This window comes from Streptomyces sp. NPDC040410 (assembly GCF_055595715.1).
In genome coordinates, this window is sequence record NZ_JBVIVK010000005.1 from 344223 (window position 1) to 427742 (window position 83520).

66 protein-coding genes, 1 tRNA gene and 5 pseudogenes (1 of these 72 cut by a window edge) are annotated in these 83520 nt (G+C 71.0%); 42 read left to right on the forward strand and 30 right to left on the reverse strand.

Translation table 11 applies throughout. The features are described from left to right. Positions 1-562: the 3' portion of a GNAT family N-acetyltransferase gene (locus tag ACZ562_RS13795; RefSeq protein ID WP_471177651.1), read on the forward strand. The gene continues 668 nt to the left of window position 1, outside the view; the window shows 562 of its 1230 coding nt (coding positions 669-1230); the start codon falls outside the window, past its left edge; the stop codon is at positions 560-562. Between the two features lie 7 nt (positions 563-569). Here the strand turns inward: ACZ562_RS13795 and ACZ562_RS13800 are convergent, their stop codons facing one another. After that, positions 570-1379: an Fpg/Nei family DNA glycosylase gene (locus tag ACZ562_RS13800; RefSeq protein WP_471177654.1), complete on the reverse strand. Its 810-nt coding sequence runs from the start codon at positions 1377-1379 to the stop codon at positions 570-572. Between the two features lie 65 nt (positions 1380-1444). Beyond that, positions 1445-1930 (reverse strand): ribose-5-phosphate isomerase, encoded by a 486-nt coding sequence (locus ACZ562_RS13805; protein WP_471177657.1) that lies wholly within the window; start codon positions 1928-1930, stop codon positions 1445-1447. A 205-nt stretch (positions 1931-2135) separates the two neighbouring features. On the opposite strand from ACZ562_RS13805, the gene ACZ562_RS13810 reads away from it, so the two are divergent. Next, positions 2136-3584: an amino acid permease gene (locus tag ACZ562_RS13810; RefSeq protein WP_471177660.1), complete on the forward strand. Its 1449-nt coding sequence runs from the start codon at positions 2136-2138 to the stop codon at positions 3582-3584. A gap of 111 nt (positions 3585-3695) precedes the next feature. On the opposite strand, the gene ACZ562_RS13815 is transcribed toward ACZ562_RS13810, so the two are convergent. Beyond that, positions 3696-5906 (reverse strand): serine/threonine-protein kinase, encoded by a 2211-nt coding sequence (locus tag ACZ562_RS13815; RefSeq protein WP_471177884.1) that lies wholly within the window; start codon positions 5904-5906, stop codon positions 3696-3698. Positions 5907-6163: 257 nt separating this feature from the next. Here ACZ562_RS13815 and ACZ562_RS13820 point away from each other — a divergent pair, with 257 nt between their 5' ends. Then, entirely contained in the window at positions 6164-6886 is a 723-nt protein-coding gene (locus tag ACZ562_RS13820; protein ID WP_471177662.1) for a hypothetical protein, read from the forward strand. 94 nt (positions 6887-6980) lie between these two features. Here the strand turns inward: ACZ562_RS13820 and ACZ562_RS13825 are convergent. After that, a pseudogene (locus tag ACZ562_RS13825) lies at positions 6981-7082 on the reverse strand (biotin transporter BioY); the annotation flags it as partial. 59 nt (positions 7083-7141) lie between these two features. Here ACZ562_RS13825 and ACZ562_RS13830 point away from each other — a divergent pair. From ACZ562_RS13830 to ACZ562_RS13865, 8 genes are all read left to right on the forward strand, one after another. Continuing rightward, a complete protein-coding gene (locus ACZ562_RS13830) occupies positions 7142-7225 on the forward strand; it encodes a putative leader peptide (protein WP_471177886.1) in 84 nt (27 codons plus the stop codon). Between the two features lie 76 nt (positions 7226-7301). Next, entirely contained in the window at positions 7302-8537 is a 1236-nt protein-coding gene (locus ACZ562_RS13835) for an ROK family protein (protein WP_471177665.1), read from the forward strand. A gap of 268 nt (positions 8538-8805) precedes the next feature. Beyond that, positions 8806-9873, forward strand: a complete 1068-nt coding sequence (locus tag ACZ562_RS13840; protein ID WP_471177667.1) for an ABC transporter substrate-binding protein — start codon at positions 8806-8808, stop codon at positions 9871-9873. A gap of 5 nt (positions 9874-9878) precedes the next feature. Next, positions 9879-10730: an ABC transporter permease gene (locus tag ACZ562_RS13845; protein ID WP_471177670.1), complete on the forward strand. Its 852-nt coding sequence runs from the start codon at positions 9879-9881 to the stop codon at positions 10728-10730. Further along, positions 10706-11440: an ABC transporter ATP-binding protein gene (locus tag ACZ562_RS13850; RefSeq protein WP_471177672.1), complete on the forward strand. Its 735-nt coding sequence runs from the start codon at positions 10706-10708 to the stop codon at positions 11438-11440. The genes ACZ562_RS13845 and ACZ562_RS13850 overlap by 25 nt, the downstream gene beginning before the upstream one ends. 153 nt (positions 11441-11593) lie before the next feature. After that, the gene (locus ACZ562_RS13855; protein ID WP_471177675.1) at positions 11594-12934 is read left to right on the forward strand and encodes an LLM class flavin-dependent oxidoreductase; all 1341 of its coding nucleotides are present in this window, start codon (positions 11594-11596) and stop codon (positions 12932-12934) included. A gap of 12 nt (positions 12935-12946) precedes the next feature. Next, positions 12947-13840 carry a TauD/TfdA dioxygenase family protein gene (locus ACZ562_RS13860; RefSeq protein ID WP_471177677.1) on the forward strand — a complete coding sequence of 298 codons (894 nt, stop codon included), beginning with the start codon at positions 12947-12949 and terminating at the stop codon, positions 13838-13840. Positions 13841-14052: 212 nt separating this feature from the next. Then, positions 14053-14694 (forward strand): superoxide dismutase, encoded by a 642-nt coding sequence (locus ACZ562_RS13865; protein WP_471177680.1) that lies wholly within the window; start codon positions 14053-14055, stop codon positions 14692-14694. Positions 14695-14816: 122 nt separating this feature from the next. On the opposite strand, the gene ACZ562_RS13870 is transcribed toward ACZ562_RS13865, so the two are convergent. Both ACZ562_RS13870 and ACZ562_RS13875 read right to left on the reverse strand, forming a co-directional pair. Further along, positions 14817-15437: a histidine phosphatase family protein gene (locus ACZ562_RS13870; RefSeq protein WP_471177682.1), complete on the reverse strand. Its 621-nt coding sequence runs from the start codon at positions 15435-15437 to the stop codon at positions 14817-14819. Beyond that, positions 15434-16897: an FGGY-family carbohydrate kinase gene (locus ACZ562_RS13875; RefSeq protein ID WP_471177685.1), complete on the reverse strand. Its 1464-nt coding sequence runs from the start codon at positions 16895-16897 to the stop codon at positions 15434-15436. The genes ACZ562_RS13870 and ACZ562_RS13875 overlap by 4 nt, the downstream gene beginning before the upstream one ends. A gap of 169 nt (positions 16898-17066) precedes the next feature. Between ACZ562_RS13875 and ACZ562_RS13880 the strand changes: the two genes are divergently transcribed. Together ACZ562_RS13880 and ACZ562_RS13885 are read left to right on the forward strand one after the other, a co-directional pair. Next, on the forward strand, positions 17067-18491 hold the full coding sequence (locus ACZ562_RS13880) for an FGGY family carbohydrate kinase (RefSeq protein WP_471177687.1): 1425 nt from the start codon (positions 17067-17069) through the stop codon (positions 18489-18491). 12 nt (positions 18492-18503) lie between these two features. Continuing rightward, positions 18504-18722 (forward strand): hypothetical protein, encoded by a 219-nt coding sequence (locus tag ACZ562_RS13885; RefSeq protein WP_471177690.1) that lies wholly within the window; start codon positions 18504-18506, stop codon positions 18720-18722. Between the two features lie 13 nt (positions 18723-18735). Here the strand turns inward: ACZ562_RS13885 and ACZ562_RS13890 are convergent, their stop codons facing one another. Then, a complete protein-coding gene (locus tag ACZ562_RS13890; RefSeq protein WP_471177693.1) occupies positions 18736-19398 on the reverse strand; it encodes a mycothiol-dependent nitroreductase Rv2466c family protein in 663 nt (220 codons plus the stop codon). Between the two features lie 138 nt (positions 19399-19536). On the opposite strand from ACZ562_RS13890, the gene pepN (ACZ562_RS13895) reads away from it, so the two are divergent. The 3 genes from pepN (ACZ562_RS13895) to ACZ562_RS13905 all read left to right on the forward strand — a co-directional run bounded on the left by pepN (ACZ562_RS13895) (position 19537) and on the right by ACZ562_RS13905 (position 24802). After that, positions 19537-22140, forward strand: a complete 2604-nt coding sequence (pepN, locus tag ACZ562_RS13895) for an aminopeptidase N (protein ID WP_471177695.1) — start codon at positions 19537-19539, stop codon at positions 22138-22140. Positions 22141-22283: 143 nt separating this feature from the next. Beyond that, complete coding sequence (locus ACZ562_RS13900; RefSeq protein ID WP_471177698.1) at positions 22284-23333, forward strand: hypothetical protein; 1050 nt, start codon at positions 22284-22286, stop codon at positions 23331-23333. 536 nt (positions 23334-23869) lie between these two features. Next, positions 23870-24802 (forward strand): WD40 repeat domain-containing protein, encoded by a 933-nt coding sequence (locus tag ACZ562_RS13905; RefSeq protein ID WP_471177701.1) that lies wholly within the window; start codon positions 23870-23872, stop codon positions 24800-24802. Positions 24803-25189: 387 nt separating this feature from the next. Here the strand turns inward: ACZ562_RS13905 and ACZ562_RS13910 are convergent. Both ACZ562_RS13910 and ACZ562_RS13915 read right to left on the reverse strand, forming a co-directional pair. Then, positions 25190-26031 (reverse strand): annotated as a pseudogene (locus tag ACZ562_RS13910) (IS5 family transposase). 102 nt (positions 26032-26133) lie between these two features. Further along, the gene (locus ACZ562_RS13915) at positions 26134-26550 is read right to left on the reverse strand and encodes an ATP-binding protein (protein ID WP_471177703.1); all 417 of its coding nucleotides are present in this window, start codon (positions 26548-26550) and stop codon (positions 26134-26136) included. A gap of 204 nt (positions 26551-26754) precedes the next feature. Between ACZ562_RS13915 and ACZ562_RS13920 the strand changes: the two genes are divergently transcribed. Together ACZ562_RS13920 and ACZ562_RS13925 are read left to right on the forward strand one after the other, a co-directional pair. Beyond that, positions 26755-27636, forward strand: a complete 882-nt coding sequence (locus ACZ562_RS13920) for a helix-turn-helix domain-containing protein (protein WP_471177706.1) — start codon at positions 26755-26757, stop codon at positions 27634-27636. Between the two features lie 5 nt (positions 27637-27641). Beyond that, positions 27642-27866 carry a DUF397 domain-containing protein gene (locus tag ACZ562_RS13925; RefSeq protein ID WP_471177709.1) on the forward strand — a complete coding sequence of 75 codons (225 nt, stop codon included), beginning with the start codon at positions 27642-27644 and terminating at the stop codon, positions 27864-27866. A 95-nt stretch (positions 27867-27961) separates the two neighbouring features. Here the strand turns inward: ACZ562_RS13925 and ACZ562_RS13930 are convergent, their stop codons facing one another. The 3 genes from ACZ562_RS13930 to ACZ562_RS13940 form a co-directional block, all read right to left on the reverse strand. Beyond that, positions 27962-28234, reverse strand: coding sequence for a glycosyltransferase (locus ACZ562_RS13930; RefSeq protein WP_471177711.1), 273 nt, complete (start codon positions 28232-28234; stop codon positions 27962-27964). Between the two features lie 235 nt (positions 28235-28469). Continuing rightward, positions 28470-30221 carry a TIGR03767 family metallophosphoesterase gene (locus ACZ562_RS13935; protein ID WP_471177714.1) on the reverse strand — a complete coding sequence of 584 codons (1752 nt, stop codon included), beginning with the start codon at positions 30219-30221 and terminating at the stop codon, positions 28470-28472. Between the two features lie 240 nt (positions 30222-30461). Further along, a complete protein-coding gene (locus ACZ562_RS13940) occupies positions 30462-30920 on the reverse strand; it encodes an NUDIX hydrolase (RefSeq protein ID WP_471177717.1) in 459 nt (152 codons plus the stop codon). A gap of 365 nt (positions 30921-31285) precedes the next feature. Here ACZ562_RS13940 and ACZ562_RS13945 point away from each other — a divergent pair, with 365 nt between their 5' ends. After that, positions 31286-34612: a S8 family serine peptidase gene (locus tag ACZ562_RS13945; RefSeq protein WP_471177719.1), complete on the forward strand. Its 3327-nt coding sequence runs from the start codon at positions 31286-31288 to the stop codon at positions 34610-34612. A gap of 67 nt (positions 34613-34679) precedes the next feature. Here ACZ562_RS13945 and ACZ562_RS13950 read toward each other — a convergent pair whose 3' ends face one another. Then, positions 34680-35417, reverse strand: coding sequence for a hypothetical protein (locus ACZ562_RS13950; protein ID WP_471177722.1), 738 nt, complete (start codon positions 35415-35417; stop codon positions 34680-34682). A 1-nt stretch (position 35418) separates the two neighbouring features. Then, positions 35419-35946 (reverse strand): sigma-70 family RNA polymerase sigma factor, encoded by a 528-nt coding sequence (locus ACZ562_RS13955; protein WP_471177725.1) that lies wholly within the window; start codon positions 35944-35946, stop codon positions 35419-35421. A 319-nt stretch (positions 35947-36265) separates the two neighbouring features. Between ACZ562_RS13955 and ACZ562_RS13960 the strand changes: the two genes are divergently transcribed. Further along, positions 36266-37282, forward strand: coding sequence for an aspartate-semialdehyde dehydrogenase (locus ACZ562_RS13960; protein WP_471177728.1), 1017 nt, complete (start codon positions 36266-36268; stop codon positions 37280-37282). 33 nt (positions 37283-37315) lie between these two features. Here the strand turns inward: ACZ562_RS13960 and ACZ562_RS13965 are convergent. After that, positions 37316-37771: pseudogene (locus ACZ562_RS13965) on the reverse strand (DUF1203 domain-containing protein); the annotation flags it as partial. A 111-nt stretch (positions 37772-37882) separates the two neighbouring features. On the opposite strand from ACZ562_RS13965, the gene pepN (ACZ562_RS13970) reads away from it, so the two are divergent. Further along, positions 37883-40462 carry an aminopeptidase N gene (pepN, locus tag ACZ562_RS13970; RefSeq protein WP_471177731.1) on the forward strand — a complete coding sequence of 860 codons (2580 nt, stop codon included), beginning with the start codon at positions 37883-37885 and terminating at the stop codon, positions 40460-40462. Between the two features lie 347 nt (positions 40463-40809). Here pepN (ACZ562_RS13970) and ACZ562_RS13975 read toward each other — a convergent pair whose 3' ends face one another. From ACZ562_RS13975 to ACZ562_RS13985, 3 genes are all read right to left on the reverse strand, one after another. Next, positions 40810-41091 carry a hypothetical protein gene (locus ACZ562_RS13975; protein ID WP_471177733.1) on the reverse strand — a complete coding sequence of 94 codons (282 nt, stop codon included), beginning with the start codon at positions 41089-41091 and terminating at the stop codon, positions 40810-40812. Between the two features lie 81 nt (positions 41092-41172). Beyond that, the gene (gene malQ / locus ACZ562_RS13980) at positions 41173-43278 is read right to left on the reverse strand and encodes a 4-alpha-glucanotransferase (protein ID WP_471177735.1); all 2106 of its coding nucleotides are present in this window, start codon (positions 43276-43278) and stop codon (positions 41173-41175) included. Beyond that, positions 43279-43515: a hypothetical protein gene (locus ACZ562_RS13985; protein WP_471177738.1), complete on the reverse strand. Its 237-nt coding sequence runs from the start codon at positions 43513-43515 to the stop codon at positions 43279-43281. 195 nt (positions 43516-43710) lie between these two features. On the opposite strand from ACZ562_RS13985, the gene ACZ562_RS13990 reads away from it, so the two are divergent. The 3 genes from ACZ562_RS13990 to ACZ562_RS14000 are packed head-to-tail and all read left to right on the forward strand — an operon-like array spanning position 43711 to position 46306. Then, positions 43711-44244 (forward strand): PadR family transcriptional regulator, encoded by a 534-nt coding sequence (locus tag ACZ562_RS13990; RefSeq protein ID WP_471177741.1) that lies wholly within the window; start codon positions 43711-43713, stop codon positions 44242-44244. After that, positions 44241-44936: an ABC transporter ATP-binding protein gene (locus ACZ562_RS13995; protein WP_471177744.1), complete on the forward strand. Its 696-nt coding sequence runs from the start codon at positions 44241-44243 to the stop codon at positions 44934-44936. Before ACZ562_RS13990 ends, ACZ562_RS13995 begins: the two co-directional genes overlap by 4 nt. After that, positions 44933-46306, forward strand: coding sequence for an FtsX-like permease family protein (locus tag ACZ562_RS14000; RefSeq protein WP_471177747.1), 1374 nt, complete (start codon positions 44933-44935; stop codon positions 46304-46306). The genes ACZ562_RS13995 and ACZ562_RS14000 overlap by 4 nt, the downstream gene beginning before the upstream one ends. Positions 46307-46412: 106 nt before the next feature. Here ACZ562_RS14000 and ACZ562_RS14005 read toward each other — a convergent pair whose 3' ends face one another. Then, the gene (locus tag ACZ562_RS14005) at positions 46413-46949 is read right to left on the reverse strand and encodes an HNH endonuclease (protein ID WP_471177749.1); all 537 of its coding nucleotides are present in this window, start codon (positions 46947-46949) and stop codon (positions 46413-46415) included. 285 nt (positions 46950-47234) lie between these two features. On the opposite strand from ACZ562_RS14005, the gene ACZ562_RS14010 reads away from it, so the two are divergent. From ACZ562_RS14010 to ACZ562_RS14055, 10 genes are all read left to right on the forward strand, one after another. Next, positions 47235-48332, forward strand: a complete 1098-nt coding sequence (locus tag ACZ562_RS14010; protein WP_471177889.1) for a mechanosensitive ion channel family protein — start codon at positions 47235-47237, stop codon at positions 48330-48332. 302 nt (positions 48333-48634) lie between these two features. Continuing rightward, entirely contained in the window at positions 48635-49846 is a 1212-nt protein-coding gene (locus ACZ562_RS14015) for an ROK family transcriptional regulator (protein WP_471177752.1), read from the forward strand. Between the two features lie 91 nt (positions 49847-49937). Beyond that, positions 49938-51275, forward strand: a complete 1338-nt coding sequence (locus tag ACZ562_RS14020; protein ID WP_471177756.1) for an ABC transporter substrate-binding protein — start codon at positions 49938-49940, stop codon at positions 51273-51275. A gap of 4 nt (positions 51276-51279) precedes the next feature. Further along, a complete protein-coding gene (locus tag ACZ562_RS14025) occupies positions 51280-52227 on the forward strand; it encodes a carbohydrate ABC transporter permease (protein ID WP_471177759.1) in 948 nt (315 codons plus the stop codon). A 2-nt stretch (positions 52228-52229) separates the two neighbouring features. Beyond that, entirely contained in the window at positions 52230-53123 is an 894-nt protein-coding gene (locus tag ACZ562_RS14030; protein WP_471177762.1) for a carbohydrate ABC transporter permease, read from the forward strand. Between the two features lie 25 nt (positions 53124-53148). Next, entirely contained in the window at positions 53149-54414 is a 1266-nt protein-coding gene (locus ACZ562_RS14035) for a 6-phospho-beta-glucosidase (RefSeq protein WP_471177765.1), read from the forward strand. Beyond that, on the forward strand, positions 54405-55376 hold the full coding sequence (locus tag ACZ562_RS14040; protein ID WP_471177768.1) for an N-acetylglucosamine kinase: 972 nt from the start codon (positions 54405-54407) through the stop codon (positions 55374-55376). Before ACZ562_RS14035 ends, ACZ562_RS14040 begins: the two co-directional genes overlap by 10 nt. Positions 55377-55585: 209 nt before the next feature. Continuing rightward, on the forward strand, positions 55586-57031 hold the full coding sequence (locus ACZ562_RS14045) for a hypothetical protein (protein ID WP_471177770.1): 1446 nt from the start codon (positions 55586-55588) through the stop codon (positions 57029-57031). A 13-nt stretch (positions 57032-57044) separates the two neighbouring features. After that, on the forward strand, positions 57045-58097 hold the full coding sequence (locus ACZ562_RS14050; protein ID WP_471177772.1) for a glutamate ABC transporter substrate-binding protein: 1053 nt from the start codon (positions 57045-57047) through the stop codon (positions 58095-58097). Between the two features lie 68 nt (positions 58098-58165). Further along, the gene (locus ACZ562_RS14055) at positions 58166-59497 is read left to right on the forward strand and encodes a hypothetical protein (RefSeq protein WP_471177774.1); all 1332 of its coding nucleotides are present in this window, start codon (positions 58166-58168) and stop codon (positions 59495-59497) included. 45 nt (positions 59498-59542) lie between these two features. Here the strand turns inward: ACZ562_RS14055 and ACZ562_RS14060 are convergent, their stop codons facing one another. After that, positions 59543-59812 (reverse strand): hypothetical protein, encoded by a 270-nt coding sequence (locus tag ACZ562_RS14060; protein WP_471177777.1) that lies wholly within the window; start codon positions 59810-59812, stop codon positions 59543-59545. Positions 59813-59822: 10 nt separating this feature from the next. Between ACZ562_RS14060 and ACZ562_RS14065 the strand changes: the two genes are divergently transcribed. The 4 genes from ACZ562_RS14065 to ACZ562_RS14080 all read left to right on the forward strand — a co-directional run bounded on the left by ACZ562_RS14065 (position 59823) and on the right by ACZ562_RS14080 (position 66622). Continuing rightward, a complete protein-coding gene (locus ACZ562_RS14065) occupies positions 59823-62045 on the forward strand; it encodes a serine/threonine-protein kinase (RefSeq protein ID WP_471177779.1) in 2223 nt (740 codons plus the stop codon). Further along, entirely contained in the window at positions 62046-63386 is a 1341-nt protein-coding gene (locus tag ACZ562_RS14070; RefSeq protein WP_471177782.1) for a PP2C family serine/threonine-protein phosphatase, read from the forward strand. 110 nt (positions 63387-63496) lie between these two features. Next, entirely contained in the window at positions 63497-64843 is a 1347-nt protein-coding gene (locus ACZ562_RS14075; RefSeq protein WP_471177784.1) for a vWA domain-containing protein, read from the forward strand. Positions 64844-64936: 93 nt separating this feature from the next. Further along, positions 64937-66622 (forward strand): FHA domain-containing protein, encoded by a 1686-nt coding sequence (locus tag ACZ562_RS14080; RefSeq protein ID WP_471177785.1) that lies wholly within the window; start codon positions 64937-64939, stop codon positions 66620-66622. A 32-nt stretch (positions 66623-66654) separates the two neighbouring features. On the opposite strand, the gene ACZ562_RS14085 is transcribed toward ACZ562_RS14080, so the two are convergent. Beyond that, positions 66655-67647, reverse strand: a complete 993-nt coding sequence (locus ACZ562_RS14085; RefSeq protein WP_471177787.1) for a methyltransferase domain-containing protein — start codon at positions 67645-67647, stop codon at positions 66655-66657. A 140-nt stretch (positions 67648-67787) separates the two neighbouring features. Between ACZ562_RS14085 and ACZ562_RS14090 the strand changes: the two genes are divergently transcribed. Continuing rightward, positions 67788-68192, forward strand: a complete 405-nt coding sequence (locus ACZ562_RS14090; protein ID WP_471177789.1) for a globin — start codon at positions 67788-67790, stop codon at positions 68190-68192. A 391-nt stretch (positions 68193-68583) separates the two neighbouring features. Here the strand turns inward: ACZ562_RS14090 and ACZ562_RS14095 are convergent, their stop codons facing one another. From ACZ562_RS14095 to ACZ562_RS14125, 7 genes are all read right to left on the reverse strand, one after another. Next, the gene (locus ACZ562_RS14095; RefSeq protein ID WP_471177791.1) at positions 68584-69261 is read right to left on the reverse strand and encodes a DUF8010 domain-containing protein; all 678 of its coding nucleotides are present in this window, start codon (positions 69259-69261) and stop codon (positions 68584-68586) included. Next, positions 69258-69671, reverse strand: coding sequence for an acyl-CoA thioesterase (locus ACZ562_RS14100; protein WP_471177792.1), 414 nt, complete (start codon positions 69669-69671; stop codon positions 69258-69260). The genes ACZ562_RS14095 and ACZ562_RS14100 overlap by 4 nt, the downstream gene beginning before the upstream one ends. A 4-nt stretch (positions 69672-69675) precedes the next feature. Beyond that, positions 69676-71340 carry an energy-dependent translational throttle protein EttA gene (gene ettA / locus ACZ562_RS14105; RefSeq protein WP_471177793.1) on the reverse strand — a complete coding sequence of 555 codons (1665 nt, stop codon included), beginning with the start codon at positions 71338-71340 and terminating at the stop codon, positions 69676-69678. A gap of 491 nt (positions 71341-71831) precedes the next feature. Beyond that, complete coding sequence (locus ACZ562_RS14110; RefSeq protein WP_471177795.1) at positions 71832-73241, reverse strand: Cys-Gln thioester bond-forming surface protein; 1410 nt, start codon at positions 73239-73241, stop codon at positions 71832-71834. Between the two features lie 258 nt (positions 73242-73499). Further along, complete coding sequence (locus ACZ562_RS14115; protein WP_471177797.1) at positions 73500-73967, reverse strand: single-stranded DNA-binding protein; 468 nt, start codon at positions 73965-73967, stop codon at positions 73500-73502. A 219-nt stretch (positions 73968-74186) separates the two neighbouring features. After that, positions 74187-76196: a YfjP family GTPase gene (locus ACZ562_RS14120; protein ID WP_471177799.1), complete on the reverse strand. Its 2010-nt coding sequence runs from the start codon at positions 76194-76196 to the stop codon at positions 74187-74189. 3 nt (positions 76197-76199) lie between these two features. After that, positions 76200-77807 (reverse strand): dynamin family protein, encoded by a 1608-nt coding sequence (locus ACZ562_RS14125; protein ID WP_471177800.1) that lies wholly within the window; start codon positions 77805-77807, stop codon positions 76200-76202. 320 nt (positions 77808-78127) lie between these two features. On the opposite strand from ACZ562_RS14125, the gene ACZ562_RS14130 reads away from it, so the two are divergent. Next, positions 78128-78203, forward strand: a tRNA-Arg gene (locus ACZ562_RS14130). 94 nt (positions 78204-78297) lie between these two features. On the opposite strand, the pseudogene ACZ562_RS14135 reads toward ACZ562_RS14130, so the two are convergent. Continuing rightward, positions 78298-78725, reverse strand: a pseudogene (locus ACZ562_RS14135) (tyrosine-type recombinase/integrase); the annotation flags it as partial. Between the two features lie 522 nt (positions 78726-79247). Beyond that, positions 79248-80138, reverse strand: a complete 891-nt coding sequence (locus ACZ562_RS14140) for a bifunctional helix-turn-helix transcriptional regulator/GNAT family N-acetyltransferase (RefSeq protein ID WP_471177802.1) — start codon at positions 80136-80138, stop codon at positions 79248-79250. 80 nt (positions 80139-80218) lie between these two features. Here ACZ562_RS14140 and ACZ562_RS14145 point away from each other — a divergent pair. Together ACZ562_RS14145 and ACZ562_RS14150 are read left to right on the forward strand one after the other, a co-directional pair. Then, positions 80219-80599 (forward strand): annotated as a pseudogene (locus ACZ562_RS14145) (hypothetical protein); the annotation flags it as partial. A gap of 907 nt (positions 80600-81506) precedes the next feature. Continuing rightward, the coding region (locus tag ACZ562_RS14150) for a tetratricopeptide repeat protein (RefSeq protein WP_471177804.1) at positions 81507-83520 on the forward strand (2014 nt) is incomplete at its 3' end.

Here is an 83520-nt window from a genome sequence, read left to right on the forward strand (position 1 = left end):
GCGCTACCGGATCAAGGCGGACTGGGAGGCGGCGGGCCCCAAGGGCACGGTGGTGACGCAGGACGTGGACGCGCTGGACGCGGTCGCGCACGCGGCGCTGTGGCGGTTCCTGTCCGACATCGACCTGACGTCGGCGATCGACGCGCGGCGGCGGCCGGTCGACGAGCCGTGGCAGTACCTGGTGTCCGACGTCCGGCGCTGCTCGCTGCTGGTGCGGGACTCACTGCACGTACGGCTGGTGGACGTGGGGGCCGCGCTGGAGGCGCGGAAGTACCAGGCGCCGGTGGATGTCGTGTTCGAGGTGGAGGATGCCTTCTGCCCCTGGAACGAGGGGCGTTGGCGCCTGACGGGGGACACGAAGGGGGCGTCCTGCGAACGGACCCGGGACACGGCGGATCTTTCCCTGTCCGTACGGGAGTTGGGGGCCGCCTACCTCGGCGGCGTGAGCCTTGGGGCGCTGGGCGCGGCCGGCCGGGTGCGGGAGCTGCGGCAGGGCGCGCTGGCAGAGGCGGCGGTGGGGTTCGGGTCCACGGTGGCGCCCTGGCTGCCGCACGGCTTCTGAGTCCACGTCACCCCTGTTGGCAGGCCGGGCACCAGAAGAGGTTGCGGGCGGCGAGACCGGCGGTGCGGATCTCGCCGCCACAGATGTGGCAGGGCAGGTTCGCCCTGCGGTACACGTACACCTCGCCGCCGTGGTCGTCGACGCGCGGCGGGCGGCCCATGGCCTCCGGAGTGTGTTCCGGGCGGACCGTGTCGATGCGGTTGTTGCGGACGCCCTCGCGCATCAGCTCGACCAGGTCGGCCCAGATCGCGTCCCACTCGGCCGCGTCGAGGTCCTTGCCCGCCCGGTACGGGTCGATGCGGTGCCGGAAGAGGACCTCGGCGCGGTAGACGTTGCCGACGCCCGCGAGGACCTTCTGGTCCATCAGCAGGGCGGCGATCGTCGTACGGCTGCGGGAGATCCGCCGGTAGGCCGCCCGCGGGTCGGCGTCGGGACGGAGCGGGTCCGGGCCGAGCCGGTCGTGTATCGCCCGCTTCTCGCCGTCCGTGATCAGGGCGCAGGTGGTGGGGCCGCGCAGATCCACGTACGACGTGTCGTTGGCGAGGCGGAGCCGGACGGTGTCCGTGGGCGGGGGCGCGGGGGCCGGGCCGAAGGTGACCTTGCCGAAGAGGCCGAGGTGGATGTGGATCCAGTCGGCGTCCCCGAAGCCGAGGAACAGGTGCTTCCCGTGGGCGTCGGCGGTGTGCAGGGGGGTGCCGTCGAGGAGGGCGGCGGCGTCGGTGAACTTGCCCTGGGGACTGGTCACGTGCGCTGCCGCGCCCGCGAAGGCGGTGGCGTAGTCCTGCGCGAGCCGGTGAATCGTGTGCCCCTCTGGCACCTGGCGTCGTCCTTTCCCACCCACCCGCCCGTCTCGTTCAGCTGACGGGCGGGTCTCGAAACCGACTACTGCTGCGGGTGGTGCGCCGGAATCGGCGGCAGGTCGCCCGTCGTCTCGTAGTCCGCCAGCATGTCGATACGGCGGACATGACGCTCGTCACCCGAGAACGGGGTGTTCAGGAAGGTCTCGACGAACTTCGTCGCCTCCTCCTGGGTGTGCATGCGCGCGCCCACCGCGACGACATTGGCGTTGTTGTGCTGCCGGCCGAGCGAGGCGGTCTCCTCGCTCCAGGCCAGCGCCGCACGCACGCCCTTCACCTTGTTCGCCGCGATCTGCTCGCCGTTGCCGGAGCCGCCGATCACGATCCCCAGAGCGTCCTTGTCCGCGGCCGTCCGCTCCGCGGCGCGGAGGCAGAACGGCGGGTAGTCGTCCTGGGCGTCGTAGATGTGCGGACCGCAGTCCACGGGGTCGTGGCCGGCCGCCTTGAGCCACTCGACGAGGTGGTTCTTGAGTTCGAAGCCGGCATGGTCGGAGCCGAGATACACGCGCATGGTCCGAGTGTGACACGGCCGTTCCGGGGGAGCAGCGCCGGGGGCTGACCAAGAAAACCGCGAGGCGAACCACAGAACCTCAAGCAGACCGCATGTAACGATCTGGATTCAAAGGTTCACGAATCCATTTGCCTCCGATTCACTGGTCCGATCCGTACGCCGGTCGTACGGGAAACAGCTCACCCGGCGCAAAGGAATTCCGTCCATGACCACGCAGCCGACCCTTCCCAAGGACGGTCACGCCCAAGGAGCCCCCGGCGACCCCGGCGGCGGCCTCCAGGCAGGACTCAAGAACCGTCATCTGTCGATGATCGCCATCGGTGGTGTCATCGGCGCCGGCCTGTTCGTCGGTTCCAGCTCCGGCATCGCCACCGCCGGACCCGGCATCCTCCTGTCGTACGCCCTCGTCGGCACGCTCGTCGTCCTCGTGATGCGCATGCTCGGCGAGATGTCCGCCGCCAACCCCACCTCCGGCTCCTTCTCCGCACACGCCGATCGTGCCCTCGGCCGCTGGGCCGGGTTCTCGATCGGCTGGCTCTACTGGTTCTTCTGGGTGGTCGTGCTGGCCGTGGAGGCCACCGCCGGCGCCAAGATCCTCGAAGGGTGGATGCCCGCCGTCCCGCAGTGGGGCTGGGCGCTCATCGTGATGGTGGTGCTGACCGCCACCAACCTCGTCTCCGTCGGCTCCTACGGCGAGTTCGAGTTCTGGTTCGCCGGCATCAAGGTCGTGGCCATCGGCGCGTTCATCGTCGTCGGCGGACTCGCGGTCTTCGGCGTGCTGCCGGGCGTCGACAGTGACAAGGCCGGGCTCGGCAACCTCACCGGCCACGGCGGCTTCCTGCCCAACGGTCCCGGCGCCATCCTCACCGGCGTCCTGCTCGTCGTCTTCTCCTTCATGGGCAGCGAGATCGCGACCCTGGCCGCGGGCGAGTCCGAGGACCCGCAGCGCGCCGTCACCAAGTCGACCAACAGCATCATCTGGCGTATCGGCGTGTTCTACCTCGGGTCGATCTTCGTCGTCGTCACCCTGCTCCCGTGGGACGACAAGGCGATCGCCGACAACGGCTCCTACGTCGCCGCCCTCGACTCCCTCGGTATCGCGCACGCCGGTCAGATCATGAACTTCATCGTGCTGACCTCGGTGCTGTCCTGCCTCAACTCCGGCCTTTACACGGCCTCCCGCATGGCCTTCTCCCTCGGCCGGCGGGGCGACGCGCCGAAGGCCTTCGCGCGGACCACGTCCCGTGGTGTGCCGATGACGGCGATCGTCGCGTCGGTCGTGTTCGGCTTCGTGGCCGTCTTCTTCAACTACAAGTTCCCGGACTCCGTCTTCCTCTTCCTGGTCAACTCCAGTGGCGCGGTGGCCCTGTTCGTGTGGCTGGTCATCTGCTTCTCGCAGCTGCGGATGCGGAAGATCATCCAGTCGGAGGCGCCGGAGAAGCTGGTCGTGAAGATGTGGCTCTACCCCTACCTGACCTGGGCGACGGCCGCGCTGATCGTCTTCGTCCTCGGCTACATGCTCACCGACACGGAGCACGACGGTCGCGAGACCGTGCTGCTGTCGCTGCTGGTCGCGGCGGTCGTGCTGGTCATCGCCGTGGTGAAGGAGAAGGTCGCGGGCGGTCGGTCGGCGGGTGTGAAGGTGCGTGACTAGTACGACCTCCACGTAGGTCGGCAAGGGCCCGTGGTGCGTGCGCGCCACGGGCCCGCTGCGCCTCTCTCCGTGTTTCTGCCCCTCTGCCCGTCTTTCTGCGTATGTCTTCGGTCAGAGGATCGTGAAGCTGTCCCGCACTTCGCCGTAGATCTTGAGCGCACCCTGTTCGATGTCCGGCTGGTACCAGGTGTTGATCTGGTACGACTTTCCGCGCTCGTTGAAGCCCAGCAGACGGGCGTGCCAGGAGACGCCGTCGAGCGTGAAGGTGTACTCCCAGACGACCGCCTCGTGGCCGCGGAACGTCGTCTTCTCCAGGCGGATCTTGTTGTAGTCCTTGCCCTGGCGGGCGTTCTCCTCCGAGGTCTGCCAGGTGTCCAGCAGGTCGCCGCGGGCGAGGGACGACTTGGCCGCGAGTTCCTGTCTCCCGTCCGGGGAGGTGTAGTGCACCTCGGCGCCGGTCTTCACGTCGCGCCGCCAGCCCCTGGGCGTCGCCCAGGCGAACCCGCCCGCCTCCTCGTGCACGCCCGGCGGCAGGGTCCGCGGCCTGGACGTGCCCTCGACGGTGGACGACGGGCTGTTGTCCGGGGTGGTCGCGGATGCGGTGGGGGACGTCGAGGAGCCCGCCCGGTCGTCCTCGGGCGACCCGGGGTTCGCGACGAGGACGATCGCGACGACGGTCCCCGCGGCGACCACGCCCACGGCGGCGACGAGCCCCGTACGGCGACGGCTGCGAGGACCACGCCGTGGGGCGGCGGGAACAACGGGACCGGGCAGCTCACCGGGCGCCATCCCGCCCGGCCACGGCAGCCCGCCCGGCGGCACCCCACCCGGCCCGGGTGCCGGTCGCCGCTCGGTCACCGCTTCGGCACGGGACAGCGACACGGCCGTGCGGCGGGGCGGGGAGCCTCCGGGCGATGCCGGGTTGCCTGCGGGAGGCGCGGAGTGGACGTCCGACCGGAGCGGGGAGGCGGCCTCCGTGGCGGCGTTGGGGGTTCCGGAGGCGGCGGCCTCGGTGGAGGGGTCGGCAGGTCGGGCCGCGGGGGTTTCGGTGTGGTGGCTGGAGCCGGCGGGGGTTTCGGTGGGGTGACGGGAGCCGGCGGGCGATTCGGTGGGGTGACGGGAGCCGGAGGGCTCGGTGGGGTGACGGGGCCCGGAGGGCGCGGCCGGGTCGGCCGGTTCGGGGACCGGGGGGAATTCGGCGGGGCCGGTGAACGCGGTGCGCGTGGGGGGTCCGGGGGGGGTCGAGGGGACTTCGGGCTGTGGTTGGGGGTGTTCCTCAGGGGATGCGGGTGCGGTTTCCGGTCGGGCGGTGGGGGTGGGCAGGGGCGCACGCCCCAGGCCGAAGTCGTGGGTGGGCGGTTGCTCTTCCTCCGGCGGGGCGGGGCGCGACGGCGGAATCGCGTCGTGGAGGAACGCAGGCCCGGGCGCGGGCTCCGACCGGGGCGCGGCCCGCGCCGCGCTCCCGTATGGCTCGGTGCCCTCAGGGCTCTCCTGACTCTCCGGCCCCGCCCCCTCCCGTAGGGCCGTCAGGTCCGCCTCCGCCATCCCCACCGGAAGGGTCGGTGTCGGTGCCGGGAACGCGACCGGGTGCAGGGCCGTTTCCACGTCGTCCAGGTTTGGGCGGACCGAGGGGTCCTTCTCCAGCAGGGCGGACAGGATGTCGCGCAACGGACCTGCCGTGGAGGGGAGTTCGGGCTCCTCGTAGAGAACCGCGTGCAGCGTCGCCAGCGTGGTGTCGCGGGAGAAGGGGGAGCGGCCCCCCATGGCCGCGCAGAGGGTCGCGCCCAGTGACCACACGTCGGACGGCGGGCCCTGCGGGCGGCCGGAGACGCGCTCGGGGGCCATGTAGTCGGGCGAGCCGACGAGCATGCCGACCATGGTGAGCGCCTTGGCGTCCTGGATCGCGGCGATACCGAAGTCCGTGAGCACGATCCGTCGCGCGCCGTGCTCCACCAGGACATTGCCGGGCTTGATGTCCCGGTGCAGGACGCCCCGCGCATGCACCTGCCGCAGCGCCTCCACCAGCCCCAGCCCGAAGCGGGCGGTCTCGCGCGGGCCCAGCGGTCCCTCCTCCGCGATCATGCCTTCGAGGGAGCGGCCGACGACCAACTCCATGACGATCCACAGGCGTTCGCCCTCGTCCACGACGTCGTACACGCGCACGACGTTGGGATGGTCGATACGGGCGGTGGCCCTGGCCTCGCGCAGGGTGCGTTCACGGCGGGTGCGGGCGTCCTCAGCGTCGAGACCGTCTATGCGCATCTCCTTCACGGCGACCGGACGGTCGAGCATTTCGTCGGCGGCTCGCCACACCCGCCCCATTCCCCCCTGCCCGATACTTTCGACCAGTCGATAGCGCCCCGTCACCAGTAACCCTGGAACCCCGCCGCTCCTCGTGTCTCCCGTATTCCCCGGCAATCCGCTGCACCCCCTCGGCGATCCCCACGATCTCCACGACCCCGGCAACGCCCCTACTGAAACACAATGGTCACACTTCGTGCTCTACCAGCATAGTGCGGAGAAATCTTGTGGTACCTCTTCAAGTACTGTGAATTCAGGCGCAGCCAAGGGGGGCGAACATGAGTTCTCGTCGCACGACGACGATCGCCGGATCGCTGGTCGCGGCATCTTTCTCGGCCGTGATGATCCTTTCCAGCACCGCCGGCGCGGACGACCAGGGACCTGGAAGCAGCAAGGGGGGAAAGGCCGTCGACGAGGCACCGGCGGGCGTGGAGCTGACCACGCTGCTGCCCGAGAAGATCTCGGTCGACAACAGTTCGCAAAAGACGGCGATTACCGCCACGGTGAAGAACGAGGGGACCAAGGACAGTGGAAAGATCCAGATTTTGGTCGTCGGTTTCGACGGCCTGACGGTCAAGAACGTTCAAGGCTGTTCTCCGATCGACGAAGAGAATCTGCCGGAGGGCTCGAACAGCGGCTTCTCCTGCCCCATCGACAATCTCGCGGCCGGCAAGTCGAAGTCGTACGCGGTCGATGCGACGTTCGACCTGGGCAAGACCGGAAAGATCTGTCTGCCCGTGCAGACCGGTGACGGGAAGAAGACGTACTGGCAGCAGGGCCCGGTTCCGTTCGGTACGACGAACCCGTCGCCGAACGCCCCGGCCACCCCGCTGCTGCTCGGCACCGACAACAAGCCGGTGGCGCCCGGCGGCGACGAACTGCCCAAGACCGGTATCGGGCGGGACGTCCTGCCGCTGGGTCTGACGGGCGCGGCGCTGCTGACGGCGGGGGCCGCCGGACTGTGGTGGTCGCAGCGGCGGCCGCGGCAGCAGCAGGGCTGAGTGAAGGAGCGGTGACAGCGGGGCGGGGGCGCGTGAGCGCTCCCGCCCCGCTTCGCTCTCTTCCGCGTGAACCACAACCTCGCGGAGTGAGAGGTCACTTCCGCACGAGCTTCCAGGCCGTGGGCAGCACGCCCATCGCCAGGGCCGCCTTCAGGGCGTCGCCGATCAGGAACGGGGTGAGGCCGGCCGCGATCGCCGTCTCGCCCGTCGGTCGCCGTCTGGGCAGCGGTGGACCCGTTTGCTAGCTTCGAGCGCATGGTTGCCCAGGCCCTGAACTTCTCGTCGCGTCGCCACGTCGACCTGCGACGCGTGAGCACGGCCGCCTGTCACCTCCGGTAGCGAGGCGGGCGGAGCGGATCCGGTGCGCCTCGACACACGAGACGCAGTGTCGGACCCGTTCCAGAGGATGATCGCCATGACGGCACCCACGCTCACTTCCCCCTCCCCTGTTTCCCGCTCCCCCGTCCCCCCTGTTTCCCGCTCCCCCGTCCCCCGCGCCGCCGACAGCGACCGGCGCCGCACCAGTGCCAGTGTCGTCCTGCGGTCCGTGCTGGAACACGGGCCGGTCGCGCGCAGCACCATCGCCCGGCTGACCGGGCTGTCCCCGGCGTCGGTGACGGACTACTGCGCGCGCTTCGCCGAGGCCGGGCTCATCCGGGAGTCCGCCGCGCCGCGCCGTTCGAACGGGGTGGGGCGGCCGCATGTACCCGTCGACCTGGACGACTCACGGTTCGTCGTGGGCGGCGTCCATGTGGCCGTGCCCTACACCACGGTAGCTCTGCTCGATCTGCGCGGGCGGGTGGTGGCGGAGCGGCGGCTGAAGCACGAACGCACTGACCCCGCCGGGGTGTTGGGGCGGGCCGCCGACGGGCTTGCGGACCTGCTGGACGGAGCGCCGGGCTGCCGGCCGCTGGGCGTCGGCGTGGCGGTCGGCGGCTGGGTGGACCGGGACTCCGGGACCGTCGTCGAACATCCGCTGCTGGACTGGCGGGACGTGGCGGTGCGCGAGGCGCTCGGTGCGCACACCGGGCTGCCGGTCCATGTGGACGGGCACGCACGGGCGTTGGTCAACGCGGAGCGGCTGTTCGGGCGGGCGCGGGGCAGCCGGAGCGTGCTGCACCTGTTCGTCGGCAACGTGGTCGACGCGGCGTTCGCGACCAACGACGAGGTGCACCACGGACCCCGCTCGCAGGCCGGGGCGATCGCCCATCTGCCGTTGCCCGGGGGCACCCAGCCGTGCGACTGCGGGCGCGCCGGCTGCCTCCAGGCCGAGCTGAGCGAGCGGACGCTGTGCCTGCGGGCCCGGGAGGCGGGCATCGTCGACGGAGCGAACCCGATGCATGTGCTCGACGCGGCGGCGGGCGGCGACGCGGTGGCCGAGCGGCTGCTGGTGGAACGGGCCCGGATGGTGGGGCGGGCGGCGGAGCTGCTGCTCGACATCCTCAATCCGGAGACGGTCGTCGTCACGGAAATCGGTGTGATGCACCGGGAGGACTGCCTGGCCGCGTTGCGGGAATCCGTCGGAGCCGATCGGGCGCCGGCCGTGCTGCCGACGAGTTTCACGGATTCCGTACTCGCCGTGGCGGGTGGAACGGTGGCCCTCGACGTTCTCTACCGGGATCCGCTCGGCACCTCACCTGAGCTGACTTAATTCAGAAACTCCGAATGTTGACAGGCATTGCGGGAGACCGGAAAATCATGTTCATGCTGCTCACGAGCTGTCGCACCCTCTGTTGCTGACACGTTGACGCACTGACGTTCTGTCAGTTTTCGCCGGCGTTCCGTCGGCGCCACATTGCCGCGCCCGCTGCGCGCGTGCCCCTTTTTGCGCCCCGTACGCGCCCATTCTCCACATCCGGCTTTTCCCTGCCCGGAATTGCGCGCGCATTACCGTCACTTCGGCTTACGGAGAATTCCCCATGCCATCCCTGCCTGCCTCCGGTCTCGACCGCCGGCTGTTCCTGACCTCTCTGCTCGGCGTCACCGCCGCCGCGGCCGGACTGAGCGGCTGCGCCGAGAGCAGCGCCTCCACCACGGCCAAGGGCGCTTCGACCGCCCCCCTGGCCGACAAGGTCCCGGCCGGTACGAGCCTGAAGATCGCCTCGTTCCAGAACACCCAGCAGCTCCAGTTCAAGCTGGCAAAGCTGGGCGAACTGCCCTTCAAGGTCAGCAGCTGGGCGAACATCGGCGCCGGTCCCGATGTCATCAACGCCTTCCGCGCCAAGTCCCTGGACCTCGCCAACAACGCGGGCATCCCGCCCATCCAGGCCCATTTCCAGGGTTACGACGCGAAGATCGTGGCGATCAACATCACCCGTAAGCCCAACTACGTCTTCGCCACCAAGCCGGGCAGCGACATCCGCTCGGTCGCCGACTTCAAGGGGAAGAAGCTCGCCTTCTCGCAGGGCCAGGCGCAGGGTGTCGTCCTGCTGCGGGCGCTGAAGCGGGCCGGGCTGAAGTACGACGAGGTGAGGCTCGTCCCGCTGACCAGCAACCAGTTCCTCACCGCCCTGCAGTCGGGCCAGGTGGACATCGCCCCGCTCGGCAACACCCAGGCGCCCGCCTATCTGGCGCAGTACGGGTCCAAGGGCGCCCGCACCATCACCACGGACGTGGTGGACCTGCTCAACCTGCTGTGGGCGCCGGCCTCCGTCCTGAACGACTCCGCGAAGGCCGCCGCGGTCGCCGCGTACATCCCGTTCTGGGCCAAGGGCCAGGTGTGGGCGTACGAGAACCCGGACATCTGGAACGAGGAGTTCTACGTCAAGACGCAGAACCTGACCCTCGCCCAGGCGAAGTCGATCAGCGCGCTCGCCAACAAGCCGCTGTTCTCGCCCAGTTGGGACGAAGCCATCAAGTGGGAGCAGGAGACCGCCGACCTGCTCGCGGAGGGCGGCTTCGTGAAGAGGTTCGACGTCGGCTCGCTCTTCGACCACCGCTTCGAGGGCATCGCCGCGAAGGCCGTACCGGCGGAGTACCGGAGGTGACCGCCATGACCACCACCACAGCCACCACGACCGTCGCCGCACCCGTCGCCGCACCCGAGGAGGGCACCCGGGTCCGCAGGCGCCGCCGGCTCTCCCCCGGCAGGCGTCTGCCCGCCTCCCGGCTCGTCGGCCCGGCCCTGTTCCTCGCCCTGTGGGCCGCCGCCTCCGCCGCCGGACAACTCGACCCGGCCGCGATCCCCGCTCCCTGGACGGTGCTGGAGACCGGCGGTCACCTGTGGACCGACGGGACGCTGCAGAGCGACATCCTGACCTCGCTCCAGCGGGCCGGGTCCGGCTTCGCGATCGGACTGAGCGTCGGCATCGCCCTCGCACTGGCGTCCGGGCTCAGCCGGACGGGCGAGGCGCTGATCGACGGGACGGTGAACCTCAACCGGGCGATCCCGACCCTCGGTCTGATCCCGCTGTTCATCCTCTGGCTGGGCATCGGCGAGGCCTTCAAGATCGCGATCATCGCCATCGTCGTCTACATCCCGATCTACCTCAACACACACGCCGCGCTGTCCGGCATCGACCACCGGTTCGTCGAACTCGCCGAGGTGCAGGGCCTGTCCAGGTTCCAGTTCATCCGGCAGATCGTCATCCCCGGCGCGCTGCCCGGCTTCTTCGTCGGCCTGCGGCTCGGGGTGACCGGCTCCTGGCTGGGCCTGGTCGTCCTGGAGCAGATCAACGCCACCAGCGGACTCGGCTACATGATGTTCCAGGCCCAGAACTACGGCCAGAGCGACGTCATCCTCGTCGGCCTCGTCGTCTACGGCATCTTCGGCCTGGCCTCCGACAGCGCGGTCCGTCTCATCGAACGGAGGGTGCTGTCATGGCGGCGCACACTGAGCAGCTGACCCGGCCGGCGGTCCAACTCCGGGGTCTGAGCCGGTCGTTCGACGGCCGCACGGTCCTCGACGGCATCGACCTCGACCTCCCGGCCGGACAGTTCACCGCCCTGCTCGGGCACAGCGGCTCCGGCAAGAGCACGCTGCTGCGCGCGGTCGCGGGCCTCGATCACGAGGTCGCCGGCAGCGGACAGCTCACGGCACCGGAACGGGTGTCCGTCGTCTTCCAGGACTCCAGGCTGCTGCCCTGGCGGCGCGTCCTCGCGAACGTGCTGCTCGGCCTCGACGGCAAGGAGGCGGAGCGGAGGGCCCGCGACGCGCTCGCCGAGGTGGGTCTCGCCGGCCGCGAGCGCGCCTGGCCCAGCGAGCTGTCCGGCGGGGAGGCGCAGCGCGCCGCCCTGGCCCGGTCGCTGGTCCGCGAGCCGGAACTGCTCCTCGCCGACGAGCCGTTCGGTGCGCTGGACGCCCTCACCCGGATCAAGATGCACGCCCTGCTCAGGGAGCTGTGGGAACGCCACCGGCCGTCGGTCCTCCTCGTCACCCACGACGTGGACGAGGCGATCGTGCTCGCCGACCGGGTGCTCGTGCTCGAAAAGGGCCGCATCGGTCTCGACCTCACCATCGAGCGCCCGCATCCGCGCTCCTACCGGGACCCGCTGCTGGGCGAGTACCGGGAGCGGTTGCTCAGCGCCCTCGGCGTCACAGAGGACGTCGGGTGACCGCCGGCTGCCGAGACCGTCGTCCGGGGGCTGCCGCTCCCGGATCCCCGCTGCCCTGAACGGGCCTCGTCCTCAACCGCCGGACGGGCCGAAGAGTCCGAACCGGCGCTCGCAAGTCACCCTCCGTCCCCTGTCCGAAGCAAAGGACACCGCATGACCCGGCAACTCCACCTCAACGCGTTCCTGATGAACACCGGCCACCACGAGGCGTCGTGGCGGCTGCCGGAGAGCGACCCGTACGCCCATGTGGACCTGGCCCACTACGTGGCTCTCGCCCGCATCGCCGAACGCGGCACCTTCGACTCGCTCTTCCTCGCCGACGGCCCGCAGCTGTGGGGCAACGTCGCCCAGCGGCCCGCCGGGGCGCTGGAGCCGCTCACCCTGCTCACCGCCCTGGCGACGGCCACGGAACACATCGGCCTGATCGCCACCGCCTCCACCTCCTACAACTCCCCCTACAACCTGGCCCGAAAGTTCGCCTCCCTGGACATCGTCAGCGGCGGCCGGGCGGGCTGGAACATCGTCACCACCGCCGGTGCGGAGGCCGCCCGCAACTTCGGCCTCGACGCCGAGCCCGCCCACGCCGACCGGTACGCCCGGGCGGCCGAGTTCCTCGACGTGGCCCTCAAGCTCTGGGACAGCTGGGAGGACGACGCGATCGTCGCCGACAAGGCGTCCGGGACGTGGGGCGACGACGCCAAGATCCACCCGCCACGGCACAAGGGGACGTACTTCAGCGTCGAGGGCGCGCTCAACGTCCCCCGTACGCCCCAGGGATACCCGCTGCTCGTGCAGGCGGGCTCCTCGGACGACGGCAAGCGGTTCGCGGCCCGGTACGCGGAGGCGGTGTTCACCGCACAGCAGACGCTGGCCGACGCGCAGGCCTTCTACGCCGATCTGAAGGCCCGTACGGCGGCGGCCGGCCGGAACCCCGAGCACATCAGGGTGCTGCCCGGCATCGTCCCGGTCATCGGGTCGACCGAGGCCGAGGCGCGGGCGGCCGAACAGGTCCTGGAGGACCACATCGTGTACACGCACGGGGTGGAGCGGCTGGAGAGCCTGCTGCAACTGGCGCCGGGGACCCTGGAGCTGGACGCCCGGCTCCCCGCCGACCTGCCTCCGGAGAGCGCGATCGAGGGCGCGAAGAGCCGCTACACGCTCGTGGTGGAACTGGCCCGGCGCGAGCGCCTCACCGTGCGGCAGCTGATCGGGCGGCTCGGCGGCGGGCGCGGGCACCTCACCTTCGCCGGTACGCCCGAGCAGGTCGCCGACGCGATCGAGCGGTGGTTCACGCTCGGGGCCGCCGACGGCTTCAACATCATGCCGGCCGTCCTGCCGTCCGGCCTGGAGACCTTCGTCGACCAGGTCGTCCCGATCCTGCGCGCCCGCGGTCTGCTCCGCGGCGAGTACGGCCCGCGCCAGACCCTGCGGGAGAGGTACGGCCTCCCGCGCCCCGCCAACCAGCACATCACCCCGGCACTCGCCCGAGTCTGAAAGGACCTCCCCATGACCATCGAGATCCGCAAGGTCACCGCGAAGATCGGCGCCCAGGTGCTGGGCGCCGACATCTCCGGGCCGCTCGACGAGGAGACCGTCGCCGCCCTTCGCGAGGCGCTCAACGTCCACAAGGCCCTGGTGTTCGACGACGTGAACCTGGACGACGAGGGCCAGCAGGCCTTCGTCCGTCACTTCGGCGACGTCACCACGGCCCACCCGACCGTGCCCTCGATCGACGGCGTGCCGAACGTGCTGCCCGTCGACAGCGAGCGCGGCCGCGCCGCCAACCACTGGCACACGGACGTCACCTTCGTCCTCAACCCGCCGCAGGCCAGCACCCTGCGCAGCATCACGGTCCCGCCGTACGGCGGCGAGACCCTGATCGCCAGCTCCGCCGCCGCCTACCGGGACCTGCCGGAACCGCTGCGGCAGCTGGCGGACACGCTGTGGGCCGAGCACACCAACGACTACGACTACGCCGTACCGGAGGAGGCGCTCGACGAGGAGCGGGCCGCCCAGCGCGCCCAGTTCACGTCCATCAAGTACCGCACCGCCCACCCGGTCGTCCGCGTCCACCCGCTGACCGGCGAGCGCGGGCTGTTCATCGGCGGGTTCGCGCAGCGCATCGTGGGCCTGCCGGTCGCCGAGTCCCGCAAGCTTCTCGACCTGCTCCAGGCCTACGTGACCCGGCCGGAGAACATCCTGCGCCACCGCTGGTCCCCGAACCAGCTCGTCCTGTTCGACAACCGCATCACCCAGCACTACGCGGTCGACAACTACGACGGGCTGTCGCGCCGCCTGCACCGGGTGACCGCCGCCGGTGACATTCCGGTCGGCATCGAGGGCAAGGAGAGCTACTCGATCGAGGGGGACGCGTCGCACTACACCTCCGTGGCGGCGTAACCACATCCGTACCGGGCTCCGGGCGGCGCCGGCGGGCATGGCGGCGATCTTCGTCCAGAAGGCACGCACCAAGGCCTGACACATCTCGGCCACCGGCCACCGGAAGGCCCTCACGTGGGACACGTGAGGGCCTTCTTGTTGCTCTTGAACGGCTTCTTGTTGCTAACGTGTAGTTGCAAGCCTTTTGCAATAAGAGCTCGGAGGGGACCCGCATGCCCGTCTACACGCTTCCTGAACTGCCGTACGACTACTCCGCACTCGCGCCCGTGATCAGCCCAGAGATCGTCGAGCTGCACCACGGCAAGCACCACGCCGCGTATGTGAAGGGCGCCAACGACACCCTGGAGCAGCTTGCCGAGGCGCGGGACAAGGAGCAGTGGGGCTCGATCAACGGCCTGGAGAGGAACCTGGCCTTCCATCTGTCCGGGCACATCCTGCACTCGGTCTACTGGCAGAACATGACCGGCGACGGCGGCGGCGAGCCACTGGCGGCCGACGGTGCGGGCGAGCTCGCGGACGCGATCGCCGAGTCCTTCGGCTCGTTCGCCGCCTTCAAGGTCCAGCTCTCCAAGGCCGCGGCGACCACGCAGGGCTCCGGCTGGGGCGTTCTCGCGTACGAGCCGCTGAGTGGCCGGCTCGTCGTCGAGCAGGTGTACGACCACCAGGGCAACGTCGGCCAGGGCTCGGTGCCGGTCCTGGTCTTCGACGCCTGGGAGCACGCCTTCTACCTGCAGTACAGGAACCAGAAGGCGGACTTCGTCGAAGCGATGTGGCAGGTCGTCAACTGGCAGGACGTGGCACGGCGTTACGAGGCCGCCAGGTCGCGAGCGGACGTGCTGCTGCTGGCGCCCTGAGCGCCCTCCGGGTGTCCTGCCTCGTGATCGTCTTCTCACCGTTCACCGGGCAGGCGGAGAAAAGGGGCGGCCCCGCGAGGACGTGACTCGCGGGGCCGCCCCCCTGCGCGGCAGTGCCTGTCCTACAACTCGGCTGTCTCGCACGGCACGTTGAGCGAGACGAGGCCGGCGCATCCTCCCTCCATGCGGAGTTCGGTGACGGCCGCGTTGCGCAGCTGCGGGAAGACGCGGCGGTATTCCCCCGGCGGGACCGACAGGAGCGTGCACAGGACCAGGCGCAGCAGGGTGTTGTGGGCGACGACCAGGACCCGCTCGCCGGGGTGGGCGGCGGCGATGCGGCGCAGGGCGGCGGCGCCCCGTGCGGCCGCGGCCAGCGGGTCCTCCGCGCCGGGGAAGGGGTGAGCCGCCGGATCGGCGCGGAAGGCCGCGGCACGCTCCGGGTCCTCGGCGGCGAACTCGGCGAGCGTACGCCCCTCGACCACCCCGAAGTCACACTCCCGCAGGTCGGGTTCGCGGTGCGGGGTGAGCCCGAGGGCGCGGCAGGCGGGCTCCGCGGTGACGACGGCCCGGGACACCGGAGAGGTCCAGATCGCGTCCGCGGGGTGCGCGGCGGCCCAGCGGCCGAGGGCCTCGGCCTGGGCGCGGCCCGTCTCGGTGAGGGGGACGTCGCTGACACCGGCGTACCTGTTCTCGGCGTGCCATACGGTCTGCCCGTGGCGGGCCAGCAGCAGGGTCGTAGTCATGAACCGGCAGTATCCCGGTCCATGCGCGCGCGTGCGTGCGCCGCGACCGGCGCCGGCAGCCACCCGCGCTTCTCCAGTTCGCCGACGAGGCGGGCGTACGGTTCCGCGAACAGCGCCGTACGGCCTGGGCGGGGTTCGACGACCGTACGGATGCGGACCATGCGCTCGGCGGCGTCCGCGAGCGTCGGCGCCCGACCCGTGCCGTAGGCGGCGAGCGCCGCCATGCCGAGGGCCGGTTCGGTCTGTTCCGGCACACGGGCAGGGAGGCCCAGGATGTCGGCGCGCAGGTGGTTCCAGTACGCGCTGCGGGCGCCGCCCCCGGTGAAGGTGAGCGTCCCGGCCGGCGGGGCGCCCAGGTGGTGCAGATAGTCGAGGCACAGGCGCTCCGTGAGCCCGACGCCCTGGAGCAGTGCCGCCCACCGGTCGGCGTCGCAGGCCGGCTCACCGAGGACGAAGGCGGTGGCGTCCGGGGCCAGGAACGGGAACCGCTCGCCCGGCGAAACCAGCGGGTAGGCGACCGCGCCGGACGGTTCGAACGCGGCCGCCCGCGCGTCCATCGCGGCCGGGTCGGCACCGGCGAAGGCCGCCGTGAGTGCGCCCGCGCCCACGCTGGACGCCCCGCCGGGCAGCCAGGTCCCGTCCGGTGAACGGTGGTTGTAGACGACGCCCGTGGCGTCCCGGAGGGGCGCGGCGGAGACTCCCTTGAGCACGAGGGTCGTACCGAGCACCGAGTTCCAGGCGCCGGGCCGCAGCGCTCCCGCGGCGATCTGGGCCGCGCAGCCGTCCGTCATCCCGGCGACGACGGGGGTGCCCGCCGGGACGCCGGTGGCCTCCGCGGCGGCCGGGCAGACCTCGCCGAGGCGCGTGCCGGGGCGTACGACGTCGGGCAGCGCACCCACGGGCAGTCCGGGGACGTCCGGCCAGGCGTCGCGCTCCAGGTCGTACGCCGTCTTGAGGGCGTGGCTGGAGTCGGTCGGCACGGGCCTGCCGACGAGACGCGCGGTGATCACGTCGGGCTGGTGGGCGAGCCGTCCGGGTGCGTATGCGTCGACGAGCCACAGCGCCTTCGGCAGCCCCCAGCTGTCCTGCACCAGGAGCCCCGCCGACCGCAGCCGCGCCGTGTGAGCCGACGCACGCCCGTCGTCGTACATCAGCGCCGGGGTCACCGGCCGGCCCGAGCGGTCCGTGAGCAGCACCGTCCCGGACGTGCCGCACACCGCCAGGCCTCCGATCCGGACGGGCGGGCGTTCCGCGAGGGCGGCCCGGCACGCGCCGCGGACCGCCTCCCACCAGGCGCCCGGGTCCTGCTCGTGCCGCACCCCGTCGCGTCGCCCGGCCAGGGGGACCGAGCCGGCGCCGAGGACCGCACCGCCCCCGGCGACGAGCAGCGCTCGGACGCTCTGCGTGCCCAGGTCGATCCCCAGCCACGCCTCGCCCCCGTCCTCGTGTTCGTCCGCCATCCGCACCTCCCACGCGTCGCGCCCCGGGCCGTCACCCTCTGACTCCGCACCCCGATCACTCTGCCCCGAGGTTTTCGCCTGCGCGAGGGATTGACGCCCGACTTGGACCGTTACACCCTCTGTTGACTGCGTACGGGCCCTGCGGGATCCGACACCTGAGGAGGCCGGCATGTACGTCGGGATCGACGTGGGCACGTCCGTGGTGAAGGCAGCGGCCTTCGACGGCACGGGCCGTGAACTGGCCGTCGCGGCCCGCCCGGTGGGCCTCGCCCTGCACGGCGGGTTCGCCGAGCAGGACATGGAGGAGGTGTACGGCTCCGTCGTCGCCGTCCTCGACGAGCTGACCTCGCGCGTGCCGGAGCCGGTCGAGCTGGCCGGGCTGACCGGACAGGGCGACGGCGTGTGGCTGGTGGACGAGGAGGGCCGTCCGGTGCGCGCGGCGGTCTCCTGGATGGACGGGAGGGCCCACGAACTGCTCGACCGGTGGCTGGCGGACGGCACGTTCGAGACGGTGTTCCGCCGCACCGGGAGCGCCATGTTCCCGGGCTGCCCCGGCCCGCTGCTGGCCTGGCTGGACAGCCACGAACCGAAGTCCCTGGACGCCGCGGCGAAGGCGCTCTACTGCAAGGACATGGTGTTCCGGCGGCTGACGGGAGCGCGGGCCGCGACGGACGTGTCGGACGCGTCGATGCCTTTCCTCGACCCGAGGACGCGGACGTACGACAACCGGGTGGTGGAGCTCCTGGGCCTGACCCACCGGCGCGGTCTGCTCGCCCCCGTCAGCGATCCCCTGGCCACGGGCGAAGCGCGCGGCGAGGGACTGCCGCCCGGCACCAGGCTCGCGAACGGCCCCTACGACCTGCCGGCCTGCGCCCTCGGCGCCGGGGTCACCTCGCCCGGCGACGGGCTCCTCATCGTCGGCACCTGCCTTGCCGCCCTCGTCGCGACCGCCGACCTGGACCTGTCCGGCGAGCCGGCCGGCCTGTACATCTCCACCGGCCGGCCGGGTCACCGGCTGCGCGCCATGCCCGCCATGGTCGGCACCGCCGCGCTGGACTGGGTGCTGTCGACGACGGGCGTGCTGCACGAGGAGGTGGACGGCCTGCTCGCCGCGACCCCGCCGGGCGCGCACGGGGTGCGCGTGCTGCCGTACTTCGCGCCGTCGGGCGAGCGGGCGCCGTTCGTGGCACCGGGCCTGCGCGCCGAACTCACCGGCATCTCACTGGAGTCGACGCGGGCCGACCTGGTGCGCGGTGTCTGCGAGGGCATCGGCTACGCGGCCCGCCACTGTCTGGAGGCGGCCGGCCTGACCGGCTCGCTCGCCGTCTGCGGCGGCGGCACCCGGAGCCCGGCCTGGATGCGGCTGCTCGCCGACGTGCTCGGGCGGCCGCTGCGGGTCGTCGAGGGCGAGGTGGGTGCGCGGGGCGCGGTGCTTGCGGCGGCCGAGCGGTACGGGGTCGCGCTGGCCGCCTCCGCGTGGACGCGGCCGACGGCGGTCGTCGAACCGGACGCCGGGCGGGCCGCGTACTACGCGAAGGGATACGAGGAACACCTGGAGAGGCTGGCCGAGGCCCGGAGCAGGGTGCGGCGCTGAGCGGAGGAATGCGTGACCAAGTACCTGGACTGCCGCAACTGCGGCGGCATGCAGGACTTCCGGCCCTTGACGGCCACTGAGAAGACGGCCGTCAAGGGGCTCGTGGAAGGGGACTACGTGCACGACTACTGGCGCTGTACCGCCGTCGGCTGTCTGCGGTTCCAGCGCTGGTACAAGAAGGCGGACGGGGCGAGCCTGCCGGAGGAGTTCCGCATTCCCGCCCCGGAGTGACCCCGCGCGGCGCTCAGAGGTTGCTGAAGTCCGGTCCCTTGGTCCGCGTGCGCTTGATCTCGTAGAAGCCGGGGACGGAGGCGACGGCGAGGGTGCCGTCCCACAGCCTCGCCGCCTCCTCGCCCTTGGGGGCGGGGGTGACGACCGGGCCGAAGAAGGCGATCTGCTCGCCGTCGGGGCCCGGGACGGCGATGACCGGGGTGCCGACGTCCTGGCCGACCTTCTCGATGCCCTCCTTGTGGGAGGCGCGCAGCTCGGCGTCGAACTCGAAGTCCTCCTGGTCGGCGTAGCCGATCAGGTCGGCGGGCAGCCCGACGTCCGCCAGGGCGCCGGCTATCGCCTCGACGGTCGGGCCCTCGCCCTGGTTGTGGATGCGGGTGCCGAGCGCGGTGTAGAGGGGGCCGAGGACGTCGGCGCCGTGCTTCTGCCAGGCCGCGGTCACCACGCGTACCGGCTTCCACGCCTTGGTCGCGAGCATCTCCCGGTACGCCTCGGGGAGCTCGTCGATCCGGTTCTCGTTCAGCACCGCCAGGCTCATGATGTGCCAGCGGACCTCGATGTCCCGGACCTTCTCCACTTCCAGCACCCATCGGGAGGTCATCCAGGCCCAGGGGCACAGCGGGTCGAACCAGAAGTCGACGGGAGTCTTGGCGGAGGCGGTCTCGGTGTCGGACATGGTTCTCCTAGGAATACGGCCGTTTCACGCGGCAACACCAGCGGTCACCACGCCATTCCCGGGTGCACGGGCTCTGAGGGGCGCGTGGCAGGATCGGTGCTGTCCACATGCTGAACGCCACCCCGAGGGAGACCGCCCGTGCCCGGTGAGAATCTGTCCCGCGACGAAGCCCTGGAGCGGGCCGCTTTGCTGTCCGTCGACGGGTACGACGTGTCCCTCGACCTGCGCTCCGCGGTGGGCGACGCGGCCGGTGACGGGCCGCGGGCCTTCCGGTCCGTGACCACGATCCGCTTCCGCTGCGCCGAGCCGGGCGCGTCGAGCTTCGCGGACCTGATCGCGCCGAGCGTGACCGCCGTCTCGCTGAACGGCAAGGACCTGGACCCCGGCGCCGTCTTCGACGGCTCCCGCATCCGGCTCGAGGACCTCGCCGCCGAGAACGAACTGATCGTCGACGCCCAGTGCGCCTACTCCCGCACCGGTGAGGGCCTGCACCGCTTCGTCGACCCCGAGGACGGCGAGGTCTACCTCTACACCCAGTACGAGCCCGCCGACTCCCGCCGCGTCTTCGCCAACTTCGAACAGCCGGACCTCAAGGCCCCGTTCCGCTTCGAGGTCCGCGCGCCGGAGGGCTGGACGGTCTGGAGCAACGGGGCCGGTGAACTCGCCGACGGGGTGTGGCGGTTCGCGGAGACGAAGCCCATCTCGACGTACATCACGTGCGTGGTGGCCGGCCCGTACCACCACGTGACCGACTCCTACGCGCGCACCTTCGAGGACGGCACCCGCCTGGAGATCCCCCTCGGCGCCCTGTGCCGCAAGGGCCTCGCGCCCCACTTCGACGCCGACGACGTCTTCCTCGTCACCAAGCAGGGCCTGGACTTCTTCCACGACCACTTCGACTACCCGTATCCGTTCGGGAAGTACGACCAGGCGTTCGTGCCCGAGTACAACCTCGGCGCGATGGAGAACCCGGGCCTTGTGACCTTCCGGGAGGAGTTCATCTTCCGCGGGAAGGTGACGCAGGCGTCGTACGAGGGCCGGGCGAACGTCGTCCTGCACGAGATGGCCCACATGTGGTTCGGCGACCTCGTCACCATGCAGTGGTGGGACGACCTCTGGCTCAAGGAGTCCTTCGCCGACTTCATGGGCGCGTTCTCCCTGGTCGGCGCCACCCGCTTCGAGAACGGCTGGATCACCTTCGCCAACCGGCGCAAGGCGTGGGCGTACCGCGCGGACCAGCTGCCCTCCACCCACCCGATCACGGCCGACATCCGCGACCTCCAGGACGCCAAGCTCAACTTCGACGGCATCACGTACGCGAAGGGGGCTTCCGTACTGAAGCAGCTCGTCGCCTACGTCGGCCAGGACGCGTTCCTGGAAGGCGCGCGGCGCTACTTCAAGCGGAACGCGTACGGCAACACGCGCCTCGGCGACCTGCTGTCCGTACTGGAGGAGACCAGCGGCCGGGACATGGCCACGTGGGCGCGGGCGTGGCTGCAGACGGCCGGCGTCAACGCCCTCACCCCCCAGGTGCTGCTGAACGCGGAGGGCCGGATCGACGAGCTGGCCGTGCTCCAGGAGGGCGCTGTGATCGCCCCGGCGGAGCACCCGGAGTTGCGCCCGCACCGGGTGGCGGTGGGCCTTTACCGGCGCGAGGACGACCGTCTGGTGCGGTACGCGCGTGCCGAGGTGGACGTCGACGGTCCGCGCACGGTCGTCCCGGAGCTGGCCGGGGCCCAGGCGCCCGAGCTGGTGCTCGTCAACGACGACGACCTGACGTACTGCAAGATCCGCTTCGACAAGATCTCCCTGGAGACACTGCGGGGGCACCTGGGCGACATCACCGACCCGCTCGCGCGGGCGCTGTGCTGGTCGGCGCTGTGGAACCTCACGCGGGACGCGCTGCTTCCGGCACGGGACTTCGTGGGCCTGGTGCTGAGGTTCGCGGGACGCGAGTCCGGGATCGGTGTGCTGCAGATGCTGCACGCGTGGGCGAACTCCGCCCTGGTCCACTACGTGAGTCCGGACTGGCGGGAGACGGGCGGGCGGCTCCTGGCCGAGGGTGCGCTGCGCGAACTGCGCGACGCCAGGCCGGGCAGCGAGCACCAGCTGGCGTGGGCGCGCTTCTTCGCGACGGTGGCCTCGGACCCGGCCGATCTGCGGTTGCTGCGGGACCTGCTGGAGGGCACGGAGAAGGTCGAAGGGCTCGAGGTCGACCAGGAGCTGCGCTGGGCCTTCCTGGAGCCGCTGGCCTCGCACGGCGTCGCGGACGAAGCCGTACTGGCGGCCGAACTGGCGCGTGACGACACGGCGTCCGGCAAGCGCCACCAGGTCCGCTGTCTCGCGGCCCGCCCGTCCGCGGCGGTGAAGGCGCAGGCGTGGGCGCAGGTGGTGGAGTCGGACACGCTCTCCAACGCGCTGGTCGAGGCGACGATCGCGGGGTTCGGCCGGCCGTCGCAGCGGGAGCTGCTCGCGCCGTACGCCGAGAAGTACTTCGCGGCGGTCGAGCGGGTGTGGGCCGACCGGTCGATCCAGATCGCGATGCACGTCGTCCAGGGCCTGTTCCCGTCCCTGCAGGACTCGCAGGCGACACTGGACGCGACGGACGCGTGGCTCACGGCCCACGAGGACGCGGCTCCCGCCCTGCGCCGCCTGGTGCTGGAGGCACGGGACGACCTGGCGCGGGCACTGCGGGGGCAGGCGTGCGACGGGACGGCGGGAGTTACGGAATCCGGGCAATAGAAGCCGTAACCCCTGGTCCTACCCGAACGGACCAGGGGTTTTCGGCATCCGAACACCCGTCCTTTAGTGCAGGATTGTCGGGATTTGTCGACAGGCGTGTAACAACGGTTAAAGGGCGGATCGGACACGGGAATCTCCGGGTCATGAACCACAACACCCCGCTCTCCCCTCGCCCCCTCCACCACCTCGCCGAGGTACACCGCCGGGTGACGACGGCCGCCCGGCTCCGCTCCCACGGAGTCTCGGCCGCCGAGACGAACGAGCACTGCCGCCCCGGCGGACCCTGGCAGCAGATTCTCCCGGGCGTCTTCGTGCTCCACCCCGGGCGGCCGACCAGCGAGGAACGGCTGCACGCGGTGCTGATCTACGCGGCGCGGGAGCGGACGACCGGCGTCCCGGCCCAGCCGGGCGCGGAGGAACCGCACCGCCCGGCGTACCCGGAGACGATGATCACGGGCCTGGCCGCCCTCACCCTCCACGGCTTCAGCTCGTCCCCGCCCCTGCCCTCCCTGAACCGGATCGACATCCTGGTCCCCCGCCTGCGCCGGCTGCGCTCGACGGGCTGCGCGCACATCATCCGTACGGCCGCTCTGCCCACCCCGGAGCAGGTCACCGGCCTGCCGGTCGCCCCGGTCCCGCGAGCCCTGGCCGACGCGGTGGCCGAACCGGCGGACGCGGACGCAGTACGCCGCCTGCTGACCGAAGCGGTACGCGCAGGTCACTGCGAACCGGCCGCGGTGGTAGGGGAGTTGACCCAGGCGAAGCTGCTGAGGCACCCGCACATCGTGGACGCGGTGGACTCCCTGCTGGCCGAGGGCCGCGCGATCGCGGAGGACCGCCTGTACCGGATGGTGCGGGAGTACGGCCTGCCGGACCCGGTGTGGAACGTGGACCTGCGCCTGCCCGGCGGACCCCACCTCGGCGGGCTGGACGCGTACTGGCCGGAACAGGCGGTGGCCCTCGAACTCGACACCCGGGCCCCCCACCAGGGCCATCGGCAGGAGGACGACACCATGTGGTCGGAGTACGCCCGCAAACGCGAGCACCTGGAGCGGCTGGGCATCACGGTCGTCCACGTCACGCCGAAGAAGCTCCGGGACGGCATGGCACAGCAGGCGGCGGTGGTCCGTACGGCACTGATGGCGTCCTGCGACCGGGACCCGGCCGCGTACGTCGTCGTACTGCCGCGCTAGGCCGCTCGAGACAGCGGAAGGATGCTTCCGTGATCGGGGCGAGAATCCTCCGGTGGTCCGGGCCCGGCTCTGCCTCAAGTACGAGCTGCGGGGCCAGAATCTGGTGTGCGTGCACTGGATCGAAGCTAGGGAGTGACCGTCACAGCCCCCACGGGCCGTGCGTCAAGCCAGCCGCACCACTCCGGGCAATCGCGAAGTCGGCCCGCTCCTCCGTCGATGCCTCTGGGTTGCCCGCCGTTCCAGACCAGACCGCGGCCACGGCCGGGCAGCCAACTGCCCAACCGCCGGTGACGCGTGACACCAGCTAAGAACTCGCGCGAATTGGTGAGGCGGGGGCGGACTACGGGTCCGGGGCGGGTCTTGTCCGCTGAGGCAGCTGGGGGCTTCGTCAGTAACGTTGCGTAATTGGCTACGCAATCGCGTGGGTGGTTGCGGTTCGGGGGTGGTGTGTCGGTGGGGGCTGGTTGGATGCGGCTATGTCTGATGATCTGATCGTTGACGGGGTTGGGGCCGTGCTTGCGGGTGCGGATGGGCGGTTGGCGGATCCGGGGTTCCTGGTGAATGCCGACCCGGGTGAGGTGCTGGGGCTGGTGGACGCGGCTTCGGGGTCTGCCGCGAGGTTGGCGGCGGCGGTGTACCGGGCGTCGGCACATCTGCACCGTGACGCCACACCGGGAATTCGGCGGCAGTTGCTGGCCTTGGACGCCGCCCGCTACGGGGATCGGGGGCTGGCAGCGCGGATCACCGCCGTACCAGTGAGCGGCGGAACCGAGGTGCGGTGGAGGGCGGAGTGGGCCACGGGCAGCATGGTCGACCATCGCCTCCGGCGAACCCTCACCGGCCACACCTCCTGGGTGCGTGCGGTGGCGACGGCGGTGGTGGACGGCCGTCTGCTCGCCGTCACCGGCAGCGAGGCCAGGACGGTGCGGATATGGGACCTGGCCACCGGACGGCGCCTGAGGCGAACCCTCACCGGCCACGCCCACGCAGTGAGTGCGGTGGCGACGGCGCTGGTGGACGGCCGCCCGGTCGCTGTCACCGGTAGCTACACGACGGTGCGGGTGTGGGACCTTGCCACCCGCCAGCCCATCGGCGAACCCCTCACCGGCCACACCGACACGGTGTTCGCGGTGGCGACGGCGATGGTGGACGGCCGTCCGGTCGCCGTCACCGGCAGCTGGGACGACACGGTGCGGGTGTGGGACCTGGCCACCGGCCAGCCCGTCGGCGAACCCCTGACCGGCCACACCCACGCGGTGTTGGCGGTGGCGACGGGGGTGGTGGACGGCCGTCCGGTCGCCGTCACCGGCAGCCAGGACAAGACGGTGCGGGTATGGGACCTGGCCACCGGCCAGCAGGTCGGACCGGAGCTGGTGTTTCCCGCGGAGGTAGACGCGGTGGCCGTCACATTGGATGGCCGGCTGGCGGTGGGGTTCGACCGGGAGGTGGCGTTGCTGACCCGCTGCTGACCAGGTACCCGCACAGCACGCCCTGGGGTGTCTGCCACGCGGAGGCCGACGCCCAGCAGCGTGCTTGCATCAGCAGTCAGGCCTCCCAGCCGACCAGCAGGGGCACGGTCTGAACAGAACTCGCAGTGGTTCTGGGACAAATATTGCTCCCCTGTCTGACAACTAAGGACCGTAGTCCCTCCCACGACCCGATGAGTCCCATTAGGGCGTCGTGAGGTCGGGTGCGCCGACGCTGTGGTCCGAGGCCGCAGACAGTGATGACGGCGCCGACCAGGCCGAGGAAGGCGACGATGGCGCGGCGCTCGGGGCAACGGGCGAGGCGGCGGAACACGTTCTGCCGGGCAGTTCGGTCATGGGCGCGCTCGCACGCCACCATCGGGTGTGTTCTCATGGGCGGCGGTGCGGGCGCTCGTCCCAGCGGTGGGTCGTCCATGCCCTGCGGATCAGACTGCGTACGGTGATGACGGTGTCGGCGAGATCGAAGAACGCGTTGATGACGGTGGCCCGGCGCTCGTAGCAGCGGGCGAGGCGCTGGAAGGCGTTCTGCCAGGCATGGGTGCGCTTCACATACCACCTCCGGCTTGCCTGGATGGGCGCTTCCTCGCCTTTATGCGCGATCCGGCCGTGCATGCCGCGCTCGGTAAGCATGGCGCGGGTCTTGTCGGAGTCGTAGCCGGCGTCGAGGTGCACGCTGATGTCGTGGGGCAGGGGTGTGAGGTCGTCCAGGCGGTCCAGTGTCGGGGCGAGCAGTGGGGAGTCGTGGCGGTTGGCTCCGGTCAGGACGCGGCCCAGTGGAATGCCGTAACCGTCCGTCATACCGGAGCGTTTCAAGCCCTGTTTGCCGCGGTCTACCGGGGAACGCCCGCCACCTCGCCACCTCCGGGAGCCTTGGTGATGGAGCCGTCCACGGCGATCTGGTCGAGGACGAGGCCGACGATGCGGTCGTAGGAGTCGAGTGCGATCTGTTTGAGCTCGGCGAAAGCGCCGACGGCGATCCACTCGTCGCGGCGGCTGCGGATCGTGGTGGCCGAGCAGGTCGTATCGGCGATCGCCTCGTACGAGCAGCCGAAGCGCAGCAGTTGCAGCATCTTGTCGAAGATGATCCGGTCGCTGATGCGCCTGCGGTGGCAGCCGAGTGGATGATCCGGGTGGTACTCGGGCCGCGTCGGCAGCAGCGCCGCGAACTGGTCCCAGAGCGGTTCGGTGAGCCATGACGGCAGCGCGGGCACAAGTCTCCTCAGTTATCACAGAGCGTCGCAACTCCATGATCACCGGGAAATCGCGCCCCGTTGTGCTACCGGTGTCCCCAACCATGCCTATCCGCGTGGCCTCTAAGCCCCACCGCCCATCCGCGCCCGAACCGTCTTGCCCACCTCTGCACGCAGGAACCAGTCCAGCCCGACAGCAAGTCGGGCAACGACAGCGAGCCCACGGCCACCCTGACCATCGGAGCGCTCCTTCATCTCCGGGAACACCCGCACCGGATCCGACACCTCGACGACCAAGCCACCGTCCTCCAGCACCGCGAGCCGCAGCCACAGTTCATGCCCGGGGAGTCTGCCGTGCACCACTGCGTTGGCGACGAGCTCGGAGGTGACGAGCACGGCGTCGTCGACGTCCCCTGCCCACTGCCACATCGTCAGTCGGCGACGGGTGTGGAGGCGGGCCAGGCGGACGCTGCGGAGTGTCATGGGGTAGCCCATGGACCAGTCGTGGGTGAGGAGGGTGGGGGGTTGAGGGTTGGGCATGTGGGGTTCCTTTCGCGCTTGGGCTGTCCAACCACAGTGACGGGGCCGCCCATTCGACTTCAATCGAAACCCAGCTGATTAATCAGGGGACTGTGAATTGGACTATGCCGAGTTATGCGCATTCGGCTGCGCGGACCGCACACGCGATGTCACACTCTGCACACGGCGACAAGCTGGACATGCAGGAACACAAGGGCGGTGCACATGGCAGCCAAACGTGGACGGACGGCACAGCGGCTCGAACTCGGACTTCAGCTGCGCCAGTTACGCGAGAACTGCGGTCGCGGCGACCGTGGCGGCGGGCTCACCCGTAGGCAGGCGGTCGTGGGACTTCGCATCTCCGAGGCCTCGTTGCAGCGAATCGAGTCGGGCTCCTTGAACTTCCGCAACGTGGGCGATCTACGGAAGCTGCTGGAGAAGTACGGCGTCACCGACGAGGAAGTGGTCGAGTCGCTGATCAACCTCAACCGGGAGTCCAACCAGCAGGATTGGCTGACCCAGTACCGGGGTCTGATGCCGGCGGGCCTTCCCGGGTTCGTGGGACTCGAGCCGGAGGCCCGCTCCATGAAGGCCTACCACCCGACGGTCGTGTACGGCCTGCTGCAGACCGAGGCCTACGCTCGCGCAACGCATGAGCTGCACAAGCCCATCGAGGAGTACACCTCGGAGTTCATCCGAAGTAGCGTTGAGCTGCGGATGAAGCGACAGGAGGTGCTCACCCGTGAGAACCCGGTCAAACTGCACGTCATCCTGGGCGAGGCCGCACTCCGGTATCCGGTCGGGGGTGCCGAGGTGATGCGCGAACAGTACGCCAGGATCGAGAAGTTGTCGGACTGGGACCACGTCACCATCCAGGTGCTTCCCTTTCGCCGAAGCTACCGCTCGACCAACGACTTCGCGATCCTCGACTTCGGGAGCGGGCTGCCGCCGCGTGTCCAGACCGACAGCGCCTGGGGATCCGTATCCACGTCGGACAAGCCCCGTGAAGTGGACCGCTTCCATCGTCGATTCGACGTCATGGCAGCATCTGCACTGCCTCCCGAGGACACTCCGGACTTCCTGCACCGACTAGACCGAGAGCTGTAGGCCACATGCCAACTCACCCCAATGCCCGTGAACTCGCCTCCGAGCAGGACTGGTTCAAGGCGTCCTACAGCGACCCCGGCCAGAACTGCGTACAAGCCGCCCGCCTAACCCCCACCCCCGCCATAGCCATCCGCGACTCCAAGCACCCCGCCGGCCCCGCCCTCCTCCTCCGTCCCGCGGCATGGACGCCCTTCGTGACCCATCTCCGTGAGTCGGCTCTCCGCCTCTGAATCCGATAACGCAGCAGGCCCGGCACAGCGGATCCGCCAAGCTGCGCCTGACCCCATCGCGTGCACCCGGTCGAGCAAGGTCGCGTCTGACGAGATCATGCGCGTACGGCTGAAGCGTTCTCGGCCGCCGCGAGGGCCGGGGTGAAGTCGGTGCGGCGCGCGATCGCCTCCGTCCAGGCCCGGGCGATCACGTCGGGGTCCGGTGGGGTGATGACGCCGTGGCCCGCCACGATCGCCGCGTTGTCGCCGACGTCCGTGGCCACGGGTACCGCGCCGCACATCATGCCCTCGATCAGGCGCAGGGGAGCCGCCTCGCCCGAGGACGAGGCGAGGGCCACGACGTCCCCGGCGGCGGAGATCGTCTCCATGCACGGTTGCCACGAAGGTCTTGGTGATGCTGCCGACGCGGTAGCGGTCCTGGGTCGAGCGCGGCTTGGCCGCCAGGGCGGCGGACGGCGCCACGGCTGTCGCCGCCACCAGGGTCGTACGTACGGTCGCGGTCGTGTCTTCCCCCATTCGTTCACGCTCACCGTTGAGCGAGGTCGGGGGACAGAATCGGGCCCGATGCGAAGGTGGAGGCGATGCAGGCCGGTTGAGCTGTTCTCAGCCCTTCTTCAGCACCAGCTCCGTGTTGCGGTCCCCCGCCTCGCCCGCGAGGTCGGTGCGCGCGCCCGGCGCGTTGAAGGAGAGTTCGCGGTAGAGGGCGGCCAGGCCCGTCTGGGAGAGGTCTGCGAAGTCCGTACGGTGCGGGGCCGAGGACTCGACGAGCGTGGTGAAGACCGAGAGCGTGCCGTCCTTGTTGTCCACCAGCTCGATGACGCGGGCGAGCTGGGGGTAGTCGACGTGGGAGGCTGTGGAGATCTCCCAGAAGGAGCGGCCGGACGAGCCGGTGTGCGGGGTGATGTCGTTGCGGTGGATGTGGCCGTTCACCCAGGCGACGACGTTGGCGTGGCGGCCGAGGAGGGTGACGACCTCGTCGCCGCTGTGACGGCGCTCGCCGGGGCGGGCCGGGTCGGGCCGGGTGTTGTCCATCGTCTTGCTGGTGTGGTGACTGAAGACGACCGCGTACGAGTCCTTGTTGTCGCGGAGGGTGCGGTCCAGCCACCTCAGCTGGGCCGTGCCGATGGAGCCCTCGTAGTGGCCGCCGGGGTCGGTGGTGTCGAGGCTGACGCCGATGACGTCGTCCGCGACGCGGAACGTGTAGTACTGGGTGCCCGCTTCGAGGTTGGCCGTGGAGTAGCCGTGCCCGACCGGGCCGACGCCCCGGTACGCCGGGTCGAGGTGGGCCCTGAGGTAGTCGGTGGGGGTGTAGGGGGCGCGCATCTCGTCGGGCGTGACGGAGCGCATGTCGCGGGTGTGGGCCCTCAGCAGGTCACGGAACGCGATGCCCTTGGGGTCCGTGGCGTTCTTGATGGCGGCCTGGAGCTTCTTCGCCTCCGCCGCCGGCAGGCTCATCAGCTTTCTGCCGCCGACTGCGTACTCCGCGAGCCAGGAGTCGCCGTGGCCGTAGCAGCCGAGCGGCATGGCGTCGTGGTTGCCGACCGTCGAGTACCACGGCAGGTTGAGGCCAGGGCTGTTCAGCTCGCGGACGGCGGCCGCGAGGAAGCCCTCCAGGTGCGGGAAGCCGCGCTGCTTGTCGGCGTCGCGGACGGTCGAGTCGGGGTGCCAGTACTGCTTGAGGCCGCTGTTCTGGACACCCTCGTAGTGGCGCGGGTCCCCGGAGTCGGGGGTGATCCGACCGCCGCTCATGATCTTCAGGAACCACTCGAGCTCGGTCTTGGCGTTGTTGTCCGTGTTGTCGCCTGTGGTCATGGCGAAGTGCAGCGGGGCGCCGGTGACGGGGGCTCCCCGCAGCGCGTTGACCCGCTCGACGAGCGAGATCGCGCCCGGCACGGACAGCGCCTCGTGCGGCCGCCAGGCGTGCACGTCGGTCGAGCGCAGGTACTCCAGGCGCATCGGGTGCTGGGTGTCCATCAGGTGCAGGTCGGTGAGCTGTACGAACGCGGCGAGCGCGGTGCGGCGGCCGGCGCGGCCGGGCTTCGGTGCGGCCAGCTCGCCGCGGACCTTGCGGGTCCAGCCGGGGCCGTCGCCGAGACGGCGGTAGCCGGAGCCCGTACGCGGGGCGGCGACGGTGGCGAGGGTCGTACCGCGGGTGTACGGGGCGAGGGGGGCGGCGGGCGCCTTGCGTGACCGGGCCACGGGCGCCTCCCCCGTGACCGGGGTCGCGGCCTGGGACTCGGTGGGCCGCAGGGCGTATCCGGCGCCGGCGGAGACGGACACCGCGGCGGTGGCGGCGAGGACGGTACGGCGGTTGACCCCCAGCACGGAGCTGGCGACAGAGCGTGTGCGCGACATGGCGCGATCTCCCCGGGTACGAACTGCGTCGGCAGTGGCCGCGGGCGGTCGCTGCGTGTCACTGCCGCGACCTCCCGCTCGTACTGGATCGTTGGCACCGGGAATGACCTGCACGTAAACGACACGGCAACGTGCAGCGCCGATCACCTACGTGGATCTCGGCCCACCCTGCACGGCCATGGAGCGCTCTCCCGGCGGCCGGGGGTCGGTTACGCCGTGTTCATGTTCCGGGGTAGGGGGCTATTCCCGCGGGAGGACGAGCCGGCCTGCGGGTGGACGCTCGCGCCACAGCCGCAGGCCGATGTCGACCAGGCTCACCCGCGGCAGCCCCGGTACGGCGTCGAGGTCGTGCCAGGCGGCCATGTCCGTCGAGCCGCCGACCTCGTAGCGCAGTTCGCCGCCGGTGATCCGGCCCTCGTAGAAGAGCCGCACACCGTGGTGATCGACGGTGCGTCCGAAGCGGTCGTGGAACGTGTGGCGGCGGGAGTCCACGCCGAGCAGGCCGGTGGCCTCGAAGCGGTAGCCGGTCTCCTCCTCCACCTCGCGCAGGACGGTGTCGTGGGGATCCTCGCCGTGGTCCATGCCGCCGCCGGGCAGGGTCCACTCGGGCATGCCGTCGTCGTTGACCCAACGGGCGAGCAGGACCTGCCCGTCTCGGACGCATATGGCGTAGGCCGCCACCCGCAACTTCTCGCGCACATGAGGACGTTAACGCGCCCCGTCCGGATCGGCTGGTGAGTATTCAGGGGCCGACCAGCTCACTGGCACCTCGGACCGCGTCTCCACGACCTCCGTCACCCCGAGTCAGGGACTCCTCACGCCGGGGACACGGCACGGTCGGGACTCGTCACCCCCGGGGACTCGTCACCATTCGGGACTCATCCCCCTAAAGCCCATCGCGGGTTTTCCCCATACATCCATTTCGATTCGGTCAACTCTCCCCAAACACCAGTCCCTTGGGTCAGGCTGTGCGATCGTCCGGGGTCGTATACCGGACGACCCGCGACCAGGGTCGATCGACCCAGATCGCTCGACGCACGTTCCTTTACCTACAAGGGATGCCGATGACCCTCACCCCCCAGCCTGACCCGAAATCGGGTGCCAGACGTGTGGCCCGGATAGCCGTCGCCGCCGGACTGGTGGCCGCGCTCTCCGCGGCGGGGCCGATACCCATGGCCTTCTCCGCCGGCAACGACTCCGGTGCCACGGCCGGCCCGGGCACCAAGTCCGCGACGGCGAAGCTCGGTTCGGACGACGCCGACCTGCTCGCCGAGGCCAAGGCCGCCGGCGACAAGAACGTCACGATGATGGTCGCGACGGCGCCCGGGCAGACCGAGCGGGTCGCCGAGAAGCTGGACGCGGTCAAGGGCGGCTCCGTGGGCCGCACCTACGACAAGCTCGGGTACGTGCGCGCCACCGTCCCGACCGCGAAGGCCGACTCCGCCATCGCCGCCGCCGCGAAGCTCTCCTCCGTGCACGGCATCGACCTGCGGCAGGACATTCCGCTGGACGACCCGACGCCGAGCGCCGACCGCGCCAAGGGCGCCGCCTCCGGCACCACCGCGAAGACCTACCCCGCGCCCGGCAGGAAGACCCCGGCCGAGAACCCGTACAACCCGTCCTTCGAGACGGGCGCCGTCGACTTCGTCGAGGACCATCCGAAGGCGGACGGCCGCGGCATCACCATCGGCATCCTCGACTCGGGTGTGGACCTGGGCCACCCGGCGCTGCAGAAGACCACCACCGGCGAGCGGAAGATCGTCGACTGGGTGACGGCGACCGACCCGATCCTGGACAGCGACGCGACCTGGCGTCCGATGGTCTCGCCCGTGTCCGGGCCGGCGTTCACCTACGGCGGCAAGTCCTGGACGGCGCCCGCCGGGTCGTACCAGATCAGCCTGTTCCGCGAGTCCGCGACCACGGGCGGCGACGCCAAGGGTGACGCGAACCGCGACGGCGACACGACCGACACCTGGGGCGTGCTGTACGACGCGACCGCCGGGACCGTCCGCGTCGACCTGAACAACAACTACGACTTCAGCGACGACGCGCCGATGAAGCCCTACAAGGACGGCTTCCAGATCGGCTTCTTCGGCACCGACGACCCGTCGACCGACGTCGTCGAGCGTCAGCCGTTCGTGGTGGAGATCCGCAAGGACGTCCCGATGGACCCGTTCGGCGGCGACTGGGTCGGCAAGAAGGCCGACTTCGTCAACATCGGCGTCATCGAGTCCGAGCACGGCACGCACGTCGCCGGCATCACCGCCGCCAACGGCCTGTTCGGCGGCAGGATGAACGGCGCGGCTCCGGGCGCGAAGATCGTCTCGGCCCGGGCCTGCACCTGGACAGGCGGCTGCACCAACGTCGCGCTCACCGAGGGCATGATCGACCTCGTGGTCAACCGCGGTGTCGACATCGTCAACATGTCGATCGGCGGCCTGCCCGCGCTGAACGACGGCAACAACGCGCGCGCCGAGCTGTACACGCGCCTGATCGACACCTACGGCGTCCAGCTCGTGATCTCCGCGGGCAACTCCGGTCCCGGCGCCAACACCATCGGCGACCCGGGCCTGGCCGACAAGGTGATCTCGGTCGGCGCGACCATCTCCAAGCAGACCTGGGCCTCCAACTACGGCTCGGCGGTGGAGAAGAAGTACGCGATGCTGCCCTTCTCCTCGCGCGGTCCGCGTGAGGACGGCGGCTTCACGCCCACGCTGTCCGCGCCGGGCGCCTCCATCAACACCACCCAGACCTGGCTGCCGGGCTCCCCGGTCGCCGAGGCGGGCTACTCGCTGCCGGCCGGCTACTCGATGCTGCAGGGCACCTCGATGGCCTCCCCGCAGGCCGCGGGGGCCTCCGCGCTGCTGCTGAGCGCCGCCGAGCGGAAGGGCATCGACCTCACCCCGGCCGCCCTGCGCACGGCCCTGACCTCGACCGCCGACCACATCAAGGGTGTGCAGGCGTACGAGGAGGGTGCCGGCCTCATCGACATCGTGGACGCCTGGGACGCCATCAAGGACGGCGCCACCGCGCACGACGCCGTGCCTTCCGACTACGTGGTCAAGGCGCCGGTCGACACCGCGATCGACTACGCCCTGAAGACACCGGGCTTCGGCACCGGCCTCTACGACCGCGAGGGCGGCCTCAAGGCCGGCGTGAAGAAGTCGTACGAGATCACGATCACGCGTACGTCCGGCGCCGACAAGGCGATCCGGCACGAGCTGCGGTTCGAGAACAACGCCGCCGGCACCTTCCGGATCGCCGGTTCGGACGAGATCCGCCTCGGGCTGAACAAGCCGGTCACCGTCAAGGTCGCCGCGAAGTCGCCGACGGCCGGTCTCAAGAGCGCGATCCTCGAGGTCGACGACCCGAGGACCGGGGGCGTCGACAAGCAGATCCTGACGACGGTCGTGGTCTCCACGCCGCTGAAGTACGGCTTCTCCGCGTCGAACACCGTGCAGCGCAACAGCTCGCAGTCGTACTTCGTGACCGTGCCCGAGGGCGCCAAGTCCCTGGAGGTCGCGATCGGCGGGCTGAAGGGCAAGAGCCAGACCCGGTTCATCGCCGTCCACCCGTACGGCGTTCCGGTCGACAACACCGGCACCCCGTACTGCTACAACAACTACCTCGACGGCAACGGCTGCAAGGCCGATGTGCGCTCGTACGCCGACCCCCAGGCCGGTGTCTGGGAGATCGAGGTCGAGTCGCGCCGTACGTCGCCGCTGCTCGACAACCCGTACAAGCTGGACGTCACCGTCCTCGGCGCGGCCTTCGACCCGGAGACCGTGACCGTGCCCGAGGCCAAGGTCGGCCAGCCGGCCGCCGCCTCCTGGAAGGTGACGAACGGCTTCGCCGCGATCGACGGCAAGCTGGTCGGCGGCCCGCTCGGCTCGTCCAAGACGGCCCGGCCGACCGTGAAGGAGGGCGAGACCCAGACCACCACGGTGGAGGTCCCGGCCGGCGCCAAGTCCCTTGACGTCGCCATCGGCAACGTCTCGGACGCGTCCGCCGACCTCGACCTGACGGTCTACGACGAGAACGGCACGCAGGTCGGCCAGTCCGCCGACGGCGACTCGGAGGAGGCCGTCTCCGTGGCCGGCCCGGCCGCCGGTACGTACACCATCGAGGTCGTGGGCTACGCCGTCCCGGCCGGCTCCACCGAGTACGACTACCAGGACGTGTTCTTCTCCTCTGCCCTGGGCACCGTCACCGTGGACGAGTCGACGCCGGTGAAGCTCGGCACGGGCGAGTCGGCGAACGTCTCCGCGAGCGTCACCGCCGCGGCGGCCGCGCCGGAGGGCCGTGAGTTCTTCGGCCAGGTCCAGCTCGTGAACGCGCGCGGCTCGGTCGCGGGCATCGGCAGCGTGAAGATCGAGAAGGTCACGCCGTAGTCGGACCATCCGATACGGCAACCGGGGGCGGGCGCCCGTCGTGTGGACGACGGGCGCCCGCCCTCTGTCATCCTCCGGTGTTCCCGTCGCACGTCGGCCCGGGCGACTGGGCCGACGTCCCGGTGATCCACCCCCGCTCGGCGGCGATCTCCGCGTCCCCGACGGCCCACAGGTCCGGGGTGGTCGCGTGACGCTGGATGCCGATGAGGATGTGGTCGCCCTCGCGGACGGGAGGGGCCGTGTCCTCGTCCCGCACGAAGGTGATCTCCTCCTTGCCCTTGTCCGGCTTGTAGTAGCGGATCACGCGCAGGGTGACCCGCTCCCGGCCGCTGTCGCCGGACAGCGGCTCGATCGCCGTGATCGTGCCCTCGACGACGAGCCGGGCGCACGCGAGGTAGCCAGGGGCGCTCTGGGCGGAGGCCTGGGCCTCGCCCGCGGCGCTCTTCTCGCTCGTGCCGCTGTCGTTGCTGCTCACGCCGATGCCGTTGCCGGCCTGGACGACCAGCCATCCGAGTCCGGAGACCAGGGCGGCCGCGACGGCCACCCCGACGGTGCTGAGGGCGAGCGCGAAGGGCCGCCGCCGCGTCCGTGGCACCCGTACCGGAGCCGGTTCCGCGACCGGCGGGGGTTCCTGCAGCGCACCCGCGATGATCCCCAACTGCTCCCGCAGCAGCGCCACATCGGCCACGGCGGTGCGGTGCTCGGCCAGGAAGGCGGCGTCCTCGCGGGCCTCGGGCGGCAGCTCCTCGCCGGTGATCGCGGCCATCAGCGCGTCGCCGTCGTACGGCTCGTGTCCGGCGGTCATGTCACACCACCTCGTCCTCGTGCAGGCGGGCGCGCAGAGCCCGTACCGCCGTGTGCAGCCTGCTCTTGACCGTGCCCTCCGGGACGCCGAGCTCCTCGGCGATCGACCGGACCGGGAGGTCGGCGTAGAAGCGCAGGACGAGGACCTGGCGCTGGGAGTCGGGCAGTTCGTCGAGGCCCTGGGCGACGGCGAGGGAGAGCACGCTGGTGTCCTCGCCCGAGGGGTGCTCCAGCTGGCGCAGGGAGGCGAGGCGCTCGCCGATCCGCTCCTGGCGGCGTTTGGCGCGGTGCCAGTCCACGGCCAGGTTGGAGGCGACGACGGCAGCCCACGCGGAGACGTCGCGCGGCGCCTCGTATCCCTTCGCCGTCCGCTCCAGCAGCCGCAGGCGGACCTGCTGCACCCCGTCCGGCAGGTCCGCCTGCGGCACTCCGCCCAGCGCGAGCACCGCCCGCACCCGGCGTTCCTGAGCCGCGTCCAGAGGATCACCGTGATCGTCCTCCTGGGCACGGCGGGCCTTTCTGCGCAGCACAAGCCACCCCCTCACCGCGTTTCTTCTACGACGCCGCAGCGCCCGGAAACGTTCGCCCGGGTTTCCCGGAGTTCTGCCGAGGCGTACGTCACACGGTCACGAGACGCAGCACAGCTTGCGGCAGGACGCCTACCCAGGGGCAATTTCTGCAGCTCATCGGGGGTACGGCCGGGAGTTCCGCAACCGGTGAACCGGTCGGGGCGTCCCAGGTCCCGGGCATGTCACCCAAAGAATTGGACAGGTGGACCGGGGTCGGCCGCATGATGGAAAGGCCTCGGCCAGGCAACACGCACGCAACAGACAGACAGAGGGAGTCACCGTGAGGGTCGGAATCGTCGGAGCCACCGGTCAGGTCGGCACGGTCATGCGCAGGATTCTCACGGAGCGCGACTTCCCGGTCACCGAGCTGCGGCTGTTCGCCTCGGCCCGCTCGGCGGGGTCGGTGCTCGACGGGGTGACGGTCGAGGACGCGGCGACGGCCGACTACTCCGGCCTCGACATCGTCCTGTTCTCCGCGGGTGGCGCCACCTCGAAGGCGCTGGCCGAGAAGGTCGCCTCGCAGGGCGCCGTAGTGATCGACAACTCCTCCGCCTGGCGCAAGGACCCGGACGTGCCCCTGGTGGTGTCCGAGGTGAACCCGCACGCCATCGCCGATCGCCCCAAGGGCATCATCGCCAACCCGAACTGCACCACGATGGCCGCGATGCCGGTCCTGAGGCCGCTGCACGAGGAGGCGGGCCTCCAGGCGCTGGTCGTCGCCACCTACCAGGCGGTGTCCGGCTCGGGCCTCGCGGGCGTCGCGGAGCTGCACGGCCAGGCGCAGAAGGTCATCGCGGACGCCGACAAGCTGACCCACGACGGCGAGGCGGTCGACTACCCGGAGCCGCAGGTCTACAAGCGCCCCATCGCCTTCAACGTGCTGCCGCTCGCGGGCTCGATCGTCGACGACGGTCTGAACGAGACCGACGAGGAGCAGAAGCTCCGCAACGAGTCCCGCAAGATCCTGGAGATCCCCGCCCTCAAGGTCTCCGGCACCTGTGTGCGCGTCCCGGTCTTCTCCGGCCACTCGCTCCAGGTCAACGCCCGCTTCGCGCGCCCGCTGTCGGTGGAGCGCGCCACGGAGCTGCTGGCCGATGCCCCGGGCGTGGTGCTCTCCGAGATCCCGACGCCCCTCCAGGCGGCCGGCAAGGACGCGTCGTACGTCGGCCGCATCCGCGCCGACGAGACGGTGGAGCACGGCCTCGCCCTGTTCATCTCCAACGACAACCTCCGCAAGGGCGCGGCCCTGAACGCGGTGCAGATCGCGGAGCTGGTGGCGGCGGAACTCAAGGGCTGAGGCCTGCGTACGAGCGCGCGGGCCAGGCCCGCACACCTCGTACAGGAAGCACCCGTACTCGACGGCCCGGACGTGGACAAGCGCCACGGCCGGGTCGTCGAACGCTTCGTCGAGGGCGGCCTCGAATCCGGATTCCTGCACCGGTCGGCCGCCGAGGATGTGCCCGTCGGCCGAGTAGCGGCGGACCGTTCGGTGGGCCCGCTGAAAGGCCGGCCGGCCTCCCGCGGGCCCCGCATGCGCGCGCGTGGACGAACACAGGTCCCTGCTCGTCGTAAGCCCCCGGCTCGGCGCCCGTCCGTGCCGCCCAGCGGCGCGGCGGGGCAGTAGGTGACCAGCGATCAGCTCCCCGGCGCACCGCGGAGCAGGCAGCAGCGCAGCGGCGAACCGCCCTCCTCGTCGGTCACGGGAACCAACTCGCGTCCCGCTCGTCGCAGAGCGCAGCTCCTTCAGGACCGGCGAGGTGACGGGTCGTGCGATGTACGTCGTCATGCCCTCGGATTCCCGCGCGTCCGCCCGCTCACCGGCGGGTTTTGGACATCGCGTTCCGTGCGGGTCCCGTGGAAGGATGGCGCAACCGACACATAACGAGGAGATGACCGCGTGCCTGGCACAAACCTGACTCGCGAAGAGGCGCAGCAGCGGGCGAAGCTGCTCACCGTTGACTCGTACGAGATCGATCTCGACCTCTCCGGCGCGCAGGAGGGCGGCACCTACAGGTCTGTTACCACGGTGCGCTTCGACGTCGCCGAGAACGGCGCGGAGTCCTTCATCGACCTGGTCGCCCCGACCGTCCACGAGGTGACGCTCAACGGCGACCCGCTCGATGCCGCCGAGGTCTTCCAGGACTCGCGGATCGCGCTGCCCGGCCTGCTGGAGGGCCGCAACGTCCTGCGGGTCACCGCCGACTGCGCGTACACCAACACCGGGGAGGGCCTGCACCGCTTCGTCGACCCGGTCGACCAGCAGGCCTACCTCTACACCCAGTTCGAGGTGCCGGACGCGCGCCGCGTCTTCGCCTCCTTCGAGCAGCCTGACCTCAAGGCGACCTTCCAGTTCACCGTGAAGGCGCCGACCGGCTGGACCGTCGTCTCCAACTCGCCGTCACCCGAGCCCAAGGACGACACCTGGGTCTTCGAGCCGACGCCGAGGATCTCCAGCTACATCACCGCGCTCATCGTCGGGCCGTACCACTCTGTCCACAGCGTGTACGAGAAGGACGGGCAGTCCGTCCCGCTCGGCATCTACTGCCGGCCGTCGCTCGCCGAGTTCCTCGACTCCGACGCGATCTTCGAGGTCACGAGGCAGGGCTTCGACTGGTTCCAGGAGAAGTTCGACTACGCGTACCCGTTCAAGAAGTACGACCAGCTGTTCGTGCCGGAGTTCAACGCGGGCGCGATGGAGAACGCGGGCGCGGTGACCATCCGCGACCAGTACGTCTTCCGGTCCAAGGTGACCGACGCCGCGTACGAGGTGCGCGCGGAGACGATCCTGCACGAGCTGGCCCACATGTGGTTCGGCGACCTCGTCACCATGGAGTGGTGGAACGACCTGTGGCTGAACGAGTCGTTCGCCACGTACACCTCCATCGCCTGCCAGGCGTACCACCCCGAGTCGCGCTGGCCGCACTCCTGGACCACGTTCGCCAACTCCATGAAGACGTGGGCCTACCGGCAGGACCAGCTGCCCTCCACCCACCCGATCATGGCGGAGATCCGCGATCTGGACGACGTGCTCGTCAACTTCGACGGCATCACGTACGCCAAGGGCGCGAGCGTCCTGAAGCAACTCGTCGCCTACGTCGGTATGGACGAGTTCTTCACGGGCGTGCAGGCCTACTTCAAGCGGCACGCCTTCGGCAACACCCGTCTGTCCGACCTGCTGGGCGCGCTGGAGGAGACCTCCGGCCGCGACCTGAAGAACTGGTCGGAGAAGTGGCTCCGGACCGCCGGCATCAACATCCTGCGCCCGGAGATCGAGACGGACGCGGACGGTGTCATCACCTCCTTCGCCATCCGGCAGGAGGCCCCGGCGCTCCCCGCCGGCGCGAAGGGCGAGCCCACCCTGCGGCCCCACCGCATCGCCGTGGGCCTGTACGACCTCGACGGCGAGAGCGGCAAGCTGGTGCGGGACGAGCGCGTCGAGCTGGACGTGGACGGCGAGCTGACCGCCGTACCGCAGCTGGTCGGCAGGCGCCGTCCGGACGTGGTGCTGCTCAACGACGACGACCTGTCGTACGCGAAGGTCCGGCTCGACGAGCAGTCGCTCGCCTTGGTCACCGAGCACCTCGGCGACTTCGAGGCGTCGCTGCCGCGTGCCCTGTGCTGGGCCTCGGCATGGGACATGACCCGGGACGCGGAGCTCGCCGCCCGCGACTACCTGTCCCTGGTCCTGTCGGGCATCGGCAAGGAGTCCGACATCGGTGTTGTGCAGTCGCTGCACCGCCAGGTGAAGCTGGCGGTCGACCTGTACGCCGACCCGGCCGCCCGCGAGGCGCTGCTCGCCCGCTGGACGGACGCCACACTGGCGCACCTGCGCGCCGCGGAGCCGAGCGGCGACCACCAGCTGGCGTGGGCGCGGGCGTTCGCCGCGACCGCCCGCACGCCGGAGCAGCTGGACCTGCTGGAGGCCCTGATCGACGGTTCGCAGACGATCGAGGGTCTGGTCGTCGACACCGAGCTGCGGTGGGCGTTCGTGCAGCGGCTCGTGACCGTCGGGCGCTTCGACGAGGCGGAGATCGCGGCCGAGTACGAGCGCGACAAGACGGCCGCCGGCGAGCGCCACGCGGCCACCGCCCGATCCGCGCGCCCGACGCCGGAGGCGAAGGCCGAGGCCTGGGCCTCGGTCGTCGAGTCCGACAAGCTGCCGAACGCCGTCCAGGAGGCGGTCATCGCGGGCTTCGTCCAGACCGACCAGCGCGAGCTGCTGGCGCCGTACACGGACAAGTTCTTCGAGGTGGTCAAGGACATCTGGGGGTCCCGCTCGCACGAGATGGCCCAGCAGATCGCCGTCGGGCTGTACCCGGCGATCCAGGTCTCGCAGGAGACCCTGGACAAGACGGACGCGTGGCTGGCCTCCGCGGAGCCCAACGCGGCGCTGCGGCGCCTGGTCTCCGAGTCCCGTTCGGGTGTGGAGCGGGCACTGAAGGCCCAGGCAGCGGACGCGCAGGCGGCGGGCGCGTAGCCGGTGCCGGCGAGGGGCGGGTGACCGGGCCGGTCACCCGCCCCTGGCGCACACGAGGCGAGCGGATGCTCGCGGAAGAAACGGCCCGCGCCGGCGTCGCCCTCCACTGGGGCCCGGTCCGTCCTCGGCGAAGAACAGGCCGGCAGCCGTCACCCGTCCGGTCGCCCGCGCGGTGTGCCCCGACCCACGGCGCCGGGCCCCTGAGCCGGGCGGCACAGGGGCGCGGAAACGCGCCGAGGGCGCCGGCCTCGCTCACGTACAGCGGATGCGCGTACGTGCGGCGGGGTCGGCGCCCTCCGGGGAGCGTGCGGTGAGCCCGGTCAGGGGCCAGGGACAGGAGGGCCGGGTCAGGCCTTCGAGCCGGCCTTGGGCTTGGTCCTGATGTTGCGGCTGGTCACCCGGTGCGACTCGTGCGACTTGTCGAGGACCATCACGAGCCCCGCGATGATCACGAACAGGGCGAGCGGGGCGATGACATAGAGGCCCAGCGTCTCGATGACGCTCAGGCCGGGGCCGGGGTCGTCGCCGTCGTCGGGGGTCAGCGCGAGCGCGGGGGACGACATGAGCAGCATCATCAGCGTCGTACCGGCGGCCAGGGCGCCGGCGCGCAGGGCGTTCTTCTTGTCCACGGTGCCAAAGTAGCGAACGGCTGAACGGGGCGCGCGTCCGGGGTGCCGTACGAGGTGCGGGGCGCCCGCGCGGACCCGGCGTCACGCGGGTGTCTCCCCCGCTCCTGCTCGCAGTACGTCCATGAGCGCATGCAGCCTCGGCGACCCGGCCAGCTCCTCCAGCGTCACGGGCCGCCCCTGCGTGTCGGCGATCGGCAGCCGCCAGTTCGGGTACTGGTCCCAGGTCCCGGGAAGGTTCTGCGGGCGCCGGTCGCCCACCGTGTCCGGCAGCCAGACGCCGATCATGCGGGCGGGGGTGCGCAGCAGGAAGCGGTGGACCGCATGGACCTCGGCCTCCTCCGAGGACGTGCCGATGCCGCCCCCGGTTCCGTGCAGCAGGCCCAGCCGGGCGAGCAGCTCCAGCCACTCCCCCGTGTCGGCGGCGGCCTCCGCCCTTTCCTCGTCCAGGGGGCGCGTCAACAGGCCCAGGCGGTCGCGGAGTTCGACGTGTTCGCCGGCGAGGCGGGCGGCGGTGGACGGCAGGTCGTGGGTGGTGGCCGTGGCCAGGCAGTCGGCGCGCCAGCGGTCGGGGGGCAGGGGGCGGCCGTCGCCGGCCCAGTCGCGCTCGAACCACAGCACCGACGTGCCGAGCACACCGCGCTCGCGCAGCGTCTCGCGCACCCCGCGCTCGACCGTGCCGAGGTCCTCGCCGATCACCACGGCCCCGGCCCGCGAGGCCTCCAGCACGAGGACGGCGAGCATGGCCTCGGCGTCGTAGCGGACGTATGTCCCTTCCGTGGGTGGCCGGCCCTGGGGGACCCACCAGAGCCGGAACAGGCCCATGACGTGGTCGATGCGCAGGGCGCCCGCGTAGCGGAACAGTGCCCTGAGCAGCCGCCGGAACGGCGCGCAACCCGACTCGGCCAGCCGGTCCGGGCGCCACGGCGGCAGTCCCCAGTCCTGACCCCGGGCGTTGAAGGCGTCCGGTGGCGCGCCGACCGACATCCCGGCGGCGAAGTACTCCTGCTGCGCCCAGGCGTCGGCGCCCCCGGGATGCACTCCTACCGCGAGGTCGTGCACGATGCCGACCGGCATCCCTGCTTCGCGTGCGGCGCGCTGGGTGGCGGTGAGCTGGGCGTCGGTGAGCCAGGCGAGGCGCGACCAGAAGTCGACGCGGTCCATCAGCTCCGTGCGGGCGCGGGCGGTGTCGGCCGAGTGGGGGTCACGCAGGCCGGAGGGCCACCGGTGCCAGTCGGAGCCGTGCACCTCCGCGAGCGCGCTCCAGGTGGCGTGGTCCTCCAGGGCCTCGCCCTCCTGGGCGAGGAAGTCGGCGTAGGCGGCGCGGCGGCCGGGCCCGAGCGGCACCTCGCGGACGAGTTCCAGCGCCTCCCGCTTGAGTTCCCACACGGCGTCGCGGTCGATCAACGCGCCCTTTTCCCGTACCGATTCGCGCAGCTGGCCGGCCGCCTCCAGCAGGGCCCGCACCCGGTGGCGGTCCGGGCCGCAGGAGACGTACGCGAACTCGGGGACGTCCTCGACGCGCAGGTGCACCGGGTCGGGGAAGCGGCGTGAGGAGGGGCGGTAGGGGGAGGGGTCGGTGGGTGCGCCGGGTACGGCCGCGTGCAGCGGGTTGACCTGCACGAATCCGGCGCCGAGCGCCCGGCCCGCCCAGGCGGCCAGTTCGCCGAGGTCACCGAGGTCGCCCATGCCCCAGGAGCGCTGGGAGAGCAGGGAGTACAGCTGGACGAGAACGCCGTACGAGCGTCCGGCGGGCGTGGGCAGCCGGGCGGGGGCGACGACGAGGTGGGATTCGGCGGTGCGGCCGTCGGGGGCGGTGGCGGTCAACCGGTGGACGCCGGGCGGGAGTTGTTCGGCGGCGGCGCGGGTCTCGCCCTGTTCGGTCTCGATGCGCAGGCGGCTGCCCGCGGGCAGTGCGGCCAGGGCCGTGGGGGCTGAGCCGCTCCAGCACACCACGGTCGGCGGCAGCAGGCGTTCGCGCAGTTCCCGTTCACGGGTGGTGAGGGCGGCCCGGGTGGCTTCGGGGGTGCTCGCGTCGACGCCGAGGGCGGCCAGGGCGAGGGTGACGGCGTCGGCCGAGGCCGCGACCGTACGGTCCGGGGAGGGGCTGTAGGACGTGGCGACGCCGTGCAGTCCGGCGAGCCGGGACAGGTCCTTTGAGGGGGGTTCGGCCGGCCGGGGTGCGGTCATCTAGAGCTCCGTGGCGACGGGGTCCGGGTAGGTGTCGGACTCGCTGGTCAGCGGTGCGGCGTCGGCCAGTGGCGGCTCGCTGGTGAGGGGCTCGGCGTCGGGCAGCGGCGGTTCGCTGGTCAGCGGGGCCTCGGTGCAGGCGCCCTCAGCGCTGAAGACGCAACTGTGCGCCTCGGGTTCGTCGGCCGCCCCGGGTTTGGACCGGGCCGGGAGCAGAAGGTGTGCCGATACGGCCACGGGGGCCTCCTTGTCGGGTACGTCGATTACGACGAGCGGTCACCGCAGCCCTACCCAGCGGGCGCGGCAGCAGACGTACATCAGACAACAACGTGCCTCTGGTCACATTCTGTACCCCGGCGCGATGTGCCCGGCTCGGACTTTTCCTCAGATCACTATTCACTCAGTACATGTAGCCAGTACATAATGATCCCCATGAGCACCCGCCACATCCTGCTGGGGCTGCTCGCCTCGGGGCCGAGCCACGGCTACGACCTCAAGCGACGCCACGACGAACGATTCCCGCAGGCCCGTCCGCTGGCCTACGGCCAGGTCTACACGACCCTGCAGCGCCTGGTCCGCGACGGCCTCGCGGAGGTCCACGGCACCGACGCCGACGGCGGGCCGGAGCGGACGATGTACCGCCCGACGGCCGAAGGCTCACGCGAACTGGCCGCGTGGGCCGGGGAGATCGCCCCGCCCGCGCCCTTCGTGGCGAACGAGATCTTCGCCAAGGTCGTCGTCTCGATCTTGGCCGGCGGCGACCCCGAGGCGTACCTGAAAGCCCAGCGCACCGCCCACATGGAGCGGATGCGACAGCTCACGGCGGTCAAGACCGCCAAGGGCACGGACCTGTCGACACTGCTCTCGGCGGACTACGCCCTCAACCACCTCGACGCCGACCTCCGCTGGATGACCACCACGGCGGCCCGGCTCACCACCCTGACCGCGGAGGTCGACACAGCATGAACAACGGGGAGAAGGCCGTGCCGCTGCTGGCCGCGCGCGACCTCGCCAAGGCGCACGGCAGGACGCAGGCCCTGCGCGGCGCAGCGGTCGAGCTGCGAGCCGGCGAGATCCTCGCCGTCACCGGCACCAGCGGCAGCGGGAAGTCCACGCTGCTGCACTGTCTGGCGGGCATCGTCCGCCCGGACGCGGGCTCGGTGACGTACGACGGGGAGCGGATCGACCAGCTGCCGGAGAAGCGCCTGAGCGAGCTGCGCCGCGGCGACTTCGGCGTGGTCTTCCAGTTCGGGCAGCTGATACCCGAGCTGACCGCCCTCGACAACGTGGCCCTGCCGCTGATGCTCGCGGGAAGCACCCGCGCGGACGCACACGCGCGGGCCGGTGAGTGGCTGGAGCGGTTCGGGGTGAGCGGACAGGCCGGGCTGCGGCCCGGCGAGATGAGCGGCGGCCAGACCCAGCGGACCTCACTGGCCCGGGCCCTGGTCACCGGCCCGAAGGTGGTCTTCGCCGACGAGCCGACGGGGGCGCTGGACTCGCTGGCGAGCGAGCAGGTGATGACGGCCCTGGTGCACACGGCCCGCGAGGCGGGCACGGCCGTCCTGCTGATCACGCACGAGGCCCAGATGGCGGCCTACGCGGACCGCGAGGTGCGGCTGGCCGACGGCGCCGTGGTGCCGGCCGGGGTCCGGGCATGAGGGCCGACGTGCGGCTGGCGCTGCTGCTCACTCGGGGCTCCGACCGGCGCGAATGGTGGCGCGTCATGCTCACGACGGTCGGGGCTGCGCTGGCGACAGGCATAGGGCTGGTGATCGCGGTCCTCGTCCCGATGGACGGGCACTACGACGTGGCGGTCGGCTCCGGACTGCTCGACGACCCCGGGACGCGCGACGGAGTGGTCACCGCGCTGATGCTGCTGCTCATCCCGGTGTTCGGGTTCCTCGGCCAGTGCGCGCGCATCGGCGCCGTGCACCGCGACCGGCGGCTGGCCGCGCTGCGGCTGGCCGGGGCCACGCCTGCCCAGGTGCGGCGGATCGCGGCGCTGGAGTCCGGGCTGGCCTGCCTGGCCGGTTCGGCCGTGGCCACGGTGCTCTCGGTGGTGTTCCTGCTGCGCCTGTGGCACCGGCCCGACCCCCTGGCCTGGGCCGGCATCGCCGTGGTGGCCCTGCTGGTGCCGGTGCTGGGCGGGACGGTGAGCGCCCTGGCGCTGCGCCGGGTGGTGGCCTCGCCGTTGGGCTGGATCCGGCGGGCGCGTCCGACCCGGGGTCCGGGGCGGGCCTTCCGGGTGGCGACCGGCCTGCTGGCGGTGCTGGCGGTGCTGGTCGCGATGACCCCGTTCACCGGTGATCCCTTCGAGTTCGCCCTGGTCGGGTTCGCCCTCGGCCCGCTCACGGTCTTCGCCCTGTGTCTGCTGGTCGGCGCCTCGACCGTGTGGCTGGCGGGCTGGTCGTCACGGTGGCTGGGCCGGGTGCTCGCCGCACGTGCGCAGCGCCCGGCGCTGCTGATCGCGGCGGAGCGGCTGCACGACGATCCGTGGGCGGCGGCCCGCACGCACGCGGCCGTGCTGCTGGTGACCGTCGTGAGCACGGGCTTCGTGGGGGTGCGGCAAGTGCTGCTCGCGGACCTGAACGCCTCCCGCCGCGAGGGCCAGCTAGGCATGGACATGTCCTACTACACCAACGGAATCGATCTGACGGCCGCCGCGGTCCTCGTCGCCCTCGCGATCGTCCTCACGGGTCTCGCCGTCGGCACCGCCGAGTCCCTCGCCACCCGGCGCCGGGGCCTGGCTGCGCAGAACGCCGCCGGAGTGCCACGCGGAGTGCTGGCCCGGGCGCTGCTGCTCGAAACGGCGCTGCCGCTGGCTCCCGCCGTCGCCCTCTCGGGCTTGGGCGGCTTGGCGATCGGCGCCTGGTACGCCTCGCTCGCCACGGAGCACACGACCCCGGACGTGCCGTACGTGTCGCTGCTCGTCCCGCTCGCGGTGTACGGTGCCTGCCTGCTCGCCGCCGCCACCGCACTGCCCCTGCTGCGCCGCTCGGTCCACCCGGCGGAGCTGCGGTACGCGTGAGAGCCGTGTGACCACATGACCGGCCGGCCCGGGAGCGCGGGGGGCTCCCGGGCCGGACCGCGCCGTGCGATGCCCTGTGACCAGGGGTATGCGAAGGCCCGGATCCTCAGGCGGAAATTCCGTCGATCCGGGCCAAGGCGTCGTCCGCGCCGTACGGCTGCAAGTACGGCATCCAGCGCGGGTCCCTATGGCCGGTCCCGATGATGCGCCAGGCCAGGCCGGTGGGCGGGGCGGGTTTGTGGCGCAGCCGCCAGCCGATCTCGACGAGGTGACGGTCGGCCTTCACGTGGTTGCAGCGGCGGCAGGACGCCACCACGTTGTCCCAGACGTGCTTGCCCCCGCGGCTGCGCGGGACGACGTGGTCGACGCTGGTTGCGACGCCACCGCAGTACATGCACCGGCCCCCGTCCCGCGCGAAGAGCGCACGACGGGTAAGAGGAACGGGCCCCCGATAGGGAACCCGGACGAATCGCTTGAGCCGGACCACGCTGGGTGCGGGGACAGTAACGGTCGCGCTGTGCATAAAGGCGCCGGACTCCTCGAGACAGACTGCCTTGTTCTCGAGGACGAGGACGAGCGCGCGGCGGAGCGGTACGACGCCGAGGGGCTCGTACGACGCGTTGAGGACCAGGACATGCGGCACGGATGGCCTCCTTGTACGCCGGCGGCGCGTGGCTCGCGCCGTGGACGATCCGTAGTCAGTCTCCCCTCATGCCTGGTGGAAGCGCCACCATGTCCCGGTAACGGGCTGGGAGTGTTTTCGACCACACCCTTCTTCATCCCCAGGTGAGTACCGTCTCTCCCCCGAACACGGCGACGTTCCACACACGATGCACCGTTAGTGTGGTGAGTCTGCCCGTCCGGTGACCTTCTCGTGACCTTGACCGCCGTACCGGAGGGCAGGCCGCTGCACCTGGAGGTACCTGCCGTGTCCTTGTCCGCCGTCCTACTGGCCGCCGGTTCGCCGCCGCCGACCCCCTCGGAGTCGACGACCCCGGCGGTGCCGTCGCTCCAGGACGCCCAGGAGAGCGCCACGAACGCCGCCAGCTGGGTCGAGCAGAACTGGTCCACCTGGCTCGCGATCGGCCTCAGGGTCCTGCTGATCCTGGTGATCGCGGGTGTGCTGAGAATGGTCCTGCGGCGGGCGATCACCAAGTTCATCGACCGCATGAGCCGCACCGCGGAGGCGGTCGACGGCACGGCTCTCAGCGGCCTGCTGGTCAACGCCGAGCGCCGCCGCCAGCGCTCCCAGGCCATCGGCTCTGTGCTGCGCTCGGTCGCGTCCTTCCTGATCCTCGGCACAGCGGCGCTGATGATCCTCGCGACGTTCGAGATCAACCTGGCCCCGCTGCTGGCCTCCGCCGGTGTCGCGGGTGTCGCGATCGGTTTCGGCGCCCGCAACCTGGTCACGGACTTCCTCTCCGGCGTCTTCATGATCCTCGAGGACCAGTACGGCGTCGGCGACACGATCGACGCGGGCGTCGCCTCCGGCGAGGTCATCGAGGTCGGGCTGCGCGTGACGAAGCTGCGCGGCGACAACGGCGAGATCTGGTACGTCCGCAACGGCGAGGTCAAGCGCATCGGCAACCTCTCCCAGGGCTGGGCGACGGCCGGTGTCGACGTGACCGTGAAGGCGTCCGAGGACCTGGACCGGGTCAAGGCCACGCTCGACGAGGTCGCCGAGAGGATGAGCAAGGAGGAGCCCTGGAACGAGCTCCTGTGGAGCCCGATCGAGGTCCTCGGCCTGGACAGCGTGCTGCTCGACTCGATGGTCGTCCGCGTCTCGGCCAAGACCATGCCCGGCAAGTCCCTGACCGTGGAACGCGAACTGCGCTGGCGCATCAAGCGGGCCTTCGACGCGGCGGACATCCGGATCGTGGGCGGTGCGACCGCCCCCGCGGAGGAGGACCCGGCGGACCCGTCGGCAGCGGTCGCGGCTCCGTCGGTGTACGCCAACACTGAGTCCCCGCAGTCGGTGGCGGCCACCCCGATCACTCCACAGCGGGCGGCGCCCCCGGCGAAGTAGGAGAACGATTCAGCACACTCGTTCGAGTGAACGGCCGGGCATCCGGCGCCGCGCGGTCGCCGGGTGCCCCGCAGATCCAGCGATGAGCTCCGAACCATCGACACCGACGACAAGGGCGACCTCCCTTCGGCAGCCCCCGCAGGTAACGACTCTGTCGCCTCGGGGGCTTCCGCTATTGACGCCTCCTTCGCCTCGGGCTTACGTTCTCCGCATCCGATAGGAAACTTTCCTAACAGTGATCGGATGGACGACCGTCCCAGGTCACTGAGAAGCTGGACGGCTGAAAGGCAGGTGTCGACTCCATGGCAGGAACCGCCGGTACGCCGGGCACGCCGCGCGTCCTGCGCGCCATGAACGACCGTGCCGCCCTGGACCTCCTCCTGGCGCACGGGCCGCTGTCCCGCACGCGGATCGGCAAGCTCACCGGCCTCTCCAAGCCGACCGCCTCACAGCTCCTGGCCCGCCTGGAGTCGGCGGGGCTCGTGCTCGCCACCGGCACCACCGAGGGCCGCCCGGGACCCAGCGCCCAGCTCTACGAGGTCAATCCGGCCGCCGCGTACGCCGCCGGACTCGACGTCACCCCCGAACGCGTCCTCGCCGCCGTCGCCGACGTCACCGGCCGGACGATCGGCCGGTACGAACTACCCACCCCCGGCAGGCGCACCGGCACCCCGGTCGTCCAGCAGGTCACCGACGCCCTCGACGGCGCGGTGAAGGCGGCGGGGCTCGCGCGTGACGACGTCCACCGGCTCGTCATCGGCACACCCGGCGCCTTCGACCCCAACACCGGCCGGCTGCGCTACGCCTCCCACCTGCCCGGCTGGCACTCCCCCACGCTCCTGGACGAACTCGCCGCCGCCCTGCCGATGCCGGTGGAGTACGAGAACGACGTCAATCTCGTCGCCGTCGCCGAACAGCGGCTGGGCGCGGCGAGGGGGCACGGCGACTTCGTGCTGCTGTGGAACGAGGGGGGCCTCGGTGCCGCCCTGGTCCTCGGCGGCCGGCTGCACCGCGGCTGGACCGGCGGCGCCGGCGAGGTCGGCTTCCTGCCGGTACCGGGCACACCCCTGGTCCGGCAGGTCACCAAGGCCAACAGCGGCGGCTACCAGGAGCTTGCCGGTTCGCAGGCCATCCCCAAGCTGGCCCGACGGCTCGGCATCGAGGAGATCCCGTCGGGCCCGTGCGCCGAGGTCGCGGCCGCGGTCATCGCGCGGGCCACGGAGGCCGACGACGGTCCCCACCGCCGTCTGCTGGAGATGTACGCGACACACCTCGCGACCGGTCTCGCCTCCCTCGTCTCCGTCCTCGACCCCGAACTCGTCGTCCTCAGCGGCGCCTCACTGACCTCGGGCGGCGAGGTGCTGCGCGCGCTCGTCCAGGCCGAGCTGGAGGAGCTCGCCGCGTCCCGGCCGCGGCTCGTGGTCGGCGACGTCCGCGCACACCCCGTGCTGCGCGGCGCGTTGGAGAGCGCGCTCGCGACCGCCCGCGACGAGGTCTTCGACACCTCGCGCTGATCCACCGGCCCCGTCTGCGGCCCCGCCTGAACTCCCACCCCCTTCCCTTCCCTTCCCGCCCCGTTCCACCCCGCCCCAGGGAGACCTTGCCATGCCCGGAATGTCCCGGAAGGCTGCCATCGCGCTGGCCGCCTCCGCCTCCATAGCCCTCCTCGCCACCGCCTGTACCGGCCAGTCGGAGTCCGGCGCCGGTGACGACGCGTCGAAGGAGACGACGATCAACTTCTGGCACGGCTGGAGCGCGCCGGCCGAGCAGCAGGCCGTGAAGGACCTGGTCGCGGGGTTCGAGAAGGCACACCGCAACATCCACGTCAAGGTCGTCGGCAATATGACCGACGACAAGATCAACCAGGCGCTGCGCGCCGGCGGCGGCAAGACACCCGACGTGGTCTCGTCGTTCACCACGAACAACGTGGGCAAGTTCTGTTCGTCCGGGGCGTTCGTCGACCTCAACCCCTTCTTCGAGAAGGCGGGCATCGACCCGGACGCGACGTTCCCCAAGGCGATGAACGAGTACACGCAGTTCGACGGCAACCGCTGCACGGTGCCACTGCTGGGCGACGCGTACGGCCTCTACTACAACAAGACCGCGTTCGAGAAGGCCGGCATCACCAGCCCCCCGAAGACCTGGTCGGAGTTCGCGGCCGACGCCCAGAAGCTGACCATCGCCAAGGGCGACTCCTACTCCCAGCTCGGCTTCATGCCGAACTACCACGGCTGGGAGTCCACGACCGAGCACATGTTCGCGCAGTGGTCGCCGGCCTACTTCGACTCCAGCGGCAAGTCGAACGTCGCCAAGGACCCGAAGTTCGCGGCCGGTTTCACGTTCCAGAAGAAGCTCGTCGACGAACTCGGCGGCTACAGGAAGCTGGAGAGGTACCGCTCCGGCCTCGGTGACGAGTGGGGTCCCAAGCACCCCTTCCACACCGGCCAGGTGGCGATGCAGCTGGACGGTGAGTGGCGGCTCGGGATGGCCCTGGACGCCGAGCCGAAGTTCGAGATCGGGGTCGCGCCGCTGCCCGTCCCGGACGACCAGGCCGACGAGTACGGCAAGGGCTACATCACCGGCACCATCGCCGGCATCCCCGCTACCAGCAAGAAGCAGAACGCGGCCTGGGAACTCATCAAGTACATGACCACGGACACGGACGCGGTGGTGGACTTCTCCAACGCCATCCACAACGTGCCCTCCACGCTCGCGGCCCTGAAGTCGCCCGAGTTGGAGTACGACCCCCGCTTCAAGACGTTCCTGGACATCGCCTCGAACCCGGACTCGCAGACCACTCCGGCGTCCGTCAACGGCGGCGTGTACCTCGTCACGATCCAGAAGTTCGGATACGACTACGAGAGCGGCAGGGCCACCGACCTGAAGGCCGGCCTGGCGCAGGCGGCCAAGCAGATCGACACGGACATCGCGCAGGCGAGGTAGTCACATGGCCGCGACCGCGTACACACTGCGCGCCAAGCGCCGGAAGGCGGCCCTCAGGACCGCCGCCTTCCTGTCGCCCTGGCTGATCGGTTTCGCCGTCTTCTTCGCGTACCCGCTGATCTCGACGGTCTACTTCTCGTTCATGCACTACGACGGGTTCAGGCCGCCCACGTTCAGCGGTGCGAAGAACTGGATCTACGTGTTCAGGGACTACCCCTACTTCTGGCCCGCGATGCGCAACACCCTGTGGCTGGTCCTCGTCATGGTCAGCCTCCGGGTCGCGTTCGGGCTCGGCGTCGGGCTGCTGATCACCAAGATCAAGACGGGCACGGGCGTCTTCCGGACGCTGTTCTACCTGCCCTACCTCGCCCCGCCCGTCGCCGCCACGATGGCGTTCGCCTTCCTCCTCAACCCGGGTACGGGACCGGTCGACTCGATCCTGGAGAACATCGGGATCCCTGCGCCCGCCTGGTTCAACGACCCCAGCTGGTCCAAGCCCGCCCTCACCCTGCTCGCCCTGTGGGGCGTCGGTGACCTGATGGTCATCTTCATGGCCGCGCTGCTCGACGTCCCGCAGGAGCAGTACGAGGCCGCCGAACTGGACGGCGCGTCGGCCTGGCAGCGCTTCCGGTACGTGACACTGCCGAACATCTCGCCGATCGTGATGTTCGCGGTGGTCACGGGCGTGATCCAGACCATGCAGTACTACGCGCAGCCGCTGATCGCCGGGAAGGTCGCCTCGGGCGTCATCCAGGGCGCCGGGACCAGCTTCGAGCCGGGCTATCCGGAGAACTCGACCTGGACGCTTCCCCAGCTCGTCTACAACCTCGGCTTCCAGCGCTTCGACTACGGCTCCGCCTGTGTGGTGGCACTCGTGCTGTTCACCCTTTCCATGGCGTTCACGGCGTTGCTGATGCGGCGCCGCGGCGGGCTCGTCCAGGCAGGTGACTGACCATGACCCAAGTACTGGACAAGCCGGTGCAGCTGAGTGCGCCGGACACGGCGGCCGAGCGCACCGCCCGGCGCCGGGCGCTCCTGGAGTGGGTCGCGATCCATTCCCTCGGCGTGGCCGCCGCGCTCTTCTTCGTGCTCCCCTTCGTGTTCGTCTTCCTGACCTCGCTGATGAGCGACAGCCAGGCGCTCAGCCGCGACCTGATCCCGCACACCTGGGAGTGGGCCAACTACAAGAAGGTCTTCGGCACACCGGGCTTCCTGACCTGGTGGAGGAACACACTGTTCTACGCGGGACTCGGCACCGTCCTCACCGTCGTGTCGTCGATCCCGGTGGCGTACGCGCTCGCGAAGTTCCGTTTCCGCGGCCGCAATCTGTCACTCATGCTGGTGATCTCGATGATGATGCTGCCGCCGCAGGTGATCATCATTCCGATGTACCTGTTCTGGGCGAAGCAGCTGGACCTGTCGGGGACGCTGTGGCCGCTGATCATCCCGATGGCGTTCGGCGACGCGTTCTCCATCTTCCTGCTGCGGCAGTTCCTGATGACCATCCCGAACGAGTACCTGGACGCTGCGAAGGTCGACGGCTGCGGCGACCTGCGGGCGCTGCTGAACGTCGTGCTGCCGATGGCGAAGCCGGGCATCGCGGCCGTGGCCCTCTTCCAGTTCTTCTACGCCTGGAACGACTACTTCGGACCGCAGATCTACGCCTCCGAGAACGCCGGCGCCTGGACCCTGAGCTACGGCCTGGAGTCGTTCAAGGGCATGCACCACACCGACTGGAACCTCACCATGGCCGCGACCGTGCTGGTCATGGCCCCCGTGATCCTCGTGTTCTTCTTCGCCCAGAAGGCGTTCGTCGAGGGTGTCACGCTCACCGGAGTAAAGGGCTGAACGGAGTAAAAGGGTTGAACCACTCATGAAACTCACCGTGGTCGGCGGAGGCTCGACCTACACACCCGAACTCATCGACGGTTTGGCTCGGTTGAGGGACACCCTGCCCATCGAGGAACTCGTGCTCGTCGACCCGGCCGCCGAACGCCTTGAGCTGGTGGGCGGGCTGGCCCGCCGTATCTTCGCCCGCCAGGGCCACGGCGGCAGGATCGTCACGACCGGCGGGCTGGACGCGGCCGTCGAGGGCGCCGCCGCGGTCCTCCTCCAGCTCCGCGTCGGCGGACAGGCGGCCCGCGAACGGGACGAGACCTGGCCCCTGGAGTGCGGCTGCGTCGGGCAGGAGACGACGGGCGCGGGCGGCCTGGCCAAGGCGCTGCGCACCGTCCCGGTCGTCCTCGACATCGCCGAACGCGTCCGCCGTACGAACCCGGACGCCTGGATCATCGACTTCACCAACCCGGTCGGGATCGTCACCCGGGCCCTGCTCCAGGCCGGCCACAAGGCGGTCGGCCTGTGCAATGTGGCGATCGGCCTCCAGCGGAAGTTCGCGGGCCTGCTCGGCGTGGCACCGGCGGACGTCCACCTGGACCACGTGGGCCTCAACCACCTGACCTGGGAGACCGGGGTGCGTCTGGGCGGCCCCGAGGGCGAGAACGTCCTGCCCGGTCTCCTCGCCGAGCACGGCGGCACGATCGCCGCCGATCTGCACCTGCCCCGCCCGCTCCTCGACCGCCTGGGCGTGGTCCCTTCCTACTACCTGCGCTACTACTACGCCCACGACGAGGTCGTACGGGAGCTGCGGACCAAACCGTCCCGCGCCGCGGAAGTGGCGGGGATGGAGCGGCAGTTGCTGACGATGTACGCCGATCCGGACCTCGACGAGAAGCCGGAGCTCCTCGCCGGGCGGGGCGGCGCCTACTACTCGGAGGCCGCCGTGGACCTGGCGGCCGGACTGCTGGGCGGGGGTGGCAGCCCGTACCAGGTGGTGAACGCCTTGAACCGGGGCACACTCCCCTTCCTCCCCGACGACGCGGTGATCGAGGTGCAGTCTGCGGTGGGCCCGAAGGGCCCGGCCCCCCTCGCCGTGCCGGCCGTCGACCCGCTGTACGCGGGCCTGATGGCGAGCGTGACGGCCTACGAGGACCTGGCCCTCCAGGCCGCCCTGCACGGGGGCCGCGACCGGGTGTTCCGGGCGCTGCTCGCCCATCCCCTCGTCGGGCAGCACGAGTACGCCGACACCCTCACCGACCAGCTGATCGCACACAACCGGGAGCATCTCGCGTGGGCATGACCGCACGTGTCCTCGCCGTCGACGCGGGCAACAGCAAGACCGACGTCGCGGTCGTGGCAGCCGACGGGACCGTCCTCGCCACGGCCCGCGGCGGCGGGTTCAGGCCGCCCGTGGCGGGCGTGGAGGCGGCGGTGGACACCCTCGCCGAAGCGGTGGGGCGTGCCTTCGCCGCGGCCGGCGTGGTGTCGGCCGGCCACGTCTCCGCGTGTCTGGCCAACGCCGACTTCCCCGTCGAGGAGGAGCAGTTGGCGGCCGCGCTGCACGCGCGCGCGTGGGGCACGAGTGTGGAGGTGCGCAACGACACGTTCGCGATCCTGCGCGCGGGCGTCACCGAGCCGCGCGGTGTCGCCGTCGTCTGCGGCGCGGGCATCAACTGCGTCGGCATGCGTCCCGACGGGCGCACGGCCCGCTTCCCCGCGCTCGGCCGCATCTCCGGCGACTGGGGCGGCGGCTGGGGCCTGGCGGAGGAGGCCCTGTGGCACGCGGCCCGCGCGGAGGACGGCCGCGGCGGCCCCACGGCACTGGCACGCACCCTTCCCGCCCACTTCGGCCACGACTCCATGAACGCCCTCATCGAGGCCCTGCACCTGGGACACGTCGAGCACGTCCGCCGCCACGAACTGACGCCGGTCCTCTTCGCCACGGCCGCGGACGGCGACCCGGTCGCCCGTACGATCGTCGACCGCCTCGCCGACGAGGTGGTGGCGATGGCCACGGTGGCGCTGACCCGGCTGGACCTGCTGGAGGAGGAGACACCGGTACTGCTGGGCGGCGGCGTCCTGGCCGCGCGCCATCCCCGACTGGACGACCGGATCCGTGACGTGCTGGCGGCGCGGGCACCGAAGGCGGTGCCCCGTGTGGTGACGGCGCGTCCGGTGCTGGGGGCGGCACTGCTGGGGCTGGACCGGCTGGGGGCGACCGCCGACGTGCAGGCGCGCGTGCGGGAGCACTTCGGGGGCTGAGCGTCTCCGGCGCCGGTGGGGCACCCTCAGCCCCCTGGGAACCGAACAGATTCCCACGGCGTATTCATGGGCAGGGGGTGACCGGAGACGCTGCTCGGCCGCAAGCAGGCATTTCACTGCGATCCCATCAAGATCCAGTGAAGGCCGGTGCGGATGTCACTCCCGGCAGCGATACTTGCGGCGACGGATGACCATGGGGGAGGTCAACAGTGACACACCCGCCGAAGAGCAGCGCGGCGCCACCACCGGGCGGCCCCGGCATGCCCACGATGCCGGTGGTACCGCCGCAGCCGGGCCCGCCCGGCGCCCCGCCGCAGGCCCCCGCACCCCCACGCCGTACCGCCTTCGCCGAGGGCGTCGACCAGTTGCGCACGGCCGCCACCACCGAGCCCGGCCGGCTGCGCATCATCGGTGCCGTCCTCGCCCTGCTGGTCGTCGCGTTCGGCGCCGTCACCGCGTGGCAGACGGCCGAACGGGCGGGCGCCGCGGACGACGTGCTGCACAGCAGCCAGCCGCTCAGCTCCGACGCGGCCGACATCTACCGCTCGCTGGCCGACGCCAACACCATGGCGGCCAGCGGCTATCTCGCCGGCCTGCAGGAGACCGCACAGACCCGCGAGCGCTATGAGAACGACGTCCGCACGGCCGCCGCCAAACTCGTCACCGCCGCCACCAACTCCGAGCCGGGCTCGCCCTCCGCGGCCACCATCGCCGAGCTCAACAAGCTGCTGCCGGAGTACAAGGGCCTCGTGGAGTCGGCCCGCGCCAACAACCGGGAGGGCTTCCCGGTCGGTGGCGCGTACCTGCGTCTGGCCAACGACACGATGCAGAACAAGATGCTCCCGAAGGCCGAGGACCTCTACAAGAAGGAGAACCAGCGCCTGCGCGACGACTACGGGGACGCTACTCCGTACCCGTGGGCCGCGATCGGCCTGGGCGTCCTCGCACTCGCCGCGCTGGTGTGGGCGCAGCGCCGCAACTACCGGCGCACGAACCGCGTTCTGAACCACGGCATGGTCGCCGCCAGCGCCGCGACCACCGTGGTACTGCTGTGGCTGGTCGTCGGCCACACCGTCGCGCGCGCCGGCCTCAACGACTCCTACGACCACGGCGTCCGCTCCCTGAACGTGCTGCACGACGCGCAGATCGCCTCCCTCAAGGCCCGCAGCGACGAGAACCTGACCCTGGTCAGCCGCGGCGCGGAGACGAAGGAACTCAAGGACGGCACCGTCATGGACGCCTACGACTGGGGCTACGACCAGGAGATCGCGGAGCTCGCCAGGACGCTCACCCGGGCCGGCGGCCTCGCCGACGACTCGGCGGGCAGGAAGCCCGTGCAGGTCGCGAACAGCTCCATGAAGGAGTGGAAGCTGCGTCACGGCACGGCCCGCAAGGACAATGAGTCCGGTGAGTACCAGGCGGCCCGCGACCGGGTCATCGGCACCTCCAAGGAGGAGTCGACGAGCGTGTGCTTCGACAACGTCGACACGTCCCTGACGGCCGCACTGGAGCACGAGACGAACGAGTTCAAGGCGTCCGCCGGTGACGGCCTGGACGCGATGACCGGCCTCACCGTCGGCTCGGCGGCGCTCGCGGTGCTCGGCGCGGCCGGCGCGACGCTGGGCATCGGGCGCAGGCTGTCGGAGTACCGGTGAAGGGGGCGTGACAATGCGTGCACGCGGTTTCTTTTTGCGCCTCCGGGTGGGGCGTCTGCGAGCCGGTCTGAAGGGCTGGGGCGGTGTGGGGGCGATGGCGGTCGTCTGCGCCCTCGCGCTCGCCTTCGTCCTGCTGCTGCCGCTCACGCAGTCCCGCGGCGGCGGCGAGGCGGGAATCGGCGGCCCGGGTGTGGCCCATGGCGCCCCCGCGAGGGCCGGCCAGTGCTCCGAGAGCACCGCCCAGGACCAGAGCCCCTCCCCGTCGAGCGCCTCGGGCAACACGATCGAGGCCATCAAGAAGCGCGGCTACCTGTCGGTGGGTGTCGACCAGAACGGCTACCGCTGGGGCTACCGCAACCCGAACAACCCCTCCGGCGATCTGGAGGGCTTCGACATCGACCTCGTCCACGCCATCGCGCGCAACATCTTCGGCGGCGACTACAGCGCGGACAAGATCCAGTTCCGGGCCATCCCCACCAACCAGCGCATCCCCGCGGTCCAGAGCGGCCGCGTCGACATGGTGGTCCGCACCATGACGATCACGTGCTCCCGCCTGGAGCAGGTCCGTTTCTCGGCCCCGTACTTCCTGACCGGCCAGCAGGTGCTGGCGCCGAAGACATCGACGATCAAGGGGTACGACAAAACGCTCGCCGGCAAGAAGATCTGCTCGGCCGCGACCTCCACGGCGCACGACCACCTGGTCGCGGACCGGCAGTCCGGCAAGATCCCCGCCAGCGCCGACGTCTCCCTCGCCGTCCCCAACCAGCTGGACTGTCTGGTGCGGCTGCAACTCGGCCAGGTGGACGCGGTGGTGACCGACGGCGCGCTCGCCGCGAGCCAGGCGGCTCAGGACCCGACGGTGGAACTCAAGGGCGGTACCTTCACCACCGAGTACTACGGCGTGGCGATGAAACTGGACGCCACCGATCTGGTACGCCGGGTCAACCGGATACTCGAGGACTACCGCGGCAACGGCGACTGGAAGGCGTCGTACGACAAGTGGCTGTCCGCGACCCTGGGCAAGAATTCGGAGTCGGCCACTCCACCCGAGGCGCACTACACGTGACCGGCCTTGGGCCTACGTACGACCGACACAGAACCGACGGACCACAACACAGCAGCGAGAGGTGATCGATGGGCGTCACGGACCCCGCCGGGCCGGTGATGGACCGGGACGAGGTGGACCGTGCGCTGGCGCGGCTCGGCGCGGAGCACGAGGCGATCGAGACCTCGCTCCTCGCCCTGCAGGACCACGCGGGCCGCAGGCTGCTGGAGGGCGCCGACCTCACGGGGACCACAGAGGAGCGCTGGTCCGCCGCCGAGGCGTCGATCACGCTGCTGTGGGCGTACTTCGACGCGTACACGGACGCGCTGCGCACCGCCCGTGACATCCGGGCCCGCCGCCGCTGGTCCAGCCGCGACGACCTGGTGGAGCTGACCGAGCTGCTGCGCGGCGAGTCCGTCACGGTCGCGGGATCCGCCACGGCCACGGCGAACGCGCCGACACTGCACGGCGGGGCGGGCAAACTCAGTGAGCGGTTCTCGCTGGCCACGCTCGTGGACCGGATGAACGGGCTGTACGCGACCTCGCTGGACATGGTCGTCGCCGCCGACGCCGTGTGGTCGGCGCTGCCCGCCCGCATCGATTTACTGGCTGCGGAGCTCCAGCGCACCCGCCGGCTCGCGCACTCCGTCGGTGTGCGCCCCGGCGAGCACCCTTCGGGCGACGACCTGGAGCGCATCACGCGCACCCTGACGTCGCTGCGCGAGCGGGTGGTGTCCGACCCGCTGGCCTTCTGGGTCCCCGCCGAGGGGAGCACGGCACCGGGCGGCGGCAAGCCGGACACGACGGTGTACGACCGTGAGGCGCGTGCCCTGGAGGACGTGCGCCGGGAGATCGACGCCGTGCTCACCGTCCGGCAGGACGCGGAGCAGCGGCTGGTCAAGCTGCGCGACGTACTCAGCCGCGCGGACCGCACGCTCGCCGAGGCGCGCACCGCGCGCGGCGAGGTCCTCGCGAAGATCGCCGCCACCGAGGTGCCGGTCGTGAGCGGCCCGCCGACCGTGCTGCAGGAGCAGCTGGCGACGGCCGCCGAGTACCGCAGACACGCCCAGTGGCACCGCCTGTCCCCGCTCCTGGAGTCCCTGGAGCAGAGGGCGGAGGACGAACTGCTGCGGGCCCGTGAGTCGTTGACCGCGGTCACCGCGCCGCTGGCGGTCCGCGCGGAACTGCGCGGCCGCCTCGACGCGTACAGGGCGAAGGTCGCCCGGCACGGCCTCGCGGAGGACCCGTTCCTCATCGAGCGGTACGACGCGGCGCGCCGGATGCTGTGGAGCGCGCCCTGCGACCTGCGCGTGGCCGAACAGGCCGTGCTGCGCTACCAGCACGCGGCCGCCGAGCTGCTCGGCGCACCGCGCGTGCCGGAGCAGGGCGGGCCGCAGGACCGGAGGGAGACGGGCGCGTGAGCGACGAGGGGGATGCAGCGTCATGAGTCAGGCACAGCAGACCTGTCAGCGGCCCGACTGCGGCGGGACGTACGAGGACGTGGGCGGCGGCGAGCTGTACTGCGACACCTGCGGGCTGGCGCCCGTGGTGTCGTCGAGCGGCATGGTGGGTTCCCCGCCGACCGGCGTCACCGGCGGCGGCCGTGGCTCGCGCGGTTCGGGAAGGGGCAGTTCACGCTCCAGCGGCCGCGCCAGTTCCCGTACGTCCTCGCAGTCGTCGAAGTCCCGGCGCTCGGTGTCGGGGCGGCTCTCGCGCTCCCTGTCGGGCCGGTCCACCGGCCGCTCGGTGTCGGTGCGCAGCTCCGGCTCGACCGCCGGTTCGTCCGCGCGCGGCCGCCTCGGCGCCGGCCTGGTCGAGGTCCCCGGTGTGCCGCGGCCCGATCCGCGCGCGATGGTGCTCGAGAACCCCGAGGTGCCCGAGCGGAAGCGGTTCTGCTCGCGTTCCGACTGCGGGGCGCCGGTGGGGCGTTCCCGCGGTGAGCGGCCCGGGCGTACGGAGGGCTTCTGCACGAAGTGCGGCCACCCGTACTCGTTCGTCCCGAAGCTGAAGGCCGGCGACGTCGTGCACGGCCAGTACGAGGTGGTGGGCTGTCTGGCGCACGGCGGCCTCGGCTGGGTCTACCTCGCCGTGGACCGCGCGGTGTCGGACCGCTGGGTCGTTCTGAAGGGCCTGCTGGACACCGGCGACCAGGACGCGATGGCGGCCGCGATCTCCGAGCGGCGCTTCCTCGCCGAGATCGAGCACGCCAACATCGTGCGGATCTACAACTTCGTGGAGCACCTCGACCAGCGGACGGGTTCGCTGGACGGGTACATCGTCATGGAGTACGTCGGCGGCAAGTCGCTGAAGGAGATCGCGAACTCCCGCCGCGCACCGGACGGCAAGCGGGACCCGCTGCCGGTCGAGCAGGCCTGCGCGTACGGCATCGAGGCCCTGGAGGCCCTCGGTCACCTGCACAGCCGGAACCTGCTGTACTGCGACTTCAAGGTCGACAACGCGATCCAGACCGAGGACCAGCTCAAGCTGATCGACATGGGCGCCGTGCGCCGGATGGACGACGACGAGTCGGCCATCTACGGCACCGTGGGGTACCAGGCGCCGGAGGTCGCGGAGGTCGGCCCCTCGGTGGCGAGCGACCTGTACACGGTCGCCCGTACGCTGGCGGTGCTGGCCTTCGACTTCCAGGGCTACACGAACGTGTTCGTGGACTCCCTGCCCGACCCCGACAACATCGAGGTCTTCCGCCAGTACGAGTCCTTCTACCGGCTGCTGGTCCGGGCCACCGACCCGGACCCGGCCCGCCGGTTCGCCTCGGCGCAGGAGATGTCCGAACAGCTCACGGGCGTGCTGCGCGAGGTCGTGTCGCTGCAGACGGGGCATGCGCGGCCCGCGCTGTCGACGCTGTTCGGGCCCGAAGTGCGGGTGACGGACGCGGAGTTGTTCCCGAGATTCGACGGGGAGGTCTCGCGGCTGGGGGCGCGGGTGGTGCGGACGAAGAAGCAGCAGCCACTCCAGCTGACGGCCCCCGCCCCGGCTCCGGGCAGCCCGAACGGCACCCAGAGCATCGTCAAGGCCGCAGACGCCCCCCTCGCGGCCCTCGCCCTGCCCGTGCCCCACGTCGATCCCTCCGACCCCAACGCCGGATTCCTGGCCGGCCTGATGACCACCGCTCCGGCCGAGTTGCTCGGGGCGCTGGCCGCGGCGCCGGCCCAGTCGACCGAGACGCGGCTGCGGCAGGTGCGGGCCTGGCTGGAGAACGCAGAGGCGCACACCGCGCTCGAAGCCCTGCTGCGGCTGGAGGAGGAGCGGCCCGACGACTGGCGGGTCGTCTGGTACCGGGGCGTGGCCGCGCTGGTGACCGGCGACCACGAGGCCGCCGCGCTCGCCTTCGACGCCGTCTACGACGCCTTCCCGGGCGAGCCGGCGCCCAAGCTGGCCCTCGGCCTGTGCGCGGAGATCCTCGGCCAGCTCGACAACGCCGCCGAGTACTACCGCCTGGTGTGGTCGACCGACCCCAGCTATGTGAGCGCCGCGTTCGGCCTGGCCCGCGTCCAGCTCGCCGCCGGCGACCGCCGTGGCGCCGTACGGACTCTGGAGTCGATTCCGGAATCCTCCATCCACTACACGGCGGCACGTGTGGCGGCCGTCCGCGCGCGGCTGCGTCAACGCACCGCGCACGCCGGTGACGTACCGTTTCTGGAAGACCTGACCGCCGCCGCCGGGCAGGTCGAGGCGCTGGACGCGTACGGTCTGGATCCGGCGCGCCGCGAGCAGTTGTCCGCCGAAGTGCTCGGCTGCGCGCTGGACTGGATACTCTCCGGTGGCCAGGGTTCCGCCCAGTCCGCCGCCGGGCGCCGGGTGCTGCTCGGCAGCGACCTGGACGAGCGTGGCCTGCGCTTCGGACTGGAGCGTACGTACCGCACGCTGGCCCGGCTCGCACGCGGCGGTGAGGAGAGGATCGACCTGGTGGAACGTGCCAACCGTTACCGCCCCCGGACGTGGGTGTAGTTGATGTCGCAGATGCCCCAGCTGTCCGCCTGCCCGAGCTGCGAGGAACCCCTCGAGTCGGGTGACCGTTTCTGCGGTGCGTGCGGATACGACCTGTCGGCCGTCCCCGCACGGCCGGAGGACAACCCGACGATCGTCATGAACGGCCAGGCATCGCCTGCGGCGGACGCCGCCGGCGTGACCTGGCCGGGCGCCGAGCCCGCCGGCTCCGGCCGGCCCGCCCCGGCGCATCTGCCGACGGACCTCCAGGCCACCGACTCGGGTGGTCGCGAACTCCCGTCGTCCGCACCGCAGTCGCCCCCGCCCCCGGGCTCACCCGGCTCCCCCGCCTCCGGCGTGCGGTTCGACCGCCCGCCGGAGCCCGAGGAGTACCCGCTGCAGGCGCCGGACCCGCGCGTGGCCGCCGAGCCGGCCACGCCCGAGGGCACCCGTGTGTGCGTGGCCTGCCGGGCGGGCCGTGTCGACGACGACGGCTACTGCGAGAACTGCGGGCACGCCCAGCCGCGCGAGCGCGACCACATGGAGCAGGAGGCCGGCCCGGTCGCCGCCGTCAGCGACCGCGGCCTGCGCCACCACCGCAACGAGGACGCCTTCGGCCTCGGCTGCGCCGCGCTGCCGGACGGCTCCCCCGCGGCCCTGGCGATCGTCTGCGACGGCGTCTCCTCGGCGACCCGCCCGGACGACGCCTCGCTCGCCGCGTCCCGGGCGGCGATCGAAACGCTCCTTGCCGCCCTGCCGGTCGGCACACATCCGCAGCAGGCCATGCACGAGGCGATCGTCGCCGCTTCGCACGCGGTGAACGCGCTCGCCGAGGAGCCGGCCACGGCCCGCGAGCACGCCCCGCATCAGAACGCCCCCGCCTGCACCCTCGTCGGCGCCGTGGTGACCTCCGGTCTGCTGGTCGTCGGCTGGGTCGGTGACAGCCGCGCCTACTGGGTGCCGGTGGACCGCAGCGCACCCCCGGCCCGGCTCACCGAGGACGACTCGTGGGCCGCGCAGATGGTCGCCGCGGGCCTGATGAGCGAGGCCGAGGCGTACGCCGACGAGCGCGCCCACGCGATCACGGGCTGGCTCGGCGCGGACGCCTACGAACTGGAGCCGCACACCGCTTCCTTCAAGCCGGACCGGCCGGGTGTGGTGGTGGTGTGCACCGACGGCCTGTGGAACTACGCGGAGGCGGCCGAGGAGATGGCCGAGATCGTTCCCGTCGACGCCGTGATGCGCCCCCTGCACAGCGCCCGGGTACTGGTCGGTCACGCCCTGGACGGCGGGGGCCACGACAACGTAACAGTGGCCCTCCTGCCGTTCCCGGCCCCGCCGCAAGGGGCAGGATCCGCCTGAGGCCGCGCCCGGGGAAACAGCCGGGGAAGCAGCATCGGACCGGAGGGGACCGGTCCGTCTTCAGTCATCGCCCCGCTTCGGCGGGGTTGTCGAGGGGGATTTGAGTACGCATGGCCAATTTCTCGAAGTCGAACGTGCCGCAGTTCTCGGTGGACGTCTACCAGAACGAGTACCTGCCGGAAGGCGGCCGCGAGGTCAACGCGATCGTCACGGTGACCGCCACCGGAGGCGGCACGATGGGCAGCGCGGTCGCGGCGCCCCAGCTCTACTCGCCCGGCCAGGGCCCGTCCGCCGCCGTGGCGATCATGGTCGACTGCTCGGGCTCGATGGACTACCCGCCGACCAAGATGCGCAACGCCCGGGACGCGACGGCCGCCGCCATCGACACCCTGCGCGACGGCGTGCACTTCGCGGTGATCGGCGGCACGCACGTCGCCAAGGAGGTCTACCCGGGCGGCGGGCGCCTCGCGGTCGCCGACGCCACCACCCGGGAGCAGGCCAGGCAGGCGCTGCGCAGGCTGAGCGCGGGCGGCGGCACGGCCATCGGTACCTGGCTGCGCCTGGCCGACCGGCTGCTCTCCGCCGCGGACGTCGCCATCCGCCACGGCATCCTGCTCACCGACGGCCGCAACGAGCACGAGTCGCCCCAGGACCTCAGGGCGGCCCTTGACGCCTGCGCCGGGCGCTTCACCTGTGACGCCCGCGGCGTGGGCACCGACTGGGAAGTGAAAGAAGTCACAGGGATCGCCTCCGCCCTGCTCGGCACCTCCGACATCGTCGCCGACCCCGCAGGTCTCGCCGCCGACTTCACGCGGATGATGGAGACGGCGATGGGCAAGGAGGTCTCGGACGTCGCCCTCAGGCTGTGGACACCGGTCGGCACAACCGTGAGGTTCGTCAAGCAGGTCGCGCCCACCGTCGAGGAGCTCACCGACCGCCGCACGGAGGCCGGTCCGCGCGCCGGGGACTACCCCACCGGCTCCTGGGGGGACGAGTCCCGCGACTACCACGTGTGCGTCGAGGTCCCGGCCGCGAACCTCGGCCAGGAGATGCTCGCCGCCCGGGTCTCCCTGGTCGTCCCGCAGCCCGACGGCACCGCCCAGAACCTCGGCGCCCAGGGGCTCGTACGGGCCGTGTGGACCGACGACATGGTCGCGTCGACGTCGATCAACCCCCAGGTCGCCCACTACACGGGACAGGCCGAACTGGCACAAGTCATCCAACAAGGGCTGGACCTCCGCAAAGCGGGAGACATGGATGGAGCAACGGCCAAACTGGGCCGGGCCGTTCAGCTCGCCGGCGCCTCGGGAAACGCGGATACTGCGAAACTGCTTGCGAAGGTGGTGGACGTGGTCGACGCCGCGACGGGTACTGTGCGACTGAAGGCGAAGGTCGCGGAGGCCGATGAGATGACTCTCGAAACACGGTCGACAAAGACTGTTCGTGTAAAGAAGTGACCGTAGACGGACACCGAAAGCAGCGAGCCTGACCCCTTGGGGTTGGAGAAATCCGGTCAAAGCGGCCGGAAAAGGAGAGGGGGAAGCGCCGACATGCCGACCTGCCCGAACGGACACCAGTCGGGTTCCGACGACTGGTGCGAGGTCTGCGGTCACCGCATGGCCGGTGCCGTACCCCCGCCCCCGCCCCCACCGCCTCCGTCGCCCGGCGGCGGTTACGGCTTTCCACCGCCGCAGGGCCCGGGCACTCAGCCCGGCGGGCGGCCGCGCCTGTCCGCCGTGCCCGACCCCGAGCCGGAGCTCTGCCCGCAGTGCCGCACCCCCCGTGAGGGCGGAGCGCCGTTCTGCGAGGAGTGCCGGTGGAACTTTTTGACGAACACGGCCACTTCGTACACCCCGGCCGCCCCGCGCCCGGCGCCCGGCCCGGCCGGCCGCTTCCAGCAGCCGCCCGGCCCTTCCTACGGCGGGGGTGACTCGTACGAGTACCAGAGCTCGCGCCCGTCGCAGATGAACCGGCCGGCCGAGCCGATCCCGCCGTTCGGCGGGGAGCCCTCGGGCCCCTCCGCCCCGCAGGGCGGTCCCGGCGGCGGCCGTGGTGGACCCGGAGGCTTCGGTGGCCCCGGCGGCCCCGGTGGCCAGGGCGGCCCCCAGGGGGGTCCCGGCAACTTCGGCGGACCCGGTGACCCCGGTGGTCCCCAGGGTGGCCCCGGCAACTTCGGCGGCCCCGGCGGCCCCGGCGGTCAGGGCGGTCCCGGTAACTTCGGCGGGCGCGGTGGTCAGGACGGTCCCCAGGGTGGCCCCGGCCACTTCGGCGGACCCGGTGGCCCCGGTGGTCAGGGCGGTCCCGGTAACTTCGGCGGGCGCGGTGGTCAGGACGGTCCCCAGGGTGGCCCCGGCCACTTCGGCGGACCCGGCGGACCCGGTGGCCAGGGCGGTCCCCAGGGTGCTCCTGGCGACTTCGGCGGACCCGGCGGACCCGGCGGTCCGGGGGCTCCTGGCGGTCCGGGCGGCTTCGGTAACCCTGGCGGTCCGGGCGGCCCGGCCGCTCCCCCCGGATTCGGTGGCGACCCCTCGCGGCCGGTTCCGCCGCCGCCCGGTCCCGGCGGTGCGGCCGGTGCCCCGCAGGCGTTCCAGCCGTCCGGGCCCTCGGGTCCGGCCGCCCCTCCCGGCTTCCCGCAGGAGACGGGCCGGCCCCAGCCGGGCGGTCCCTCCTTCGGCGGCGGTGACGACGACTGGGTGATCTCCCCGCCGTCGTCCACCGCACCCGGCGGTCCCGGCGGCCAGGGCGGTCCCGGCGGCGGCTACGGCTACCCGCAGCCCGGCTCGACCCAGGCCCCCACCTCGCCGCCCGGCCTCAGCTTCCCGCAGCAGACGGCGACCTGGACGGCGACCATCGGTCCTGACCGCGAGTACTTCATGGCGATGATGCATCGCTCCGGCCCCGAGGCCGCGGGCCTCAACCTGCCCGCCTACTCGCCCGAGCAGCAGCGCACGCTCACCGGCAACCAGATCACCATCGGCCGTCGCCGTCACTCCACCGGCGACACCCCCGACATCGATCTGTCGGTGCCGCCGGAGGACCCGGGCGTCTCGCACCAGCACGCCGTCCTGGTCCAGCAGCCGGACGGCACCTGGGCGGTCGTCGACCAGAACTCGACGAACGGGACGACGGTCAACGGCTCGGACGAGCCGATCCAGCCCTTCGTACCCGTAACCCTCCAGGACGGGGACCGGGTGCACGTGGGCGCGTGGACGACGATCACGATCCGCAGGGGCTGAGCCTCTGGTTCAGCAGGAGCTGACCCTCTGCTTCAGGCGAGGGGCCACGCGTACGGCCCTTCCGGATCGTCCAGCCACGCCCACTCGTGCTCGCCGCTGACCGTGATCCCGTACCGCTCGCGCTGCGGCATGCCCTCGCGCTCCCACAGCGCGTACGCCTCCTGCGGATCGAGGCTGCCGCGGGTCAGGGTCAGCAGGAAGCGGAACAGCTCGTGCTCCCTCGCCCGGCGCGGCACTCCGGCCAGCGGCACCGGCTCCTGCGCGGCCCTGCCCGCGCCGCGCAGCGGCACGAAGTAGGCGGGTGTGTGCAGGAAGCGCCCCTCGGCGTGGCCGGGATCGCGGACGGTCAGGGCGATCAGACCGGTGGCGAACGGGGCGAGGATGCGGGCGCCGGGGCGGCACTGGGCCGGCCAGGCGGGCGGGATCGATGACAGCGTGCAGGTCGCGATGATCCGGTCGAAGGGGGCGCGTTCCGGCACTCCGCGCGCCCCGTCGCCGGTGACGACGACCGGGTGGTAGCCGGCGGCGGCCAGGTGCTGCCGCGCCGACTCGGTGATCTCCGGCTCCAGGTCGATGGTGGTGACGAGGTCGTCGTCGCCGAGCCGGTGGGCGAGCAGGGCCGCGTTGTAGCCGGTACCCGTGCCGATCTCCAGGACCGTGTTTCCCACCTCGACTTCCAGCGCGACCAGCATCATCGCCATCAGCGAGGGCTGGCTGCTGGAGGAGAGCAGTTCGCCGTCGCGCAGCCGGGTGGCCAGCGGGGTGTCGGCGTACGCCCCGCGCACCCAGCGCTCGCGGCTGCGCGGGTCCGGGCTCTCGCCCCAGCGCCGTTCGTAGCCGCCCAGGACGCCGACGTAGTAGTACGGGACGAAGAGATGGCGCGGAACCTCCTCGAAGGCCTGCCGCCACACCGGGTCGGCGGCCCAGGCCCCGCTCGCGTCGATCTGGCGCACCAGCGCCGCCCGCACCGAGGCGGCAAGGTCGGCGAGCTCCCTGTCGTCCCTGTCGAGATCGTAAGCGCCCATATGTCCACTGTGCGGCGGCGCGCGGCGAGAGGCGAGCGCCTTGGCCGGCCGATCCGGAATCTCAACGTCGGCCCGGCGGCCGGAAGGGGGGCGGTCCTAAGCCTTGAGTCCTCGGTCACCGCGTCTGAGACCATGGACGGGTGAAAGAGATTCGGCGCGGCACGCTTCAGGAGCAGACCTTCTACGAGCAGGTCGGCGGGGAGGAGACCTTCCGCCGCCTCGTCCACCGGTTCTACGAGGGAGTCGCCGAGGACCCGGCGCTGCGGCCCATGTACCCGGAGGAGGACCTGGGGCCCGCCGAGGAGCGCCTGACCCTGTTCCTGATCCAGTACTGGGGCGGCCCCACGACGTACAGCGACAACCGCGGCCACCCCCGTCTGCGCATGCGGCACGCCCCGTTCACGGTCGACCGGGCGGCGCACGACGCCTGGCTGAAACACATGCGGGACGCGGTCGACGAGCTCGGCCTGCCGGAGGAGCACGAGCAGACGCTGTGGAACTACCTGACGTACGCGGCGGCCTCGATGGTGAACACCGCGGACTGATGCGCGGGGCGTGACGCGCGGATTCCGGTCGTACGGCACCCGTATCCGGTCACAATCCGATCAAATCCGGCCCCCAAGCGAATACCGCCGGACGGCACGTCCGCCCTGACGATCAGCGCGGTGTCGGCGGCGTTGCGGGGGTCCGCAGGTGAGTGACGCCGGGCCGCGTCGCCGATCGCGAGAGGGGACGGGCCGCGGACCGTGCGGACGCTGCTGCGATCCGGTCCGTCCGCGCTGCCGCGTTCGCTCCAGCGCCCGCCGCAGGTCCACCGATGTCGCTCTCCGAAGACCTCGCCGAGCGCCTGCTCAGCGCGATCACCTATGGCACCCACCCGACGGATGCCGCCCTGCCCCCGGTGGGCTGTCATGCCGCCGGCGGGCACCCGTTCCGTCAGCGGACGCTGACGCCGAGGACCCCGAGCCCAGCGCGCCGTACGGCAATCGAGCCGTACGGCGTGCGCAGTCTCAGCCACGCACCCGACGAGAGCAACGCCAGGTCGCCCGCGGCCTCCGTGGACCGCAGGAAGCCCAGAGACTGGGCCGCGTGCACGGCCCGCACCGGCAAAGGGGTGTTCCCCACCGTCCGGGACCAGATCTCCCGCCCGATCCGGTCGAGTTCCGCCCTCGTACGCCGGTCGGTCACCAACTCCTGGGTCCGGGAGCGGAATTCGGCGACGACCGCGCCGACCATCGCGCGCAGCGCGTCCGGATCCGGCAGTCCGGTCTCCGCGCGCCACCCGCCGCGCGGCGGCAGCACTCCGGCCCACGGCGGACCGGTGACCGCGGTCGGTACGAGGGCCGTGGCGGCCGACTCGTCGACGGACTCCAGCAGTTCCCCGGCGGACACGGTCACATCCAGGGTGACGTCGAGCCCGTTCTCGTACGGCTTGGCGAGCCGCACCGCGCGGATCGCCAGGACCTCGAAGGACGGGGGCCGCCCGAAGACGGCGAGCGCGGTGCCGGCCCCCTGGAGACGCACCGCGGCCGAACGGTCGTAGTGGAGCAGCCGGGAGAGGAAGGCCGCGAGATCCGCCGCCTCCCGCTCGTCAGCGAGGTGGAGCACCGTCATGCGGCGACGGCCTCCTCCTCGTCGTCGTCCGTGTACTCCTCGAGGAACTCCCGTTCCTCGGCGGTGATCCGGCGTGGCCGCTGCGCCTCGAAGTCGAACGGCACTATCACCGTCGAGGCCCGGACGTAGACCTGGTCCGGGTCCTTGACCTCGTAGGTGAGCGTGAACGAGGCCGCCTTTATCTCGGTGACCCACAGTTCGATGTCCACGGGCGCGCGCCGGTGGACCAGCTGCCGCTTGTAGTCGATCTCATGGCGCGACACCACGGACCCCTGCTTGAAATCCTTGCCGGGGCGGAACAGGAAGTCGATACGGGCTTCCTCCAGGTAGCGGAGGAAGACCACGTTGTTGACGTGGCCGTACGCGTCCATGTCCGCCCAGCGCAGTGGGCAGCGGTAGATGTGCCGCAAGAGATCAGCCCCGGGTCAGCTTCTTGTAGGTGGCACGGTGCGGACGTGCCGCGTCGGGACCGAGCCGCTCGATCTTGTTCTTCTCGTACGACTCGAAGTTGCCCTCGAACCAGAACCACCTGGACTCGCCTTCGTAGGCGAGGATGTGCGTGGCGACCCGGTCGAGGAACCACCGGTCGTGGGACACGACCACGGCCGCGCCCGGGAACTCGAGCAGCGCGTTCTCCAGGCTCGACAGGGTCTCGACATCCAGGTCGTTGGTGGGCTCGTCGAGGAGCAGCAGGTTTCCGCCCTGCTTGAGGGTGAGCGCGAGGTTGAGGCGGTTGCGCTCACCGCCGGAGAGGACACCGGCCGGCTTCTGCTGATCCGGCCCCTTGAAGCCGAAGGCGGAGACGTAGGCCCGCGAGGGCATCTCCACCTGTCCGACGTTGATGTAGTCGAGCTCGTCGGACACGACGGCCCACAGCGACTTCTTCGGGTCGATGTTCTCGCGGCTCTGGTCGACGTACGAGATCTTTACGGTCTCGCCGACCTTGATCGAACCGGAGTCGGGCTGCTCCAGACCCTGGATCATCTTGAAGAGCGTGGTCTTGCCGGCGCCGTTCGGCCCGATGACACCGACGATGCCGTTACGCGGCAGCGTGAAGCTGAGGTCGTCGATGAGGACCTTCTCGCCGAAGGCCTTGCTGAGGTTGTTGACCTCGACGACGACGTTGCCCAGACGCGGGCCCGGCGGGATCTGGATCTCCTCGAAGTCCAGCTTCCGCATCTTGTCCGCCTCGGCGGCCATCTCCTCGTAACGGGACAGACGCGCCTTGGACTTGGCCTGCCGGCCCTTGGCGTTGGACCGCACCCACTCGAGCTCTTCCTTGAGCCGCTTGGCGCGCTTGGCGTCCTTCTGGCCCTCGACCTTCAGGCGGGAGGCCTTCTTGTCGAGGTACGTGGAGTAGTTGCCCTCGTACGGGTGGGCGCGGCCGCGGTCCAGCTCGAGGATCCACTCGGCGACGTTGTCGAGGAAGTACCGGTCGTGGGTGACGGCGACGACGGTGCCCGCGTACTTCGCGAGGTGCTGCTCCAGCCACTGCACGGACTCGGCGTCCAAGTGGTTGGTGGGCTCGTCGAGCAGCAGCAGGTCGGGAGCTTCGAGCAGCAGCTTGCACAGAGCGACCCGTCGGCGCTCACCACCGGAGAGGTTGGTGACGGGCCAGTCGCCGGGCGGGCAGCCCAGCGCGTCCATGGCCTGCTCCAGCTGCGTGTCCAGGTCCCACGCGTTGGCGTGGTCCAGGTCGTCCTGGAGCTTGCCCATCTCCTCCATGAGCGCGTCCGAGTAGTCGGTCGCCATGAGCTCGGCGACCTCGTTGAAGCGCTTGAGCTTGCCCATGATCTCGGCGGCGCCGTCCTGCACGTTCTCCAGGACCGTCTTGTTCTCGTCGAGCGGCGGCTCCTGGAGCAGCATGCCGACGGAGTAGCCGGGCGACAGGAAGGCGTCACCATTGGACGGCTGCTCGAGACCGGCCATGATCTTGAGAACGGTGGACTTACCGGCACCGTTCGGACCGACCACACCGATCTTCGCGCCGGGCAGGAAGCTCAGCGTCACGTCGTCAAGGATCACCTTGTCGCCGTGCGCCTTACGCGTCTTGCGCATGGTGTAGATGTACTCAGCCAAGAGAAACCGTCCGGCAGCTTGAATTCTGGCAGTGGGCAGATACACCCCATCTTGCCCGACGGCCACCCCTGGGGGGAAACCCGTATGGTCGAGCGGCCCTGACCTGGGATTTCACTGCTGGCGACTGTGGCTCGACTGTCACTGCCGGGCGTCGTCGGGTGGCCTCGGGGTGCCTTGGACAGCCCAGACACGGCCCAGGAATCGGCCGAGTCGTCACGCCGGACGGGTCGTCGCCGAGGTCGAACAACGCGGGCCGCAGCTTCGGCCCGTGCGCCCGCGACATCGGCGTCGCGTGGGGGAACAAGGAGCGATCCGGACGCAGCGGCGCTGGCTGGAGCTGAGGCGGAACAGCCGTGGCACTGGACCTTTGGTCCCGAAGCAACTTGGGCTGGCGCTCGACCTCGGACGGCTGTTCCGCTCTGGTGTGGGCGCACCAGCGCGCCCCACACGCGCGGCCGTGCTGCGACGACCACGACAAGCCGCCTGGTCGCTCAGTCCCGCGTCGGCGCCTTCTTCTGGCCCATGAGGAGCAGGACCGCGCCGCCGGTCACGACCAGGGCGATGGCCACACCCGCGATCACTCCGGTCGCGCCGGAGCCGCCGGTTTCGGCGAGGTTGGTGTCCGCGGAGGTCCCGCCGACCGTCGCGGGGCCCGGCTCGCTGAGCGTCTGCGTCGAGTCGCCGGCCTCGTCACCCTGCGTCTGGCAGTCGAGCACGCCCGTGAACCGCTTCTCGAAGCCGTCCGGCCCCGTGATCGTGAAGTCGTACGCCTGGTTCTCGGGCAGCGGGATCGTCACCGTCCGCGGCTTGCCCGCCGGGATGACGTGCTCGGTTCCCATGAGCTCGAAGGTGAACTCCTTGTCGCCCACGTTGGCCACGGTGATGTCCACCCCGCCCTCGGCGCAGTTCTTCACCGCCGACAGCGCGGGTACAGCGCCGCCCGCCGCCCAGGCGGCACTCGCCGTCGCAGAGACCGTCGACTCACTGGAACCGGCCAGGATCTGCGTCTGACTGCGACTCTCGGAGGCGAAGGCACGGCCGACCGGCACGGTGGTCGAGGCATGCACGGCCAGCTCGGCCGAACCGGCCGCCGCGTCCTCGGGCACATCGAAGAACACCTGGCTGCCGTCCACGGCGGACGTGATGCCCTTGCCGTCCTTGCCCACGATCCGCACCCCGCTCGTGGCGGCGTCCGCCGGCGGCGACACCGTCACCGTGCCCGCGTTGGTGTGCACCGTGACCGGACCGAGCAGCTCGCCGGGCCGACCGGAGACCGCGGGCGGGTCGAGGGTCAGCGACGCCTCCGGCTCCCCCAGGTTCCGGGCGTTCTTCTCCAGGTAGTCCGCGAGCTCCTCGGCCTGCGGGTCGAGGGCGTCGACGTCCGCGCCGTCCGAGTAGCGCCAGATCGCCACCTGGGTACCGGCCGCCGCGTCCTGCTCGGAGAGCCCGCTGCGGACGCCGGCCTTGGCCGCGAGCACCGCGAGATCGTTGACCTGGGGGTAGGAGTTCTGCAGGATCCAGCGGATCCTGCCCGGATCCTCGTTGGTCCCCAGCGAGGTGCCGCTCCAGGGCGTCTCGTGGTACTTGGCGTCTTTCTGCGTGGGGTTGTGGAGGTCGACGCAGTACGTCTGCAGGGTGCCGCCGCCCTCGACGGACATCTCGAACAGGCCCGCCGAGATCTGCTGGTCCCCGGCCTCGCCATGGATCACGGCCGCGCCGTACGTCTTCAGGCCGCCCATGGTGGCGGTGGCCCCGCTCTGGTTCTGCGACGCCCCGTCGGCTGCGGCCGTACCGGAGCCGGCCATCACGCCGACGGCGACGAGCCCGGACACCAACGTCACCGCGGCGAGGCGGACCACACCCCGCCCGCGCACCGACTGCGCAGAGAACGAAGAAAGCACAGAATTCCCCTTCGAGCAGGACCGGTTGACGCGGGTGCCGGTCCCACCAGCAGAATCAGAGGCCCCGAGGGCTACGCACGGCATCCTAAGGACGCGGCGCACCACGCTTCCCGGTGATGACATCGGACGGCCGATCCGACTCGGAATCGTTATCGCCAAGACGGCATGCGAGCAGGGCTTATCGACAAATACACTGGTTCGTTCTGCGGGTATTCGCCGATAAGCCGCAGTTCGGTCAGCGTGGGGCGACGGCCGACATCACGTCACCACCGCTGGCTCCCGCTGCTGTTGGAGGGCTGTGCCCGCGGAGTCACCGTCCGGGGTTTCCCAGTTCGGCTCGGGCTGTGGTGAAGCAGCCGGCGTCTCCGGCTTGTTCGTGCGCCGGAAGGCCGAGGTGCCCCGCGTGAGGTCGTGGCCGATCGCCACCGCGTCGATGTCCGCCGAGGTCCAGTTCTGGCTATCGCGTACTTCCGTGCGTACCTTCAGCCTGCCCTGCACGATGACGGGTTCGCCCACCGACAGGGAGGCCCCCACGTTCGTCGCGAGCTGCCGGCTGGCCCACACCGTGAAGAAGTTGGTGTGTCCGTCCGTCCAGGCGTTCTTCTCCCGGTCCCAGTAGCGCGAGGTCACGGCCAGCCGGAACCTCGCAGAACCGCCCGACGCCAGCTCCCGGTACACCGGCTGCGTCGCCACGTTGCCCACCGCGCACACCATGGTCTCGTTCATCGTGAACCCCTCCCTCGTCCGGCGCCCGCGCCGGGTGGATGCACGTACGGGCCCGTCCCGTACGGCTGCGTCTGCTGTGCCGACCGCGTCCGCCGCGATCGCCGCACAGCCAGACTGCCTCCGCCAGGCCGAGCCCGCTGAACGCTGTGGACCACCGCCCGCCTGTGGAAAAGCCCGTCACCCGGACGAGGGATTCGGGCCCTCGATCCATCCCCCCGCCTACCTCGCCACGGCTCCCACCCCTGTGACCCGGACGTACTGCTCTCGTACCTCCCGGTACCGCAACAGCTCCGCGGCCACCGGATCCAGCACCCGGGCCCGGCCGCACCCGGCGGCCGCCTCCCGCAGGCGTCGCTCCGCCTCCGCGCCATACCTCCGCGCGGGCCCCCGTGCCGCCATCCGGCAGCTCCACTCGACGATCGGTCCGCCGACGATGCCGCACAACATCAGCAGCACCGGCACCCCCAGGTTCGGCGCCATGAACCCGATGATCTGCCCCAACAGCCACAGGCCACCTACGACTTGGAGAATCGTCATGGACGCCTGCGCCAGCACCGCCACCGGCCACCAGCCCGGCCGCGGCGGCCGCCCGGGAGGCAGTCCCGCCCCTGCCGCCAGCTCGTCCAGCGCCTCGGGCAGCCCCTGGGAGCCGCGTACGGCCGCCTCTCGCACCGCCTGCGCCCACGGCGCGGGCAGCCCGGTCGACGCCCGGTCGGCCATCGTCCGCACCGCCTGCTCGACGCGCTGCCGTGCCGTGGCCTCCTCGTCGGGCTGCGCGCGCAGCGGAAACCGTCCCGTAGGGGGTTCGAGCCGGTCCTGGTACCAGCGCCACAACCGCAGCCAGGGCGTCCCGCACGCACGGTTGGCGTTGCGCAGCCACGCGCGTTCGGCCGCCTCGCCGGCGGCGGTTGCACCCACCGCGTCGGCGAGCCGGTCCGCGAACTCCTCCCGCGCCTCCTCGCTGAGTCCGGCCCGCCGCCCCGTGGCGTAGGCCGGCCGGAGCCGCGCCGCCGCGGCGTCCAAGTCGGCGGCGATACGGCGCCTGGGGGCCCCTCGCTCCCTCACGAACTGGCCGAGCACCTCACGGAGTTCACCGATGCCGTCACCGGTGAGAGCCGACAGGGCGAGCACGGTCGCGCCGGGCTCGCCGTGCTCGCCCAGGGCGATCCCGTCCTCGTCGAGCAGCCTCCGCAGATCGTCGAGGACCTGCTCGGTGGCCTCCCCGGGCAGCCGGTCGATCTGGTTGAGGACCACGAACATGACCTCCGCGTGGCCCGCCATGGGCCGCAGATAACGCTCGTGGAGCACGGCGTCCGCGTACTTCTCGGGATCGACCACCCAGATGACCGCGTCGACGAGCGCCAGGACGCGGTCCACCTGCTCACGGTGCTGCACGGCCGCCGAGTCGTGGTCGGGCAGGTCGACCAGGACGAGCCCGCTCAGCTGCGCCTCCGCCTCCGCGCTCTGCACCGGTCGCCGTCGCAGCCGCCCCGGGATGCCGAGCCGGTCGATGAGGCTCGACGCGCCGTCGCTCCAACTGCACGCGATGGGGGCGGCGGTTGTCGGCCGGCGCATCCCCGTCTCCGAGATGGCCACTCCCGCGAGCGTGTTGAACAGCTGCGACTTGCCGCTGCCGGTGGCGCCTGCGATGGCGACGACGGTGTGCTGTCCGGAGAGCCTGCGCCGTGCCGCCGCCTCGTCGAGAACCCGGCCGGCCTCGGCGAGCGTCCTGCTGTCGAGCCGGGTGCGGGAGAGCCCCACCAGCTCGCGCAGTGCGTCCAGCCGCGACCGCAGCGGTCCGTCGTACGCCAGTGTCGGCGCGGCCTGCGGACTCGACGCCCTGCTCTCCACGGCGGTGACGCGCTCGGCGGCGGTCTCGGGCACGCGCCGGGCGATCAGCCCGTCGTCCCAGGCGCCTGCGGAGTCCTTGCGACCGGAGGTGTCGCCGTCGCCCTCGGTCCTCCCGCGGCCCCTCACGCGCGCGTGGTCGTCATCGGCGGGTTCCGCCTGACCGCATCGGAGGTCCGCCGTCTGCCCCTGCGGGCGCTCGCCCTCCGAGGAGCCGTTCCCGCGGGGATCGTCCTGGAAAGCGCCCTCTCCAGGGGAGCGGTCTGCCCCCCGCTCGTCGTTCGAACCGGCGCCGTCTGAACCCGCGTCGTGTGAACCCGCGTCCTCGGCGTGATCGGTGTGCTCCGTGTGGTCGTGGTCCTGGTCCGTGGCGGCAGTCACCGGTCACCTCTCCTTCTGCAGTACGGACAGCGCGGCAATGAGTTCGGCCTGCGGTTCGGCATGTACGTCGAGCGCGTCGAGGGGCGCGAGACGGCGCTCGCGTTCGTGGTCCATGACGCGGTTCAGGTGGTCGGCGAGCAGTCGCCCGCCCCGGTCCCGCAGGCGCAGCGCCCCGTGCGCACCGATGCGCTCGGCAAGCCCTTCGCCGGCCGACCGCGCCCGGCGGCCGCCCAGCAGCACGGTGGCGACGAGGGCGGCGACCACCTCGGGATCCGGCGCCACGTTCCGGTCGAGCTCGCGCACCTCGTCCTCGGCGTACTCCTCGAGCTCCCGCCGCCACCGCCGTACGGCCAGCCCGATGCGCTGCTCGGCGCTGTCCGGGGACGGGTCGAGCCCGGCCAGCCCGGGGGTCCCGGCGGCCGGTTCGCGCCGCCATGCCTCCTGGACGCGCTCGTCGGCGGCCGTGACCGCACACAGCACAAGCGTGCCCAGGCTCTCCACGAGGGCGTCGAGCAGTTCGCCCGGGGAGCAGTCGAGCGGGAAGGCTCGCCAGCGCTTCAAGGCGTCACCGGCGAGCACGGCCCCCGCCTGCAGACGCCCCCGCACGCGCGCGTACTCGCTGTCGTACGCCCCGTCGACGGCGGCGGCCAGTCGCTGTGCGGCCGCGTGCTGGGCAGCCGCCGCACTGGCCAGCTCGGGCATCCTGGCCTTGAGCGAGTCGAGGACGCCGTGCGCCGTACGGGCCAGCGCGTACTGCCGGGCGGCGGGGTCCTGCGCCTGGTGGACGAGCCAGGTCCGCAGCGGCGCCACCGCGGTGGTGGGCAGAAGCCCGCCACCCCAGGCCGACTCGGGCAGTTCGGGCACCGTGAACCGCGGTACGTGGCCGAGCCCCGCCTTGGTGAGCAGCGCCCCGTACTGCCGCGAGACCTCGGAGACGACCTGGTGGGGTACGCGGTCGAGGACGGTGACGAGCGTGGCCCCGTACTCCTTGGCGGTGCGCAGCATGTGCCAGGGCACGGCGTCGGCGTACCGCGCGGCCGTGGTGACCATGACCCAGATGTCGGCCGCGCAGATCAGCTGGGCGGCGAGGACACGGTTGTCGGCGACCAGAGAGTCGATGTCGGGCGCGTCGAGGAGGGCGAGGCCGGGCGGCAGCGTGTCGGCGGTCTCGATCCGCAGCACTCGCGAGGGCTCCTCACCCGGGAGGAGCAGATCGGCTGTCGGCTCCTGTCGCGCCACCCACACGCGCGTGAGGTCGGGCAGCACCCGCATCCCGCTGAACCAGTGATGGTCCTCCGGATGGCACACCAGTACCGGAGTCCGTGTCGTCGGCCGCAGCACCCCCGCTTCACTGACGCGCCGTCCGACGAGCGAATTGACGAGTGTCGACTTCCCGGCGCCGGTGGATCCCCCGACGACGGTCAGCAAAGGCGCTTCGGGGTCCCTCAACCGGGGCACCAAGTAGTCGTCGAGCTGAGCGAGCAGTTCGTCGCGGTTGGCACGCGCGCGTGGAGCCCCCGCCAGGGGCAGCGGGAAGCGTGCGGCGGCGACACGGTCGCGCAGGGCGGAGAGTGCGTCGAGCAGCTGAGGCCGTACGTCCAAGGTCACCACATGCGAAGAATGCCCAATTTTAGGGGAATTCTGAAGCATATGAGCATGTCTGCGCGCCGACAGGACACAAGGGACGGAAGGGACGACTGGGACGCAGGCACACTCCAGGCATAACGAGTGCACAACACCCGGTGCGCGGGACGCCAAAAGCGCTGCACGATTCGTACCTGCCTGCGATTATCAGGACCGCTTCACCGAACCTCCACATCGAGCCACGGAGGCGAAGCATCAGGGACAAGGACGCGGGAGCCCTATCCTTGTCCCCGGCGACGTCACGGATCAGCCCACACCCGGGCACCACGACAGAGGCCACCACACCGGCCCCCGTAGCTCAGTGGATAGAGCAGGCGCCTTCTAAGCGCTTGGCCGCAGGTTCGAGTCCTGCCGGGGGCGCCATGCCTGAGCAGCGAGAACGCCGCGGAAGGAGTAGCCCTTCCAGGGCGTTCCGCCTCTCTGACGGCAACGTCCCCGCCGGCTCACCGGCGCCGCGTCAATCGTCTTCCAGCAACGTCCCCAGCCGATCGAGTGCGGCACGCTTCTCTGTCATGTCCGCGTGCGCGTAGATGTTCATCGTCACAGTCACATCCAGGGCACTGTGCCCGACGATGTCCCGGACGATGTGGGGCGGGATGCCGAGTCCGAGCAGCAGCGTGACGCAGGTGTGGCGCAGGTCATGGAAGCGCACCTCCAGCCCCAGCCGCTCACGGATCGGATAGAAGGCCGGCTGAGGTTCCGGGGTTCGATCGCCGTGCCGAGCCGCGTGGTGAAGACCAGGCCCGTTTCCCGCCACCGCTCCCCCGCCGCGGCGCGCTCCGCGTTCTGCCCCGCCCGGTGCCGGCGCAGCGCGTCGACACAGACGCGGGGTAGCGGTACGGGCCGCTCGGACCGGCGTGTTTTCGGCGCGGTCAGGACCAGGGCGCGATTCCGTGGGCGGAGGGCAAGCAGGCCCCTGGCCACAGCACAGTGTCTGCCCGGACCAGCAAACACAGCTGGGGTGCCTCAGGGTCGTACTCCGTAATCATCATGCAGGTCTCTACGGGGACCGCAGGAGGCATCGGCGCCACGGCAATCGCGGCAGCGATCAAGGTGGTCTACCAGCAGCTGAAGGGCCGGGCACAAGGAGACTCCTGGCGGCGCATGCCCTCCGCTGAGGAGGCGGTCAGATTGGGGCGGGCGCGCATCCACCAGTACTACGAGGTAGCCGTCGACAAGCTCACCGTCGTCCAGTCGAGCGTCGACGCAGAGGCTCAGCGGCACGACCTTGAGTTCCTCCATGAGGACGGACGGAAGTCCGGTGCAACGGGGGGCGCAATCACCGGTATGCCGTCATGCACACGCGTATGGGCTGAAGGGCCCATTGAACGATCCGCTCCTACACCTCCGAACCCGGGGAGCTAGGAACGTGGGTCAGTAACGAGCATGCGGGCCGACTGGCTCGTCTCAGCGTTCGAGGTTCCGCTCAAACCAGTGGTGCGCGTACTGCTCGGTGTTGAACGCCTCGACCTCTACGAATCCCGCGGTCTCGTAGAGGCGTCTGGCCTCCGCGAGCGTGCGGTTGGTCTCCAGTCGTAGCGTCTGCATCCCGCGGACGGTCGCTTCGTCCGCTAGGCGCTCGAGGATGCGGCGGCCCAGGCCGAGCCCGCGAACGTCCGGGGATGTCCACATCCGCTTCACCTCCGCGATCCTCGTCTTGGTGTGAAGCTTGAGCGCCCCGCACCCCATCGGAGAGCCCTGCGCGCTCGCCACCAGAAGCAACCCGTTCGGCAGTGTCATCTCCTCGTCGCTCGCGGAGATGCTCTGGGCGGGGTCGAACCCGGTGTCGAATCGTCGTTCCAGCTCCTCGAAGTAGGAGCGCAGGCAGTACCGGGCGTCAGGGGCGCGTGGGTCCGTCATCTCGATCCGCACCTGAGAGGCCAGCAGCAGCCGCTCGACCTCCGTCATCGCCGCCACCAGGCGCCCCCGCTGGCCATCGGTCAGTGGATCGAGGATCGACTCCGCCAGTTCATCCGACGCGCGGTCCAGCACCGCCCGCTCCGCAACGCCGGTCTTGGTCAGACGCACCTTCCGCACCCGTCCGTCATCCGAGTCCGGGTCCGTGGTCACCAGGCCGTCCGACTCCAGCCGCCGCAGTTGCCGGCTCAGATATCCCGAGTCCAGACCCAGTCGCGAGCGGAGAACGCGTACCTCGGATCCATCCGGCTCTACCTCCCACAGCAGCCGCGACAGCCCGAGTGACCGATCCCGCGACAGATACTCGTCGTTCAAGGCGCCGACTCGCTGTGTGACCGCACGATTGAACCTGCGCACCACATCGATCTGCTCTCGTTCCATTCTCTGACAATAGTCAGAGAATTCCGGAAAGGCGAGACCCTTTCAGTCCTCGTCGACAACAACGTCACCCGACCCCGACTCGCGGGATCATGAAGAACAGCCACAGCGCCTACATCCAGGCCTACAACGCCCAGGCCGTCGCCGACGAGGCCCACCAGGTCATCACCGCCGCCGACGTCACCTGCAACGCCTCAGACGCACTGAACTACACCGCCATGCTCGACCAGTCCGCCCAGAACACCGGCGTCCACCCCAAGCAGGCCCTCGTGGACGCCGGCCACTGCTCCGAGACCAACCTCGAAGCCGCGAAGGACCGCCGACTCGGCTGCGGCACCGACACGTTCATGGCCACCGGCCGCCTCGCCCACGACGAGCAGGTCCCGCCCGCACCCCGCGGACGCATCCCCGTGAGTGCGACCCTCAAGGAGCGCATGGCCCGCAAGCTGCCGACGAAACCCGGCCCCCTACAAGCCGAACACCCGACCGACAGGAACCCCGACTGCGCCTCACGGGTGGCGGAGGAGCGGCCGCGACCGATCCCATCGATCACGGCCGGCCAGCGGCTTGCCCGTTACCGAGACCCGCTCCTAGCCAAGCGAGACGGCCGCGTCAAGCCCGCCCTCTGAAGCTGACGTCAGCGGCTGACACCAACAGGCGCGTACATCAGCGGTCGGAGCCGAACCCCAGTGGACGATCAGCCAAGGCATAGAGCGAGTTGGTCGATGCCCCCGACGCCCCGTGATCGACCTGATAAAGATGAGGCCAGACCTCGAAGTCCGCATCGGGCCAGGTGCGCCGTCCCTACTGGCGGGCGGCGCACCGTCGGCCTGACCAGTCATTGAGACTCCATCAACCGTGTGGACCAGCCTTCCGTTGTTTGTGCCGGTTCCTCGCATCTGCGCGTACTGGCGGGGCGTTCCGTGCCAACATGGCCTGTTATAGGACACGTTGGTAGGTTGGGCTTCGCGGGGGGCAGGGATGCGGGCAGCAGCGCGGTGGTTGGTGGCGGTGGCCGCTTCGGTTCTGGCGTTCTTCCTTGTTGCGGTGCCCTGGGCGGTGCTGTCCCCCGGTGGAAGGGACCCCTGGGAGGTCATCGCGCCTGTCGCCGGGGTGGGTGCGGCCGGCGTTCTGGCGGCCGTCGGCTGGTGGGCGTCCCAGGCTAGTACTGCCCCCACGGGCACTCCTCCGACGCGGAGGGTGCAGCAGTCTGCGCGGGGGCAGGGAAACATCACGCAGACGGGGGGCGACCGGGACGGAGCACTCGCGGCCCGTCGTCGGGCTTTGCGGGAGAGTATCCGGCAGAAGGCACGCAGCGGCAGCGACATCGACCAGGTCGGCGGCAACCGCGCGTAGTGGGGGATCACAGCAGTGAAGCAGCGCCCGGGGCAGCGCCGCACGCGGCAGAGCGCCCGCACGCAGGGAAACATCACCCAGATCACGGGTGATGTGAATGTCCACGCGCCGACGGTGAGGGAGCCCGAGATCGAGTGGCCGATCTGGGTTGGCACCATCCCCCCGCTGGCCGCGTCCTTTCAGCCGCGTGCCCAAGCCCGCACGGCCATCGCTCGGGCCCGTTGCCAGAGTGACAGCGTGGTGCTGTCCCAGGTGTTGGCTGGTGACGGTGGAGTCGGCAAGAGCCAGCTCGCCGCCTCGCTGGCACGTGAGCTGCGCGACCAGAAACGGTCCCAGGACAAGGGACTCGATCTCCTGGTATGGGCGAATGCGAGCGAGCCCAACCAGATCATCACCGCCTACGCCGACGCCGCCGACCGGCTCGGCCTCCGAGGCGACGCCTCGGACGATGTCACTGCCGCGGCCAGAGCGTTCCTGGCATGGTTGCCTGCCACTGAGCGCCGTTGGCTGATCGTGTTGGACGACATCACCAACCCGGAAGCCATTGATCCCTGGTGGCCCGACGGAAGCCACCAGAACGGCTGGGTTGTCGCCACGACTCGGCGCAGTGACGCCCTGCTCAGCGGGCAGGGCCGCAAACTGATCCGCCTGGACTTGTACACCGTCGAGGAAGCCCGTGCCTACCTCCATCGCCGCCTCACCGACGCCGGATATCCCCATCTATACGACGCCGATCACGCCGACCAGCTTGCCGAGGAACTCGGCCGTCTGCCTCTGGCCCTTGGCCACGCCGCCGCCTACCTGATCAACAAGCGGTGCCTCATCGGCGATTATCTGGAGCTCTTCCGCGACACCGCCAACAAATTGAGCGATCTCCTACCCCCGAATTCAGATACCGAGGGCTACGGACTCCCCGTCACCACGGCTCTCCTGGTCTCACTTGACGCCGTGCAGGCCGCCGACACCACCCGCCTCGCCCGTCCGCTACTACAGCTCATCGCGCTCATAGATCCGGTCGGCCACCCCGCTGGCCTGTGGACCACGCCACCCGCGCGGGCACATCTGCGCACGTCGCCCCCCGGTCGCCGCCGCTGGCTGCCCAGACGCCATCCGACCGTCACCGAGCAGGACATCTACACCGCGCTGGAGTGCCTGCGCACTTACGCCCTCATCGCCCAGGACACGACAAAGGGGCCGATCCGCGTCCACGCCCTGACCGCCCGGGCCATGCGGGAGACGATTCCTCCGCGAGCCCTGCCCGTGATGGCACGTACCGTGGCTGACGCGATCCTCAGTCTCTGGCCCGAACCCGAACACAACGACCGAGACCTGTCCGCCGCCCTACGCACGAACGCCATGCTGCTTGACCAGCACACTTTCCCGTGCTTGTGGAAGCCCACCACGCACGGATGCCTTTTCAAGGTCAGCAGCAGCCTGACAGCGGCGGGCTTTTCCGATCAGGCTGCTGAGTACAACCAAAGGCTGCTTCAGCAAAGCTGGGACATTCACGGCCCCGAGCACCCGGACACCCTCGGCGCCCGCAGCAACCTCGCCAACTCTTACATCGCTACCGGGCGCACCCAGAACGCCCTCGAACTGCAAGAGAAAGTGCTGGCCGACAGCGAACGCGTCCTCGGCCCCGACCACCCCGACACGATCTCCATCCGCAGCAACCTCGCTGTCTCCTACAGCGATACCGGGCGCACCCAGGACGCACTCGAACTGCGCGAAGGGGTCCTGGCCGACCGCGAACGCGTCCTCGGCCCCGACCACCCCGACACCTTCGCCGCCCGCAGCAACCTCGCCGCCTCCTACGGCCGTGTCGGGCGCACCCAGGACGCACTCGAACTGCGCGAAAGGGTCCTGGCCGACAGCGAACGCGTGCTCGGCCCCGACCACCCCGACACCTTCAGCGCCCGGGCCAGCCTCGCCATCTCCTACAGCGATACCGGGCGCACCCAGGACGCACTCGAACTGCGCGAAGGGGTCCTGGCCGACCGCGAACGCGTCCTCGGCCCCGACCACCCCG

Bases quoted from the DNA above. Each gene is read 5' to 3' on its own strand.
- malQ (WP_471177735.1), bottom strand. From the start codon at position 43,278: ATGACCGCACCCCGGCCGGCCGAACCCCCCTCAAAGGACCTGTCCCGG.
- ACZ562_RS13835 (WP_471177665.1), top strand. From the start codon at position 7,302: ATGACGGCACCCACGCTCACTTCCCCCTCCCCTGTTTCCCGCTCCCCC.
- ACZ562_RS14055 (WP_471177774.1), top strand. From the start codon at position 58,166: ATGGGCGTCACGGACCCCGCCGGGCCGGTGATGGACCGGGACGAGGTG.
- ACZ562_RS13880 (WP_471177687.1), top strand. From the start codon at position 17,067: ATGTACGTCGGGATCGACGTGGGCACGTCCGTGGTGAAGGCAGCGGCC.
- ACZ562_RS13870 (WP_471177682.1), bottom strand. From the start codon at position 15,437: ATGACTACGACCCTGCTGCTGGCCCGCCACGGGCAGACCGTATGGCAC.
- ACZ562_RS13815 (WP_471177884.1), bottom strand. From the start codon at position 5,906: ATGGGGCGGGTGTGGCGAGCCGCCGACGAAATGCTCGACCGTCCGGTC.
- ACZ562_RS13890 (WP_471177693.1), bottom strand. From the start codon at position 19,398: ATGTCCGACACCGAGACCGCCTCCGCCAAGACTCCCGTCGACTTCTGG.
- ACZ562_RS13945 (WP_471177719.1), top strand. From the start codon at position 31,286: ATGACCCTCACCCCCCAGCCTGACCCGAAATCGGGTGCCAGACGTGTG.
- ACZ562_RS13855 (WP_471177675.1), top strand. From the start codon at position 11,594: ATGACCCGGCAACTCCACCTCAACGCGTTCCTGATGAACACCGGCCAC.
- ACZ562_RS13875 (WP_471177685.1), bottom strand. From the start codon at position 16,897: ATGGCGGACGAACACGAGGACGGGGGCGAGGCGTGGCTGGGGATCGAC.
- ACZ562_RS13935 (WP_471177714.1), bottom strand. From the start codon at position 30,221: ATGTCGCGCACACGCTCTGTCGCCAGCTCCGTGCTGGGGGTCAACCGC.
- ACZ562_RS14140 (WP_471177802.1), bottom strand. From the start codon at position 80,138: ATGGAACGAGAGCAGATCGATGTGGTGCGCAGGTTCAATCGTGCGGTC.
- ACZ562_RS14085 (WP_471177787.1), bottom strand. From the start codon at position 67,647: ATGGGCGCTTACGATCTCGACAGGGACGACAGGGAGCTCGCCGACCTT.
- ACZ562_RS14035 (WP_471177765.1), top strand. From the start codon at position 53,149: ATGAAACTCACCGTGGTCGGCGGAGGCTCGACCTACACACCCGAACTC.
- ACZ562_RS13845 (WP_471177670.1), top strand. From the start codon at position 9,879: ATGACCACCACCACAGCCACCACGACCGTCGCCGCACCCGTCGCCGCA.
- ACZ562_RS13930 (WP_471177711.1), bottom strand. From the start codon at position 28,234: ATGGAGACGATCTCCGCCGCCGGGGACGTCGTGGCCCTCGCCTCGTCC.
- ACZ562_RS13915 (WP_471177703.1), bottom strand. From the start codon at position 26,550: ATGCCCAACCCTCAACCCCCCACCCTCCTCACCCACGACTGGTCCATG.
- ACZ562_RS13805 (WP_471177657.1), bottom strand. From the start codon at position 1,930: ATGCGCGTGTATCTCGGCTCCGACCATGCCGGCTTCGAACTCAAGAAC.
- ACZ562_RS13810 (WP_471177660.1), top strand. From the start codon at position 2,136: ATGACCACGCAGCCGACCCTTCCCAAGGACGGTCACGCCCAAGGAGCC.
- ACZ562_RS13820 (WP_471177662.1), top strand. From the start codon at position 6,164: ATGAGTTCTCGTCGCACGACGACGATCGCCGGATCGCTGGTCGCGGCA.
- ACZ562_RS14075 (WP_471177784.1), top strand. From the start codon at position 63,497: ATGGCCAATTTCTCGAAGTCGAACGTGCCGCAGTTCTCGGTGGACGTC.
- ACZ562_RS13990 (WP_471177741.1), top strand. From the start codon at position 43,711: ATGAGCACCCGCCACATCCTGCTGGGGCTGCTCGCCTCGGGGCCGAGC.
- ACZ562_RS14030 (WP_471177762.1), top strand. From the start codon at position 52,230: ATGACCCAAGTACTGGACAAGCCGGTGCAGCTGAGTGCGCCGGACACG.
- ACZ562_RS13840 (WP_471177667.1), top strand. From the start codon at position 8,806: ATGCCATCCCTGCCTGCCTCCGGTCTCGACCGCCGGCTGTTCCTGACC.
- ACZ562_RS13950 (WP_471177722.1), bottom strand. From the start codon at position 35,417: ATGACCGCCGGACACGAGCCGTACGACGGCGACGCGCTGATGGCCGCG.
- ACZ562_RS14115 (WP_471177797.1), bottom strand. From the start codon at position 73,967: ATGAACGAGACCATGGTGTGCGCGGTGGGCAACGTGGCGACGCAGCCG.
- ACZ562_RS14025 (WP_471177759.1), top strand. From the start codon at position 51,280: ATGGCCGCGACCGCGTACACACTGCGCGCCAAGCGCCGGAAGGCGGCC.
- ACZ562_RS14095 (WP_471177791.1), bottom strand. From the start codon at position 69,261: ATGACGGTGCTCCACCTCGCTGACGAGCGGGAGGCGGCGGATCTCGCG.
- ACZ562_RS14080 (WP_471177785.1), top strand. From the start codon at position 64,937: ATGCCGACCTGCCCGAACGGACACCAGTCGGGTTCCGACGACTGGTGC.
- ACZ562_RS13850 (WP_471177672.1), top strand. From the start codon at position 10,706: ATGGCGGCGCACACTGAGCAGCTGACCCGGCCGGCGGTCCAACTCCGG.
- ACZ562_RS14015 (WP_471177752.1), top strand. From the start codon at position 48,635: ATGGCAGGAACCGCCGGTACGCCGGGCACGCCGCGCGTCCTGCGCGCC.
- ACZ562_RS13920 (WP_471177706.1), top strand. From the start codon at position 26,755: ATGGCAGCCAAACGTGGACGGACGGCACAGCGGCTCGAACTCGGACTT.
- ACZ562_RS13900 (WP_471177698.1), top strand. From the start codon at position 22,284: ATGAACCACAACACCCCGCTCTCCCCTCGCCCCCTCCACCACCTCGCC.
- ACZ562_RS13860 (WP_471177677.1), top strand. From the start codon at position 12,947: ATGACCATCGAGATCCGCAAGGTCACCGCGAAGATCGGCGCCCAGGTG.
- ACZ562_RS14020 (WP_471177756.1), top strand. From the start codon at position 49,938: ATGCCCGGAATGTCCCGGAAGGCTGCCATCGCGCTGGCCGCCTCCGCC.
- ACZ562_RS13865 (WP_471177680.1), top strand. From the start codon at position 14,053: ATGCCCGTCTACACGCTTCCTGAACTGCCGTACGACTACTCCGCACTC.
- ACZ562_RS14050 (WP_471177772.1), top strand. From the start codon at position 57,045: ATGCGTGCACGCGGTTTCTTTTTGCGCCTCCGGGTGGGGCGTCTGCGA.
- ACZ562_RS13995 (WP_471177744.1), top strand. From the start codon at position 44,241: ATGAACAACGGGGAGAAGGCCGTGCCGCTGCTGGCCGCGCGCGACCTC.
- ACZ562_RS13830 (WP_471177886.1), top strand. From the start codon at position 7,142: ATGGTTGCCCAGGCCCTGAACTTCTCGTCGCGTCGCCACGTCGACCTG.
- ACZ562_RS13925 (WP_471177709.1), top strand. From the start codon at position 27,642: ATGCCAACTCACCCCAATGCCCGTGAACTCGCCTCCGAGCAGGACTGG.
- ACZ562_RS14000 (WP_471177747.1), top strand. From the start codon at position 44,933: ATGAGGGCCGACGTGCGGCTGGCGCTGCTGCTCACTCGGGGCTCCGAC.